Origin of the sequence: Methanolobus sp. (assembly GCF_016278365.1) — an archaeon.
In the GTDB taxonomy this organism is placed as follows: domain Archaea; phylum Halobacteriota; class Methanosarcinia; order Methanosarcinales; family Methanosarcinaceae; genus Methanolobus.
Map to the genome: position 1 here is coordinate 56,989 of NZ_JADQBZ010000008.1, position 115,343 is coordinate 172,331.

The following is a 115,343-nucleotide window of genomic DNA, read 5'->3' on the forward strand; positions in this document are numbered from 1 at the left end:
ATAGAGTTTGCGATATTCTGGGGAATTGTTATGTTCATATTCAGCTATATTCCCTATATCGGCCTATTTCTTGCATCCATCCCGCCTGCACTTCTTGCACTTTTACAATATGGGCCTATTGGAGCTTTAGCTGTTATCACAGTCATCTTAATCATAAATATGCTAGCTGAAGATGTGTTACTTCCCTCCTTAGCAGGAAGGGACCTGGAACTATCTCCTTCCGTTGTTTTGTTATCGATTATCTACTGGGTCTATGTATTGGGACCTGCCGGGGCACTGATCGCTACACCCCTTACAATTTCTATTAAGATCATACTGGAGAGCTTCGAGGAAACTGAAGAGATAGCAAGATTGATGAACTCAAAAAAAGCTCGTGAAAAGGAAAAACAATCAAAAGAACAGGAAGCTTAGAAAGGAGAGATAACAGGAACGGAATTCAGTTACTATAAATACCAATAGCCTAATAAGTAAACTGTTGGAGTGGTGCTATATGGGAATGCAATTGCCTGAGGAGAGATGCCATCAATGAAAAAGTCATTGCTTGATGTGCTGTTCATGTCAGAGAAACGAAAACAAGTGCTTTTGCTATTGCAGGATAGTCCAAAGGGAATGGAAGAGATTCTTAAGTCTCTTGATACCAGCAGACAGGCATTACTTCCACAGATAAGGATACTGGAAGAGCATCACCTTGTTGATCATCACAGGGATAATTATGAGCTGACAGTCATTGGAAAACTGATAGTTAATGAAATGAAACCCTTTGTAGATACTCTTGAGACTATTGATAGCCATATCTCTTATTTGGGAACTCATGATATTGATTTTATTCCTTCTCACATACTAAAAAGAATTAAAGACATCAAGGGTTGCGAGGTCATCGAGCCGAGTCTGGTGAATATATATGAGATCAACATGGATTTTGTTGAAATGTCAAAGGAATCAAGCTCACTTTTCTTTATATTCACTTTTATGCACCCTGCTTTTCCTACGATAATGGAGCAATTTATCCGCAACAACATAAATGTTTCAATGGTGGTGAGCAAGGAAATGCTCAAAAAAATAACCGAAGAGTGGCAGGATGAATTCTATAGGTTTGTTTCATCCGGGAAAGTTAAATTCTACTTATGCCAAAAAGACATTCGATTGCTATCATTGTCTTTAAGTGATGATTGCTTTGTTCTACGATTATTTTCTAAAGATAATGAATTCAGCAACAGGCAATTATTCTGCTGCAATCCTGAAGCATATCAATGGAGCAAAGACCTTTTTGAGTATTATCTAAAGGATTCGATACTGGTAACTATGTTATCAAGCCGACCTTAAGTGTTCTCAAAAAACACTTTTCATTTTTGAGATCATACTATCCGAAATTATGTGGACCTCTATTGAGAGAACTATTCCCGCCATGGCTGCTGCAATGAAATTCGGAGGTATATTCTGTAGATCGACACCTGCAAGAAAAAGTAAAGGAATGACTATGAGTGCAAGATTAATCACTATGGAGAGGGGTCCAAGTATTGGATTGTGGGAGAATCCCCTGTGTTTAAATATAACCTTGTAGGGCCACCAGAGTATCCTGAACATCTTCCATCTTCTGTAAGGCCTGCTGTCTATGTCCAGGTCCGGGCTGAGAAAGAATGTTGCGAAAAGGTAGGCAGCAGAAAAGATTAGTATAGTATAAGTGTTCAGGTAACTGCCAATGACAGCATTTCCGTATTCTGTTGAAATGTAATATAGGCCTGCTATTGAGGCCATCAGTACTACAGCATTGATTATTTCATGCGTTTTTCCGTCCGGCATTGTTTATCGGTCCCCTCATTATGAATTGATTTATCCAATGCTGCGATCATTATTATAATCTTCGTATCTTGATAATGATTGTATACGGAAATGACATTCATTACACTTCATGTTGACTCTGCTACGGCATGTTCACGCCATGAAATATACCAGACTCAACCAAAAAGGAATGAGAACACGTCAAACTGGACCAAGAACATATACATTCCCGTACCTGCGAAAATACTCAGCATTGCGTTACGTTTCCACACGTGTAGCGCTGTGACTGATACTATCGTAAGGATTTCGGGTGCTCCATAAGGGGGCTGGAACCACTGCACGTCTTTAAGGCAATATATAAGCAACAGCAGAAGGATCATAGGCGGTAGATTCTTTTCTATGGTTGAAAGTAGTTTCGGCGGTTCTCTTGAGCTGAAGAATACAAAGGGCAGGACTCTTGTGGCAAACGTGGCTAAAGCTACGGTTGCAATAACCATCAGCATATAGGCGGTTTCTCTCATCATTTCTCCTCCTTCGGATATATTCCAGCATCCGTCAGATCTGCATGTTCACGTTTTGTAACTTTCTCGTGTACCATAAGAATGAGGGTCCCTATGACAATTGAAAGCAGCAGTATGTTTTCCGGGCTGAAGAGCATAAGGGATATGACACCTGCACCAATTGCAGCTATGAAGGGGAAACGTGTCCTTGAAGCATAATACTGCTCAATGGTGAGTACCACAAAGAGTGCAGCCAGCACAAAAGTTAGTCCTTCAAGATTAAGCCGGAGCATGGAACCCAGTACAGCTCCAAGGACCGAACCCGCTATCCAGTATAGGTGGTCCAGCGCAGATATGTAAAAATAGAACCTGGCCTTTGAAGCTCCTTCCGGGACCCTGGCGGTAGTGAGCAGCGCATAAGTTTCGTCGGTGAGCGCGAATATGAGGTAGGGCTTGACCTTACCCACACCGGAGAACTTGTCCAGCAGAGACAAGCCGTAAAAAGAGTGTCTCAGGTTTATCAGGAGTGTGACCGTGACAAATTCCATCAGCTGTGCACCCGCTGCCAGCAGTGCCACAGCGATAAACTGCCCCGCTCCGGTATAAACAAATATGCTCATCACAAGCGCATATATCCAGTGATAACCGGCGCCTGCAAGCAGGAATCCAAAAGCCATTCCCAGGGGAATATAGCCAAAGAAAACCGGAAGCGTGGTCCTGAGTGCGCTCAGAAAGAGTTTTTCACTCTCATGGGTCATGTTAATAGTACACCTTGCAAGATTTCCGATGATATTAAAGGATTTTCCGGATAGAAAACAAAGTGCAGGAAAGGAAGTAATCGTATTTATGTTTTATCAAAAAAGACCTTAACGAACTACTTATAACGTTCGTCAAAGTCAATACTATATTACAGGTAATCACATCGCATCTTTTGAGGCCTTGGAGAAGTATTCGATTGCCTGTGCCAGTTCCTCATGGTCTTTGGCATATTGCGCAATATCCATGTTCTTAAGATAGGCCTCACATGCCTGGACCAGGGCTTTTGCTCCCCCTTGCGTTCCACCTGGATGGGCATGCACGCCTGAACCCATGGTAGTAATGAAATCCACGTTTCCCATCACATCTATAAAGGGTTTCAGCCTGATGGGATTAAGCCCGCCGGAAACGATGGGACAGCATTTCTTCATAGCTCTCCAGCTATCATCTTCCAGGATAACATGGTGAGCCATATCCTCGTTCACAAGGGTCATGATATCTTTATCGGCATCCGGTATCTTTGACCAGGACTGCTCAAAGAAGTGCCCTTTGGATCTCAGGTACAGGATACCGTTCGCGGCAACAACATCCTCTTCGGGGGTGCCTTTCATCTTACCGACCCCCGCCGTGCCGGTATGGATTCCGGAGGCACCTGCAAGACGTGCAAATTTGGACAGTACAAGTACGGAGAATCCGAGCGGGTTCTCCGGTCTTGTGAAAGCCCCGTGACCTGCCCTGTGGAAATGGATGAAAACATCCGGGTATCTTCTCCTGAGAGTCTGGACAGCCATCCAGCCGGCGGTTATCCCGTCTATCAGGAATGCATAGCTTCCGTGTTCAAAACCTGCATTGACGATCATCTCGCATCTTTCGATCATAGTGTCAAAATCAGCGGCTGAGACATTGAAAGAGTGGACTTTCGTTTTCCCCGTTTCCTTCACTGCCTTGTCCATAGCTTCCTTGACATGCTTCACCATTTTGTCATATGGGCAGAAATCCTGGTTTGCCTGAGGTTCATCGTTCTTGACGAAATCCCCTCCGCCAACCCAGAAATCATAGCAGACCTCTGCATATTCTGCAGAAGTGAGTCCCATCTTCGGTTTCACGATAGTGCCAAGGATGGGCCTGTTATATACGCCAAGATATTTGCGCATATCATCCACAGTGTAACCGGGACCGTCATATTGTTCAAGCATTGATGGCGGGAACCATACATCCATCAATTTCAGGGCCTTAACTTCCTTCATTCCCAGGATATTCCCGACTATATAGGTCAGGATATTCTGGACATTACCGCCCCTGTCAAAGAGTCTCCATGGATAAGCTATCCATACAAGGTTCCTTTCCAGGTCAAGCTGGTAAACAAGGGCATTCATTACCTTGGAAAAAGAGGTCTCGGTATTTACTTTGAAATTTGTCCCGGTAGATGATTCTGCTGCAACTTCCGCAGCAGTCTGCAGTATGTTCAACCTTCCTTCCGGAACTAAATGAAAGACCCCAAGCAGATATTCCCCATTCCGGGGGTCGGACAGCTTAAGATTCACATAGCCCTGTTGTTTGGGATTCAGCGATTGTACCAATTGCTCTTCATTCAGGCTCATAAGAATAATAACAGTCTGCAATCTATTTGAGTTTTTGGAATCGCCGGGAAGTCAGATTTGAGTTATAAGCAACAGCTATAGACAGAGCTTCACTATAAACGAATCATAATATAGACATATATGAACATTAAAACAGTATTTTTAAGGAAAGATGAGGTACCTGGAAACCACCACGCTTTAAGGCACCTCTGTCCTTACACATCCGGAATATTCCCCAATAACCGGATAAGTTACTTAATTCATTTGCAAGTTATTTCCCTAACCCGCAATAGGGAATAGGCACTTTATTTATTTAACTTAAACTCGTTATAATTAGATACTTAACTATATATTTCAATGTAATTGAAAATTCAATCGTCATTTTACGAACAAATTGTACCAAATTGAAATAAGAGTATGATATCTGCTTACTAGATGTCAGTGTCGAACCTTTTTCATGGATTTATACTACATATCATTTTCGGAATGGTCACTAAAATCTGGTAGTTATATGAAATGGAAAGAGTACAAAATGCAAGGGTTTAAGGTTTGCTGCAAAGCCTCAATAAGTATGATTTTTATGATAGAACAGCGCTTAACTCTGATGCATCAGTTTTACGCTTTTTCTACAACGACCCAGAAAATACTTCCTTTGCCATCCGGGTTATCTTCCACTCCGTACATGCCACCATGCAATTCAATGATTCTCTTAACGATCGCAAGGCCAAGACCAGTACCTCTGATGCCCTTCTTGTCGGCGCGCTGGAATCGGTTGAAAATGTAGGGCTTATCGCTATCCGGAACACCGTGGCCGTAGTCCTTGATCAGGACTTTCCACGCATCATTACAGTCAAGGAAATCGATCATTATCCTGCTTCCCTCCGGGCTGTATTTTATTGCGTTTGAGAGAAGATTTGCGAACACTTCCTCAAGAATAGGATTGGCAATTGCAATGCACTGTGCACTCGTATCAAACTCGACCAAGTGACCCTTCTCTTCTATAGCTGCCCTGAAGTTTTCGATGGACGAGCAGAAAAGAGGCACAATATCTATTTTCTCAAAGACTATCTCATCGACCTTCTGAAGCTTACTTAACTTAGTGGCTGAATCAAGCAGTCCTATGAGTTTCCTGGTGTTCTCATGTATCCTTTTCAGGGCAAAGGCCGTATTTTCGTCGCAAGGATGCCTCTGGAGCTCTTCTGTGAAACCCAGGACAATGCCTGCAGGAGTCAGCAGGTCATGACGGATGATATCTGTGAAAAGGTCTTTGAGATCATTGGATTCTTTTAACTCCTCTACGCATCTTTGAAGATTGTGCTCTGCAGTTTTTCTTCCGGCGATGTTACGTGCAACACAAAGCAGAACCTCACGGCCTTCGTATGCGATCAATTTGGCACTTATTTCGACAAACATTTCTGAGCCACTTTTTGTCAAAAGAGTAGCTTCGAAAACTGCCTTTTCATCGGTCATTGTCTGTCCTGCAATAACTGACAACAGTTCGGTTCTGCCATTGTTTACCAGGCTTACAGGTGACATATCAATAAGTTCATCTTCATTGTATCCAAGCTGACTGACCGCAGCCCTGTTGGCATAGATCAGCTTTCCTAAAGGCTCGCTGATGAATACCTGATCTTCCATATTATCAAAGATGAGTTTAAGGTCCTTATCTTCCCTGTCAATTGCTGCCATTTCCGGATCACTGGCGACCATCATACTCAGGATAGAGTTATGTAACTCCAGTAGTTTTATGTGCTCCTGCTTATATTCGCTATGCATTATCCTGCACTCCCTTGCATCATATGATTTCGGACTATATGCACTATTAATCATAATCTCCCCCAAATTAGTACATCCCTAAACTTAATAAATATATCTGATGCAGTACTATATCTATATTGTACGTGTGTATATACGCATATTTACAGATGATCCAATATATGTTTAAAAAAATGAATCTGAAATTGAAGTTGATAAGTCAACCTGACGATTTAATTTAAGAATTTGACCTGAAATTAGTTAAAGAGTCAGCCCTTTATAAATATAGGTTTTTATACTGGTTAGATTACTGCCTGATGAAGTGCTGATGATATCCATGAACACATGTTCATCGACAGGTATTCCTGATGTTGCAAATTCCAGATTACTGTCTTTCATATTTTCAAGTCCGATTTCAGTATACAAGTCATAGGTCAGTGCAAATGCTTTCTTGTATCCGAAATCTATTTCTTCACCAGTAGAGGAATCTATATTTACAGGTATGCTCCAATCCGAAAGTGGAAAGTCATGCTCATCCCTCATATCCTTATACTTTTGCAGGAATCGGTCTCTTCTTTCAACTGCCTTCTGTGGATGTGTCTCGTTTAATACTATGTAAGTGTACAGGTCAGCGTAACCTTCATCCATCCAGAGTTGGTCAAAATTACAGGCACGAGTCCAGTAATGCGCCAGTTCATGGATCAATATCTCGCTGCTTGATGTATGCAGCATCCAGATACCTGCCCTTCCCTTGTTGAAACCGCCATAGCCACCTGTTTCAGTTATGTTCGCCTGTGTTATTATAATGTCATAAGATGCCGGATAAGGCATACCCCAGGTTTCTTCTAATATAGGCAGGCTTGTCAGGGCAGTATCGAGCATCTGTTGTGCCCATACCTCTTCACCTTCCCAATACCTGATCTGTATCCGGACATCTTGTTCCTGTAGATGGGCCACATCACTAAGGACAAGATGTTCAGTGTGCCTGACAGTATTAACAAGGCACGACATGTTCCAGTCCAGCCCTCTCTGGAACCTGTATACGCTGGAATATTGCATTTCTTCCAGTTCATAACCGTTTCTTGCCAGATGTGTATCGAAACCTACCGGGACTTCCAGTGTTACTTCCGTATTCTCTCCATTTTCAAGGATATAGAAAACAGCAGTGTTCCTGTTAGTGTCCAGCTCGTACTCTATATAGAATGTATAACTCTCTCCATACCATACTCTCTGGTTGAACTGGAACTCATGATAACCTTCCCGGACCTTCTGAAATGCTATCCTTTTCTGGGTATCATATGCGTTAATATTTTTTGAGTTCTCAGGCAGATAATGGTTAAAAGTTGAATAATATCCACGTTTGTACGTGGTACTGGGATCGGTATTAATGAACGTGATCTGTTTTGTGACATGCACAATCTCACTTTCAGGTATTACCGCATAAACAGAACTGACCTCAATTGTGACATCACTATAATCAGCGGCTGCAATCGGTATGCAGGCTAGGAAGAGTATTAATGCAAGTATCCGACATTTTCCCTTAAAACGCAGCGCCATCCCTTTCACCTTACCACTAAAAGAAAGATTAAATGTAGGGTGTTTTATATATTATGGCAGCAGAAAATAATATATGGCCATATTATGCCATTTTATGAGCATAAAACTACTTATTTAGTACATAATTTATAATATTATGCTTATATAATTTACTAAAATGTTCATAGCAAGCAGATGGCAACATTGTGTTATCCGATGCTGATAGCAAACAATTTAAACAGGGAGTTCTATGTGAAGAGAAAGCGGAGAGTTTCTTATGAAATACTGGCAGCCCAAGTATGAAACAATGAAAAAGGAAGAACTTGCAGCATTGCAATCAAAACGTTTGAAAAAGACGGCTGCATCTGTTTATGAGAATGTACCTTTTTATAGAGAAAAGTTCAAACAGCTTGGCATCAGGCCAGAAGATATCAGGTCGGCTGATGATATCAGAAAACTGCCTATGACCAGAAAGACTGACCTTCGCGATAACTATCCTTTTGGCCTTTTTGCTGTCCCTAAAAAAGACATAGTTCGCATCCACGCATCCTCAGGCACAAGCGGGAAAGCGACCGTTGTCGGATACACAAGGAATGATCTGGAAACCTGGTCAGATCTTATGGCAAGGAACTTCACAATGGTAGGACTGGATCAAAGCGATGTTTTCCAGAATGCTGTCAATTACGGACTGTTCACGGGCGGCCTGGGTTTCCACTATGGCATTGAAAAGATAGGGGCTATGGCAGTGCCAAGCGGCACAGGCAACACAGCCCGCCAGCTGGAAATGATGATAGACTTTGGCGTTACTGCCCTTCACTGCACTCCTTCTTATGCCCTCTACCTGGCAGAGACAGCACGTGAAATGGATATCGTGGATGACCTTTTATTGAAAGTTGGATGTTTTGGCGCCGAACCGTGGTCCTCCAACACCCGTAAACAACTGGAGAATAGCCTTAATATAAAAGCTTATGATTCCTACGGCCTCTCTGAGCTTATGGGACCAGGGGTTGCATTCGAGTGCCAGGAACAGGACGGTCTGCACCTTTGGAACGATCACTTCTTTGTAGAAGTGCTTGACGAAGGTGGGGAACAGGTGGCTGAAGGAGAAAAAGGAGAACTCGTACTGACATCCCTCACTAAGGAAGCTCTGCCCATTATCAGATACAGGACAGGAGACATCACGAGATTGCTTGAAAGCGAATGTTGCTGCGGGCGCACTACTACCCGTATATCCAGGCTGCTTGGAAGGGCCGACGACATGCTCATTGTCAGGGGCATCAATGTATTCCCCTCCCAGATAGAGGACATCATAGCCAAAGTACCCGAGGTCACAGAGCACTTCCAGGTAATACTCGACAGGAATCAGAAAATGCTGGACGAGCTTACAGTGAGGGTGGAACTTGAAGAGAATGCTTTCACAGGTGAACTGAAAGATCTTGCAGCTGTAAAAAGACATGTAGAGAATGAACTCAAAAGTGTTCTTAACATCAGGACTACTGTGGAACTTGTCGAGAAGGGCACCATACCCCGTTGTGAAGGCAAGTCAAAGAAAGTAATTGACAGAAGGAATGCGCTTTGATTATGCTTTTTAATAATATCATACGGAAATGGTGATAGAATGCCTCATATCATGGAAATATTGGGAAAGGCCCGGGTTGTTGTAAAGAATGGAAAGGTCGTCGAGGTAGGAGAGCCACAGATATCGTGGTGTCCGATCTTTGAAAAAGCAAGAGGTATCAGGGAGATCACTCTTGAAGAGGTCAAAAAGAACATGGAGTTCCGCATCCGGGATTTCGGGCTCTTTACTGACAAACGGAAACTCGAGATGGATGTATTCGTTGGTTTTGGTGCATCCGAGATCATGATGACCGGCCTTAACAGGGGCCTGATCGACACCACAGTTACTGTTTGTGACGGTGCAGGCACTGTCATAACAAATAATCCTTCCCTGGTACAGGGTATGGGAGCGCGCATATCCGGCCTCGTTGAAACCGAACCTATAGAAGCTACCATCAATGGTATTGCGCAGAGAGGAGGTATCGTCCTTGACCCATCAGCTGCCAGAATCGACCCCGCAGGCGGAGTAAAAAGAGCAGCAGAATTAGGTTACAGGAAGATTGCCGTAACTGTCGTATTCCCGGAAACCGCAAAGGAACTGCGTAAGTTAGAGTCTGAAATGGACCTTGAACTTACTATAATAGGCGCTCACGTTACGGGCATCAATAAGGAGTTTGCCAGGGAACTGGTGAAACACCTCGATATTGTGACAAGCTGCGCTTCCAGGAATATACGAGAGATTGTCAAACCACTTGCCCAGGTCGGCACAGCAGTGCCACTGTTTGCCATAACCCCGAAAGGAAAGGAATTACTCCTTGAAAGAGCAAAAGATGTCGAATCTCCAATCCTTATCAACACGATGCCCCTTCCGGCATTGCCAGAGCACAAGCAACCCCGGGAACTGATCTGAACTGCTTTAAGAAAGATTGTACACTCACTCAGGAATCCTGAGCGGGTCCTTTTTCCTGTAAGCCATGCCGGTGAATATCGCGATGGTATCACCGTTTTCGTTTGTAACATCGACATTATAGGTTGCTATCTTTGGATTTATCGAGGTTTCCTTTGCCTCTGCAAACAGATAGCCTTCGCCGACTGCTTTGACAAAAGAGATGTCTGCATTGATAGCCACAGCAGCCGTGCCATGGGAATTGGAAGCCGCTGCAAATGCCATGTCAGCAAGAGTGAATATCGTTCCACCATGTACACTGCCAAGCACATTGAGATGTCTTTTTTCTATTTTCATCTCTGCTTTTGCATAGCCTGCAGAAACTTCTGTTAAATGCATGCCAGAAATGGTCGCAAAGTTCTCCTGCTCAAAATATTTGTATAATCTGTCCATATCTATCTGGCTTTCCTATTACAGGCTACTCCTTATAAGTTCCTCTGTCCGCAGAAAGAGGGATACAAGATCTAAAATGGTTAATGATGAAGAATTTAGAAACACATATATACTTCTTACACCTTTAATATCATGGTTATACATGATAAATATCGAGTAACCACCGAACACACAGCCAGTCTATGAAGATTAGCTACGTACCACAAAAAACAGGTTTAAACAGTGCGGGAGATTTTCAACAAAAGAACAAATGGCCTGCCACCCATTTGTTCTTTTTTCCTCCGGAATAAGCAGAAGACTATATACTATCGGATATAATCCTGTATATGATAGTGAGAAAACATCATGGGGGTGCTGTGCTCACATCGTGACATTTCCAGTAAGATTCAGGAGGCCGATATTTATTAGTATCTTCTTCAGTAACTGGGAAAATATACTGAGGATAATTATTTTTGCATTTTGCGGATACATCTCGCTGGTGTTTCTCCTGAGAACTACTGGTCAACGCACCTTATCACAACTGAATGCTTTTGACTTTATCATTACAGTGACTATCGGATCTGCCTTTGCCTCCTTTCTTCTTGCAGGTAATGTCGCACTAATAGATGGCATAACGGCCTTTGCGGCATTGGTAGGCTTACAGTTCATGGTCACATGGCTGACTACAAGATCCGACCGCATAAAGGAGGCAGTCAAGAACGAGCCCCGATTGTTATACTATAATGGCGAGTACCTGACAAAGAACATGAAAAAAACCCGCATAGTAAAAGAGGAGATAGAACAGGCCATACGCAGTACAGGACAATCAAGTACAGGTAATGTGGAAGCTGTGGTCATGGAAACCAACGGCAATCTTTCAGTCATCAGCAAGGGAAGCAAGGAAAATATGGATGTCCTCACGGATGTCCTGAATAAAGAATAACTGCTGCGATAGCAAACTTAATTGTACAAAAATTGTGTCCACCCTCTCTGACGGGTGGATACACGCCTGATACCTATTCAAAAGGTCATGAAATCCCTGTGATTGAATCCCTTTGAATAATCCAGGTAATAAGCTTGCGCAGGTTCCACTTTAAAGAAAACATTATCAGGGTTTGATGGCATATCAGCCATGAAAGGATACTTTTTAGCCATGAGCTTGAATGCTTTGTTTGTCTCTTCCCCATCCGTGACAAGGGATGCTTTCCCCTGCATCTGGACGCCTGTTATCTGCATGACCTGCACATCATCATCGTCCACAGTGTACGCTACATTAGGGTTATCCATGATATCTGCAACTTTATGAGTATTCTTATCGGTTACAAAGTAGACCGTTGCCCCGTCAGAAGCAAAAGCCATTGTGTGCACCATTGGCTTCCCACTCCTGTCGGCTGTACCCAGATTCATCCACTGGTGACTTGAAAGGTAATTAACTATTTTCTGCTTTGTCTCTTCTGTCATTTAAGCCCCCTGGCCTCTTGGCCCTCATGATATTATTAGCTGCCAGACTTTAAATTTAATCGTTCGCAGACCTTTGGATATGTTTTTTCCTCTGGCTCGTCTCATAGTCTGCATATACCTTTGTGAATTCCACCATAACCGTGACAATGATGGCTGACAGGTATATCCAGAGGAAGATGGCAAGTACTGAACCTACACTGCCATACATTCCCGTAGGATCGGTGTACCTCAGGTACAGGCTGAACACATATTTTCCCAATGTTACGAAAGCAACTGTGAGAAAAGATCCTGTCACAACATACTTGTAATCCATCTTTGTATCGGGAAGTACCCTGTAAAGGTAAATAAAAAGAAGCACAAGAATCAGGAAGTTGGCTATTGAACTGATTGATTGTATGGCCCAGGCAGGTACCGGGAGAAACTGGTCAAGTTGCTGGGAAACACTGAAGAATATCACTTCAAAAACGGTAATCAGGACGACCAGCAGCACAAAGATGAACACCGCAACAAAAGCCGATATTCTCTTCTTGATGAGTTCCTCATACCATGTACTATTCTCATACGAGACGTTCCACATCCTGTTAATGGTTTTCTCGAGTTGCAGGAAAAGATTGCCTGATGTCCATAAAAACAGGGCGAAACTTACGAGCAAGCCCAAGGTAAGAGTACTGGTCTCCGGAATCTGCTGGAAAAGCGTATTTAATATTTCGATGGTTGTTTCAGTTGCAACAGAGGAAACATATTCCAAAATCGATTCCTGGACTGCTTCTTCCCTTAGAAAAAAGCTGCTGACGGACAACAGGAACAACAGTAGTGCCGGCAGGCTCATCAACACTATAAATGAAAGTGCTGCACTGTCTGTGATACCGTCGTCATTGTTCCATTTATGCAAAGTCCCTGTGACAATGTCCCTTACCTTCCCCATATATCCAAACCCCTTTCTAAATCTGTACTAATAGGATATACTTTTTGTCAGCTCTCAATTGCTATGGAGTCAAAGAATAAGAGGATTGGAAGGTATTGAAGGTCAAATTGGTTGAGAAAATGGTTGTTTCCTGAAACTGCGAAAGTCATTGACTTCCGGCCCTACAATAACTCCTCATCCTCAAGCTCCACATCCAGCACTTCCAGCTTAACAGGCTGCCCGCTGCCGTCGTAACATTTCCAGTTATTACGGCCATAGGGGTGGCCCACTATGATATGGTGCGTGCCTGTCTTGCTGAACATGTGCAGATCAGCCTGCGATGGACGTACGACCGAGCTGGGATGGCTATGTACGGAGCCTACTGCCGAAATATTTGGCATCATGAACAGTTTCAGGACCGCATTTGATTCGCTTGATTCCGTGCCGGGGAGAAGGAGAATATCAGTAATTATCCCATCCTTTGCTTCAAGCAGTCCTGCAAACTCATCCGGGTATGTCGACTTGCTGGCTTCAAGTATGAAATCAAGGGTATCACTTGCAATACCTATGATCTCAGCATTCTTTTTCATAGAGGAACATTGTATTAAATGGGTAATAAGCCTTTTTAAGCTTGTAAAAATAAGTCTCTGTAGTTTTGTCCATAGCTAGTGATTTCGATATGTTTTCTATAGAGCCCATTTTCAATAATTGTTTTTTATTGAGAAATCAGTGATGATGGAGTAACTATTGGTGACAAAGATGTTGGCGCAGGTGGAGAACGGATTAAGCTCTGCTTTCACCTCTTTCCGGCTTTTTTTATTTTTCTGCCAACAGCATCATAGAATTTCAGCTCCACAACTGAATCAATAATACTTTCTAGTTTGAATTCATCTTCTCGCATACGAAGTATCTGCTCACGCACTTTAGGGCTAATCTTTGAACTAATTTTCTTTTGTCCTTCTTTCATTTTATCCATCCCTCAAGAATAGATATTTCGATATTATAAACAATAATATGATGTCATATATTAATCAATTAAATTACTGCTCTGTAGAAAACCCATTAAAAACAAGTTATTTAATCAGATTTCTACAGAGCCAAAAATAAGAAACTGCCTTTATGCCCTAACCTGTTCTTTTGGCAACAGCACATGAACAGTAGTACCAATTCCCTTTTCACTCTCAAGCCATATCCTGCCTTGATGAGCTTCAACTATGAGCTTGGATACATAAAGCCCAAGTCCGTTCCCGCCATACTTACGGGTGGAAGAGCCATCTACCTGATAAAAGCTGGTGAAAATATCCTTTACATTTTCCTCTGGTATTCCTATACCGGTATCCTGTACTTCGATATGCACATCGTTGCCCTCTTCATAGGCAGACAAATTCACCTGGCCACCTTTGAGAGTAAACTTTACTGCATTGTCCATGAGCTTATCCATCAGCTGTATCAGGAAATTAACATCCCCGTCAATGAAAGGATGGAGCATGATCACATTCTTTGAAACGGTGACACTTTTTTGCCGGGCCTGGTCAGAATAGGTTTCAATTGCACGGTCGAGAATATTCTCAAGCAGTATAGTATCAATTGTATACTGTGCAGTCCCTGCAAGCACATTACCCATATAGAGAAGAGAATCTATCAATGATCCGAGACGCTCGGAATTACGCACAATAGAATCAACGCTTTTTCTTTGATTCTCGTTCAACTTTCCAAACACTTCTTCATCAAGAAGGCTGCTATATCCGTATATGCTGTGAAGAGGAGTTTTGAGCTCATGACTTAGATTTGCAAGGAATTCACTTTTCATTCTGTCAAGAACTTTAAGCTCATCGTATGCCTTCTCAAGTTGCATGGAATGAATGCTCAGGGTTTCTTCGTTCTGTCTGCGTTCAATAGCACTGCCGACGAGATTGGACATTATCCCCAGAACATTGATATCCTCCTCACTCCATGATCCTGTGTTCACTACATTATCCATTCCCACAAACCCTGACATCTTCCCGCTCACATAAAGAGGCAACACTATCAACGAGCTTATATCCTGCATCTCAAGTATCTCCTTCTCACTATGAGCTTCTGGCGGCATGGATGAAACATCGGTCACATGGATTATTTCTCCCTTATGGAGTTTATCCATCCACCAGGGGAACATGCTTACCGGCAGATCCCTCAGATTCTCTTTCTGCGGCTCTACGCCTTCACTGCGCCATTCGTGAGTATTATCCATCACTTCCTCTTTTATCATAAAAAGATATACGCGGCTTGCACCGCAAAGGGTGCCTATATTCCCGAGACATTCCTCAATAGCAATATCAATATCCACCGGCGCTACCAGGACAGATGACACGTAAGAGATACTCTTTTCCAGATTTAATTTCCGTCTGATAAGTTCGTTGAAGACTTTCAGTTTTTGCGAATATTCCTGCAGCTCCTTTTCAGAACTCTTTCTTTGGGAAATATCATGCAGGATGACCAGATCTGCAGGAGTGCCTTCGTATTCGATGCTTGATGAAAGAATTTTCATCGGGATGATTTTCCCGGTTTTTGATGTAATGTTTAATTCTTGGTTCTGCTGAAGCCCTATATCGCCTTCTATTTCCACATACATATGATATGCATCGTTTTTTGATCCGGCAGAAACAAAACCCATGAAGTTTCTGCCGATAACTTCCTTTTTATCATAACCAAGTATGTCAACAAGTTTTGCATTCATGTATTTGACAACAAAATCCTGGATTATAACGATTCCATCATTTCCATTTTCCAGTATCCTCACATACTTTTTATCATGATCCTCCGGGTTTGGCCTTAACTGCCCATCCCTTAAAGCATGATCGATGCAGCATATTATGCTGGAATGATCTTTTCCTTTTGTTTCTGCAGGTATGATTTTCCATCTAGTGGGTATTTCTTTGCCATTCCCTGTAATGCATGTTTGTTCAAATCCTACTGCTTTGCAGCCATATGCAAACAGTTCCGGGCAGCTGAGATTGGCCCTGGCTTGCAGGTCTTTAAAAAATGGTGCTTCACATATATTTTTTCCAAGCAGGTCTTTAGAATTATAGTCAAGTATCTCAAGAACTGCCGGGTTACAATACTCTATTTGTCTGTCCGCATTCAGGACTATGATTCCTATTGGCAACTGCTCTGCGACATCAGAAAAACTTTCCATGATAATTGATTCTGAAGACGGATCTGCAGGAAAAGAAAAAACGGCCATTTGCTCAGTGTTCTTGCAATACATTTTCACCCAAATATATCTTATTTTCCTTATGCTTGGCTGCGGACCAACTACGTTAATTACTAAGAACGGTAGCCCTAAGTTTTCAACAGAATTTGGAATTAATGGTCTTAGTATAATTGATAATTATATATATAGATATATTATATTTTAATTAGAATTCGTGCAATATAAACCTTTTCACTATTACTCCGGAAAAACATCGCATTTGAAAACCATGAATAAGCTTCAGATTAAAGTGAGATACATGGCACCTGAGATCAGAGCGCCTGCAAAAGTTGCAATGAAGTTGACACCACTATTGGAGAGCTTCCCTTTATGCTGAAGAGTTGCACCAAGAACACTATCCACATTGGTCCCAAGGAAACCTCCGGCTGTTGTGATAAATATTACCATGAACCAGCTCTCCACCGGAAGAACACCAAAGATGATGGCCAATATGCCGATGATAGCTGAACCCAGGATAGCTGCAACCTCACCAAGCACAGTCACAGCACCATCAACTCCCGTACATGTTGGTTTTAGAGTGGTTATCATTATTGGCTGGGAGCGTGCAGTCGTACCTATCTCACTGGCAAGAGTGTCCCCGGTAGCTGTTGCAACTGTTCCCAGATACGCGAAGATGAGAAACTCAGAATACTGAGGATATATCCCGTAAAGGACAGCTAACACAAGAGCTGCCATGCTATTACTGAAAACATTCTCATAGCTGCGTACACCATCCTTTGACTGTGCTATACCGATAGATTCCTTGAACTTGTACTTGTATTTGGTGAACCCGCCACCAAGAATAAAGAAAGTGAGAAGCAGGATAAACCAGGATATATCACTGAATACTATGATCAGTACACCAAGTAGTGAAGCGCTGAAAAGAGCTGAGAGGTCTGCTATCTTTGCCCTGTAGGCCAGATATCCCAGCACAAGTGAGAACATTAGCGCCATGAACATCTCGTAGGGAGGGACCGAGTACCCGAAAGAATGGAACAGCCACATCGTCATTCCCGCACCAAGAGGGACCGAAATGTTATCATCCACTTTCGAAGGGATGGATTCAAAAAGAGCACCAGTGATCGAGCCAATGACCGCCAGGAAGAATACCAGGTTCCTGCTGACATTCAGGTCCTCCCAGCCGGCAATCCAGGTTCCTGCAAGATACGCAAAGAATATCCCTACCCCAAGCATGACTATACTGGATGGCAGAAAATGTTGTTCGCGACCATGCCTGTTACGAACGATAGTTCCATTTAGGTGTCGTTTTTTACGATTACGGATGAATGAAGCCGCACTGCTGCCAAAAGTTGCTATTGCAATGGCACCTCCTATTACATACAGGGGGAAATCGAGCGGGGTGAACTCCAGCAGCTGACTTATCAGGAGCATGATAAAGACAGACAGAGCCAGGTTCCTTGCACTCCTTATACCATCGTTCATGTCAGTAAGCATTTTCCTTGAGCCCGGCTCAGGTTTACGATAGAGTAACTTTGCAATTACCGGATATTCGGGAAAATATGCAAGAGACGCAATTATCAGGAAATTAAACACTAAGAGAGTCAGGATATCAAAGAAAGGAAAGGCGAATATCAACATACCAAAAGCAGCACGGAGTATCTGGCGTCGGTATTCATGTTCCATCTTCTCCAGCCGTTCAAGAATGGTATGCATAGGAATCTTTCCGGTTCTAGTATTTGATACGCATAGTTAATCAAGATATAAAGCACTGGTGATTATTTATGTATGTTCACATATTGGCATTATTTTATTCGTATATATATTTTTATGCATGCAAAAAAGTAAGCTTTTATAAAATCATCCAGAGGCTACCCTGAATGTTAAATCAATATCTTAAAATAAGAGAAGAACTTAAGAAAACCGTTATCAATTGATAGTGCATCTACAGGAATTCACCGTAAGTCCACTACCTGGAAAAAAGAAGTGATCTTAAGTGAAACAACTGTATTCTGATGCAGTCAGTCTCAATTTTCAACTTCTCTGAAGTGATGGTATATGCAGGAAAAAATAAAGGAAATTGCGGCCCGTGTCAGGGAACTTCGCGAGATTTGCGGCATTTCGGCAGATGAGATGGCTGCACGTCTTGGTATATCTGCTGTCGTTTACAGAAAATACGAAAATGCTGAGGAGGATTTCCCGGCGAGTATCCTTTTTGAGATCGCTCAATACCTCAACGTGGATATGACCGTACTGCTTACCGGGGAAGACCCGAAAATGCATGTATTCACAGTCACCCGGAAAGACAAAGGTGTGAGTGTCCAGAGGCGCAAGGATTACAGATACCAGAGTATAGCTGCAAACTTCGTGCACAAGAAAGCAGAACCTTTAGTGGTAAAGGTCGACCCAAAGCCTGAAGAGGCAAGACCGTCGATGAACTCACATCCCGGTCAGGAATTCGATTATGTGCTTGAAGGAACCTTAAAGGTCATCATCCATAATAATGAGATAATCCTTGAAGAGGGCGACTCTATTTTCTTTGATTCCAACTATGCCCACGGGATGCAGGCTGTAGGAGGAAAGCCCGCAAAGTTCCTTGCAGTCATTCTATAAAAACGGAGGTATCATGTCTTCACTACTGGAAAAATACGTTTCACGCAGCGAATTCGATTCATACGAGGATTTCAAGGAAAACTTCAGCATCAACATTCCTGATAATTTTAATTTCGCATACGATGTAGTCGATGTTTACGCAAGGGAACAGCCAGATAAAAAAGCCCTTATCTGGTGCGATGACAATGGAGAAGAAAAAGTATTCTCTTTCTCGGACCTCGCCGACTACAGCAATAAAACAGCCAATATTCTCAAAAGATATGGTGTCAAAAAAGGCGACAGTGTAATGCTCATGCTCAAAAGCAGGTATGAGTTCTGGTTCTTCCTGCTGGCTCTCCACAAGATCGGTGCTATAGCTGTTCCTGCCACCCACATGCTAACTAAGAAGGATATTGTTTACAGAGTGGAGCGCGCCGGGATCAAAATGATAGTGGCTGCTCCGGACACAGGGATACTGGATTGTGTGGACGATGCTTACAGCGAGGTCAGCAATATCCTCAAAACCAGGATTGCAGTAGGCCTGCAAAGAGATGGCTGGCTATCGTTTGAGAAGGAGCTGGCAGCAGCCTCTGCTGACTTTACGCGCCCGACTGGTGAAGGGGCTACAGTTAATGAGGACATATTGCTGAACTATTTCTCCTCAGGAACTACCGGCTTCCCCAAGATGGTGCAGCATAATTTCACATATCCTCTTGCACATATAATAACTGCCAGGTACTGGCAGAATGTGACAGACGGCGGCCTGCACTACACTGTGGCGGATTCGGGATGGGCAAAGTGCGTGTGGGGCAAGATATATGGTCAGTGGATTGCAGGAAGTGCGGTATTTGTATACGATTATGACAGGTTCACTGCCGAGAGGATGCTGGAAAACACAGTAAAGTATGGTGTGACAACATTCTGCGCACCGCCTACCATCTACCGCTTCCTTATAAGGGAAGATCTTAGCAAATATGACCTGAGCTGCCTGGATTACTGCGTGACCGCAGGAGAGCCGCTAAACCCCGAGGTTTACCAGAAGTTCCTGGAAATAACGGGCCTCAAACTCATGGAAGGGTTCGGACAGACAGAGACTATCGTCACCCTTGCAACTTATCCCTGGGTAGAACCAAAACCCGGTTCCATGGGCAAGCCATCCCCTGAGTATTCCATTGAGCTGCTTAACGCTGAAGGCAAACCGTGTGAGGTTGGGGAGGAAGGGGAAATCGTGATCGACACCAGTTTTGGGAAGCCTCCTGGAATATTCATCGGTTACGGAGCTGACCCTGAAAGGACAAAGGATGTCTGGCACGGCGGTTATTACCATACCGGGGATATGGCATGGAAGGATGAGGATGGCTACTTCTGGTTCGTGGGAAGAGCTGACGACATCATCAAAACCTCCGGATACAGGGTCGGACCTTTTGAAGTTGAAAGCGCTCTCATTGAGCATCCTGCTGTGCTTGAATGTGCCATTACGGGTGTTCCTGATCCTATAAGAGGACAAGTCATCAAGGCAACCATTGTGCTAACAAAAGATTATACTGCAGGCGAGGAACTTAAGAGAGAACTCCAGGATCATGTTAAAAGAGTCACTGCTCCATATAAGTACCCCCGTGTGGTTGAGTTTGTGACAGAACTGCCAAAGACTATAAGCGGCAAGATCAGACGTGTGGAGATACGCGACCACGACAAACAAAAGTAATAACATCTCTGCTTACCGCATTTGAACGATCCGGACAGGAAATTACACATCCATGCATAAGATTTATGTACTTCCAGTCCGGGTGAATATCATTTTTACATCCAAATGAGGTCACATCATCATGTCAGATAATCAGGCAAAGAAAGAGCCTTATCCGGTATTTAACATCCTGGAATGCAAAGCATGCGGGCGCTGCATCGTGGCATGTCCTAAAGGTGTTCTGCGAATGAGTGAAAGTCTCAATGAAAGGGGCTACCACTACGTAGAGTATACAGGAGAGGGATGCACAGGCTGTGCTAACTGCTATTACACATGCCCTGAGCCACTTGCAATAGAAATCCACATTCCTCTTAAGAACAGTGAGTGAACAGAGGTGCTTTAAAATGGCAACACAATTAGTAAAAGGCAACACAGCAGCTGTTATCGGTGCGCTGTACGCGGGCTGTGACTGTTATTTCGGTTATCCTATCACCCCTGCAAGCGAGATACTGCAGGAGGCGTCAAAGTATTTCCCCCAGGTGGGAAGAAAGTTCGTACAAGCCGAATCAGAGGAAGCAGCCATCAATATGGTCTACGGTGCGGCATCAGCAGGCCACCGTGTGATGACAGCATCTTCAGGCCCGGGTCTGAGCCTGAAACAGGAAGGCATTTCATATCTTGCGGGTTCCGAATTGCCATGCGTGATCATCGACATAATGAGAGCAGGGCCCGGACTTGGCAACATCGGCCCTGAACAGAGCGATTACAGCCAGGTGGTCAAGGGCGGCGGACACGGCAACTACAAGAACATAGTACTTGCTCCCAACTCCGTGCAGGAAATGTGCGATATGGTCATTACGGGATTTGACCTGGCATTCAAGTACAGGAATCCTGTGTGCATCCTTGCTGACGGCGTGCTGGGACAGATGGTCGAATCCATCCAGTTCCCGGAAAAGGCTGTGCAGCCGGTGATAGATACTACATGGGCGGTCAATGGGACAGCCGCCACAAGGGAAAACCTGGTGACTTCCATCTTCCTGGACTTTGACCTGCTCGAGCAATTCAACTATAAGCTGCAGGAAAAATACGCCACCATAAAAGAACACGAAGTTGACTACGAAGATTACATGGCCTCAGACGCCTCTATAATTCTGGTATCCTATGGCATCAGCAGCCGTATATGCAGGTCAGCTGTCGACCAGGCAAGGAAAGAAGGTATAAAGGTCGGCCTGTTCAGACCAAGGACCCTGTTCCCTTTCCCGGAGAAGGAACTCAGGGCTATAGCAGACTCAAGAGAATGCACTTTTGTCTCGGTGGAGATGAGCAACGGACAGATGCAGGAAGATGTCAGGCTCGCCATTGGATGCACAAGACCTGTGGAGCTTGTAAACCGCATGGGTGGGAACCTGATAACCCTTGACCAGATCATGGGCAGGCTCCGGGAAATATCAGCAAGGGAGGAATACTAATGGCTGAGAAAATGGCTGAAAAGATTATAGGAAGGCCGGACGGACTATACGCCGAGTTCCCGCGCAAGGGCGGGGCCGCTCCCACTGCAACCCACTACTGTCCAGGCTGTGGACACGGGATAATTCACAAACTCATCGGTGAAGCACTTGCAGATCTTGGTATCCAGGACCGCACCGTAATGATAAGCCCTGTAGGCTGTGCTGTCTTTGCATATTACTACTTTGACTGTGGCAACCTGCAGGTAGCACACGGCCGGGCCCCTGCTGTGGGCACAGGAGTTTCCAGGGCAGAGGACAACGCTGTTGTCATAGCATATCAGGGAGACGGCGACCTCGCCTCGATTGGTCTTAACGAGACCATCCAGGCTGCTAACAGGGGTGAGAAGATGGCCATATTCTTTGTCAACAATACCGTTTACGGGATGACAGGCGGCCAGATGGCACCCACCACCCTTATAGGGGAAAAGACTATCACCTGCCCTGAAGGAAGAGACCCGCGGTTCGCAGGATATCCACTGCACATGTGTGAGATCCTCAATAATCTCAAGGCTCCTGTGTTCATTGAAAGGATTTCCATCTCTGATATCTCCCACATCAGGAAAGCACGCAAAGCAATCAGGAAAGCTCTTGAGATACAGAGAGACGGCAAAGGCTATGCTTTTGTTGAAGTGCTTTCCACATGCCCCACAAACCTGAGGCAGGATTCCGAGCAAAGCACAAGGTTCGTCAATGAAGAAATGGAAAAAGAGTTCCCCTTGGGCAATTTCAGGGACCTCTCGGCAGAAACACAGCCTCTTCTCAGGGGAGAGAGTGATTTCTCCAGGGATTCCATTGATAGACTCTTCAACCTTGAAACAGAATCATCTCCTGATGCTGTACATGATCCCACTTTTAAGGAAGTGCATGTAAAGGCTGCAGGTTTCGGAGGACAGGGAGTGCTGAGCATGGGACTTACCCTTGCACATTCAGGCTGCAATGCACAGCGCTTTGTTTCATGGTATCCTTCCTACGGCCCTGAACAAAGAGGGGGAACTTCAAACTGTTCCGTAGTCATATCCGGCGAATCCATTGGTTCCCCTGTGGTCCACACCCCGGATGTTCTTGTAGCAATGAACCGCCCCTCACTTGAAAAATTTGCAGGTGATGTGAAGGAAGGTGGCATTATACTGTATGATTCCACTATTGGTGCATGTGATATCCCGGCAAATGTCAGGGGAATATCCGTGCCTGCTGTGAAGATAGCAGGTGAAACAGGTTCTGAGAAGGCTGCAAACACCGTAATGCTTGGTGTGATGCTCACTCTCGGGGTGACCGGCCTCTCAGAGGACAACTTCAGGGAAGCCATCGCTGAGACATTCTCCGGGAAACAAAAACTGATATCACTAAACCTGAATGTGCTTGAAGCTGCAGTTGCATGGGCAAAGAAGAATATCTGATCATTACACCCTACAGGCATAGGATGCCTGTATGCTCTTCTTTCTTTTTTGGAGAACTTTTTATAGCCGTAGCTACATATCTAAAATGGGAGCGGTAGTAATGGATATTGATAGTGCTGTTATTGAGGCAACTGACACAGACTGGGACGAGATGCTTGAGAATCAGGAAAAACCAATGGTGGTTATGTTCTACCTCCCGGAGTGCGCTTATTGCAGAGAGATAGAGCCATATTTCAGGGAATATGCCAAAGAGTTCAGGAAATCCTCTACATTTGTAATGATGAACGGAATACTGGCATCCAGAACCGCCAGAAGATACGGGATCAGAGGAGTACCCACTTTCAAATTCTTCTGCGGTGGCCAGGCGATAAAAGAAGAAGTTGGCATGATCTATCCTTCTATCCTTAGGAGATCTATCGAGGATCTGATAGGTCACGGAAATGAGTGTGCGTTGCACACCACACCTCTGCCGGACGAAGTCTCACCTTATGAATGAACGGGCTATCCTGGGTAATCTTATTGCATCTTTTTCCCTTACTCTTAGAACTTTACTGCCGGAACCTTATATTCTTCAGGCGGTATCTGGAAAAGCTCCTTCTTCCCAAATCCGGCTATACCTGCAATTATATTGGTCGGGACCGACTGTATGGTTGTGTTGTATTTCATGACAGTATCATTATAGAACTGTCTTGAGTATGTGATCCGGTCCTCAGTGTCTGCAAGGTCTTTCTGCAGTTGTATGAAATTCTGGTTTGCCTGAAGTTGCGGATAAGCTTCAGCTACTGCAAACAGGGACTTCAACGTCGAAGCAAGCATATTGGATGCATCTGCTGTTTCATTTGCCCCCTGTGCCTCCATTACTGCAGATCTGGCCTTTGTCACATTCTCAAACACTGCCCGCTCGTGTTGCGCATAACCTTTGATAGTTTCCACAAGATTGGGTATAAGATCATTACGTCGTTTTAACTGGACCTCTATCTGGGCCCAGGCATTCTCAACCCGGTTCCGTAGTTTCACCAGGTTGTTGTACACCGCAACAAAAATGATACCTATAATAATTACCGCTGCTATTGCCAGGATCTCCAATACCATGAAATTACCTCCTTCATTGACTTCCCATTAATGTTTACTGCTTCTCATTAATCCTAATTGATATCCGATACTCCCGAAGGTGAATTATCTCGCTCCTCCGCCTCCACCGCCAAAACCTCCGCCTGCGCCACCAACCCCGGAGCTCCCGCCCGAGGAACTGCCCGGAGTGGATGCCTGGTAAGCGTTCCTGAACCCGTAAATGAACACCATATTGTGGTGTACCGGGTAGAAGCGGCTTCCAGAGAGTTGTTCCGACGGGATAATGAGGGACATATTGTCAAGTGCCTTATCGGCCACACCCAGTGCCACCGCATAGACCATGTAGTGATCCCATATCTTTATTGATTCGGGAGGGTGCTCTTTCAGCGCAGAGAAATCTGTCAGGTACTTCCTGAAGTTATCCCACCGTTTGTGAAAAAGCCTGCCTTCGGGAGTCCACTGGCCCATGGTTCGCTCGCTGACACCCACAATAACAAGCATCACTATGGCAATAACTCCGGCTACCATGACCAGAATAATGAAATTCTTCATCACAGGGAACTGATCAGTGGGAAACAGGAAAGCTACGAACCATATACTTAAAAATGCTATGATTATGACAGCAATGCTGAAAATGGCCATGTACTTATTGCCTTTGGATTCAAAGAGCTTATCAACTTTAGTATGGTTTGTTACCTTGTCATTCCATCTGTTCAGGAAATGATAGAATGCCGTGCCTTTCCCAAGTTCCTTTTTCAGATTACTCCACAGCACCGTGCCTTCGGAGGCATGTGAACTTAACAGATCGAATACATCCTTTTCATAGTTCAGGAGTTTCTTCTTATCTGCACTCATATTGATCTCGATTAAAACATCCTCTTTCTCACGGGATATCAGGCCAAGGTGTTTTTTTGTGGACATAGTGTCTTTCAGACGCAGATATTCCCTGTCCACAAGATCCATGACCGTAGCAGTAAACCCCTCGATAGTCGGAATACCTATCTTACCCCTCATGATAGCATTGACTACAGCAGGTTTCGAATCAGTAGGCAGTTCCCTTTCATACACTCCATAATAATCAATATCATGCTCTCTTCCATATTTGTTATATATGTAAAAAGGGAACATAAGTACGAGCAAAAGATAAAGAGCAGCTATGTAGAAAAGATAGACGGATATGGCTGCTTTTCTGTCATATGCTCTTTCTACAGCCAGTATTTCCTCCAAACCATCCTGGTCCTGGATGGAAACAAAAGCCGGGTCTGGAGATTGTAATCTAGGGAACACTGCTCTGATCTCATACCAGCTTCCGGAAGGTATCTCATATGATTCTGCAGTGATGATGTTACCTTTAAGATACGATGTCCTTGTGTAATGATCAGGATGGATCCAGTAAAGGATGTTGTCTTCTTGTGCTCCGGCAGGAAGGGTAACTCTTGCAGTGAACCCACCCAGGCTCTTCTCCCACTCATCTCCCCACAACTGGTAATGAAGTTCAGACACATCATTGTAGACCTTGACCCCGCGATAATAATCATAGGACACGACAAAGGTGATCTGTTCAGGTGTTGGCTGTGGCAATGAGCCTACAAGTTCGTAACCACCGGAAACAGGCACGACCCGGAAATCGCACTGGCCCCCAATGCAGTATCCTGTGATATTCTCAACAGAACCACCTGGAGGAGGAGATACAGTCCTGAATACTTCATAATAGATGCCATCAAAAGAGTATGTGATGGATTCTTCCACATGTGTAATACCATTAGCACCTACGGTTATGTTCGCAGTTGCATGGTCCAGTGTATAATCCCTTGCAGATGCGCAGGATGTAAGCAACATCAGCACCACAATGATCAGAAAAGACCTGCGAATGATAGAGTTTGAATCAATTCCTTTCAGCATATAACATAAAACTTTGCACAAGTATCTACAACTCCGAATTATATATGCAGTGAAAAGTTTTTAAACTTTTGTGCAAGTAACAAGTCTCTGGAAATTCGATCTGAACTCCAGCCACATTAGTCATCCAAAAAATTATTTCCTTATCCTATACAACAGCACTTAAGTATATTTATATAACATAATCCAATTATATTATATTAATTAGTATAATTATATATTATAGTAATAGAATAATATAATTGAGACATTTTGGTTTTGTTTTTTATCTGGATGTGATACTATAGCAGAAACTAACTTTTATAACAATATAACCGTCCTTGACAATGTTGACAAAGGAAACTTCAAAGTCGAGATACTCCAGTACAATTCTTTAACCGGAAGTAAGGACCCAGACCTGGCAAAAAATCTCTACTATGTTCATAAGTCAGGCATGTCCCTTAAACAGGTAAAGGTTACACTGAATGATGGTGGTGTCATAGTCGAGCCCGGTGCTCTTCATTTCCACAAGGGGAATATTGTGTGTGATGCCAATATAGGAGGTCTGGGTGGCTTTGCAAAAAAGATGATAAAAAAGCAGCTTACGAATGAAGCTGCTTTTAACCCTCTCTACAGAGGAGTGGGTGAGATATTCATGGAACCAAGCTTTAGCCACTTCCTTATAGTGACTCTGAAAAATGGTTCTATCATTGTCGACAAAGGCATATTCTACTGCTCAGAATCAACCCTGGAAGTTAGTGTGGCAAGCCAAAAGAACATAAGTGCAGGATTATTTGGTAATGAAGGGTGGTTCCAGACAAAGATCAGCGGTACAGGCACATGTATTCTGGAAAGCCCCGTTCCAATTTCTGAAATACTGAAGTATAACCTTGACAATGAAAGACTTCAGGTTGATGGAAACTTTGCTATTTTAAGGTCAGATTCCGTAAAATTCAGTGTTGAAAGTTCAGGTAAAGGTCTTGCAGGCAAACTAACCGCCGGAGAAGGCCTCCTGCAAACATTTGAGGGAGCCGGAGCCGTATGGCTTGCACCTACCCAACCTATTTACAAATCTATTTCTGCTGGCAGCATTTCTTCTCTGGCTGCTGCAACATATAACAGGAACAATTCAACATAATGGGGTTTTTAGACCCCATATTAATTTACTATATTCAAGCAATAGGCCAAATCACACCACTTCAAAACCGGTAAACTTGATAAGGGAACATATCGTATCCATTTTATTCATGGAACACGATCATAAACAGCAGGGACCTGGATTCCAGCCCCTCCTCACTCCCCCGGAAAAAATGCACGCTTCATCAGACTACTCTTTTGCTTTCAAAGAGCGCAAGATAATGCTCATCTGCGATAACAATGTTTACAGGCTTCCTTCAGTGAACGAACTCAAAGAACTGGGCGCTGAAGTGATAAGAGAGCAGTATATCGGCGAGTTTGGTGATATATCATGTTTTACGGCCGAGATTGATAACAACTTCAGGCATGGTGAAGATATCAGGTTTGAAGACCTGAGAAAACTGTATGATATACTGGACGAACCTGTGGCGTCCCTTGCAGGCAGGGCCATCCAGTTACTTGAATGGGACATAAAAACTGGATTCTGTGGCCGCTGCGGTTCAAAAACATTCCGGAGCCAGCAGGAGAAAGCCAAGGAGTGTCCTGAATGTGGCTCACTTTTCTTCCCCAAGATCTCTCCTGCTATCATTGTGCTGATAGAGAGAGAAGATGAGGCGCTCCTTGCAAGGTCTCCCGGTTTTCCGAATGGATTATACGGCCTTATAGCCGGTTTTGTTGAACCTGGAGAGTCTGTTGAAGAGGCGGTTGTCAGGGAAGTACTGGAGGAGGTAGGGGTTTCTATAAAGGACATCAAATACTTCGGAAGCCAGCCCTGGCCTTATCCTGACTCTCTTATGATAGGTTTTACTGCCAGGTATGCAGGCGGAGAGATACGCATTGACGCAGTAGAAATCGAAGATGCCCGCTGGTTCAGATGTGATGAGATACCGACAGTTCCCGGCAACAACAGTATTTCTGGTCGACTCATATCACATTTTATTAAAAAACACATGCAATAGAAGATAAGCTGTCCAGTGGGAAAAGAATAATGTACATAAGAACTAATGTATTATATGTACTAATGTTTCATACAGGTTTTACGCATTTAAAAGTGAGCTGTTAATTAAGAAATTACTCTATGAAGGTGAGTGGCTTGAAGATCAGGATATTGTGGTATGGCTTGATAACTTTGTTGTTCATTATTGGATTCACACAGACATGCGCTGCTTTAACATATTCTGGTGGCGGCGAGTGGAAAAATTCAACTGAGATAAATATAAAAGATAATTCCAGACAGGACCTTACTAATTATCAGATCCCTGTTGTCCTGAACAATTCCAACTTCGACTTCTCCAAGGCCCAGAATGCCGGTCAGGACATACGTTTCACTTCAGGTGACAGGCAGTTGCAGCACTGGGTGGAGGAATGGGATGTCCAGTCTGGAAGAGCAAAAATATGGGTCAGGGTGCCCTATATCGCTTCCGGTGAAGCCACCAGGATCACTATGCACTACGGAAATCCGCTTGCAACTGATATAAGTTCCGGCGCTTCCACTTTCCAGTTCTTTGACGACTTTAGCGGTAATAATCTTGCTTTTGGGAACTGGGAACAGTTTACAACAGGCGGAGGCCAGATCAGTGTTGTTTCCGGGACTTTGAGGCTTATAGTTCCGGACTACCATCCTGCAGATATTTCCAGGATCAAGTCCAGCGATGATTTCCCTATTAACTCGATGTTTGTGGTAAAAAGGAAGAAGGTCACCACCGGAACGGACTCCCGTGGTCCTGTGATTGTCCAGGGCTTTGTGGATTCCCGTAACGAGGACAGAAGTAACATGCTTATCAGCACCGAACTCGAAAGGGAGACAAAGGTCAACTGGATACTGAAGAACAGCACCGCTGATGTCAGTCGCACAACAGCTGACCTGACAGACCTTAATGTCGCCGAAGACACGTGGTACACCACAGGGGTTGCATGGTACCTCGAAGATGAGCTGGGGAAAGTAGCGTTCTTCAAGGATGGTGCAAGGGACAACAAAATGGACTTAACCACCACCGAGAGAACAAATAATCTTAATCTGATCAACGTGAAGGCTTACCTTTTAGCAAGAACCTATCCGGATGTTTCAGATAACACCGGATATGCAGCTTTTGATTACGCCTATGTGCGTAAATTCGTTTCAGGAGAGCCAACTGTGACCGTAGGTAGAGTTACGGGAGCTGCTGCACAGGAAAGCACAAATGATACACCGGAACCTGCTAAAATCAATGTTACTGTGCCTGGTGGCGTGATAAATGCAGTCCGCATCTTCGATACCACAACATATGATGCCTCCTCACTGGAAGAACTCAACGCCAGTGGCTTTAATCTGATAATGGTTCGGACAAATGAAGAGAATATATGGAGCCTTGAGAGGTTTGTGAAGAATGCCCACGAAAACGGGATCCAGGTATATGCTATGATCACCAGGGATGCGGGAAACTCCACTAGTATGATGGACACGGCACAGCAGGTTGCAGACTACAACAATAAGTCCCTGGCACGCTTTGATGGAATGAATATTGCACTCAATCCGTGCAGTGAAGATCCAAACGAAGCATGCGAAGATAACCTGGCCTTGCTTGAAAGCCTGCGTGCAAGCTCCGGAGGCTTGCCGATAGCTGTTGATGTGCCTGTTTCTTACGACAGGTCTGCATTGCAGGAAGTTTCGGATGAGGTTGAATTCTTCATTCTCCTTACCTACAATGAGCAGGGAGAGCATTTGAACAATACTGCAACAATTATTGATTCTATTTCAGCAAAAATGGGAGAGGTCAGGGGAGCGGGAGAAAATGCCCTGATAGGTATTGCTGTTGACGAGGATTATATGACAGACACGCAAGTACAGGACCTTATTGAAGGATTGCAGGACTATTATTCACAGGACACGGCTTTCATGGGTACTGCAATAGTGGTCTACGAAGACTACCGGGAATACTCTCAGGTAACACCATCAACAGATGAAAACAGGGCAATACCGGCTTTCACAGTTCTGATTGCAATCAGTATGCTGCTTGGTGCGGTATATATCCTAAAGAAAAAAAATAAATAATGGATAGATGATGTGGAACTCACATCATCGAATATTTTCTTTAAACTTTTTCCCTGAGCAGTTCACTGGCCAGATCCTTTAGCTTGAACTTCTGGACCTTTCCGCTTGCGGTCAATGGGTATTCATCCACGAAGAAAACATGCTTGGGAACTTTATAACGTGCTATCCTTGACAACGCATAATCCCTTACATCCTCTTCTGTAAGACTGGCACCGGAATCGAGGATTACAAAGGCTCCGACTATCTCGCCATATTTCTCATCGGGTATGCCGACCACCTGGGCACTATTTATGCCAGGCATGGTGAAAAGGAATTCCTCGATCTCCCTTGGGTAGACGTTCTCGCCGCCTCTTATGATCATATCCTTTATGCGTCCTGTGATACGGTAGTAACCGTTCTCATCACATGTACCAAGGTCTCCACTGTGTAACCAGCCGTTCTCATCTATTGCCTTTTTTGTCTCCTCCGGCATTTTGTAATAGCCTTTCATTACATTATAACCACGGCAACATATTTCCCCGATAGTGTTCGGAGGGAGGGGTATATAGGTTTCCGGATCCATCACTGCGGCTTCCACGCCGGGGAAAACTCTGCCGACTGTCTCTACACGAAGCTCAATAGGATCATCAGTTGTGGTCTGGGTGATTCCCGGAGAGGCTTCTGTCAGGCCATATACAATAGTGATCTCGTTGCAGTTCATTTCGTTTATGACCTTTTTCATGGAATCGATAGGACAGGTAGAACCAGCCATAATTCCCGTGCGCAGAGAAGAAAGATCGAACATCTTGAACATTGGGTGAGTGTATTCGGCAATGAACATTGTAGGGACGCCGTATAAAGCCGTACACTTTTCTTTCTGGACAGCCGCCAACACCATAAGGGGATCATAAAGTTCGAGCATCACAAGTGTTGCCCTGTGGGCAAGGATAGCCATTACCCCCAGCACGATCCCAAAACAATGGAATAACGGAACTGGAAGGCACAGGCGGTCAGCACATGTAAACTTCTGCCTGTTTCCAATGGAAAACCCGTTGTTCAGGATATTGCTGTGTGTCAGCATAACGCCTTTGGGAAAACCAGTGGTACCTGATGTATACTGCATATTGATGACATCATTGCAGTCAAGCGTTGACTTGATACTTTCAAGCTTCTCGTTGGTACTGTGTTGTCCCAGCAACATCAGTTCACGGGTATTGTACATTCCACGGTGCTTTTCCTGCCCGATGAATATAACACTTTTCAGATGCGGGAACTTCTTGCTCTTCAGGTTCCCACGGTTTTGCATCTTTAATTCCGGAACCAGTTCATACATTATATCAATGTAGTTCACATCCCTGAAACCGTCTATGATGGCGAGTGCTCTCAGATCAGCCTGATTCAGGACATACTCTACTTCGTGTATCTTGTATGCGGTATTGACTGTAACGAGAACCGCACCGATCTTAGCGGTCGCAAACATGAAGGTCAGCCAGTCGGGCACATTCTTTGCCCATATACCTACATGGTCTCCCTTTCCTATACCTATCTCCAGCAGGCCTTTGGCCATCAAATTAACGCGCTCATCGAATTGCTTATAGGTGAACCTGAGGTCTCTGTCAGGATAAACTATAAACTCCCTGTCAGGATCTTCCCTTACCTGTTTTTCGAATACATCGCCAATGGTATCAGTTATAATCTCCATGATATCCGGCTCCTTTCAATGTCATTGTTTTCCTATGTTTTCCGCATCCACAAGGTGTTCTTCAAGCGATCTTCTGATATCGTCCGGAATGGGCACGGACTTCTTGTTAATGAAATCGTAATGGACGATCACTACCTGTCCTTTGGCACACAGTTTCCCGTTCTGCCATGCATCATGCCCGATCGTGAAGGAAGAATTGCCTATCCTTGTGATATAGGTGCGGATGTCCACATCAAAGCCATAGCTTATCTCACCGACATAATCATATTCAGACCTGGCCAGGATGAGCCTCCATTTCTCAAAGCTCAGATCAAGGTCAGGTGTGAAAAGCCTGAAAACAGGGTTCCGTGCCTGTTCGAACCAGATAGCAATGGAAATATTGTTCGCATGTTTCAGTCCGTCGATGTCTCCGAATCGGGGAGTAACTATTGTATTGAACATGATCATCTTCCGGGTTCAGAGAGGGGCATACACTACTGCAAGTATCTGTGCGTCTGAACCTACGGCGTGGACATGATGAGGGACAATGGAATCATAATAGATGCTGTCTCCTGCATTGAGATTGTACTTGTCTTTTCCATAGAGTATCTCAATTTCCCCTTTGGTCACGAAAATGAACTCCTCACCTTCGTGGGATGATAGTTTCATCTCAGCTGACTGTGGCGGATGGACATCAATAATAAAAGGCTCCATATGGCGGTCTGCCTTATCAGAGGCAAGGGAGAAGAAGTCCAGGGTACTGGTCTCACATTTATCGCAGTTGCCGGAGAAGCGTACAACATTCTTTGATTTGCCCGCTTTCACTACAACCGGTGCGTTGTGGGGAGCATCGTCAAGGAAAGTACCCAAGCGAACCCCAAGTGCCCGGGCTATCTGCAGAAGGGGAGTCAGTGAGGGAACAAGAGCTCCTTTTTCAAGCTGGTCAATGAGTTCTGCGTTTGTGTTGCTGGCCTGTGCCAGGTCTGCCACTGACATTTCCTGCGCCTCTCTAATCTGGCGTATCTTATTGCCTATCAGGTTTTTTTCCGACATGGTACTTCCTCATATATTTACATGAATAGAATAAGCAAATAATAGGATAACGTAATTCGTACGGCATTTTGAGTTAAAAGTCTATCCTTTTGTTGCCAGTTTGTATCGTAATTCTAAATAAGATTTGAGTAATAAGATCAACACTATTAACAGACTATCCGACACCGTCAGACAAACACTTAACAACTCTTATATCCAATGAATTACAAATTATTTTGAAATACTAACAGGTGACAACATGCACTATGGTCTTGGGATAGATGCCGGAGGAACATACACAGACGCCGTTATAATACGGGGTTCTGATGGGGTAGTGGTTGACTCAAAGAAATCTTTTACTACGTATCCTGACCTGCAGGAGGGTATCAGGAATGTACTGGATTCTCTTGATAAAGAATATATGGAAGATGTCAACCTTGTGTCGGTTTCAACAACCTTGTCTACAAATTCATTGCTTGAAGGTACAGGCGTGCCTGTAGGTCTCATAATAGTAGGTGAGCAGCCTGTGGAAAATGTATTTCCCACACAGCATATCAAATGGGTAGCGGGTGGACACGACACGAGAGGAGACGAGGAATTTCCCCTTGATGTGGATGCTGTCCGGGAATTTGCCCTGAAGACCAAAGATATAGTTTCAGCTTATGCCGTTTCTGCCTATTTTGGTGCACGTAACCCGGAACATGAGGTTAAGGTCAAGGAGATAGTAAGGGAGATCACCGGAATGCCGGTGGTCTGTGGACACGAACTCTCCCTTGAGCTCGGAGCCTATGAGAGGGCCGTGACAGCAGTCCTGAACGCACAGCTCATCCCCATCACCCATCACTTTGTCAGTTCCGTTATGAAGGACATCAAAAGAAGGGGCATCAATGCACGGATGCTGATGCTCAAATGCGACGGTTCTGTCTACAATATCGAGGATGCACTGGAAAAACCTATCGAGACCATTTTTTCCGGACCAGCCGCCAGCCTGCTGGGAGCGTCCTACCTTTCCAAGATAGAGACCTGTGCCGTAATAGATGTAGGAGGCACGAGCACGGACGTATCCATGCTGTATAACGGAGTGCCCGAGATAAGCACATCAGGCGCAGTTGTAGGAGGATGGAAGACAAGGGTCCGGGCTATGAAAATGGAAACCTCGGCAACAGGAGGAGATAGTCACATATGGGTCACAGATGACAGGGTCCACGTCGGACCACGGCGGGTCATTCCCCTGTGCGTGGCCTCAGCACAGTATCCTGAGTTCGCGGACAGGTTAAAGAAAAGCAGGAATCTCCCAAGGACACTTATGGATGAGAATTACCAGCCAACAAAGTTCTTTGTCAGGACCGGTTACGAGGCTGCAGGTCTCGATGAACAGGAAGAGGAGTTGCTTTATGCAATAGGTTCAGAACCAGCCTCAATAGCTGAGATAAGCGTACTGCTTAAAAAGAGTCCTGCCACCAAAGTACTTGATTCTCTTATAAGGAAGAGGCTGATCCAGGGAATCGGGTTCACCCCCACCGATGCGCTACACGTACTTGGGATATATACGCAATGGGATGTCAATGCTGCGGAGATGGGAGCATCTCATCTTTCAAGATATGTCCGGAAAGGAAAATACGAGTTCTGTGCACATGTAAGGGAGCTTGTGGCGAGGAACATGGCAGCAGACCTCATGTCTTTCATTCTGCCGCATCATCCTGAGGATATGATAGCTGACCTCCTGAACCGTACCTATCCTGCAAAGTTCAAACTCGAGGTACCGGTTGTATTGCTCGGTGGGCCCGTACAGGCACATGCCGATGAACTTCGTTCGATGATCGAAGCAGAAGTGGTTGTCCCGGATTTTGCAGAGGTTGGGAATGCCGTCGGTGCCCTTGCCGGAAAAGGAGTTAAGCGGATAGAGATAACAATAATGCCTGCGTCGATCCAGAACCCTGACGAGGATTTCCTGGTATTCTCCCCTCTTGGCAGGGAGCGTTTCCAGGTGTACACTGACGCCGTGGATTTCGCGACCAGGGTAGGAAAGGAACTCGTGCTGGATTATGAGAAAAGGTGCGGAATACTTGAACAGGACACACAGATAACAGTTTCCAGAAAGACGATGTCTCCCGAGACCTGGCCACATCCTCCTCTTGAAACAAGAGTGATTGTCGTGGGTGTGGGCAATCCAATGATGGTGCTGAAGGATTAAGAGATAAATAACACAGAAAATGTAATAGTTATTGTGCTTAGAACATACAGAAATGGACAAACTCATCGACCTTCTTGAAAGATCAAAACACTGTGTATTCCTGAGCGGAGCAGGTATCTCCACATTCTCGGGTATTCCTGATTTCAGGGGCAAAGATGGGATTTACAGGAAGTTTGACGCTGATAAGATATTCGACATCGATTATTTCCACTCTGAGCCACAATATTTCTATTCTCACTCAAAGGATCTTGTTTATAATGTTGATGAGAAGGAGCCAAGTTTTATACACTACACGCTGGCAAAAATGGAACAGATAGGTATAGTTAAAACTCTCATCACTCAGAATATCGACCAGCTACACCGAAAAGCCGGCTCTTGTAACGTTATTGAGATACACGGGTCAGCAAGGGAGAGCACCTGTCTGTCTTGCGGAAAGAAATTCCTCTATGAAATTGTGGCAAATGTTGTCAAGGAAGGCACGATACCAAAGTGTGATTTATGTACCGGCCTGCTCAAGCCTGACATCATCTTTTTCGGAGAGATGTTGGACGAAAACACAATCAAAAAAGCCATGTTAGAGAGTTCCCTCGCCGACCTGTTCGTGGTCATAGGTTCTTCGCTGCTTGTGCAACCAGCAGCCTCCCTTCCTCTTTATGCGGTGAGGAACGGAGGAAAACTTGTGATAGTCAATGATATGCCAACTCCGGTGGACAGGTATGCAGACCTCAAATATAGTGACCTTGAGGACGTGTTCAATAGTCTAGAAAGACATTTCTGTAGTCATCATCGGCCTGAACTAAAAGATGGGTCTACCCTTAAAGATGAACGGTGAAACGGCAATGCACCCTCTCACCCGTTATGAGGATACTCAAATGCGATTTCCAGTACGCCATTCCTGTAGCTGGATATGGCGGTATCGGGATCGACTCTTGCAGGCAATCTTACAAGCCTTGAATAACCAACACCATCTATCATGACATTGATCTCGACCTGCACATCCGATGAATGGTATTCAACACTATCTTCATCAGCCCCAAGATCAGCCAGCAGGTACACTCTGTCACCTGTCTGCTGGACTTCGATCAAAGGATCTTGCTGCAGGATATAGAAGTCACCCTCCTTCTCTCCCTCGTCACTTGGTTTCACTGCCCTTCTCCCCTCAAACCCAAAGATCGTTGGATTCTTACCAGGCTGACTGATGATGGTAAAACCCTGTACCAGAGGCCGGTCAGCGTCATCACTGATGCTGTTCTCAAGCATGTTAAGGATATGGTCTATCAGCTGGTCAACCGTCTCGATCCTTTTTTCATTGGACTCATCGTCATTTTCATGACGTCTTTTATCGTCCATGTATTCATCTCCATTCATATTTTCGCTTTCTTCGTTTATATGGCTATGCTTCGGAGGCTGATTTTGTTTTACCATATGCGAACAAGAAATATAAAAATTAAACGCACAAAAAAATAATTCCCTTCCCCTGAAGATTTCCAATCAACTATTTATTTGTGTATTGACCTCATATGGACTACTCGTAAAGAGGTAACATCATGGTCTCAAAGGAACTGCCATTCACGCAAGAGAAAATAACCGAAATAATCACAGAACACCCAACGCCTTTCCACCTATATGATAAGAAGGGCATCCTTGATAATGCCAGGGAGTTAAGGAAATCTTTCAGCAGGGTGCATGGTTTTAAGGAGTTCTTTGCAGTAAAGGCTTTACCAAATCCCTACATCATGAAGATCCTTAAAAAAGAAGGGTTTGGCGCTGACTGTAGTTCAATGGCTGAACTGCTGCTTGCAGAAAAAGCAGGTATTGTAGGCGAGGATATCATGTTCAGTTCCAATGATACACCTGCTGATGAATTTATCAAGGCCAGGGAGCTGGGTGCGATAATCAATCTTGATGATATCAGCCATATAGAGTTCCTCGAAAAGACCGCAGGGCTGCCTGAGCTTGTATGCTGCAGGTACAATCCAGGTCCTCTTAAAGAAGGAAATGCTATTATTGGCAATCCACAGGAAGCCAAATACGGATTCACAAGGGACCAGTTATTCGAAGGATACAGGATGATGAAAGATAAGGGAGTCAGGCGCTTTGGACTGCACACAATGGTCGCATCCAACGAGCTTAACCCGGAGTATTTTGTTGAGACTGCACGCATACTTTTTGATCTGATTGTAGACCTTTCCAGAGAACTGGATATACACTTTGAGTTCGTGAACCTTGGAGGAGGCATTGGCATTCCTTACAAGCCTGAACAGCAGCCTGTTTCTTATGAGGCAATAACCACCGGGGTCCGGAATGCATATGATGAGATAATAAGAGCTAATGACCTGCATCCGCTCAGGATATACCTTGAGTGTGGAAGAGTGATTACTGGTCCCTATGGATATCTCATAACAACTGTCAGGCACATGAAACACATATACAAGGACTATGTAGGCACTGATGCCAGCATGGCAAACCTGATGCGTCCGGGTATTTACGGAGCCTATCACCATATAACTGTACTGGGCAAAGAAAAACATAAACCAACGCATATGTACGATGTCACAGGGTCTCTCTGTGAGAATAACGATAAGTTCGCGATTGACAGGAAACTGCCTGAGATCGAGAGAGGCGATGTGCTGGTGATCCATGACACAGGAGCCCACGGATATGCCATGGGTTTCAACTATAATGGAAAACTGAGGTCAGCCGAAATCCTGTTGAATGAAGATGGAAGTTTTGTAAAGATAAGGAGAGCGGAGACTGTGGATGACTATTTTGCCACGCTTGACTTTGAAGGCCTCGAGAACTTCTGATAGCCCGATCTTTTCCTGGATGTAGGGATTTACTTCCTGTATTTATCCCTATGTCCACAAATTCCTCTTTTTTTAGTCCCTATTGCTATCGTTTCTTCAAGACCTATATTATAACGCTATAGTTCTAATTTCATAACATATATATATTAAGTCATTAACCAGTTGAATTGAATTATAATTCAATGGTGTTTCAATGACCCGACAAAAACTAACCCTACTAATCGTATTATCAATTCTGCTTTCTTTCCTGGCAGTCCCTGCAGGAGCAATACAGGAAGACAGGGATAACGAGAAGATTCCCGTACTTATTAATTTCAAAGGGAAGACGAATGCAGAACTTGTACAGGCCTATGGCGGAAATATAAAACACGAGTATACAATTGTTCCGGCAATAGCTACAGAACTTCCTCAAAAGGCAATCGATGCCCTTTCAAAGAATCCTAATATCGCTTTTATTGAGCCCGACGGCCAGGCACAGATTCTTGCAGATGAAGTGCCATGGGGTATTACCCGCATCAATGCTGTCACTGTACAGTCTGAGGGTTTCACAGGCACCAGTATAAAGGTGGCTGTCCTGGATACAGGTATCGACTACAATCACCCTGACCTTAAAGCGAATTATCTTGGTGGTTACGATTTTGTCAATAAGGACAATGATCCAATGGATGACCACAGCCACGGAACCCATGTTGCAGGCACCGTTGCGGCTGCCAGCAATGGCATTGGCGTGCTGGGGGCAGCACCACAGGCAGGACTGTATGCTGTGAAAGTTGCTGACAGTTCAGGATACTGCTCATACAGCAATATCATAGCAGGCATTAACTGGGCAGTCGACAATAATGCGGATATAGTCACAATGAGCCTTGGTGGCACATCATCCTCATCAACACTCAAGAGCGCATGCGACAATGCATACAGCACTGGTGTCGTGATCGTAGGGGCGGCCGGTAATTCCGGCGGTGCTGTCATCTACCCTGCAGCCTATAGTTCGGTGATAGCAGTCTCTGCTGTTGATTCAACCAACACGAGAACATCGTGGTCATGCTATGGCCTCGAAGTAGAGTTTGCAGCCCCTGGCGTCAGTATCAGGTCAACCATGCCCGGAGGTCTCTATGGTTCCAAGAGCGGTACAAGTATGGCAACTCCGCATGTTACCGGAGCTGTTGCCCTGTTACTGAGCACGGATGTTGCAGGCACAAGTTATGATGCCAACAAAAACGACAAGTGGGACCCTGCAGAGGTCCGCTCCAGGTTCCAGAACACAGCAACAGATCTCGGTGCCACCGGGAAGGATAATTATTATGGCTATGGTCTTGTGGATGCCTATGCAGCTGTCACCGGACTTAACATTGCACCTGCAACCGATGACACATCGACTGAAGTTGACGCACCTGTCGAAGATGATACATCATCAACAGATACCGAACCTGAAGTAGCACCAACCACTCCCACAGAGATTGCAATGTTCGTGGGCAGCCTGACTGCAACAAAAGAGTATTCGACAAGAGGTAAGAATACTTTTGGAGGAGCTATGGCTACTGTGAAGATCGTCGACCAGAATGGAAAAGCAGTTTCCGGAGTGACGATCAGTGGAAGCTGGAGCGGCCTGACAAGTGCATCAGTTTCAGGAACAACTGATTCAAACGGGATTGTGAAATTTACATCCTCTCAGGTAAAGAACCCAAGCGGCACCTTCACATTCAAAGTTACAGGGGCTGCCTGTGGCGGATATGTGTATGATGCTGCACAGAATGTCTGTTCAACAGTAAGTGTGAGCTATTAAATTCGAATCAGGCAATAGAGGCGTATCTTTAATCAAGTGCGCCCCCCTTTTTTTCAATGGATTTTTTGCTATTTTACCTTACCTTTGTTCCACCATGTATTTGTTATGTTTGCTGGTAATAAGGCAAAAATAAATAAATTAAAAGCAGGCAAAAAAGCAGGTTAGATTAGCCTGCTCATTCGGAAGGTGCATAGAAACATCTTTTAGGTGAGCATATAGTGCCTGCATCTTTCATGAATTTCAGCGTCTTGCTTACCTCTTTGCTCTCTATCCCTGTCATCTCTGCAATATCTCCGGGTCTGAGCGGCTTTCCTGCATTTTTCAATGCCTCAAGGACTTTTTCTTCATTCTGGGTCATTTTTTCCCTCTTTCATTTTTATGGAACAATTCATCATCGTAAGTTCATCAGAATGCTTTTTTGATCACTTCAGCCAGCTCACTGATGTTACCGGTACCGGGATGCTGATTCACAATAGTGTGCATGGAGCCGCCCTTATCGTTTGCCCTTCTTGGGATTATGTGTACGTGTACATGGGGTACACTCTGGCCTGCCACTTCACCGTTGTTGAGGCCGATATTGGAGCCGGGGACATCCAGTGCCTTCTCCACTGCTTTAGCAACCCTGTTCACAGATGCAAAAAGTGAGGATGCCTCCTCCTCACCCATCTCTGTGAACCGCTGGAAATGCTTTTTCGGAAGGACTATAGTATGCCCTTCGGAGGTGGGATAAATATCCAGAAAAGCATATGCAAAATCATCTTCATAAATCTTGTATGACGGTATCTCACCTGAAATTATCTTACAGAACAAACAATCCATGAACATCACCTGTAGGAACTTAGAGATACGGTTATTTATTTATTCTGATTGACAGTTCGGTACATAAGTTGCTATTTCTATAGACATGGTCTTATACTATTTCTGCCTAACTTATATTGAGTGGTATGACCATGAACAGGAAACAGGCAATAGCAGTCGGGGTGTTGATAGCAGGAATCCTGTTATTCTCAAACCTTGCACTGGCAACAACTGCAGAGAATGGAGAGAATGAGACATATGCGAATCTGGCAAGCGCCGATGACCTATACACTGAACTTGAAGAACAGATGGTACGCTATAATGCCAGGCTTGACGATGTCCCATGGGTAGTGAAAAGAATAGCTGGTAACGATGTGATTCTGCTTAACATTACTACAAGCGATGGTGAAGAACTTTACATACAGGCAATAACTAACAATGGCGAGATCCTGTATTTTGAAAGAGTATCCTCACCGGATGAAGTCGATCCTTCAGTTACAGTCACAACAGATGAGGAAACCGCAAGAGAGATAATTGATTCCTCTGAGCCGTATAATGAATTCAAAGATGTATTGAACAGGGATGAAGTATCAGTAGAAGTTGAGAGCACAGTAAAGAGGATTGCGCTTGGAACTCTCATGACAGTAAATAGGATCCTATAAAATGGTTATCTGGCGGTCGCTCTGTGATAATGCTGCCAGAGATATCCTTTTTTAAATTCCCATACTTAATATAAGATTGGAACCTAAAATCATACTTACGAGATAGTATGATTCCTAAAGGGGAGGCCTTTCGCAGATATGAGCGATAAAGGGCTTTTTTTGGCAGGCGAGGTCGGACGTCAGTTTATACATATTCTCACAGGCACTGCTGTTCTTATTGCGATATATTTATCGGGGCGTTATGCAGTCCTAGTATTTACGGCCCTGTTGATTGTAACTGTTTTTGCCTCAGTATTGATAAAAAAATTCAACCTTTCCCAACAAACATCCGGTGTATTTCGCAGACTTGGAAGACCAGGAGTACAAAATGTAAAACTTCAGGGAACCATATTGTTAATCTCAGGAGTTCTTGTTACTTTGTTATTATTCCCAAGGAATATTGTTTACGCTTCAGTAGCGATAGTTGCTCTAGGTGACTCGGTTGCAACGATCGTGGGTGTTTTGATCGGAAAACATAAGTTGCCATATTCCCAAAGCAAAACGGTGGAAGGAACGCTGAGCGGGCTGGCTGTTGCTTTTGGAGGAGCTCTCCTGTTCGTAACACCCTTTCAGGCTTTTGTAGGTGCTGCCGGAGGAATGCTTATTGAAAGCACAATTAGTCTCCAGACAGTAAAAGAAGCAGACATGAAAGGGATAGTAAAGTTCTTTCTTAACGATAACTTTATGATCCCTGTTTTTTCAGCTTTCCTGATGTTACTTGCCAGCAGATAATTTTTTAATGTGTAAGAGGCGAAGATACCAGAAGTTTAGCTATTTCATTCCCAGGCTACTCATATATTGGTGCTGCCGTTAAGTGCTTGGAGAGCACGGTCTCTCCTGCTATCTTGAGAAGATACTGCATCAAAATCTCCTCGCAGGGCCTTGAGTGAGTATTTCTCCACGTCTATTTCCTTACGGGTACGTACACCCAGTCTCCTGAATAGCGATACCGGAGGGCACCAACCATGATTTCCATGTACTGCTCTAGGTACAAAATCGATAAAAAGAGTATATGTGCACTCCTATAAACATGCAGAGGAAACGATTATATAATCCTGACAAAGAGAGTTATCGGGGACTTTTGTTGGAGAATGGAGAGAATGGGGATATGGGGAATAGTGTTGATCCTGAAAACGGGGAAACTTTGCAAGAGAAAGTGGAGGAGCAGAAAGGTGCTGTTACCGGGAGAAAGCTATTCGGTACTTTCGAAGGGGTGTTCGTTCCAACTCTTCTGACCATCCTGGGTGTGATAATGTACCTAAGGGAAGGATGGGTCGTGGGTAATGCAGGTCTGCTGGGTGCCTGGCTGATAATACTGATAGCTTTTAGCATCACTCTTTCCACGGGCCTTTCTCTTTCTTCGGTGACCACTAATATAAGGATAGGGTCAGGAGGTGCTTTCTCTGTGATCTCCCAGTCACTCGGCCTTGAGGTTGGAGGAAGTATAGGGATACCACTTTATCTTTCCCAGACACTCGCTGTGGCAATGTACATATTCGGCTTCCGTGCCGGATGGAGATGGATCTTTCCGGAGCATCCGGCCATCCTCGTAGATCTTGCAATATTCTTCGTGCTTTTCATTGTGGCCTATATCAGCACATCCCTGAGTTTCAAGCTCCAGTTCATAGTTCTTGTGGTCGTAGCTTCCTCATTCGTGTCCATAATATGGGCCGCGTACCTGGGTTCCATGCAGGAGCCTATCACGTGGTGGGGTTCATTTGAGGGCTCCCCTGAGACAGGCTTTTCAGGGATTGGTTTCTGGGGAGTCTTTGCTGTCTTTTTCCCGGCAGCCACCGGTATAATGGCAGGTGCTAACATGTCAGGGGAATTGAAGAATCCCCGCCGTAGCATTCCCCTTGGAACCATCTCTGCTATTTGCGTCAGCCTTGTGGTCTACTTGTTGCTTGCCCTGTGGCTGGCAGCTTCAGCAAGTAATGATGAACTTCTGGGCAACTATACTATTATGGTGGAAAAAGCTGCCTGGGGACAACTGGTTATTGCTGGCCTGCTGGGAGCTACGTTCTCATCAGCCCTATCCTCTTTTGTAGGTGCACCACGGATCCTCCAGTCCCTTGCAAACAGTAAAATATTGCCGGCAAGCGGATGGTTCTCAAAAAGATCAGGGTCAGGGGAACCACGCAACGCAATAGTATTCACCGGCCTGATAATCTTCCTGGCATTGATGCTGCGCAGTCTGAATGCAATTGCTCCTCTCATCACCCTTTTCTTCCTGATGACGTATGCAATGATCAATATAATCGTGCTCATCGAACAGAACCTGCAGCTTGTAAGTTTCAGACCCCTCTTCAGAATCCCCAGAGCAGTCTCCTTTGTTGGTGCTATTGGGAGCGTATTTGTTATGTTCATTGTCAGCCCCGTGTTCAGTTTACTGGCAGTCGTAGTTGTTATATCGATACATGCATACCTGTTGAAAAAGCATCTTAAGACACCTTTCGGAGACGTGCGTAGCGGTCTTTTTGTTGCCATCGCAGAGTGGGCGGCAAAACAAACTTATAAGATTGCTCCCTCGAACGAAAGAACCTGGAAAGCTAACCTGCTGGTGCCTGTGGAGGATCCGAATGTGCTTACAGGAACATTCAAACTCCTCAGGGATATTACCTACCCTAAAGGTTCGATCAAGTTACTCGGCTTGACAGGGAAAGTGGATGAGACTAAATTCTTCTCCCGTCTGACAGACCTGACAGAATCCTTCAGGGATAGCGGGGTTTTCTCTTCCTGGACCATTGTCGATACTGCGGCATTTGAGAAAAATCTCATTGTGGGTATGGAAGCATTGGGCGGCTCTTTTTTCAGGCCCAGGGTATTGTTCATTAACATGAGCAGCTTTGACGGTCAGTACGAAAAGGTAAAGAATGTTATCCGTAAGGCCGCAGAGCGCAGGATTGGTATCTTACTGCTCGCTATACATAGTGATGCTGCTTTTGGGAGAGAGGAATCCATAAACCTGTGGATAAACGATCGAAGTCCTGATTGGGACATAAGCATGGATCTGGGAAATATGGATCTTTCTATCCTTATATCCTACAAGCTTAAAAGAAACTGGAAAGCATCTCTGAAAATGATAAGCTGCGTTCGGGATAAGCGGAATGCCCCAAAGGCTAAGGAATACCTGGAAAACCTTGCTGAGATAGCAAGGATCCCAAATGTAATTACTGAAGTGATGAATGGAGATATGGGATCAAATCTTTCCAGGGCTTCGCAAGCCTCAATAAACATATTCAGTATGGATAATGAAATCGATTTTGAGTTTATTCGCCGGGCTGTGGAACAGACAGGATCCTCATGTTTGTTTGCACTTGACTCAGGAGAAGAGAATGCGTTTGCATGAACAATTCAGTCAAAGGCAAGGGTTCAGGAGAATTATGATCACGGTTAAAACAGGCATCTGGCGGCGGCCCTGATTGCCGCCAGATATATCTGCCCGTTCATTCAAAAAGGCGGGCCCCGGATTCTTTCGCGGCTTCCATGAGCTTTCCTTCCTCTTTTACTCCGCCTGGCACATGATGACCTGCATCTATGAACGTACCTTTGACATCCATACCGAGCATGCCCAGTGTTTTTGAGAATTCATCATAGACCCCATTGAAAACACCAGCTTCGGGAGCACCATGCGCCCCGACTATTACTGCTTTCTTCCCGGGAATAAGACGTGATGAGAAGTCAGGGTTCAAAAGCGCAAAACACCGATCAATGAAAAGTCTCATCTGTCCAGTAAACTGGAAGAAATATATCGGAGAGCCAAATACAAACCCGTCTGCGTTCTTCAGAGCATCATATGCTTTTGTCATGTCATCTTTTATCTTACAGCCATCGACGGTCCTGCAATAATCGCACCCCTGACATCCCCTGAGATTCATATCATTAATGTATACTTTTTCTACTTCGGCACCTGCCTCCATAGCTCCATCGAGCACCTGCTGTACCAATACATCTGTATTCCCATTCTTTCTGGGACTTCCAACAAAACCAACTACTTTCATTGCAATCATTTCCTCTTGGTGTTATTCTTGTTCTGCCTGTACTGCTTGTGGACAACATTGATGCATCAAACAGTATTAAACAGTAATGGCAGTTAAATAGGTAGTAACTATACTTATAATTGTAGTTTGAAACAGCGATGCATTAGTACCGGTTATACAGGTATTTTAATATATACCGTAAATTATTAAAAGGATGAAATATTATATGTTACTGGTATAGTTGGCTTTCTGAGATGTGTGTATTCATTGTACATCCCCTTCCCACTTTGCCCGTCAGTTTGGCCACATCTCAGAATACAGCCTCACACTAAATGATGCACTATTCTTCTTTCCCGTCCTTCTTCTGCGATTCCTGTTCAAGCTCTCTTTTGCCAAAATCAAGGATCAGGTGATTACATCGCCCGCTTTTAGCCCCGCATACTTTACAATATCTTGCCATATGCATCTATATATCCTAAATGATGTACAAATATGTTTCTTGTTAAGCTTGCATTGTGGTCTTACTGTGTTCCCATATCCAGCTCGATCAATGCAATCTCATCCCCCATTCCCTGCAGTAATGCCCGGACTTCCGATTCATCGAGTTCCACTGCTTCTTCCAATCTTGCCGCCATTTCAGCCAGGATAGTGCAGCCCATGTTAAGAGCACTGCCCTTCATCTTATGGGCGCGTTTCTTTATATCTTGCATGTTTTTCTGCGAATATGCCATCTTTATATCTTCAAGGCCTTGGGCAAAAGTGATCATTGCTATTGAAGTCAGCGTACTGAACAATTCCAGGTTACCATCAATGTTAGCCAACAACTGTTCTCTGTTAAAACGCTCAGCACCGCTGCTCCCGATGTCAGTGGACCTGGAAGTGCATTCAAATTCAGGCAGCCATCTTTGTAGAACATCCCGGATGGTTTCAGCTATAACAGGCTTAGTGACGTAGTCATCCATGCCTGAATCAAGGCAGCGCTCCCTTTCACCTTTCACCGTGCCTGCAGTCAGGGCGATGATCGGGATGTGGCTGCCATTTCTGGAAGTTTCAGCTTCGATTTCCCGGATTGCACTGGCCGCCTCATACCCGCTTCTTCCGGGCATCTGGATATCCATAAATATCAGATCCGGCTCAGTATCCTTAAATGCCCGGACCGCTTCGTTGCCGTCCACGGCTTTAATTATCTTTGCATCCGGTAAACATAATGAAAGAATAGCAGATGCAAGTGTCATATTTACCTCATTATCTTCAGCGACCATAATAGTGTACCTGCGATGCAGTACACGCGATTCGCCCTGTTTGGCAGAATCCCCCGTGCAGGCAAGGTCACTTTCAGGAGATCTTGCATGTGCAATCGCTTCGAAAAGTTGCGACATTTTGACAGGCTTGGCAAAGATGGAACGGATACCCAGCTCTTTGTAACTTTCATAGATAGATGAGCTGTCCGAGGAGTTATGCAGAATAATGAAGGCTTGCCCGCTGGTAGTGAAGCCGGGTATCTCACGCATGATTCGCACAAGTTTTAGACCATCCATCAAAGGCATATTATGATCAACGACGACAAGATCATAATCGATCTGTTCACCTACCATATTCAGCGCTTCTGCCCCATCAACTGCAGTGTTAGCCATGATGCCTCTGGAAACCAGCATATTCTGCAAGATAGAGCGGCTGGAAGCATTATCATCCACGATCAGAACCTTGCGGACATGTGAATGGTCATAGTTTACAATTGTACTATCCTTTTCTGGCGGGAATATAGCAGTGAAATAAAAAATACTCCCTTCCCCACATTCACTTCCAAGCTCAATCCGGGAACCCATTTTCTCAAGAAGCATATTGGAAATGGTCAGCCCAAGCCCGGTACCACCATATTTTCGGGTAATGGAACCGTCCGCCTGTGAGAATGAACTGAATATCCGGGACTGTTTATCCTTTGCAATGCCTATCCCCGTATCCCTCACTGAAAACGTGAACTCCATATCGTTAGTGTCCGGGACTGGAGAGGCTTTAACCTTCAGCTCGACCTCTCCCTCTTCAGTGAATTTCACAGCATTCCCCAAAAGATTCACAAGCACCTGTTTCAGTCGTAACCTATCGGCAACAATATAGCGAGGCAAATCTGCAGGTATATTCAGCAGCAGTTCGAGCCCTTTCTCATGGGCCCTGTATTTAATGATATCCACTATCTGCTCACATAATTCGACCAGATCGGTCTTCTCAGTATCGAGTTCCAGTTTGCCGGCCTCTATCTTGGACAGGTCCAGCACATCGTTTATCAGGTCTAGCAGTGAGATGGCTGATGAGTAGACGGCCTGCATATATTGCATTTGCGATTCTGTAAGTTCTGTCTGCATAAGCAGATCCGAGAATCCGATCACTCCGTTAAGAGGCGTGCGCATCTCATGGCTCATCATAGTAAGGAACTGGCTCTTGGCACTGTTGGCCATCTCTGCGTGAGCAGCCATAGAATTGGCATGCTCTGTAGTTTCTTTGAGAAGGCGGTTCTTTTCAAGCAACTCTTTCTCCGTATTCTTCCGCTCAGTGATATTGTTAAGAATGACCATTTTGCCTCTAGTGTTCCCTTGTGTGTCATAAAGCGGCAAGAAGGTCACATTCAACCAGAAGATAGAACTTTCAACATTATTTTGAACCTCAATACTAATTTTACCTGTTGCATCAGATTCTGTGCTCAGGATTTCACGCCACGGATCCGCTAGTTCCAAGACATGTTTCCCTATGTCATTGGCATTCATTTGCAGATATTTCGTGGCCGAGTTATTAATGTCCACTATCCTTTGTTCTTTATCCATAACGATGACACTGTCAGGGATGTTCTCAAAAAGCAAACTGCGGGCCAGAGGAGCCAGATTGAACAATTTATATTGAGTCAATCCTGCAAAGATGACAAGACCGCTCAATGTAAGGGAAAATGGGGCAGGATCAATGCCCCCGGGTTTCATTCCTGCCAGGAAGAGCACCAGAGTAAGGAACGGGATTATGGATCCCATAATTACAAAGAGAATCTGCTTTCGGAAGGCCGGTGCGGTTCCCAGTAGCATGCTGAAAAGCAGACTTATGCCAAAAACAATACAAAGGATGCTATAGGATTGTTGTATCCAGTACCAGATTCCCGGCTCATAGATAAGTACCGGAAAAGGACCGTCGTTGCTCATATAAAAGCCTTTGTGGAAAAGATTATGGAATTCAGTTGTGAACACCAGAAGGATAGTTATCAAGGGAATAAGAAGAAAAATAGCTGTCAAAGATGCTGACATCCAATGCTTCCTGCCGGTGTAATTCATCGCAAAGAATAGGAAAAAGAAAGGCATTACGGAAACACCAAGATATTCCATCTTATAAAATATAAGAACCGTATGCAGTGTAGTAGAGGATATCTCAAGCAAATAAAAGAAGGAGTAAATTGCAGTAGAGACCAAAAGCATACTAAAGCAGGTTGCTCCCGGAGTTTTTTTTAGTTTTTTAATGCTGAAGGCCAGCATACAGAGAATGAACACAGAGGCGATCAAAGGAATTGTGTAAACATTGAAATACATATCAACCTCTTTTTTATGGGACACTTTCCTGCAACCTATTTAGCCGAAAATGCCATAAATGATAGTTTTCTGCCTTTTAGCATGTTAGATAATGTTGTAGTATTATCTACTTTTAGACATCTTAAGTATATATAATTGCTTAAATATAAGCCTTGAGAGCAAGCTCCTCATCGTCACACTTTAATGAAGATACAAAAAGACATGTGTATACTTCTACAAAAAGGCGGTTGGTATTTTAGGTTTAACCAAAGATATGTTTTGTGTTGCATATCATTGCGACTCTTTAATAAAATAATTAGAGATTTACTAAGATATTTTCAAATATCTAATAATTTTGGTAGGTATGCCAATGTCGTCTGTATGATTCAAATGACGATTTCTACAGAGTCGTTATACTCCTTTTTTTTGTAATTTAATTGGAATTGAAGGAATTGGGCTCACCATTAAAAAGATTGTAGTGACAAAAGACATATTGAAAGTTACTGATGAAGCACTATTTATAGCACTTTCCCCATTCCTTTTAATATGTTGGTGTGAGATTTATGTATCTCAAGAAGGCGACTTCAAAATTGCTGAACCATGAGATGATCATATTCTGTAGTTCATATAGGTGATTTGATGGAAAGAATATACAAATACTATCCGGAGGATTTCGGAGAATTAACTGTAAAAGTCGTACACATGGACCTCCTTTTCGATATGTTTGCCGACTATACAAAAGTAACATCTAAGCTGAAAATTAAAACCCTTGAAAATCCTATCACTGAACTTGAACTGAACTGCAAGAACCTTGAGATCATATCCGTAAGTTGCATAGAACAGGATATTGATTATGAATACAAGAAAAAAGATGATATCCTCCTGATAAAATTCTGCCAGGCCGTATCTGAAAATACTGAGATCATAATCATTACCCATACCATCTGCAGACCTACAAAAAATATACTGGAAGGCCTCTATTATGATGAAACCCCTGCAGGCGCTCCACCCCAGCAGATAACCCAGTGTCAGCAATGGGGATTCCAGAGAATCGTGCCATGCATAGATGACATGGTAGCCAAATGCACTTACACTACAACCATCATTGCGGATGAGAGGTATACCAATCTCATAACCAACGGCGATATTACAGAAGCAAGGCATTCGGTTGGAAATGGAAGGGACATGATCGTCTATGAAAACTCAATTACGCCTATGGCCCCGTATCTTTTTTTCCTGGGTGTGGGCACCTATGACACATTCAAAAGAGAATTCGAATATCCGGATGGACACACCTTTGACCTGGAAATGCTGGTGCCTCCTGGTTCTGATCCCTTGGTAGCTCAGAAAGCTCTTGATGTTCTCCACGATTCTATTATGTGGATCTATCTTTTCACAGGCAGCCATCAGTACGATCAGTTTGAAAAACGAAGAGATATCATGGCTATGGTCAGGGAAAGGGACCTGCTTAAAAGTAAGGCTGACGATGCTAGTGAACAGATCGAAAAGATAAGGGGAGATCTGAACAAAGCAGTAGGATCGATACGGACCGGATACAGATATACAGGTTCCGTTTACAGAGAAATAGGTATGCAGAATTCCAATTTTGGTGGTATGGAAAATGTAGGAAATACAACCATTAGCACCAATCGCATAATGCCCTTCCCTCAGATGACTGACAGTGCTTTTGAGTATATGATGAGGGTAAAGGTTCATGAATTCTACCATAACCTGAACGGCTCCGAAGTAACCGGGAAAAGTCCTTTTGAACTATGGCTTAACGAGGCAGTTACCGTTCATATAGAGAGAATGTATCATGCATACCATTTTGGCGAAAAATATAGCCGTCTTCAGGAAGTCCTTGATTTTCTGGCTCCCGGCTCCGGAACCTTTGCTCTTGACAGAGGAGCAGCTTCCATGCCGATCATTCCGGATGGATTCAATGACCCTGATGATCTTATCACTGCAGTGACCTATGTAAAAGCTCCTGAATTTGTAGCGATGATAGAAACCCTGATTGGGAAAGAAAACTTTGCAAAGGCACTGAATGTCTATCATTCCAGATATAAACACTCAAATGCTTCAAGCTGGGACTGGATCGAAGTGATGGAAGAGGTTTTGGGACAGGATCTTAACGGAATGGCAAATACCTGGCTGAAGCAGACACAGTTCCCGTTAGTCCATGTAAGGTCTTCATATGATGGAAATAAAAGAACTTTTATATTGTCCTTAGAACAGGAAATTCCAGAAGGAGCAGCATTTTGGGAATTCCCGGTGTGTGCAGCCCTTGTAGACGAGCAAGGAAATGATCTTGCCGAAGTTATGGAGCAGATGAAGGGCAAGGAAAAAGAAATATTCATCACTGATGTGGATAAACCTGCTTTTTTATCCATGAACCGGGGATATTCTTTTTTTGGCAAAGTAATTCATGATGTGGATATTGATGAGCTGATTTTACAGGCTAAAAAGGACAGGGATCTGATAAACAGGTTCATTGCATTCTACAAAATTGCAGATATCGAAAAAATGGAATTAATTGAGGACATTAATCGTCTTCCTTCAAAAGGATTTACAGACCTCTATCATGAGCTTATCCGGAATCACGACCTTATGAAGGAAGCGGGTGCTCAGTTCCTGACGATCTTTGAATCCGTAGAGGATGAGAAACTTGCACACAGGTACCAGTTGTTGTATGAAGTTAAGCAAAAACTTCTCAAAGCAATAGCAAGCAGACATGAAGATTCCCTAATATCACTTTATCGGGTTTACAGTGAAAAGGAAAATATATCTAAGAATAAAGATCAGGATCATCTGAATGAGCAGGTAAACGCGATCAAGGATCGCCAGGTAAAGAATAAGTGTTTATCAATCCTTTCGATCCTTGATACTCCCATAGTACACGATATTATCCGGGAACAGTTTGAGACAGCCCGGAACGCCACGAATAAATTAAGTGCTTTGAGTTATTATCTTGACAGTTCGGCACCTGATAAGATCCAGCTTATGCAAACTTTCCAGAACGAGGCAGAAAAACATCCGGTAAGCTGGGAAGCTTTCCTGAGGGTTATAGGAAGTAATAACGGTGATAGTGTGTTTGACCTGGTCAGACAGGTTGAACAATCCGAGGCTTTCAGGATAGAACAGGCAAATGACCAGCGAGCCCTTTACGGAAGTTTCGCGTTTAACCGGAAGAAATCTCTGCAAACCGAAAAGGGACGGAAATTGCTTGGAGATATAGTTCTCAAGCTGGCAGAAGTCAATGAATACAATACAGTAAACATACTCAACGTCCTTGCCAACATTGATAAGATGGAAGACGAATATCACATACCTCTTGTGGGAATGATGGTTGATTTCCTGGATAAGCTTGATTCTGACCATACACCAAGCGTGTACAACAGAATCAGGAAGATATTGCTTAATACTCCAAAAGCCGTGAAAAGATACGAAGAAATTTATGGGAAAATTAAGCTGGGTTAAGACCTGAAGTATACTTCAGGTCTGTTTTTACTGTAAGGGTCTGACTACTTCTGCAACGTAATCGATATTTCGGCTCTGTAGAAGTCCTCAATATTCAGGTAAGAGTAATAGTCCGTGATTATCTCAAATGTACTGCCAGCTATTGACCGAGCTGGTCAAAATTGATGAGATGATGCCGATATTGATAGGTTTCCTACATAGCAAAAAAGGTGCCAATAGGAATTATGCAAAATATCTGTTTCTTGGCTGAACCTGGGTAACTGGAATTGAATCCTCAAAATAATATCCAAACAGATCTTTACCCCACTCAGCTGCAAGCGGGTTTGAGCATAGAACTCCTTTGTTGTCATATCCTCCATTGTTCTTCAGCAGGTGAAGCAAGAGATAATAGTCATTGTACATGAAATCCTGAAAAGCCATTTTCTTTGGATAAATATAGAAGTGAACAGATTTGTTTTTGACAAGCTTTTCTAAGTATCTAGTACAACGACTCCCTGCTTTGTCAAGCATGGTCTTTGAGAGGATAACATGTATGCTGACATTCTTTTGAGCAAGATCAGATAATGATGCAAGATATTTTGGATCAAAGAACGCAGTAACTACAAAAAGAGAGCCAGACATGAAGGAAGTTTGGATAATCTCCCTATTAAGTTCGTCTGCATTTGAAAGGGGAGTATTTACTACTTTACACATTCCCAGCTCATCCACTCTTTTTATGAGGTGAGAGGGGATGAGATCAAGACGATGGCTTCCCCAGTAATCAATATCGCTGTCCAGGACATTAGCAGTGCTTAACAGAGAAATCATTTTACTAACCATTAGTTTCCCTATAGTTGTTAACTTCCACACATCTTCGGATCGGGCGACAAGGAAACTATCTTCTAAAACCCTCATGTACGAAAGTAAATCCTGCCTGCTCATTTCCAGTGACTCGAAGATAAACTCCGTGTCATGAGGTCCGCTCTTTAAGAACAGAAGTATATTCTTTATTTCCTCACATGAGAATACAATATCAATGACTGGTTTGTTCACTATCAGCACGTTTCCCCAAAACTCACCATCCCCGTCCCATATCAAGTATGTAAATGTAGATACTTAAACCAAACAGAAATTGTGGTAATAAGGGCAAGTACAGGTTTACAGCTCCTCGATCAGAGATGAGACCATCAATAAATTCAATATTAAGAACAGCTACCAGTCCTAAAGCAAAGACCTCTAAACAAAAGATACAGTAATGTATAGGTAAAATATATTCCTTTAAACAATGCCATCTGAAGACAACATCACTGGAACGGTCAGTTCCGGGAAACCCACGACTTTCTGTACACTGACAGATGATGCGGTTTCTACCCGAAGAAGGGATATTCTGATCTTAGGACTGCTAATTATATTCATTTTAGCATGGTCTGTTTTTCTGGTACACTATCCGCCGGAAGAGATTGTCGGGCATCTGGGAGTAAACAATACATACCTGCTTGTTTTCCTGCTGGCTGCCATAGGCGGCGTGTCTGCGTTCACTTCAACGTCCTTTTACACAGCACTGGTAACGATATCCCTGGGAGGAGTCGAACCGGTATGTATCGCAGTTTTTGCAAGTGTCGGGCTTACATTGGGAGATATCGTATTCTATGTTATCGGTAAAAAAGGAAAACAATGTGTTCCTTCAAAATATGGAAAACATCTAGGCCGGTCTTTGCAATTAGTCAAAGATGCCGGTGACAAGAAAGTAGCTTTGCTGATATTTGCCTACTCTTTGACCCCACTCCCCAGTGACATACTGGCAATTGGACTTGCACTTGCGGGTTTCCCCCTTAAGAAAATGGTGCCTCCGTTACTTATAGGGAACTTTGTACTTATTCTTGTGCTGGCAGAGCTCGCTGTATATGGCTATCAGTTATTCTAGGCGCAAGAATAGATGATCAATCTTTAGGACCAGAGCTGTTTGTTGGATATCGGTTAGGTCCGTTTAAAGACACAATCCATTATCTGAAGCGTTTTTAAATTCAGGGGATCTGTTTTCGCGAGCATTCTGCAAACAGATGAATACTTATATTTGTTCCACCAGATTTACTTGAAGAATATATTCCGGGTAAAGAGGTGTGGGGATGCCGGGAGAGTTTATCGGGTATAAGGATGAGATTAAGAAAATAGAGGATACTATCATAGATTTTGGCTCGGAACCGGGTGCCAGCATAGCCATAATCGCCGGACCTTATACAGGAAAGTCGACCCTTATGGACAATTTATACTATAAATTTCCATTGATGTCCACCAGAATAAAAATCCCTGCTGAATGGGATAGCTATGAAGATTGTGAGAAAGCACTTAACAGGGTTCAGGAAAAGATAGTCTTCATCGATGATTGTCATCTGCTTTACAGGAGAAGGGTAGGTGGTTTTCAAACACTTAGAAAATACCTGGATCATATTGCAACTCACCCGGAGCATCTGTTCATAACTTCCTGGAACATCTTCTCATGGGAATATCTCAACGAAACGCTTCACATCGAAAAGCATTTCCCCACTCAGATCCACTTGCATGGGCTGGAAGCTGATGAAATTAAGTCTATTATTATGTCTGACTACAATACCGGGGAAGTAATATTTGAAAGCGGGGACAAGAACACCATAGAACGATACCTTATATTTGAGAAGTATCCTCTGCGAATAAAGAACCTCGAAAGGACTATCGATATCCCGGTTCCCAAACTGAATTACAGTTTGCTGAATAGTCAGCTAAACAATTTCTTAAACCGCGTATTAAAAAAAAAGTCGCGACAAAATGAGAACGAAAAAACACCTGAAGAGCTGGCATTCCTCCGAATAAAGGACATCTCTTCCGGTAATATCCGGCTGGCACAGATTATCTGGCAAAAAAGCCTGCACAATTCGACAATCAAAGTAGACGAGATATATTTACCCTCTTTTAAGGCCAAGCTTGACTATGACACAACCTTTGTCGGTTTCCTGATACTTTCAATGGGGAAAGTAAGCCAGGACAGTCTTGAAGACGCTATCGGGGATGAGATAGATGTAGTAAGGTCCCTGGCGATACTCCGTAAGCACGAGTTGATCGATATCAGGGACAGAATATGTTCGGTAAATCCCGAAGCAATACAATACATTGAATCACTGGCCAAAGATGCGAGGATGAGATAATGTCGGATCACAATCCAAACCCTGCAGAGGTTCTGTTATCTATCCTGAATTTTGAAGTTGTCCTTCAGATTACCGTCCTATTGGTGGTATCTTACATATTTGTAAAGGTGGTTGTTTCCCTTCTTTTCCGCCTGTCGGAGAGATTTGATAGTCACCGGGTGCATATCCGTATGATTGCACCTCTTTTTAAGATTGTGTTCTATCTTATCGTGATATACTATATCGCCTCGTATGTTCTTTCAATTTCTTCAAGTCAGCTTGTAGCTTTTAGTGCACTTACGGGCGCAATAATAGGTTTTGGCCTGAAAGATATTTTTGCTGATGTTGCCGGAGGAATAGTGATCATACTTGAGAGCACCTATCATGTAGGCGATCAGATAAGGATGGGAGATTACTATGGCGAGGTTATTGATATCGGTCTCCGGTCTACCCAACTCAGGACCCCGGATGATAACACTGTCTCTGTCCCAAACAACCTGATCTTTATAGAAAGTGTTGCCAGCGGTAACTATGGAAAATCGGAGATGATGGTGATTACAGACATGTTCATCGATCCGCAGTCAGACGCATACCTTGCCATGAAGATCTCAGAAGAGGCAGCTCTAACTTCAAAGTACATCTTCCTGAATGAAAAACATGGGGTCACTATATTGTTGAACGAGTTTCCTTCCCATCTCAGGGTACGCATCAAGGCATACGTCAATGACCTTAGATACGAATTTGAGTTCAGGTCAGACATAACCCGGCGAAGCTGGAAGGCTTTTGCACAACATGATATAAAAGCTCCTGAGGCATTCTTCCCGGGATATTATCAGAGGGAACCCGGTGAGAGTTTTTCCCCGGACAGGCCATCGCGCTCGGAGAGAGTTGGTTTTGAGAATATATGATTAGCGACTTATAATAGATACTGCTTTTTTATATGACTGGAGTTTCTATCTCCAGCTTCACATCATAATCGTAAATGTCGACACGATTATTTATAGCGACCGGGGTCATCAATCCCTGAACATTCATTATGAACTCAATACGACTTTCTATGGAAGTTATACGATAACTGTCCTTTTCGATAGTGTACTTTATACTGTATTCCTTCAGTTGCTCGTCACCTTTAAGTTGCATGCCTGTCTTTCCGGTCTCCCTCAGCAGTGCATCGTTATCAGGTAAAGCTGTGAGGATAAAATAGGAATCTGTCTTTTCCATACTCAGAGCCGTGGAATTTGCCAGAAGAATATTAGCCTGGGTTAGCTGGTCATATGTGTCCCATATTTTCCCGTCAAGTCCTTTTTTTTCCCATGAATCTTCATTGTTCCTGAAATATGCATCATCACCACTTACTATAATATCAAACGAATCCCCGATAGAGTTCAGTTTGACAACCATCTTTCCATTAGAATAATCCACAGAACCATTTCCTCTGACAAGAGTGAAAACTTCACCCATCATTGATATATTACTGTGAATGTCAAACTGGTAGGAACTGACACCCCTGGAAGTATGAAGTATCTTGCCTGCAAGTGAATAAGCATCATTTGCTTCCCTGTGTTCAAGATAATAGGTCGCAAGAAGGACCAGGATACATGCGAGACAAATAAAAAGAAGCACTCTTTTATCAATCCCGATTTTATCTGACAACGGCACTCATATCCCTCCGTATTCGCTGTGATCGTACAACCAATTATCCTGTTGCCGTTATCATGAAAGTTTATCCTTTTCTCCTGAAAACGATCAGGTAGGATAGTAAGGCGACAATTCCAGTAAATATAAGCCACATCATGTATCCGGGCACTGATGTTCTACCAGCCAGGGTGCTTTCTTGCGGAACAGTGTATTTTAGATCAGCCTCTTCTGATAGCCCTTTAAAACCACCATCATTGGCAACTGCCTCTTCCACGACAGAGCTGAATGGTATCAATGGCTCCGGGTCCAGTGAGTCAATGATGCCGTCGCCATCTGTGTCAGGGTTAAAGGGGTCAGTTCCGATCCTGTACTCCGCTATATTGGACAGGCCGTCCAGATCCGAGTCAAGAGGACCTCTGTCCGGCTGGATAGTTCTTCCCGCAAGGGAAAAAGTAGACAGGTGCGAAACTCTTGCCCATACATAACCTGCGTAATTCTCACCATATATTTCAACATCATCGATGTTCACTCCGGTGTACGGAAGCTTTACCCATTTGCGTGTGTCCTCATTCAGATAATATAGACACAGAGTATTTTCATCGATGTCGTAAGGGTCAGATATGTCTCCATCCATGTTCTTGTCCAACTCGCCGGAACGATAGTAGATGGTCAGCAGAGTGCTGTTCATTATACTGATACTTGTATTCTGTACATTCTCACTTACGGTTACGTCGAGATATTTTCCGACCGCATACTCTACGGATGCGAGCCCCGAGCCACTGGTCAGGGGAAATGCTGAAGAGCCAAGTAACTTTATACTTACCCATGGTGTGACGTTTGCATCAAGTACTATGCCGACTGATGAATCAGTTTTCTTTATACAATCTACAGACTCTATCAGAAGGATATTTTGAGGGGCACTGTAATCTACCCGGACCGAACTGGCGGAGGTGGTGACCTGTGTGCTCCTGAAGGCATGCATTATTCTGCAGTGATCGTACATGTATGAGTCGGAGAGCATGAAAACCGTCTGCGTTGCGTTCCATACACCATACCTGACAGCCATCCTGTCGTATGGGGAGTCAATCATGTTCTGGAGCACATCACCATCGTTGGCTAGTACGTCCCAGATGAGTTTCCCTGCCGTACCGTTCACTTGTTGGGGCGTACCCAGCAACAGCACATACGGTTCATCGGTATGGTTGGACAGGAAATCATCTGCAGAGTAAACTTTTACATTGGTATATCTTTCCAAGGTAATCCTAAGTTTCTCATTCTTCTCATTCACATCATATACAACTGCGATATCCTTGACATCCGGTATGAGTGAATCCGCATCAAGCGAATCTTTCAGGTTGTCTCCATCTGTGTCTTCCAGTAGCGGATTGGTGCAAAGCTCAATCTCCTCATAATCAGTAAATCCGTCACCATCCGTGTCCACAGTGAGGGGATTGGTGTACAGCTCCAGTTCTTCAGGATCTGTCAGGCCGTCGGAGTCGGTGTCCTGCAACAGAGGACTGGTTCCGGCACCATGTACCTCATATCCGTCCGAGAGCCCGTCACCATCTGTATCATGATCATTCGGATCTGTACCATAAGCCCGTTCAAGGTAGTCAAACAGGCCGTCATCATCTGAGTCCGGTTTAAGCAGGTTGGAACCGAATATATGTTCTTCGAGGTCTGTCAGACCGTCATTGTCCGTGTCTGCTTTCCGGGGATTGGATGAAAGGAGGTATTCAGTCAGGTCATCCAGTCCGTCGCTGTCCGTGTCCGGGAGCAGAGGATCGCTTCCATAGAAAACTTCCGTACCGTCGTCCAGTCCGTCACCATCGGTATCATGGTTTGTCGGGTCGGTGCCAAGATAGTACTCCGCGAAATCGCCAAGACCATCACCATCTGTGTCGTAATTGCCGGGATCGGACATTGTAATGTAGCACTCGGTATGATCATCCAGCCCGTCAAAATCACTGTCCTTGAACCGCGGATCGCTGGTCACATGGATAGTGTAGGTACCTGATGAATTCGTGAGGCTCACAGGCCAACCTATCTGTTCATTGAGATCTATAAGATTGTCCTTGTCCTTGTCCTCTCCGGAACTCACCCAGCCAAGTCCCCTGTCAGGGTACTCATGGGTATCGATTATCCCTATGACTTCCCTGTCCTCTTCAGCAGGCGCAGGCACAGATACATTCCATGTCTGGTAGAAGCGCAATGCAAAGATATCCGTACCGTTCGGGGCACTGAAATTCAGGGTAGCGGACCCGAAGGTCTCGTTGCCTATGGCAGGAGTACCGTTGTATATCTCCTCATGCAGTGTGGAGTTATCCAGGCTTACGAAGAGCCAGCATTGGGAAGGTTCACCTGTGGAGTTCACCTTTCCGATCAGGGCATAATCGATCACTGCCGTGATATTAGTTTCGGGGTCGACCTTTATGTTACTGTCCATACTGTTCATGTCGACCTTGCTGACATATGCCTTTGATGTAAAGTTCATGTCATAAGGGTCCAGGATACCGTTTCCGTTAGTGTCCTTGGAACGTGGGTTGAGTCCCCTGAGGAATTCCATGAAGTCACTTAGTCCGTCTCCATCGGTATCCTCATTCAGGGGACTTGACCACACATGCTGGGTAAAGGTCTCGCCGTAGAAATCAAATTCCATCTCCCATCCATTATGTTCTACAAAGTCGCTGAGGCCGTCCCCATCGGTATCCCACAAAAGCGGATCATAACCATAGCGCAGCTCAAGTCCGTCCTCGAGTCCATCCCCATCGGCGTCTCTGTTCACGGGGGAGGTGCCGTATGCGATCTCATATCCGTCAGACAGGCCGTCGTTGTCAGTATCCCATCTGAATGGGCTGGTGCCATAACGCAACTCATCCGTATTGAGCACATAGTCACCGTCAATGTCATTGGATGAGATTGCTGTCCATAGTGTGAAGTTCCCGATATCGTTGGGCATAACATCAAAGTAGATGGTAGATGGTTCAGAATCGGAAGTACCCGTATCACTGTTTTCGCTGCAGTGCCAGCCGAACAGCCACCAGCATTTATCATAGTAATAATTATAGCTTGTTTTCAGCCAGAACATGAACGGGAAGTCAGCGGCAGCTTCCGGTTCGACCCAGAGTTCCAGATAATATCGTGTTTCTTTCTGCCAGGGATACTTGTACTCGGGTGTGCCCGCAGTGGTGGAAGTGCCACCGTCAAGTGTGTACGCAGCGCTATACAGATACTGAGGACTGATATAACTGTTCTGGAGATTTGTCGTTGAACCATGTGACGTGGTCGTTACAATTCCTTTGAAAGTGCTTTCCATTTCTATACGGTCGCCTTCCGTTAGACCATTGTTCGTCCGATCGTTCACGTTCACTGAAGTTTCCAGCATCTGCATGTCTAGTTCTGTTTTGACCTTTACCTTGGTGACGAGACTGATGATCCATCCGAATAACTTCTGGGACCAGCTTTCGCCCAATATCCAGCCCACGATAAGGTCCGAAAGGGCAATAAGTAATGCGATCGCCCACCCGACGACAGGTATTGCGGCTATGGCCATCAGAGCTACTGTATATAATATCATGAGTATGGCATACCATGCCCCTACGCCTACTCCGAAAGATGACCATCCCTCTTCCGAGGCTATTGTCCAGAATGCATAGAAAGCAAGCCCGGCTACGACAATGATACCGATAATCGCTATGGTGTTCGATATCCTGTTAAGTAAACCCATGAAACCGTTGCTAATCTTTGAGACCGACTGGAACATTGCCTGCAGGAGCTTAAAGCCCGTCTGGCCGGCAGTAGCCGCAAGGGGTTCAAGCCTGATGAAAGTGATGTAGGAATATACTGCCACTGCCCCTGTGATCAGTATACAGACTGCTTTGATTCCTCCAAGCACATACATGCCTGTTTTCTTAATAGTGCTCATGACGTCGATCTTTTCAGGTAAATTGAAATCCATTTCAACGTTACCTATTCTGGTAACGACGTATTCCCCCGTTCCCCAAGCGAGCACCAGGCTCATCATCGTTGCAAGGGTATCCTCATCAAGACCTCTGAACTGGCCCCACTGCATGACCTCCTCCAGCATGTCCTCCGTTGCAACGACTTCCCTGGTATCGGTATCGTACCAGGTCATCTTCATACTCTTTGTGGTCATCAGAGACCGGTCTGTCAGGTCTATATCAAAACTGTTGCCTGTAACATGCGACCCCGAATCCAGTTCATCCATAGTCTGATGGCGGAAATTATCCTCGAAAATACCAATCACCGGAACGATCAAACCTGCAGGTAAGGCAGACAATGCATCGGGGGTCATCTCACCCGTCATTTTTGCAAGAGCCTCGTCCTGATGGCCGGCGGAATCTATTTGAGAGCTGACTGTCACATTGTAGTCCTCTAATACCTCCGGCATCTGATCAAGGGATGTCTGACCCCTCAGGAACGCATATGAAAGGAGGAGGGCCGCTTCAAATATACGCTCTTTGTCTTCACTGTAGAACAAACCGACATCGGAACCATGGTTCCCTTCAATGGTGAAACCTGTGAGCGAAAAATCTTCATTGTATGTCGCCATGGTAGCGGAAACTGACTCACTTTCTATGGTCGTCAGGGTAAAATCCTCCCATTCACTACGTTCTAATTTAGTGGCAACGAGACCCCCTGAACTTAGTGTTGTTGGAGATGCGGAAACATACTTGCCATTATCAGCCTTCAATGAAACCTTACCATTTTGAGGATCAAGCATTTCGAATATCTCATATTCACTTATCTCACTGCTGTCGGCCATCAGCCTTCCCCCACCGCCATCGACTGCATATACGTACTTGCCGTTTGACGCTTTCAAAGCAACATCATTGTTGTTGAGGTAGACTATCTCAAATATCTCGTTATTCGTTACCGAGTTTGTTGTAACGAGTTTAAGTTTTGATGTCGCGCTGTCCAGTGAGATATATTCGCCGGAATATGATCTTAGTGTGACTTTCTTTGGCCTGTCAGTCTTTCCTGTAACTATCCATTTAAGCTGTACCTGGGTGGAGGTTTCAAGTGCCAAACCCTGCGGATAGAACATGCGGCCGTTCAGGGCAACGATGTTACCAAAGTCTTTTACAGGTGAGAGTGGAAGGTAGGCCTTGCCCAACGTGACAACGAGGCCGTAATCCTTAAGTGCATCTGGATCGGATGCAATTCCACCCGTAAGTTCAAGTTCCCATAGCTGCCGGTCAGTTTCCTGACAGGTGTTCTGGACAGTGCTTCCATTGGGTCCGGAACCCGCTTCCAGGCATTTTCCACTATTTTTAGCAATGAGCTTGTAGAATCCGTTACCATTCAGCTCCAGTTCCCAGAGCTGGTGGTCCTGCCCGGTGAAATTACCCAGGGTGATGTTTGCCTGATCGTCCTGGCTGGCATTGAATACCTCAAGGCATCTGCTATCGTTCCTGGAGACGATACTATAGTATTTCCCGTCCTGTGACTCAAGTTTCCACAGCTGGCTGTCCGTGCCGGTGCAATTGCCCGTAGTAACATTCAGCTGTTCCCCGTAGACAGCCAGTGGAGCCTCCAGGCACTCCCCACTGTCAACGGAAACGATCTTGCAGTCCATGGGCACGGTGAGCTCCAGCATAGGCGTGATAATGACATCATCTTTTGAATTGTTGAGGTCTTTCATCGTTCCCCTGGAGTCCCCGTCGGGCCAATCCCAGCTTTGGGCAAGCAGTTTAAGATTATCCGGATCCTCTGGTCTGATCTGGAAATTCAGGTAGGTGGGACTGCCGTCCGACTTGAGATTGAAGTCAAAACTCTCCATTGAGGACGATTTTGAAAAAGGCGATAAGTCCAGGGCGTCGATAACACCGTCATTGTCATTATCAAGGTCCCAGGCATTTGGAAACCCGTCACCGTCCACATCAGGATGGACTCCAGTGACTTCGAAATAATCAGCAAGCCCGTCATCATTAGAATCAGGTTTCAGGGAATCAAGGCCATTCTGTATCTCGTAGAGGTCATCCAGCCGGTCAAAATCAGAATCCGGATTATTGGGATCGGTCCCAAGTACCAGCTCAATAGAGTCCGGGATTCCGTCGCCGTCAGTGTCCGGACCATACTTCGCCGGGTCCATGTCAATTTCTGAAAAATCTGTTGAGAGCAGCAAGGGAGAACTCCCATCCCCCTTCTCCTTAATTGTATCAGCATTTATTGCGGCCAGCAGGGAATCAAGATCTATGCCGGTGTCGCGCTGGTTTGCAAAGGCAACTGTCTGTGCCATGGCGTTAAGTGCCGAAACTTCGAAAGGTGTGATAGATGATGAAGTAAAGGTAGCATTTAGAAAATCATCGTCGCTGGAAGCAGCCATGGCAGGGTAGACACCTGAACCTATTAAGAGAAAAATCGTAAATAGTGCAAAGAGCTGAATAACGTTTCTTTGGTTAATAAAGAGCAGAGTAGCCGTTTTGATAGTCATGACATAAGCTCCGTAGTTGGAACTTCATTCTTGTGTAGTAATTCTGTTTCTTTTTCTATAATAACCTTTCTAAAAAATTTTAATTGATTCGCTTTATATATATACAAATAGAGAACGGGATCTATAGAGATTCTTAGAAATACAATATGGAAAGAATCCTCATCTGCCTGCTATCAAATGTTTTTCGAAACGCTTGAGTGTATCTTGCTAGTAAAAGTGTCCTGCTTGTCCCTAATTAACGAACAGCATTACCTTTTGTTGCTTCAACAAAATCAAGAACACATTTTGTACTTTTGACTGTCAAACTTGGGATAGATTATCGCCTCCGCTTCTGCGAGAAACTGGACAGAGATATCTGCTGATGAAACTAAGATGTTACTTCTGGTGGGCATCCTGCAACATTAAATAAATAAATAAATAAATAAATAAATAAATAAATAACTATATTTAAGGAAAGTGCATGTGGCACTTGCTGCACAGCTCATTTACGGATATATCTCCGCATTAAGTAAACGGCTGCCAGTAATCCGACAACTGCAACACTTGATTCAAATCCCGGAGATTGCTGCCCATCTGTTCTGTTGCTTACGCTGTCGATTCTTTCGCTCGCATTTCCAAGTTTCTCACTTGCATTACCAAGTCTTTCACTGCCATTTCCAACTCTCTGGCTTACGTTACCTACTCTTTCACTGGCAGTATCAAGCCTATCACTTGCATTACCAACATTCTCACTGGCAGTATCAAGTCTGTCACTTGCGTTACCAAGTCTCTCACTTACATCACTGAATGTCCCGGTTACATTATCATTTAGAGAACTAAGTACAAATGACGCCATAAGTAATCCTGAAACAGTAAGCACTGCTAAAATCAATATGACGGATAGTTTATGCTTCATATCATCGCCCCAACTCCATATAAATAAAGTTGGTGATTAGATATTTAAGCGCTGCTAATCTTAGTTCAATAAGAGTTATATCGAAAATAAGTTAAAGGACAAAATAAAAGTACTGCTCTCCCTCTATCACTCTCTTCTGATACTGTCCCATGGTGCAGTGCAGGCAGTTCTTTGCAAGGTCTGTCCCCGGCCGGTCCCATCTTACTTTCGGCTGAGAGATATCGCAAGGTCTCGTAAGGTAAAATGAATAGGTGCAGAGGCTTGAATGAAAATGGAAAGTAATTAGACAACACATTTATATTCTCTTACCTTAACTATACGAACTAATTATTCACTAAGTCTGATCTTACTTTCATTGGATTGTCAATATCCAACTATTAAAGAATCAATAATCTTTCATTCTAAAATAATACTGTCACTTGGGGGTAAAAGAATAACCGACCATGAGCCAATAAAATCAGATGCTGTCGTAAGTTCTAATGACGACTTACCGGAACACAAGGAAAGCGAAGTGAGTACGGAACATCAGGATGCATTTAAGGAGCTCAATGATCTGGCTGCACTCTATCAATCCCAGGGCAAATACTCTGATGCTGAGCCTCTCTACCTTCGTTCATTGGAGATGAGAGAGAGCACGCTGGGTCCGGATCATCCATCTGTAGCTACAAGTCTGATTGATCTGGCCGGACTCTACCAGGTTCAGGGCAAATACTCTGTTGTTGAACCTCTCTACCTCCGTGCATTGGAAATTACAGAGAGAACATTGGGCCCGGAAAATCCCTCTTTTGCCACAATTCTCAATAGCTTGGCTGTGATCTACAAAGCCCAGGGTAAATACTCTGATGCTGAACCTCTCTACCTTCGTTCATTGGGGATCAGGGAGAACGTACTGGGTCCGGAACATCCGGATGTAGTTGCAAGCCTCCGCAGTTTAGCCGGACTCTACCATAACCAGGGTAAACATCTCAAGGCTAAAGAATTGTACATTCGGGCAATCACAATAATCGACAAGAACAAAAGTGAAGGTCATCCCGACTCATTAAAGTGCTTTGAGAACTACGCCCATTTACTGGAAAAAATGGGACGAAAGCGTGAAGCAGTAAAAATGCGCAATCGCGTTAAACGAACACGTTCATAAAAAGCGGACACTTGTTGAAATGAGCCGGAAAATTGTTTACATTGCTACCAGCCTTGATGGTTTTATCGCAAGAAAGGATGGCGATATCGATTGGCTGGAAGAAGACCCTTCTTATGACTACTACACGGAGTTCATCAAAAATGTCGAGATCATTTTGATGGGAGCCACTACTTATAAAAAAGTGCTTTCCTTTGGGATTGGCTGGCCTTATCCGAAACAGATGTCATATGTTTTCACCCATAAGAAATACACAGATGAGAATAAAATCAAGTTCACGGATGAGGACATAAGATCTTTCATGAAAAAGCTCCAGGCCGAGACCACGGGTGACATCTGGATAATGGGAGGAAGCAGCCTGATCAATCAGTTCCTTAAGAAGGGCTTAGTGGATGAGATCGTAATAGGTATCCAGCCAATAATCCTGGGAGAAGGAATACCCCTGTTCACGCAACCGGATGAGATCAGACTGGAGCTGACTAAGGTCAGTTCGTATGACAAGGGGATGATTCAGGTTCATTATAATGTGGTGGAATGAATATTCATGATCCACATGCAAGTAATAATTTGATTATGCGTATTTATATGTGTAATGACTTTCAGCTTATAGCTCGGTCTTCCCCCTCCTCATCCTCCCGGTTATATCACCAAAATGGCTGGCCTTCCCTTATCAAGAAGCCCCATGAATTCAAGTTCCTTTTTTTTAGCAGCCAGCTCACTTGAGATTTTACTCCCAGATTGTAGTTGCGTATCATTCCGGCAGATACTACACAAATTTGTAAACTACGAATGGCATTTTAACAATACCCTTAAATACCGCATCTATCTTTATTGTTGTCGTGACAACAGTTGCGCAGGCAACTATGCAGAAGTAAGGAGCATCACATGGACAAAATACCACTTGGAGCATTGATTTCTATAACATATCGCAGTCATTTTGTGAGGATAAACAACCAGATGAAAGAGCTTGGTCTCTCTGCGGGCCAGTTTCTCGTACTTATGGTGCTTTCGGATGAGCATGATATTACACAGGAAACACTTGTCGGAAGACTGCTGATAGATAAGGGAAGCATAGCCCGGGCAATCAATGTCCTTGAGGACAAAGGTCTGGTCAAACGCAGCACTGATGAGAGTAATCGTCGGGCTGTGCGTCTTCATCTTACGGAAACAGGGGAACAGCTCATCCCGGAAGTAGTAAGAATAGACAGGGAATGGGAAGAAGCTGCATTTTCAGGACTTACAGAAGACGAGAAGACACAGGCAAAACGACTGCTCCTTAAAATAACACAGAACAGTTACGAAACTGTTTACGAGAATGGTGATAAGAAATGGAAAGAGTTTCCCCTGAAAGACATGCAATAAATAGTCAAAATCAAAATTCAAAGCAAAAATATGAGCATTTAAAAATTATCGTGATATTATGTGCATCTATGCTGACTATTATGGGATCAGCTGCAGTTGCACCGGCACTGCCTGAAATGCTTGAATACTTTGCTGATGTGCCAAATGCAGGTCTGCTGGTATCCATGATAGTTACACTACCTGCACTTGGTATAATTATCAGTTCCCCTTTTATCGGTATCCTTGCTGACAGGTACAGCAGGAAGAAGATGCTCATGGCATCACTTGCCATATTCGCGCTTGTAGGTGTCACCGGTGCATTCCTCAATACACTCTACATGATACTTGCCTTCAGGACATTACTTGGGGTAGGTATCGCAGGAATGACAATATGTGCCACGGCACTTCTTGCCGATAACTATACTGGTGCCGAGCTGAAGAAAAAGATAGGACTTCAGGCAGCATGTATGGGTCTTGGGGCCGTGGTACTTGAAGTAGCAGGGGGCGCCCTTGCTGACATAAGCTGGCATGCACCTTATTACATCTACCTGATAGCACTGCTGATAATTCCGGGAGTGATGATCTCAATAGGTGAATCAAAAAACAGCAGCAATCATGACCACGGGAAGTTCGGAAATGTTATGGCAAAGAAGCAGATGCCCCTTAGAAGTATAGCTCTCATCTACATTGCTACATTCATACTCATGGTGCTGTTCTTCTCCGTACCCACAAAGCTTCCGTTCGTTCTGAGCGACATGGGCATCTCATCAGCACTAGTGATTGGAGCTTTAATTTCAATTATCGGATTATTCGGCACAGTCGGAGGGCTGGCACACATAAGAGTATCAAGGTACCTGTCCGAGATAAATACGAATTTCGTCTCCTTTCTGGTATTTGGGGGAGGTATCTTTATCCTTTCCATAGCCCCGGATATTCGCACACTGATAATTGGATTGATAATAGGTGGCATTGGTTTTGGAGTCATAAACGCCACCAACATGAGCTGGCTTGGCAGGATCGCTCCGGAACACTCACGCGGCAGGATATTTTCCGGATTCACAACCGTACTCTTCCTCGGACAACTTGTCAGCCCTATAGTTATTCAGCCCATACTCAAAACAGGTACACTCTACGATGCCTATGCATTCCTGGGAATTGCCGGAATCGTGCTGGGTCTTATCTTTGGCGTGGTCAGTAGCATGAAAATCATCGAGCCTCCAGTCATAATTGCTGAACATCCTGTCAGAGTGGAATCAAGAGAATAAATGCCAGACGGAATTCAGAGAACTATCTGCTGAACAATGAAAGTTAATTAAACCACACTTACCATCACTCGTGTAAGAGAAAGAGAGTTGATGACCTCATGGTCATCAATGTATTATTTTTAGCCGAAATCAAAACAGTCGTGTGCCTTTCGGCACACGACTTCACTTCTCAACAACTTTCTTATACAATCTCGCCTGGAAGCCATGGTACTTCGCGTAGCCTTCTGCGTCTTTCTGGTTGATGGTGGCGCTGTCGAAGGATACCATGTCCTCGGAGTAGAGGGCGCAGGGGGAGCCGCGGGCCAAGATCATGACGCTGCCTTTGTAGAGTTTGACTGTGACGGTTCCTGTGACACGTTCCTGGGTCTTGTCTATGAAGGCGTTCAGGTCGTGGTAGAGGGGCTCGTCAACAAGGCCGGAGTATGCAAGCTCGGACCACTGCTCGTCAACCATTTTCTTGAACTTGAGCTCGGCGCGGCTTAAGACCAGCTTTTCCAGATCCTTGTGGGCTGTGAGCAGCACTGTGGCTGCGGGGTGCTCGTAGTTCTCACGGGCTTTAAGACCAAGCACGCGATCCTCGATCATGTCCGTGCGGCCGACACCGTGGGAGCCTGCTATCTTGTTGAGCTTCACGATGAGATCCACGCCGCCCATCTTCGTTCCGTCAAGAGAGACGGGGACACCTTTCTCGAAACCAATCACCAGGGTCTGTGCATCCGGTGCGTTTGCCGGGGAAACCGTCCACTGGTAGATCTCCTCAGGGGGGATGAAGGCAGGGTCTTCCAGCTTACCGCCCTCGATACTGCGGCTCCATATGTTCTCGTCAACGCTCCATGGCTTTGCGGTCGTGACAGTCACGGGGATGCCGTGCTTCTTTGCATACTCTATTTCCCACTCACGGGTGAGGTTCATATCTCTCATGGGTGCGACAACGTCCAGGTCGGTGAGCCTGAAAACAGCCTCGAACCTGAGCTGGTCATTACCCTTGCCGGTGCAACCATGTGCCAGTGCAACAGCATTTTCCTTCCGGGCGATCTCAACGACCTTCCTGGCAATAAGCGGGCGGGCGATAGAAGTTCCCATCACATATCCCTCATAGTCGCCATTGGCCTTGATCAGGGGGAAGATGTAATCCTGCACGAACTCATCACGTGCATCAATTGTGAAGTGCTTGTTGCTGATCTTCTGCGCTTTCTCTTCGGCCTGCTTCACATCTTCTTCCGGCTGGCCCACGTTCACAGCTACAGTAATGACCTCATCGTAGCCGTATTCCTCTTTAAGCAGCGGGATACACACGGATGTGTCAAGCCCGCCCGAATAAGCAAGTACTACTTTCTTTGACATATTATCTGGTCCTGAAATTCATTAAGAGCTAGCCATCATTTAACTATCTCTTTATGGTATTCATTGATTGATTTTACAGTCCCCTCGCCCAATTTCATCGAAGTTATCGCGGAGGCTGCTGCAAGTGCTGCCTGGATGGTCGTGATATAGGGTACCTTGAAGTCCACAGCCGCACGGCGTATCCTGGAACCGTCCTTACGCGCCTGCTTGTTAGTCGGCGTATTTATAACAAGAGCAACCTCGTCCCTGCGCATCATATCAATGACATTGGGGCTGCCGTCATGAACTTTCTTGACAATTCCCATCTCTATGCCATGCTGCTCAAGGAACTCGGCAGTGCCTTTGGTACCGACCAGATCGATCCCTGCAACCTTGAGCTTGCGTGCAACTTCCAGCAATTGTTCTTCATCCACATTCCTTATGGACATGAACACCTTGCCATTAAGAGGCAGTATGTTATCAGCGCTGAGCTGGGCCTTGAAGAAAGCACGCCCGTAATCATAGTCAATGCCCATTACCTCTCCGGTACTCTTCATCTCCGGCCCGAGCACAGGATCGGCACCTGGTAGTTTATCAAATGGTAAAAGTACTTCTTTTACAGCAACATGTTTTATCTTTGGCTCTCTCTCCAGGTTGTATCCGAGTTCCTTCAGGCTTTTGCCAATTATCACCTGTGCAGCTATCTTTGCCAGCGGTAGTCCTACAGCCTTGGATACGAAAGGTATTGTCCTGCTTGAGCGCGGATTAGCCTCAAGAATATAGACAACGTCTCCCTTTTTGGCCATCTGGAGGTTTACCAGGCCTTTCACATTCAGTGCAAGTGCTATCTTGCGTGTATAGTCGCGCACAATTTCCAGCGTTTCCTCGGAAAGGGACTGCGGTGGGATAACACATGCGGAATCACCTGAGTGGACACCTGCTTCTTCGATGTGTTCCATAATGGCACCAATAAGTACGTCTTTGCCATCACACACGGCGTCGACATCTATTTCCACCGCACTCTCAAGGAAATCGTCAATGAGTACCGGATGTTCAGGAGACACCTTTACAGCTTCGCGCATGTAGCGCTCCAGGTCATTCGTGTCATAGATTATTTCCATGGCCCTGCCACCCAGTACGTAGGAAGGCCTGACAAGTACAGGATAACCGATTCGTGTAGCGATCTCGACCGCCTGGGCCTGTGACTTTGCATAACCTGCATCCGGCTGCCTGATGTCCAGTTGCTGCATCAGATGGTTAAATTTCTCACGGTCCTCAGCTACGTCTATGTCTGTAGGAGAAGTACCGAGTATAATGGTATTGAGGTCCTCACGCCTCTTAAGCTCCTTCTCAAGCGGCATTGCAAGATTGATGGATGTCTGGCCGCCAAACTGGACAAGCACACCGTAGGGCTTTTCTTTTTCAATTACATTCATCACATCTTCAAGAGTAAGCGGCTCAAAGAACAGCTTGTCGGAAGTATCGTAGTCAGTAGAAACAGTTTCAGGATTATTATTAATGATCTGGGCCTCTATGCCCTGTTCCCTTATTGCCGTTACTGCGTGCACAGTACAGTAATCGAACTCTATACCCTGACCTATCCTTATGGGTCCCGAGCCCAGTATAATTATTTTCTTACGGTCAGTGGGCTGCGATTCACACATAGTCTCATAGCAGGAGTAATAATATGGAGTTGCAGCTGCAAATTCCGCAGAGCATGTATCTACCATCTTGTAGGTAGTGGTTATTCCTGCTTCCCGTCTCAGGTCGTTGATCTCTTCTCTGGTCCTGCCGGTATGATTTGCGATCTTGGAGTCAGTGAAACCCATACGCTTGCTGCGCCGTAGAAGATCTAAGGACAGTTCGCCTGACTTTGCATTCTCATGCAGGGCATTTTCCATGTCCACTATGTTCCTGATCTTCTTGATGAAGAAAACATCTATTCCTGTCAGATGGGAAACCTCTCCGACGGTGAACCCGTTTCGAAGAGCATAGTAAATAACGAATAGCCTTTCACTGGTAGGGGTCTGTAGCAGGGTCCTGACCTCGCTGCTGCTCCATTCATCGGAACCAAGATCCATCTTGATATCGAGGGAACGGATAGCTTTCTGCAGGGACTCTTCTATTGTACGACCGATAGCCATTACTTCGCCGGTGCTCTTCATCGCAGTTGTCAGCGTTTTGTCTGCGTTGACGAACTTATCGAAAGGCCACCTGGGTATCTTGGTAACAACGTAGTCAATGGTCGGCTCAAAAGAAGCCGGTGTCTGTTTTGTAACGTTGTTGAGTATCTCGTCAAGCTTCATACCAAGTGCGATCTTTGCTGTAACTCTGGCTATCGGGTAGCCGGTTGCTTTTGAGGCAAGTGCGGATGAGCGGGAGACACGGGGATTGACTTCGACTATCCTGTAGTCGCCATCCTTGAGGGCGAACTGGATATTACAGCCCCCTTCAATAGCAAAAGTGCGTATGATCTTGATAGCTGCAGTCCTGAGCATCTGGTGCTCCTGGTCATTGAGGGTCTGTGAAGGTGTTACCACAATGGACTCGCCTGTGTGGACTCCCATGGGATCCAGGTTCTCCATATTACAAATGACTATGCAGGTGTCATTTGCATCACGCATGACCTCATACTCGAACTCTTTCCATCCGAGTACGCTTTCCTCTATAAGCACCTGGTGGATCCGGCTGCGCCTGAGTCCCCTCTCACATATCTCAAGGAGTTCCTCCCGGGTATGGGCAATACCGCCGCCTGCGCCTCCAAGGGTATATGCGGGACGGATGATGAGTGGAAGTCCAAGTTCATCAATGACTTCCTCGGCTTCTTTCAGGGATGACACGGCCCTGCTGCGCGGGACCTTTTCTCCTATCCTCTGCATGGTCTGCTTGAACAGCTCACGATCCTCTGTGTTCTTTATAGCATCAAGGGATGTGCCCAGTAATTTCACCCCATACTTTTCCAGGATGCCATGCTCTGCAAGTTCACTGGTCAGATTAAGTCCGGTCTGCCCACCGATACCCGCAATGATACCGTCAGGCCTTTCCTTCTCGATTATCTTCTCAATGGACCTGTAGTCAAGAGGCTCGATGTAAACGGCATCGGCCATCTCGGGATCTGTCATGATGGTTGCCGGGTTAGAATTCACAAGCACGACCTTGATCCCTTCTTCCCTAAGGGACCTGCATGCCTGGCTGCCAGAGAAGTCAAACTCTGCCGCCTGGCCTATCATTATCGGCCCTGAGCCGATTAAAAGTACCTTTTTGATATCTTCACGTTTTGGCATCGTTTACTTCCTCCCTGCAAGTTTCAAAACCTTGTCAAAGAACGGCTTTTCGGTATCCATCGGGCCCGGATGTGCGTCAGGGTGATATTGCACGCTGAACATATCGAGATATTTGTGGGATATTCCCTCAACGGTCTTGTCGTTCGCGTTAACCTGGGTCACCTGGACATCTGCCTGCTCAAATGAGTTTGGATCCACCGCAAAACCATGGTTCTGGGATGTGATGTGCACTATGCCTGTTTCGAAGTCCTTTACCGGCTGGTTCGCACCCCTGTGACCGAACTTCAGCTTGTAGGTATCTCCGCCAAGTGCCAGGGATATGATCTGGTGCCCCAGGCAGATACCAACTATTGGTAATTCGCCTGCAAGCTCTTTAACGGCTTTGATCCCGCCGGTCGCTGCCTGCGGGTCTCCGGGACCGTTGGAAAGGAAAAGCATATCAGGCTCATACGAACTGATCTGCGAAGGTGATGTGCTCGCCGGTACTACCGTGACATCCATGCCACGGGCCAGCAGGCTTTTTTCTATGCTCAGTTTCCTTCCGAAATCCATGAGCACTACATTTACCGGGTTATTGGGATCACGCAAAGGACTTTCTATCCTGAAAGGCTGTGGACAGGTAACTTTTGATATAAGGTCAAGCTCTGAGATATTTGGCAGTTCCCTGGCAAGCCTTACAGCTTCTTCACCATCATCGCTGCCATTTATAAGAGCTGAGCGCATTGTACCATATTCACGGCTCTTGATAGTGAGCATACGTGTATCCACGCCGGAGATGCCGGGTTTTCCCGCATCTTCCATTAACTTGAAGATCGTCTTCTTCGAAAGGTAATGGGACGGCTCCAGGCACTCTTCCCTTATAACAAGGCCCTCTGCCTTGACGCCGTCTGACTCAAAACAGCTTTCGCTGACACCGTAATTACCAATTAGTGGATAAGTGAACATGAGGATCTGACCCTTATATGACGGATCGGTCAAAGCCTCCTCATAACCTGTATATTGAGTGGTGAAAACAAGTTCCCCGGTAACGATACCTTCGGCACCGAACCCGGTGCCTTTAATAATTGTCCCATCTTCTAAGCCTAGTACTGCATTCATTGTAAGAACCTGCGTCTACATGTAAGGAATAGGCTATAAGTATTGCGATGGAATTACATGAGTAGCCATCATAATCTAAAAAAGTGAAGGAATTACCTTATCTTTCTAATGAATGAATACACTATACCCGATACTATAACAAAAGATATTAATAAGACTGATACTATAAACTTTTTAGGTTCATCTGTTGCAAAGGCTCTGACATTGTTTATATGAGGATTGATTTCTGCATAATTCTCTTTTTCCATATATTCTACAGTGGAAACCTGTTCTGATTGCTCGATCCTGAGCTTTAATACCCATAGATTGTATGCATCAACTTCATTAGTAGATACGTAAGCGATATGATGGCCATCAGGACTCCACACAGGCGCTCTCTCGCTTGACTTGTCCATTGTGAGCTTTTTCATTCCCGTACCATCTACGCGCATGATCCACAGATCATAGCTGCCATCCCTGTCGGATGAAAATACAATCATATCGCCTTCCGGGCTGTATGCAGGCTCTATATTGTCGAATTCATCCTCATTCAGGCGAGTTGCTTTGACCGCATCCGGCTCCTTGGTGTATATGTCACCCTCAAGGGAATATAGCAGCCTGCTTCCATCCGGGCTCCAGGATGGGGAGTTCTCGTCACCCTTGTCATCGGTGATCTGCACGCTTTTCTTGCTGCTGATATCCATTACCCATATATCATAGTTCCCGGAAATTCTGGAAATGTAAGCCAGACTGCGACCGTCGGGGCTCACCACGGGGCTCCTTGAATCGGATGTTCCGGTCAGTTTCATATTATCGCTTCCATCAGCATTCATCACATGCAGGCTTATATAACGTGCTGAGTATGCAGTCCTGCTTTCAGTGGCGTAATATATCTTAGTGCCATCATGATTGAATACCGGGTCTCCAGACCATGCAAGAGTGTCATAGAGTTTTTTTGTGCCCGAACCGTCCGCATTCATAACCCATATTCCCTGGTTATATGCATATGTCAACTTCTTGCCATCCGGGCTCCACGATGGATGATTATACCCTTTACCATCTGTCAGCCTGATGTCCTCGTCTACAATAATGGCTCCTGCTCCGCATGCAAGTGGTAGCAACAACAATAACGCCAGAAATATGAACAAAATATCCAGACAATATCTTGTTTTAGTAAAAGATGAATGCATCTGCATTAAAATATATTAAGTGGATATATATATATTAATCTTTTGTTGTAGGGTTTCACTTAATATCTTGCCATCTACCTTGCCTCTGAACTCAGCCATTACCACACCCATCAACGGCCCGACTGCAGCAGGTCCTTTTTCCCTGACAAAGCTACTACGATCCTCTATTATCTGGTCTATGAACTTCTCGACGAGAGTGATGTCCATTCCTCCAATTCCAAGCTGTGAAGCCGCATCTTCAGCGCTAAGGCCAGGTTCCCTGGCAATCGCTCTTAATATACTATCTATGGCCTCCTTAGATATCCCGCCGTCAGCTACCAGACTAAATACATCCAGGAAATGACAGTCTTCCAGCTTGTCTACCTCTACACCGTCACGCCTGAGTTCCGGAAGCATCCCTGTTAGTGTTCTAACTACAAGAGTGGCAGTGACAATGGTATTGCCTTCAAAGCGCTGCATCAGTTCCTCGAACAGAGGCAGGTGAGAGGAATAAACTATCTTCTCGGACAGTTCCCTGTGAAGGCCGTAATCCGACTCAAAACGCTTTGCACGCTCGGTCAGGATTTCTGGTATTTCTATGGATCCAAAATAAGCTGGTGAGATTTCCACTTGCGGGACATCAGTCTCGGGATACATCCTTGCAGCCCCCGGGAGCGGCCGCAGGTAGGAACTATTCCCGTCCGGTAGCGCACGGCGGGTTTCTTCCGGCACTCCTTCAAGGGTTTCCCTTGCCCTGATAATTACACTTTCCATGGCGCCTCTTGCGCGCACTTCAAGATCAGCCACCATCACAACAGCATCATTCTCAGTTGCACCGACAGCGCGGCGCAGCATATTAACCTCTTCGGCTGTTATGCCGTAATTGGGAAGCTCATCAGTGTGAAAGATGCCGCCAACGCCCGAGGTCTTGGCCCGGTCAGAGAACTCTGTCCCGATGCGCCTTCCGGGCTGCACTTCCCTGCCAGTGAAGCCGGCAAAGCCCGGCAGCAGGACTGCAAGCACTTTCCCCTTTTTCAGTGCATTCAGGAGAACCTTGGACTTCGTACCCCTGAAAACATCAGTAACATCGAAAACAGTATCACATACAGAAGCCCCTCTTGCGAGGAGTTCATCTCTGATGGCGAGCAGGCTGACCTGCCGTTGTACTTCGCGCTCGACGATCGTCTCTATCATATCCAGTGCCTGCACACCTTTAAGCTCAACACGGGCACCTTTTGCTATAGATATGTTGACATCCTGGCGTATGGTACCCAGACCACGCTTGACCTTTCCTGTGGAGCGCAGCAGCATCCCTATCTGCTGTGCAGTTTCCTTTGCGTGGGCAGGAGAGATTATATCCGGCTCCGTGCCTATTTCTACCAGCGGGATGCCAAGACGGTCAAGTGAGTAAATAATGGAATCACCCTTATCCTCTATCTTCTGGCATGCCTCCTCCTCAAGGCAAAGCACACCGACACCTACAGGCCCTACGGATGTATCAATAATACCATCCTTTGCCAGGAAGGCTGTCCGCTGGAAACCAGAAGTATTGGAACCATCCACCACTATCTTGCGCATAACATGCACCTGATCCACCGGCCTCATACGCAGGAGCTTGGTGATGCAAAGCGCAATGTCAAGAGTCTCCTTGTTTATCTCTGTTGGCGGCTCATCATCATTCTCAACCAGGCAGGTGGTGTCATACCCTTTGTATATATATTTGCGCTTCAGTTTGGATTGTTCAAGAGCTGCCCTGTCAGTCTCACCCATCTCACTTTCTGTGGGGCGTAAGTAACGGAAGAATTCATAAGTTGATTCACCAAGGTCCCTTATAAGAGTGGGGCATCTGCAAAATAGCTTCTGTTTTGAATCAAGTTGCTGATGGATCTCAAGACCGCATTTCAGACCCAGTCCGGCATAATCGAATTTATCGCTCATGAATTATCTCACCAAATGATTTTCGCATACAAGTCGGTTCATTCATCCAACAGCCTCAGAATGTATAAAGGTATTGTTCATCGACATGATTTTCAAAAGTCCGCGTATAAAGCCTGAACAAGAATAATCGAAAGGTTTATCATATACAATCATTTACAATCCATAGGTTATTCTGCTATGTACAAAGGTAGCGATAATTATTGCACTTATAGTATCAGTATCAATTCCTCACTACATGCATCAGTAGGCAGATGCATTAAAGGGGCCGGAGCATGGTGATATTTAGTGTAAATCTCCATAAGCCCTGCAAGTTGTTTTGCTCAGTTGGGCCATAGTGTCCTCACATAATATGTTCTAAAGTGAAGAATTATAAGAATCATTCATGATAGATGCGAAGCGTTTATAAGGGATAATCATGTACAATATCTTGTTGAAAGACTAATTATTAATCATTATGGATAGGAGTTTGCAAGATGTCATCAAATATCGAACGCTGCTACCAATGTGGTCAATGCACAGCCGCCTGCCCTATGGCTGAGCAGGAACAGGCCTACAAGATCCGCAGATTCCTGCAGATGGAAAAGCTTGGCCTCAAAAGTGAGGAGCCAATGGACATTCCATTCATATTTTACTGCACGACCTGCTACAAGTGTCAGGATAACTGTCCACAGGGCGTAAAGATAGTTGATGGACTGCTCAGTATCAGGGAAGCTGCAGTTCGTGATGGCAATATACTGCCTGCTCACAGGAAGATCGGGCAGATGCTGATGGATAGCGGTCACGCAGTTCCAGGTAATGAGGATGGGAAAAAGAGGCGTCTGCAACTGGGCCTCGATGAAATGCCACCAACAGTTGCAAGTTCTGAAAAACAACTCAACGATATAAAGATACTGTTGAATCTATCCGGTTTTGACCAGATAGTTGCTGAGGAGAAGGCATGAGAGAACTCTCCTTATTCCTGGGCTGTGTAGCTCCTAACAGATACCCGGGAATAGAAGTTGCTGCCAAGAAAGTATTCTCAACACTGGGTGTAGATCTCGCTGACCTTGACGGTGCTTCATGCTGTCCCGCGCCGGGAGTATTCCGGTCTCTTGACAAGCTCACCTGGCTTACACTGGCCTCAAGGAATATCACACTATCCGAAAAAAAGAGCGATGACATCCTTACTATCTGCAATGGCTGTTTCAGCACGCTTAAAGATGCCAACGACATGCTCAAAGAAGATCCTGCTTTGAAAAAAGATGTCAACTCAAAGCTTGCAGAGATCGGACATGAATTCAGAGGCACTCAGGATGTAAGGCATGTTGTGGAATATCTCTATCAGGAGATAGGAGTCGACAAGGTAAGGGAAGCTGTTACAAAGCCCCTGCACCTCAGAGTCGCTGTACATTACGGCTGCCATCTTATTCACCCTCTAAAGGATTCAAAGCTCGGGCTCGCCGGCAAACCTACGTTCTTTGATGAACTTGTAGAAGCAACCGGGGCCACCAGTGTTGATTATGAAGATAAAATGAGCTGTTGCGGTGCCGGCGGAGGAGCCAGGACTGCAATCCTTGATGCGACCCTGAAAATAGCAAACAAGAAACTTGAGCACATGACTGAGGCAGGTGCCGATTGTATCGTTGACGCATGCCCATTCTGTCACCTTCAGTTCGATGCGGGGCAGGCAGAGATCAACCAGAAGTTCGCAAAGAACTATAACCTGCCGGTTTTGCATTATACGCAGCTCCTTGGACTTGCCATGGGCTTTTCACCCGAAGAGCTGGGAATAGCAATGAACACGGTGGATACTTCCAGGTTCATCGAAAAGGTAAAGATGGATACCTCCGGGAACGAAGTGTGCACTATCGTGTGATATTGCAGGTACACGTTGCTTTTCGAACTGGTATATTTTCAATTCAAAATATTCTTAACTCATAGAGATATCTACAAAAACATAGCCTTGTGCCGGTAAACATGCTTTATGTGATTACCCAGGTTATGCTATCGGATCAGCCCGGAGAAGAAATATGGTCAAAGAAGTATCGGTCAAAGAAATTGAAACAGCAGACACTCCCAGAATAGGGGTTTTTGTATGCGAGTGCGGCGTGAATATAGGTGGTGTTGTGAACTGCCGGGCTGTGGCGGATTATGCTTCCACATTGCCCAATGTGGCCACCTCCGTGGTCAACAAGTACGCATGTAGCGATGCAGGGCAGTCGGAGATAAAACAGGCTATAAAGGACCATGATCTTAACCGTGTTCTTGTGGCCTCATGTACGCCCAAGACACATGAACCCATCTTCAGGGCATGTGTGGAGGAAGGCGGCCTGAACCCTTACCTGTTTGAATTTGTCAACATAAGGGAACATTGCAGCTGGATTCATATGCAGGACAAGGAGAATGCCACAAAGAAGGCGAGTGAGCTGGTGCGCATGGGCATTTCCAGGGCGCGGCTCCTCGAACCTCTCCAGTCCACCGAGGTTCCTGTCACGAACAAGGCACTTGTTATCGGAGCAGGTGTTGCAGGTATGCAGGCAGCCCTGGATATTGCCGATATGGGTTACAAGGTCTACTTGGTTGAAAAGAATCCATCTATCGGCGGCAAAATGGCACAGCTTGACAAGACCTTTCCCACAAATGATTGCAGTATATGCATACTTGGCCCGAAGATGGTGGAAGTTTCAAGGAACAGAAATATCCAGCTTATGACCTATTCCGAAGTGGAGGAAGTGGAAGGCTACGTAGGTAACTTCAGGGCGAGGGTCAGGCACAAGTCCCGTTTTGTCGATGTCACTACCTGCACTGGCTGTGGCTCATGTGTTCAGAAATGTCCGATAGAGGTACCAGACTTTGAATTCAATGAAGGTATAGGCACCCGCAAAGCCATCTATGTACCATTCCCCCAGGCAGTACCACTCCGGGCCGTTGTGGACAGGTCAGTCTGCATAGACTGCGGTGCCTGCATCAAAGCCTGTGAGAGCCATTCTATCAATATGGAGCAGGAGGAAACATTCTCCGATCTGGAAGTAGGTGTGATAGTCGTAACCACCGGATACGATATATATGACCCGGAGCCAACAAATGACTTCGGGTATGGGATATATGATAATGTTATCACCGGGATGGAGCTTGAGCGCCTGCTCAACGCCAGCGGACCTACAATGGGCAAGCTGGTGAGGCCCAGTGACGTCAGGCCTCCAAAGCGCGTAGGCTTTATCCAGTGCGTAGGCAGCAGGGACAAGAAGCGTAACAGGTATTGTTCCGGATTCTGTTGCATGTATGCATTGAAGGACGCCCAGCTTATAAAAGAAAAATATCCTGATTCTGAAGTATATATCATGTACATGGATATCCGGGCACCTTTCAGGAACTATGAAGAGTTCTATGACCGGGCCAGGGACATGGGTATCAAGTTCATCCGCGGAAAGCCCGGGAAGGTGAGCAAGGATACGGATAACAGTGTCATTGTCCGCGTTGAGGACACGCTGACGAACAATATTTACAATCTTGAGCTCGACCTGCTCGTGCTCAGTGTGGGAGCCGTGGCAAGTGAAAGTTCTGAGCGTGTCAGGCAGTTGCTTAAGGTTAGCAGGGCAGCCGACGGATTTATGATGGAAGCACATCCCAAGCTAAAACCCGTTGACACAACACTTGACGGTATATTCATAGGCGGTGTGACCCAGGGACCTAAGGACATACCTTACTCAGTATCCCAGGGAAGTGCCTGTGCCGCCCGTGCAACGCGATATCTTGCCCAGGGTAAGGCAACCACTGAAGGCATCACTGTGGAAGTTGATGAGGATATCTGCGTCGGGTGCGGAATATGTGTGCCTATGTGTCCCTTCCAGGCGTTGTCGCTCGCAGATGGAAAATTGGCAATAATCAAGGCACTTTGCAAGGGGTGCGGAACCTGCGCCGTGGCATGCCCCACGGGAGCGCTGCAGCAGAGCCATTTCAAGAACCAGCAGCTGCTTGCCCAGGTCAGGAGTGTTTTCACATTTGAGGGAGAATAAAAATGGCAGAAACTGAATGGGAACCAAAGATAGTGGCTTTCTGCTGCAACTGGTGCAGCTACGGAGGCGCGGATACGGCAGGCATGGGAAGGTTCCAGCAACCCTCTTCCCTGAGGATCATCAGGGTGATGTGTTCGGGACGTATTGACCCGATGCATGTTTTCAATGCTTTTCTTGAAGGAGCTGATGCCGTACTTGTGACCGGGTGTCACCTTGGAGACTGCCACTATGTTAACGGCAACTACAAAGCCCAGGTCAGATACCAGTTCCTCGAAGAGATGGTCAGGGAGCTTGGACTTGAGCCTGAAAGACTCCAGCTCAACTGGATAAGCGCCAGTGAAGGAGAAAAGTTCGCGAATTTCATAAGGGATGTCACTGCGCAGATAAAGCAACTGGGCCCGAGCCCTCTGAAGCCTGAAGGAGTGAACTAGATGGTTGAAATTGGAGACAAACTGCTTGGCTATGCTACTAACCCGGATGTCCGCAACAGGGGCGCATCAGGAGGACTTGTCACTGCCGTACTGGCTGCAGCTCTTGAAAAAGGAATGGTTGAGGGCGTGGTCGTGCTAAAACGTATAGATGAATATGAAGCGATCCCGGTTATCACAGATGATGTACAGGAGGTACTTGCTTCCGGAGGCAGTATGCATGCAGTGCCCGTGAACCTGGCTAAGTATGCAGTTGGCAGGAAGATAGCCATGCCCGGCAAACCCTGTGATGTCAGGGGTGTCATCGAACAGGCTAAACGCAACGGAGTTGAACTCGAGGATACCTATATAGTGGGACTCAACTGCGGAGGAGCTATGCATCCGGTGGTCACCAGGGAGATGCTCATCAGGATGTATGAGATAGATCCGGAAGATGTGGTTGGTGAGGAGATCGAGAAGGGCAAGCTCATTTTCAAAACAAAGGATGGAGAAGAGAAGGCCATATCCATTGATGAGCTCGAGGAAGCCGGATACGGAAGACGTGAGAACTGCCGCTACTGTACAATTAAGATACCAACGAATGCCGATCTGGCATGTGGTAACTGGGGTGTGATCGGGGAGCTGGCCGGAAGTGCCACCTTCTGCGAAGTAATGAACGAGAAGGGCAAGCGCCTTCTTGATAATGCTATTGAGGCCGGGTTTATTGAGGTGCAGCCTGCTGATGAAAAATCCATAGCTATCCGGGAAAAGGTTAACAAAACTATGCTTAAGCTCGGAGATGAATGGAAAGGAAGGCTCCTTACTGAGATCCCTGACCAGGAGCGTCTTGCTTACTATATAGAGCAGTTCGCAGACTGTATCGATTGTGGCGCCTGCAGGGAAGTCTGTCCTGTATGCACGTGCGGTGAAGACTCAAAGTGCACCATGTTCCACAGTCTCGCGGATAATTATAAGATGAGCATGTACCACATGGTGCGCCTTCTCCATTTATCTGACAGCTGTATCGGATGTGGACAGTGTTCTGATATCTGTCCAGTAGATATTCCTGTCACAACTATCTTCAGGCGCTTTGCAGACCCTGCCCAGAAGAAGCGGGATTATTCGCCTGGCATGGATCTCCAGAGACCGCCCTTCCTGGAGTTGATGTTGAAATGAAGGAAACTATCTACCAGACTGTGTGCCCCGGCTGTGGCATTGGCTGCGGCCTCTACATCAGGGAAAATGGTAATGGCTCCGTAAGCATCGACTTTTTGAAGAGTAGCCCGGTGAACCTGGGAAAACTCTGCAGATTCGGAATGAAGCTGCCTCATTACTACTCCGACCCTTCCTCAGGCAAAGTTGAAGGCTTGGTATCCGGCGCTGAAGAAGCTGTCAAGGCAGCGGCTTCAAGGCTTAAGAATGCCGGGAAAATTGCCATGCTCTCTGCAGGCAACACTACCTGCGAAGAGCACATAGCATTCACAAGGATAGCAGAGACCCTGGGTACTGTGGTACACACCGGCATTCCGGTCTACCCGGAACTTCCTTCAGAGTGCCACCCCCATCTCGAAGGCATGCCATTGGCTGAAATAGAGAATGCGGAGAAGATTGTACTATTCATAGATCCCTATGTGCAATATCCACTGCTTGTCAGGAGACTGCTGATTGCCAGGCGAAACGGTGCACACATCATATCAGCAGGCACAAAAGAACTGCATCTTGCGCATGAGAACAGGGACCTCTCACCGGAACAGTACGCAGGACTGGAACTTGACAGTAACTCGGTCATTATTGCTGATGTGCATCCGCACACAGATTCCTGTCATACGAAGCAGCTGCTCAACCTTGCACTTGAGACCGGAGCAAGGATACACTTTATGAAACCTTTCATAAACAGCGAAGGCGCCAACAGGCTCGCAAGGGACAAGACCGGAATGATGGGTATCTCACATATCATGGATGAGATTGAAAAAGGGGACATCAAGACCCTCTTCCTGCTTGATAGCGACCCTATTGAGCTGATGCCGGATTCTGACAGGACAGCAAATGCGCTGAGTAAACTTGACAATCTTATCGTGATAAGCTCAAGGGACAGCCCCGTCACTGAAATTGCAAATGTGGTGATAGCCACTGAATCTCTATATCGCAAAAGAGGCACCTTCATCAACGCCGAAGGGAAACTCCGGGAGAACAGCGGGCAGGAGGTTACCGGCATAGATGCAATGTCCCTGCTGAGCAGAGAACTGGGGTCAGAAGGCTTTGAGTACAGGCAGCTGCACGGACATCTGCATGAAAAGATGATAGAGACCCTGGCTAATGAGAACAGGAAGCCTGAGTATGGAATAATGGAATGTGCCCCTGTACAGCACAATGGTGCCTGCACATTGAAATACCTGTTTAATCCCTTCATGTGGGCCAACCAGCCAGATGATAATGATTTCGTGCTCCTTAACATGAATATGGTCAGGAGTCTGAAACTCAGGAAAGGTGGCATGGTCAGGTTGGATTCAGAGAAAGGAAGCATGAAAATGCGGTATCGTGTGGAAAGGGTACCTGATGGCATGATTCTGACTGCCAGGAAACTGCAGGTAGCAACAGGAACGAACACAACTGTCAAAGTGGAGGGATGCTGATGATCGAACTTGATAAGGAGCAGCAGAAAGCCTTTGTCGATGAGATGATGGAATCTAACAAACTCAAGGGTGCATCCAAGAAAAGGCTCATTGTATTCCTGGCCGAACGCTATAACTGGGACAAACAGAAAGTCCAGCACAGGCTAAGGAGAGCGACGCTGGCCCAGAGATATGCGGAAAGCCACTGATATTAAGTTTGTTATATATATAATAGATATTAATATAAAAAAATTAAATTTATTACATCATTAAAAACTGAATAACATATATATCAATAAACCTATCTCTTTTCTATGGGGGAAATTACGACTGAAGAGTTATCTATGAATTTAGATAAATATAAATTAATTGATATAAGGTCCGTTGATGCTTATAACGGATGGAAAGAGGGCGGGGAAAAAAAAGGCGGACACATCAAAGGTGCGAAATCACTACCTTATAAATGGTCACACTATATTGACTGGATAGAAATTGTCAGAAATAAAAAGATCCTGCCGGAAGACCCTCTGCTTATTTATGGTTATGACAGGGACAAGACAGAGGAAGTTGCAAAGCAGTTTGAAAAGGTAGGATACTCTGATGTGACTGTTTTCAACTCATTTTTAGACTGGGCGGGAAAGGACCTGCCCATGGAACATCTTGAAAGGTACAGGCAACTGATCTCAGCCGACTGGCTTAACCAGCTGATCACAACAAACAATGCTCCTGAATATGACAATAATAAATTTGTGTTGTGTCACGCTCACTACAGGAATCCTTCGGATTATGATGAAGGTCACATTCCGGGTGCAATATCAATCGACACGAATTCCCTTGAGTCACCGGAGACCTGGAACCGCCGCTCGTCCGAAGAACTGAAAGAAGCACTGGAAAGTGCAGGAATATCACATGATACGACGGTTATCGTTTACGGAAGGTTCTCCTATCCGAAGAACGAGGATCCTTTTCCGGGAAGCAGCGCAGGTCATCTGGGTGCAATGCGATGTGCGTTCATTATGCTCTATGCAGGCGTAGAGGATGTCCGCACACTTAATGGCGGTCTTCAGTCGTGGCTTGATTCGGGATATGATATAACAAAAGAGCCTGCCAGAAGCAACAGGGTATCTTTTGGTATCGGTATTCCACAGAAACCGGAGATAGCTGTCGATCTCGGGGAGGCGAAAGAGATACTTTCCTCCCCTGACAAAAACCTGGTGTGCGTCAGAAGCTGGAGAGAATATATCGGAGAGGTAAGCGGTTATAATTATATTGAGAAAAAAGGCCGGATACCGGGAGCGGTGTTCGGGGATTGTGGCTCAGACGCTTACCATATGGAAAACTACAGGAACCTGGACCATACCATGCGCGAATACGGAGAGGTTGTGGAAAACTGGAAGAAGGTGGGGATCACTCCTGAAAAGCGCAACGCTTTCTACTGCGGGACCGGCTGGAGAGGCAGTGAAGCCTTCTTTAACGCGTGGCTTATGGGCTGGGATAGATCCGCAGTCTATGATGGCGGATGGTTTGAGTGGAGTAACAATGATTTACCTTTTGAGACGGGTGTGCCGGAAGAATGATCATAGAAGATTTCATGTCTGAGGTTGGAGAAACTTCGATCAGAGAAAAACTGGCAGCTTGCCTGAAGTCCAATCCTAAAACCCTTCCCTGTATGTTCTTCTACGATCAGGACGGCTCGGAACTGTTTGAGAAGATAACAAAACTTGAGGAATATTATCCTCCGAAGATCGAGATTCCGTTGCTCAGATCAACAGCCCGGAAATTTAACGGGGAGCTTAAGGACTGCGATATCGTAGAGCTTGGTAGCGGGGATTGTTCGAAGATTTCCGTGTTCCTTGATGAGGTTCCTGAAGAATCACGTCAGACCATAGTGTATTACCCAGTTGACGTTTCCAGAGAGGCTATAGAGAAATCCGGCCGCATTCTCCGGAAGAAATATCCTGAAATGGGACTTCATGGAATCAATGCTGATTTTCTTGAGCATATTGAAAATATCCGGGGGAAAAGAAAGAGGCTCTTCTGTTTCTTCGGGAGCACGATAGGTAATCTGACTGAAGCAAAAGCCATGGAGTTTCTTAAAAACCTGAACAGTGTAATGAATAAAAAAGACAGGCTTCTTCTTGGAATGGATATGGTGAAGGATATCGATGTGATCGAGAGAGCCTACAATGACAGTCAGGGAATCACTGCCAGATTCAATAAGAATATACTGAAGGTCACAAATAGCCATCTCGGAACGGATTTCAATCCTGATGATTTCGAGCATGTCGCTTTCTTCAATAAAGAATATTCCCGGATCGAGATGCACCTGAGAGCGAAAAGGGATCTGGAAGTAACAAGTGCTCTGCTGAAAGAGAGTGTAATCTTAAAAAAAGGCGAGACAATCCATACGGAAAACTCGCATAAATATACTCCAGGCCATATAAGGAAAATGGCAGATGCTGCAGGGCTTTTTCTGGAGAATATATATACGGATGAGAAAAAGTGGTTCTCTATTGCTGAAATGGTGAAAAGATGACAGATTTCAAGAAAGATTTCCCGATACTTGAAAAAGAGATATATGGAAAAAAACTGGTTTACCTTGATAACGCGGCAACGAGCCAGAAACCAGGCTGTGTGATTGATATTATCTCTGAGTTCTACAGGTCGGATAACAGCAATATACATCGTGGAGCACATTACCTTAGTGAGGTCTCAAGTGAAAAGTATGAGAAAGCAAGGGAAAAGGTCAGTGACTTCATAGGCGCCCGTGACCCGGCGGAAGTGACATTCACTGCCGGGGCAACCGATTCAATCAACCAGGTTGCATGCTCGCTTGAACCGATCCTGAAGGGAAACGAGGTTCTGATTACTGGTGTTGAGCACCACTCAAATATCGTACCATGGCAGCTTGCAGGAGCAAAACTCAGGTCAATCCCGATGGATGATGATTGTAATTTGCTGACGGATTCCATAGAGATCACGGATAAAACGAAACTGATAGCCATATCCCACGCCTCGAACGTCCTTGGTTCCGTTAATCCGATCAAAGAGATAACCAGGATAGCAAAAGAACACGATATCCCGGTCCTCGTGGATGCGGCCCAGTCGATACAGCATCTGCCAATTGATGTGAAGGATATAGATTGTGATTTCCTGGCATTCTCAGGCCATAAGATGTATGCAGCAACCGGAGTTGGCGTGCTCTACACAAGTGAGCGTTTCAGCGATATCGTGCCAGCAAGAGGCGGAGGAGGCATGGTTGACAAAGTAACCCTTGAAAGAACCACCTACCTGAATCCTCCTTTAAGGTACGAGGCAGGCACGCCTCACATCGCGGGTGCAATAAGTGTTGCTGCTGCGATTGATTACATGCAAAATATAGGCATGGATAAGATTCGAAAGCATGAGCATGATGTATATTCCTATGCAAGGGAAAAACTGCTGGAAACGGATGGTGTGAAAGTTTACGGGAACACTGAGAATATGTGCGGTTCCATCTCCTTCAATCTTGACAATATCCATCAGTACGACACAGGAATGATACTGGATAAGATGGGGATCGCTGTCAGGACAGGACATCACTGCGCCCAGCCGTTGATGAGATCCCTCGGAACTGAAGGCACCGTGCGTGCAAGTTTTGCATTGTACAATACTAAAGAAGATGCCGACATGCTGATTGAAGGCATCGAAAAAGTAAGGATGATGTATACATGAGGGATGCTGTCCAGGACGAGATCATAAAACGATTCGATGGCCTTGAATGGCTTGATAGATACAGTCTTCTTATATCCTTTGCCAAAGAGCTTAAGCCCATGGATGATAAGTTCAAGACCGAAGAGAACTCGATCAGCGGATGCCAGTCCAGGGTATGGATCAGGACTTATAGAGAGGACGGTAAAATGATCATCGATCTCGATAGTGATGCCATGATCACCAGGGGTATCATTTCTATTCTACTAAAGGTTGTGAACAACCGCTCCCCTCAGGACATTCTAAACCTCGACCTGTACTTTATCGAAAAGATTGGCTTGAAGTCGAATTTGTCTCCTGCAAGGGCTGATGGGCTGGCGTCGATCATCAGGAGGATAAGGGAAGTGGCTGAGAGGGGGATAAATTGAGACAATTCAAACACCTGCTAGTTGTGAAGATGGGAAGCTTGGTGAGTTTGAAAATATAATCTAAATCTACTTCAGAAAAAAGACATTATTCTTTTTCTCCGCCGGACTCACTGGCTTTCGCTTCCACACCTTTCCGATATTTAGCATTGCTAAGCATGGAACCTGCTTTTTCCAGGCGCTTTCTGGCAGCTTCCAGATGGGAAGGGTCAATATCCGGCATTTCCACCTCAACATGCTCACGGGGAAGCTCTTTCTCAACTTCAAGGGTCCTTGAAATGTCAGGATAATTCCGTTCTCCAGTCTTTATGGAATCGACTGCATCACGCCATTGGCCGGCCCATGGAGAGTCAGGGATGGCAGTATGGGATACTTCAGAGCGAGAAACCTTCATTACATCCTTTGGACAAGCATTGACACAGGCACCACAGTAGATGCAGTAGTCTTCTTTTATCGCAATGTTGTTTTTGCCGTCCTCCGGGACGTACCAGAGATGGGAAGGGCAGACATTGAAGCAGCCATGGCAGCCCTGAGGGTCGCACTTACTGATATTGGCATCTATAAGAGAGATCTCACCTTCAAAGGGCTTCTTAATATCGACGGCCTCATAAGGACATACCACCTGGCACCATGTGCACCTGGTACACTTGTCATCATCCACTACCAGTCTTCCTTCGATCTTCGGGGCCTCACCACACCTTTCTCCCTTTACACGTATTGCTTCCTCGGGACAGAGATCCTGGCAAAGTACGCAGTAATCGCATTTGTCCTCATCCACCAGCAAAAGCTCAAATGGTGACGGGTCATTGGGAGTCAGCTCTTTTTCGACGAGAAGGAAAGCATCACAGAACTGCGCGCAAAGGCCACAGAAATTGCACTTGTCCGTATCTATCTCTATCTCGCCTTCCACGTCTCCTCCTGACTTATCTTTGAGGGGCGCTATCTCTTCCTTTTTCTTAAAAGTAAACTCAACATCGATGGCATCTTCTGGACAGGCGGCCTTGCAGATTGCACAGGGAAGGCACTTGTCATTCATGCGGACATGTGCATCCAGTTCGGGGAAATTTTCATGTTCCGGAAAATCACCTTCTGAAGTAATCCTGAATGCGTCAACCGGGCAGAAGCTGGCACACATGGAGCAGAAGGTGCATTTATCCAGGTCCATCATCACCGGGGGCGCATCAAGCCCGGTAGCTATTTCTTTAATAGGCCCGAGCTCCAGTGCTTTTGTGGGGCAGAGCCCGACACATATGCCGCACCCGATACACCGTTTGTAATCGTAATCAAGGAGTTTTACGGACTTGTCAGTGATCAATCGATATCTGAAACAGGAGCCATCTATATCCATTTCCCTGGTCACTGCCAATGACCTGTCTCCGGAGGGATCGCTCATTGAGGACCCTCCTGCAGTTCCGAACCAATAGGACCTATCTTTTCCAGATATTCCACGAAACTTCGGATGGAGCCTGCAAACCTCTCGCCTTCGGCTGCGGATATCCACTCGACTCTGAGACGGCCTGAATCGATACCGATATCGCCGAGAACTTCCTGGAGTGCTTCCATCCTGTGCTTGGCATTGTAGTTCGCAAATATGTAATGGCATTCTCCCAGGCGGCACCCGGCAACAAGCACCCCGTCGGCCCCGCGCTCGAAAGCCTCAAGCACGAAGGCAGGGTCCACACGTCCGGCACAGGCGACCCTTATAATTCTGATATTGGTTGGATACTGTATCCTTGATGTACCTGCGAGGTCCGCGCATGTGTAACTGCACCAGTTGCACAGGAATGCGATTATGAGCGGGAACTCGGACTTGATCTCCGTAGCCGCCTGTATCTGTGCAATTATCTGTTCATCGGTACTGTTGTGCATGGTTATTGCGTCTGACGGGCAGGAAGCACTGCATGCACCACAGCCCATGCAGGATAACTCTTCCACTACAGCCTTGCGGTCAACCATGCTGATCTTGTTGAACTTACAAACATCAGCGCAGATGCCACATCCGATACACACATCGGCATTCACATGGGCACTGAGAGGGTCAGCTTCAAGCTCACCTTTTGAGAGAAGCTGCATTACCTTGGAAGCAGCAGCACTGCCCTGTGCTATGGAAACCTGTATCTCCTTAGGCCCGGAGGCACAGCCAGCTATGTAAATGCCCTTGACATGGGAATCAACAGGCTTCATCTTGGGATGGGCTATTGCAAAGAAGCGGTCCGGGCGCCTGGAAAGGTTGAACACCCGTGATATCCTGTCAGCATCAGGAACATTCTCCAGGCCCGTGGCAAGTACAACAAGGTCATACGGCTCTTCATGGATCTCGCCTGCCAGAGTGTCCTCGTAACGCAGATACAATCTGCCCGTGGCATCCGGCATTATCTCTGCAACCCTGCCCCTTGTGAAGTCTATGCCCATGGACTGGGTCCTTATATAATACTCCTCGTACATTTCTCCGGATGCGCGGATATCAATGTAATGGATGTTAATATCAATATCAGGATAGCGTTCCTTGAGTAGCTGGGCGTTCTTCATGCTGGCCATGCAGCAGACCCTGGAACAATATGGATTGCCGACCTTTTCGTCCCTTGAACCCACACACTGGATGAAGGCTACATTTTTGGGAACCTGCCCCGTGGACGGCACAACTACCTTTCCCCTGGTGGGGCCTGCAGCATTGAGCAAACGTTCTAGCTCCATGTTTGTGATCACATCTGGATACAGGCCATAACCATATTCCTGTTTGCGTTTGGCATCAAAGAGGCTGTATCCTGTGGCAAGTACAATGGCGCCTACAGTGAACTCAAGTGTTTCCTCCTTCTGTCCGTAGTCGATAGCATCCGCAGGACATGCCTGTTTGCACAGTCCGCAGCCAACGCAGTATTTGCTATCTATATAGACTACCTGTGGCACTGCCTGGGGGATAGGCATGTTGATGGCTTTCGTTTTCCCAAGTCCGCAGTCGAAGATGTTGGATATCTCCACAGGACATACGCGCCCGCATTCATCCACGCAGCCTTTGCACTTGTTCTCATCAATATACCTTGGCCTGCGCTTTACGGTCACATTGAAATTGCCCACGGACCCTGTGACCTCGCTGACCTGTGCCATTGTGATAAGATCGATATTCGGATGGTTGTGCACATCGGTCATCTTGGGCGCCAGCACACAGATAGAACAATCGTTTGTTGGAAATACCTCGTTGAGCAGGGCCATCTTGCCCCCGATCGTCGGCTCCTTCTCGACCATGATGACATGATAACCTGAGTCTGCAAGGGTCAGCGCAGCTTCGATGCCTGCCACCCCTCCCCCGATGACGAGAACATCCTTTGTAACAGGAACTTTCTTCATCTGCAGCGGGTCAAGCAGTTTCAGCCTGGCGACACCCATCCTGATAAGGTCGAAGGCCTTCTGTGTGGCCATCTGGGGTTCTTCCTGGTGCACCCATGAGCATTGCTCCCTGATGTTTGCCATCTCAAGCATGAAAGGGTTCAGCCCCGCTTTTGCAAGCACCCTCTTGAAGGTAGGCTCGTGCAGATGTGGTGAGCAAGCAGCCACAAGTATGCGGTCAAGCTTGTTCTCTCTTATGTCCTCTATTATAGCGTCCTGTCCTGAATCAGAGCACATGAACTGTATGTCCCTGACAACTGCAACATCATCTAAGCCGCTTGCTTTTTCCTGCAGGGAATTAACGTTAATAGTGTGGGCTATGTTCAGTCCGCAGTGACAGATATATACTCCGATACGCATTTTAGGGGCTCCCTTTTGCAGAAATGATGACCTTAGGAGAGATATAGTTTTGGATTTTTCTTTGATTACAAGGATAGAATCAATATCTTAACATTTTCAGATGAAAATCAAAACATTTAAGTTAGATTAACTAAATTTCGTATTACAAGGAAATATTGAATGATTTTAAAAAACAAAATATGGCGTGAGTTTATAGAGAACTTGCAGAAGGCAGATAATTTTCCAGATTCAGTAATCAAAGAACTGGAACAGCTTTTAGAAAACTCTCAAACTATTTCCGAACAAGAAATATCCAAAGCTATTAATAAGGTATTTGAAGATGGCTCTTAAGATTAAGAATATTAATATTCATGCTTTTAGAGGCATTCCTGAGCTTGAAATTCCACTTGAAGATAATAATTTATTAATATTAGGCGAAAACGGAACGGGAAAAAGTTCTATAATAGATGCAATTGAATTTTTTTTCACTGGAAAAGTATCTCACTTAGAAGGAACTCAAGGGTTATCATTAAGAGATCATGGACCACACATCAAATTTAACCCAAATGATGTAAAAGTCGAAATTACTTTTAACCCAGGTAACATAGTTCTTAATAGAACTTTTCAGAATGACTTCAATATAAATGAAGGTTTATTAGATTATTTTGAAACTACTCAGAGAGGTACTTTTATACTTCGAAGAGCACAACTTCTTGCTTTCATCATAAAAAAACCAGCTGAGCGATTTTCAGCAATAGCTGACATTCTTGGAATTGAATCATTAGACGAAATTGAGCTTTCAATGAAAAGAGTAAGAGATCAATTGCAAGGACATAAAGATACAAAAAACAAAGAAATTACTAAATTATATAAAGAGTTGTCTATTCTCTTTAATAAGAAAATAGATAGAAATGAAAATGTGGTTCCATTTTTAAATGAAATACTTACTAATAAAAATTGTTCACCTATACAATCAATACAGGAAATTGGGAAGCATGCAGAAGAAATGTTGAAAGGGCTAAAAGGAAAAAATATCGATAAAATTAATGTTTTGCATCAATTGAATAATGATTATTCAAACTTACCTGTGTTTGACTATTTAAATACTACTTTGGAGAAGTTTAATCAATCTCTTAAACCACTTCTTGACGAACAAGCCCAATTTAAACTTAAAACATTTGAATTACTTGATATTGGTAAAAGCATTATTAGTGAGAATAGTGAAGATACTTGTCCTTTATGTGAACAAACGATTGTAAAAAACACACTATTAGCAGAAATAGAAAAGCGCTTACATAATATCCAAAATCTTTCAGATTCAGCTTCAATAGCTAGATCATCATTGTCACAAATTGAATCTCAAATTGAACAACTTAATATAAAACTAAATATATTATTATTAAAGATTGAAAGATTGCCTGAAATGAATAGCTCTTATTCGAGATTAAAGATTCTAATTGATTCTTTAACACAATATAAAGTAAAACTTAATACTGCACTCGATTTAAAAAGTCTTCTGTCTACTGAAGAGTTCAATTTAATCCTTAATATGTATAAGGATACTATTGCTGAGAGTATTCAAGCTACCAATTCCTTACTTAAAATAACAGATTTATCAGCAGACGAAAAAAATGTACTATTTACAGTTAGATTTATGGAGAACGTAAAGTCCAAGTATGAAACATTATTACAAGCCCAAAAAGAAGAGATATTGACATCAAAAAAATTCGATATAGCAGATAAAGTGTATTTGACATTTTCACAAACCAAAAAAGAAAATATTCAAGAATTGTATTCGTTGATTCAAGCAGATATTAGCAAATACTACGTTTATCTTCATCCAGGAGATCCTCATGGAGATATACAGCTTAAGGTAACAAGGAGAGCAAGTACGGAACTCAAAATGAAGTGTTTTGGCCAAGATCATGTCCATCCTAAAGCACTAACAAGTGAAGGCCATTTAGATTCATTAGGATTATGTATATTTCTATCCTTTGCTAAAAAGTTTAATGAGGGGTGCTCACTTTTAATATTAGATGATATAGTCACAACAATCGACTCAACACATCGTCAAAGAATTTGTGAATTATTATACACTGAATTTTCCGACAAACAATTGATAATTACGACACACGATCGAATATGGTATGAACAATTGCGTTCTCAGCAACGTCATTGTCAGATTGAACATAAATTCAAAAATGTTGTTATAAACAAATGGAATTTACAAAATGGACTGTCTTGGAGTCTATATAAACCGAGGTGGGAAAAAATAGAACACCTTTTACAAGAAGGTGACATAAATAGTGCTGCTAATAACGGCAGAGAATATTTAGAATGGCTCCTGAAAAAAGTTGCAGAATACACAAATGCACCTGTGCCTTTTAAGCCATCTGGAATGTATACTGTATCTGATCTTTTTACTCCCACCAAAAAACGCGTCAATGACATGTTAAAAGACGGGGATTTTAAAAAAGATTGTATGGATGCATTTTCCTATCTTGAGTCTAGAACCATACTAGGTAATTTCCTCTCACATAATAATGAGTTTGCAGCAAATGTTTCCCTGAATGAAGTAGAGGACTTTTGCAAAGCAGTTTATGAATTACATCAACTATTTCTCTGCTCAACTTGTGGAAGTTTTATCAAGTATAATTCAGACTTCAAGATATTTAGATGTCCAAAAACTACCTGTGTAAGCCCTTTTGAAGAAAGAACAAGATAAAAACCTGTAAAAATATATCCAAAGTTTTTCAAACATTGCCTTCTAGAACACTACATTTCTTTTAAATAGCTAAGTGATTGACAAGTTTTTGGATATACTCCATTAAATCACTTTATATTATTCTTTCAAGTATACAACCGGAAACTACCCCACTTATATGCAAGTACCTCCAATATTTCAGTATCAAAAAGATATTAGGATAAAAGGGGTGTAACCAATGTACTGTTACCAGTGTGAAGAAACAGCTAACGCGCAGGCCTGCATGAAAGTGGGTGTCTGCGGGAAGAAGAGCGAGGTCGCCGAACTCCAGGACGACCTGATATATCTGTTAAAAAGCATCGCTTTCTATAACCTGAAAGCAAGAGAACGTGATCTCAACGAGGAAAGAACCGACAGTTTCATCCTAGACGGGCTCTTTGCCACGCTCACGAATACAAATTTCAGCAAAGAGAATGCTGAAGAACTCCTCAGGGAAGGGTTTGCAATCCGGGACAGCATCAGGCAAAAGCTGGAAAAAGCGAATGTTTCCATGGGAGATGTGCCGGATGTTGCAAAAGTCACTCCGGAGAGTATTAAGGACGTGGATACAAGTTTCAACGCACCTGGAGATGAGGATATCCGCTCGCTCAGGTCGCTGCTCATCTTCGGCCTTAAAGGTATAGCAGCTTACGCTCACCATGCCAATGTGCTTGGTTTCAGGGACGATGAGATATTCAAATTCATGGAAAGGGCTCTTGTGGCAACAACCGACGACAGCCTTGGGGCTGACGAGCTTGTGGGTCTTGTCATGGAATGTGGCTCAAAGGGTGTTGATACACTTGCACTGCTTGATAAAGCCAATACCTCCACTTATGGAAACCCGGAGCCTACAAAGGTAAATATCGGAGTGCGTGACAGGCCGGGGATACTCATAAGCGGGCATGACCTGCGTGACCTTGAACAGCTCCTTGAACAGACACAGGGTACAGGCGTGGACGTCTACACCCACGGAGAAATGCTCCCGGCAAACTGCTATCCGGCATTCAAGGGCTACGAGAACTTTGTGGGAAACTACGGTGGCTCCTGGTGGAAGCAAAAAGAGGAATTCGAGAAGTTCAACGGACCCATACTGATGACAACGAACTGTCTGGTACCTCCAAAGGCATCATACACAGACAGAATATACTCCACAGGCATTGTCGGATGCGAGGGAGTCACCCATATCGAACCAAAAGAAGATGGTACAAAGGACTTCTCAGCCATAATCGAGCAGGCCAGGAAATCAAAACCGCCTGAACAACTCGAGGAAGGCTCCATCGTTGGAGGATTCGCACACTCATCCGCTCTTTCAGTGGCGGATAAAATAGTAGATGCTGTTAAGACTGGCAAGATAAGCAAATTCGTTGTTATGGCAGGTTGTGACGGCAGGCACAAGGAAAGGGATTACTATACAGAATTTGCCAAAGCTCTTCCCAAGGACACAGTCATCCTCACGGCAGGCTGTGCTAAGTACCGCTACAACAAGCTTGATCTCGGGGAGATCGGCGGCATCCCGAGAGTACTGGATGCGGGCCAGTGCAACGACTCATATTCGCTGGTGGTCATCGCACAGAAGCTTGCAGAGGCGTTCGGACTTGAGGATATCAATGACCTGCCCATAGCGTACAACATAGCATGGTATGAGCAGAAAGCTGTCCTTGTCCTGCTGGCGCTGCTGAGCCTGGGTGTCAGGAACATAACCCTTGGCCCCACGTTGCCTGCATTTATCTCACCAAATGTCCTCAAAGTTCTGGTTGATAAATTCAACATCAGGCCACATACAACTGTCCAGGAGGACCTTCAGGTTCTTCTTTAATCCTTTTTAATTTTACAGACTATTCAAGTTATTTATTGTCTATTCTATCTCTAGCTATCGGTTTCTTGTCTTTTGGATTGACCATCTGCTTTGAGAACATCTGCTCACTTTAAAGGTATCCACTTGGAAACTGTCCCGTATATATGCAATGGTCCCTAATAACATAGTATCAAAAAGATATCGAATATAGGAAGCGTGTGTCAAAAATGTTATGTTACCAATGTGAAGAAACTTTGAATGGAAGCGGCTGTACAAAGAACGGTGTTTGTGGAAAGAAAGGCGAGGTTGCGGACCTTCAGGATGATCTCATCTATGTCCTGAAAAGTATTGCGTTCTACAACTCAAAAGCAAGGGCACACGATTTGAATGATCCGAAGACAGATGCATTTATGATCGACGGGCTTTTTGCCACTGTGACAAACACCAACTTCAGTAAGTCCGATTTTGAGAAACTAATTAGTGAAGGCTTTGAGATAAAGGGTGGCATCAAGAAAAAACTTGTCAGTGAAAAAGTACTTGATGAGAGATCCGGCTCATCCTTCCCCCAATGGATAAAAGAAAAGCTTCTGGGAGCATCTCCAAATACAGGCCAGGAGCTTCCTTTCATGGCAAAGGTAACACCGGAAAGCCTGGCTAATGTGAATACAGGTATACTTGCAACAGAGAACGAAGACATCCGTTCCTTGAGGGAATTGCTTACCTACGGGCTCAAAGGCATGGCTGCTTACGTCCATCATGCAAATGTCCTGGGATACAGGGATGAAGATGTAATGGCTTTTGTCGAGAAGGCTCTCCTGGCCACGATGGATGACAGCATGGGTGTCAATGAACTCGTTCCCCTTGTACTTGAGTGTGGCTCAAAGGGTGTCGCAACACTTGCCCTGCTTGATAAGGCCAATACTACCACCTACGGGAACCCCGAGCCTACAGCAGTCAATATTGGTGTAAGGGGTAATCCTGGAATCCTTATAAGCGGACACGATCTGCGTGACCTTGAACAGCTCCTTGAGCAGACACAGGATACAGGCGTGGATGTCTATACTCACGGAGAGATGCTGCCTGCAAACTCCTATCCCGCTTTCAAGGGCTATGAGAACTTTGTGGGTAACTATGGTGGTTCCTGGTGGAAGCAAAAAGAGGAATTCGAGAAGTTCAACGGTCCTATATTCATGACCACAAACTGTATCGTTCCTCCAAAGGAATCTTACATCAACAGGATATACACAACAGGTGTAGTCGGGTTTGATGGAGTGGCCCACATCAGGGCTGATAAGGATGGGAACAAGGATTTCTCCGCCATCATTGAGCAGGCAAAGAAATGTGAGTCTCCTGAACAGCTTGAAGAAGGGACCATTATGGGAGGTTTCGCACATGTTTCGGCATTGTCAGTTGCTGATAAGATCGTCGAGGCTGTAAAAGGCGGGCAGATAAAGAAGTTTGTCGTCATGGCGGGATGCGACGGCAGGCACAAGGAAAGGGATTACTATACTGACTTTGCAGAAGCCCTTCCAAAGGATACTGTCATCCTCACAGCAGGATGTGCCAAATATCGTTACAATAAGCTTGACCTGGGAGACATCGGTGGCATCCCGAGAGTCATCGATGCTGGCCAGTGCAACGACTCATATTCACTGGTGGTCATTGCACAGAAGCTTGCAGAGGCCTTCGGGCTTGAGGATATCAATGATCTGCCGGTATCATACAACATAGCATGGTACGAGCAGAAAGCTGTGCTTGTCCTGCTTGCACTGCTGAGCCTTGGTGTTAAGAACATCATGCTGGGTCCCAAACTGCCAGCATTTATCTCGCCCAATGTACTTAATGTACTGGTTGAGAATTTCAACATCAGACCAAACTCTACTGTTGAAGAGGACCTCAAGGTCCTTCTTTAATTATTTAACTATTTAGTATCTTAAAGGTAAACAAAAGCAGAGGAAGAAAGAAATGAAGACCACATCTTTTAAGGATGAAGCAGACAAGGAAAACCCCCACGGGGTTTCCGTGAAGAAACTCTATGATACTGAACATGCACAAGTAATGCACATCGAGCTCAAGCCGGGAGAGAGCCTTAAGAAGCATTCAACACCGGTAGACGCATTTTTTTATATATTGGAAGGTGAAGGTATCGTAGAGATTGGCGGGGAGCAGGAAAAAGCATCAAAAGACATGATAATTGAAAGTCCTGCAAAGATACCTCACCGGCTGATGAACGAAAGTGATAGTACTTTCCGCTTCCTTGTTGTAAAAGTTCCAAGGCAGACAGAGCAGACAAGGCTGCTTTGAGCGGGTACGGCAGAACAAGCCGTAACTCTCTTATTTGCAGTTTTATTCACTTTGTGGGGAAAATAGATTAATGGTATAAAGGATTATATTTGTCAATAGTCAAAGCTGATAACGGAGATACTTATGACAAACCTTAAACCCATTATGGATAAGACGCATGCATGGGCGACCTCCTATGCGAAGAGAAGAGGTTACAAATTAAATCCTGATGATGAGATGGTTCAGCTTGTGGTAGAAGGTCTTGCTAAGAACAAAGCGGAACTTGGGAAGCAGTATTGTCCGTGTCGTATAGTCAGCGGCAATGTCGAGCAGGACCGCAAGATCATATGCCCCTGTGTCTACCATCACGATGAGATCAAAGAAAATGGCAGTTGCCACTGTTCACTGTTCTTTAAACACTAAACTGACTTACCGGCCGTGCAGTCTTTGAGCAGAAGGATTCTGCATGCAGGAGAGATATATGGCAAGTGTAATGGAAATATATCAGTTACTACCAAAAACCAACTGTAAGGAATGTGGTAAAAGCACATGCATGGCTTTTGCAGTTGACCTTCTGTCCCGCAAGGTCAAGGTCGGGGACTGCCCCCCTCTTGTAAGGGAAGATAAGTACAAGGCCAACTACGAGAAGCTCTCCGGTATGTTCACTCCTGTAGACAATGTCACCGAGACCGGGCTGATAGTGCATGCTGACAAGTGTATCGGGTGCGGGAATTGCGTTGTCGCATGCCCTGTTAATGTGGCAGCAGACCCCATGGGTGCAGGTAGCGGAAAAGCTCCGACATGTGACAGGATAATCCTGAAAGTTGAGGATGGTATTGTTAAGGCCATGAATGTCCAGGAGTGCCGTCGCTTCGGGGAGAATAAGATTCTCTGTGTTGCTTGTATCGATACCTGTCCGACAAAGGCAATAGAATTTGTATGATGGGATGAATAATACTTCTCTAGGGATTTCTGCAAAGGGGGATGAAGTTGGAAAATGATTATTACGTCTGCACAGGCTGCGCGCTCCTGTGTGATGATATCGGGGTGGAACTTGAAGGCGGAAAACTGAACAAGGTCCATACTGCGTGCAGGAAAGGGTTTGCGTTCATGAAAGGATGCACCAATCCGATGGAATGTGCAGTGAATGGTGAGAGAACAGACATTGACTCCGCTATCAAAGAAGCTGCAAGCATTCTGAGGAATGCAGAAAGGCCACTCATCTTCGGCCATGCGAACTCAAGCTCCGGAGCTCAGAAGAAAGCTATCGATATTGCCAGGAAGACTAACGGATTTATCGATGATACATCATCGTTCTGCCAGGGACCTATGGTTGAGGCCATCATGGAAGGGAAACTGAAGACATGTACCCTTGATGATGTAAGGCATAAAGCCGATGTGATAATATACTGGGGTGCAGATCCTGCAAATTCGCATCCCAGGCATATGTCTCGCTATTCATACTTCCCAAGAGGTAAAGAGCGTCAGAGGGGCTGGGAAGAGGACCGCACCGCAATAACCATCGATGTCAGGAAATCCGACACTGCAGAGATATGTGGTCAAAATGGCTTTTACCAGATACCTGTCAAAGGAGACGCCGAGTTCATGGATGCTATGGTGAGCGCGCTTTCAGGCAAGATCCCCAAGACATCCTATGATCTTGACAAGAAAAAGTTGCTTGAACTTGCGAGCATACTCAAGAAAGCAAAATTCGGGGTTATATTCGCAGGTCTTGGAATGGTCTATGCACTTGATGATCGTGAACCTCTGTACAAGCTCATGGATAAGCTTAACTCGGTCTCCAATTTCCATCTTATCCCGATGGCAGGACATTATAACATGAGAGGTTTCAATGAGAACCTGTTCGAAGAGACAGGGTACATCAACCGGGTGAAGTTTAGTGGCGAGGAAGTGCTGCATGGCCCGGAGTACTCTGTAGTGGAGGCACTGAGGCAGAAGGCTGTCGATGCGGCACTGGTCATCGGTGCGGATCCACTCTCAAGCCTGCCACGCTCTGTTGTGAGATACCTTGAGGAAATACCCCTTATAGTCATTGACCCCTGCCATACCCTGACATCAGTAAAGGCAAATGTCACAATTCCATGCGGCCTTGTTGGCGTGGAAACCGGCGGGTCTGCAGTCCGCATGGATGGAATCGAGATCGAAGTAAAACAGATAGTTGATACTGACCGCTTGTCAGATGAGGAGATAATGACGCGTATATCGGAGGCATTATAATGGGATTTGGACAATTCCTTTCAGCCCCGGAGACAAAACTGAGGATAGTGACTTACAGGGATGTTTTCCAGGACTCTGCAAAAGTAGCATCTATTTTTGGGGAAGATTACGAAAAGCTCTCTGCCGTCATCAAGCTTGACCCACAGGATATCTCAAAGCTTTCCATAAAGGAGGGGGACACACTCATCCTGAAGAACAGCTTTGGCAAGGTAATCGTAAAAGCCCTGAATTCAGGATATGATCATTCACATACAGGGACCGCCTATATGGTGAACAGCCCCTGGTCCAACGCACTTGTACCCGAGGACTCAGGCGGAACCGGAGTGCCTGATTTCAAGGACTTCGAAGTGCTTGCGTCCAGCGCAAAGGGCGGAAAGGTTACAGGGATAAAGGAAATAATCTGAGAGTATGTGTTCCTCCTCTCAATTATTGTAAGCATCATATATCTGCCAGAGCCAGATAAGCGGCAGTAATATGAACCCTATCAGGATAAACTGGAGCAGCCAACTTATACCAAGGGCCAGCCATATGATTATAGCCTTAAGTACCTGGCCTTTTACTACTTGTCCCAGACCCGGCACGAAAAATGAAAGCAACGCCGGGACACCGTATGTTCTCTTTTCACTCATGATGTTCCCTCCGTTAATATTGGGAAACATGTTATAATAATAGTTCGAGCTCTGTAATCATTTGTTAATGCGGGGAGTATTTCAGGTGTAATGCAAATACTTTTAAAAAAGAATCCCCAATTCTATATGGGGGAGAAAATGCCTTACGGAAATAGATCTGAACTACCGGAAACGGTCAGTGAGCACCTGCCGGAGCATGCACAGGATATCTACATGAAAGCTTTCAACAATGCCTGGGAACAGTACAAGGACCCTTCAGAAAGGAGAGGTGACGCTTCCCGGGAAGAGACTGCACATAAGGTTGCCTGGAGTGCCGTAAAGAACGAATATGAAAAAGATTCTAAAGGGAACTGGGTCCGAAAAGATTGATTCTGCATGCCGTCTCTAGTAGCTCATTTGCATAAGTGCAACCAGTGTAAATACTTAAGTACTGCACAAATCTGCCAAAAATGGAGGTACTTCCCAGTGTTTAAATACTGATACGTACTACATATGTAGTGTAGAGACTACATATGCAGGCATAATAATTCCTGCAAACAAAGAGGTGTGAAAAGTGAAGAAAATAACAGCAATACTCCTTGCAGGAATGCTTATTGCAGTTACCGCGGGAGTAGGAGTAGTGGCCGCAGCGAATGGACAGGCAGGCAATGCAGGCTTTTACGGTTCCATGCACCAATGGGCAGCTAACAGAATGAATCAGTATGGAGATGGCAATTGGGCCGGTTATGCCGGATGTCCGTTCTTTGGTACGGATGCAAACAATGGCACAGTCAATAATATAGCAGTTGAACTTGAAGTCTCGACCATTGAAGAAGCGATAAGCATCGCAGAAGCAGAGACAGGACAGAATATCACAGAGGACAATGTTTACCAGATGGGCAGATGGTGGGTCTTCAGCTACGCCGATGAGGAAGGTATCATCAAGCAAGGACGTATCGATGCATATACAGGCGAAGTCATAGAGGATTTTTATGCAGATTCCGGATATCGGGGACAGTACTCTCAAAATGGACGTGGAATGATGCGTAGCGGTGGATATGGTGGCGGATACAACGGCGGATGTTACAATACCTAAGGAATCAGAGTCTGGTTGTAACTTGATAGAAAACAATAATATGGACCTCTCCCATATATCTTTTTTAAAAATAATATCTGGCAGGTGAATAATTATGATGGGCAGTGGTATGTATGGTGCATTTTCCATTTGGGGTGTACTTTTCAATATATTTATAATCCTTTTAATAGTAGGAATAGTTGTTTTATTGCTGAACAGGTCCGAGTTTGTTAGTTCCGGGAACAACGAACGTCTGGCAAGGCTTGAGAAGGACGTAGACGAAATCAAGAGAACGGTACAGGCCATCAAGGAAAAACTTGATGAGATATGATTTGTCTTCAAAAGGTCCGGAAAAGTGACACGATGACAAAATCGCTTCAGCAGATCACAAATATAGGTGAGGCCATATCACATCCTGTCAGATTAAAGTTACTTTATCTGCTCTCTGAGCGGGAAAGATACATATACGACCTGGCAAAGGATCTCAACCTTTCACGCCAGGTGGTGCAACTTCACCTGAAGAGACTTGAAACTGCAGGATTTGTTGAGAGTGACCTCCGGCTTGAGGATAATGATATGAGGGCAAAGAAATTCTTCAAGCTGAAAGATTTTGACGTTAAGCTATGTATCGATGATCTCACGCAGATATTCGGATGAACATCCCGGATTAAAGGCCTTGACATCTATGGCTTTGACCTTATCAGCCGGAACACATCCTTCATGGCAAGTTTCCTCTCTTCTATTCTCCGAAGACCCGCTTTTCTGATGTTCTCGACCGTTTCACGGTTGATATTTACTCCTGTGATACTTGCTGTAATTGGATTGAAGAGGTCTTCAACAAAGGCTATCGCTCTGTTGCTGCTTCTCATGTGCTCGAGATTGATGACCGAACCTTCCGGTTTGCATACACGCTTCATTTCTGTGAGGGCCGATACAGGGTCAGGGATGGAACACAAAACAAATGTCGTGATGACATAGTCAAAACAGTCGTCAACGAACCCCATATGTTCCGCATCCATCACAAGAAGAGAAGTATTCTTCTTGCCTGCAGCTCTCTTTTTCGCGTGAGAGAGCATTTTTGCGCTGATGTCTATCCCTATCACTTCACAATCATCAGGATAGTAGGGGATGTTTTTCCCGGTCCCGACGCCCACTTCAAGCACTCTTCCTTTCAGGCCGGAGAAAACTTCTTTCCTCCACTTGCCATATCTCACCAGTTCCATGGGCGTTTCCATAAGGTCATACACACGGGAGAAACGATCATACTTTGAGATAATAGACATATATTCATCTTTTACCTACTGATTTAAATCTATGCTGTCGTTTACCGGCTGGCTATTGGCACAATGGACGGGTAGCATATTTAGAAAGTGATATAAACTAACAGATATTTGTTTTGTCTTACAGCAATCCAAAGAGGCAAAGCATGGTTACCAAACAGGAAGAGTACTGGGAAAAAGACAACTTTGTGGTCGTTACGGACGACACAAAACCTGCAATGAAATGGACCATTGAAGAACTTGGTAAGCGAGGTAAGAATGTACACGTCGTTGACCTTTCAGGCAAGTCTGTTCAAAATGCACTCACCGATATATCTCAGGTCCCAAAGGGCATCGAGAATGCCATTATAGGTATTACAAAGACGGAGCCTGCAAGAGTTATAGAGAAGTTGGCTTCAAAGGGAATAACTAACTTCTGGGTACACTGGAAGACCGACACCTGTGATGTGGAGCATCTGACAGGTGACCCCAAGCTGAGTATAATCACCGGTCGTTGTCCGATGATGTATCTTGGAAAAGGTGCCAGCATGCACGGCTTCCATAGGTTCATTGCCCGGTCGATGGGCAAATACTAATAATTACAAGAGCAGGATCGTCCACTCAGGTCCGGAGTTCCCGTAGAAAAGCCTTAATCAATAAATTGCTCTAATTTAATAGGTGAGTGGATAGTAAATACTCTTTCCCGTTGAGGGACAGGACTGCTTATAGATTCTTTTGCAGGACTGACAGGCAGGAAACGGGCAATTGTAGCCTTTATGGCAGCATTGCCGGACCTGGACTTCTGATGTCCCACATAATGGCCATAAATCCTTTGTTTATACGCATGAAATGAAATAACATGTACATATTTTGGAGAATCAACACAGATTGCTTATATACGTGTTCACTCTTACTATGTATTAGAGTCAGATACAAGGAGATAGTTTTGAAAGACACTGATAGCAGCCTGGTGATGAATATTATGGTCCATGAATTCCTAAACAAGGATACATGGGAATTACACCTTACGCTGCAGGTAAATAATACCCTTGTAGGTATTGCATCAGCAAAGACCGGAAGATCAAGTCGCGACTACGAAACAGTTGTCGCTGCACTGCAAAGCCTTAAAAATGATTATTATGTTGCCATCGGATCCCCTATGAGGTATTCAGAAGGGAAACTGGTCTACTTGCCAGCGGATGAAGGACTTGTGTCAAAAAGGACAAATACTGCACCTTTGATATCCGCGAACCGCGTTCAGACATCTGACCAGATGATGGCTTTATCCCATTAATGTAAATGTTGGCATACAATACTCCCCTCAGATAAATGTACAACAATCCTATCAAGCGATAATAAGTTTGCTTTCACAATGCCAACATTTATATTATTTCTCCAACTCCTTTTTTCCAGCATCATTTCTACGATGCCTGTTGGATAATCTTTTTAAGAAAGATGTCCATATATTGTATATCAACATGCAGCAATAGCGAAGGAGTGGAAAATGCTGGAAAATGATGACCTTGATGATTTGCTTACGGGAGAGACATCCGAGCGCGAACGTGTGAAAATGGAGCACGAGTACATGCATAAGGCTGCGTCTCATCCAATTCGCCGGCAGCTTGTCAGAGAGATAGGGGTGTTCGGCGCAACAAAAGAGGAGATCATGGGGGCTGTTGACATTGATGATAAGGTGTTCAAGTACCACACGGAATATCTTATCAATGGCAATCTTCTGATCATACTTAACGGCAAGTACTCCCTAACAGAAAAAGGACTCGAAATACTTGCTAACATTAAATGAAGAATGAGTAATTCTTACTTCAGTTTCCTTTTGCCTTCATAACATCCATTTTTGGCATAACTGAGAGATATCTTTTTTTAATGACAGAATCCTACCGTTGACAGGAGTGGAATTCATATTTACATTATTCTTTTAATTTTTATCTCTCATCAGAACAAAATAGCAATGTTTAAATATCAAATTTACTTTTTCTTTTCAATTCTGGGTGAAGTAGATCGATTAAAGCAGAGGTATTGTCATGAGGCAAAAAACAGTAATGCATGTTCATTCTTTTATTCATGATACCCGCGCATACATTCCCTTCGCTGTCATCGGCATCTTCGTGCTCCTCTTTTCTATAACATCTTCCTTCTACCTCATGAAAATGGACTACGAGCTCGCTGAGACCATATACCAGACCGATGGCATCAGTATGGAGAAAGCCGCAGAGGATATCGCTTCAGCAGACCTTGCACGATGCCTGAACTATGCCGGCATGGAAGCTCTCAAATGGCAGGGAGAGCATCCCATAATCAAGTCAGAGGGAACCATATATGAAGAATGGGGAGAGGACAGGTTCTCAGTATTCTCAAAAAGCAAGGAGGCAGAACCTGGCGAAACGATAGAAGTGAATGTGAAACTACCAGCCAATATACTGGAAGCCATAGTAAACATATTCTCTACAAAACCGAGAACCCTTATTGTGAAAGGATCATCAGGAACGATCTATGAAATAATCGTGTATGATGAAACCCACTCCTTCTGGAGCAAGTCCGAGTTCAATGAAATGATCACTATACCGGAGAATGCTACCGATGAGTATGGCTATCTTATCCTGATGTATGGAAACGATACTAAAGCAACGAACTGGTTCCATATGGGTGCAAATCCTGTCAAGGATATTACGGCCCATCACTTCAACCGTTTACTGCAGAGCAATTACCAAAAGAACGTACACACATTCAACAATTATGCGATAAACGTAGCTCCTGATGTGCAACCCTCAAAGATAGAAATAGGCAAGATCAACGGTACGCTTTCACGCCAGCTCGAAAGGTCGCAGGGAGAAGATTACACTATTTACTATACTCTGACCATAAAGGACCTTGATTACACGCTTGTGGATCTGTCCACTGGTACAAGTGTGAACCGAAGTATGGATATCTCGACCCTGGTAACCTCCAGGGAGCCGCTGCTGGCCCAGCTGACTACCGAGTACGAGCAGGCCCTGAGCAGCAGAACCACCTCCGACATCGTGCTCGGTGCAACTAATGTCAGAACCTTCACTTATGGCCCCTGGCAATATTACCTGAACGGCCCACTCAACATCGTCACCGGTCCGGCCCTGACATCATCCGTAAACGCTGGTACGCTGTATACACAAAAGCGTGTGTTCGACTCCGTGGACCCATGGGCTACAGCCTACACTACCTATTACAACGGAAAAGTTCTCTACAGTGACATTTCCAGAGACAGTTCCGGCTATGAGGATGAGAAGCAAAGTAACATCAACACATCCTACGCCAACCTGTCTTCAACCGGCTCTTTCAATGTCGATATCGATAAAGGCATCAACGAGTCGATGTCAGACGCCAGTACAAGCAGGGAAGAAGTTGCAAACAACTCCAAACTGATAGTCTCGGTCTCCAACTATACCGACAGTGTTTACTACGGCTGGATCTACAATGATGGCGAATGGAGCAGTAATCATCCTGACCTGCTGCATGATGTGACCCGTGAGGTATACAGTGCAACTATTCAGGGCCAGGTATTCAGGGACGGGTTCGATGATCCACAGATGATCAGCGACTATGGCGGATACGGCAGTCATGGTTCCAAATCTGCCTCAGGACACACTGTAACATGGAAAGGCTACTATCCTGTCCTTGTAACCCATATAAGGGCTCTTGGGGACAATTTCACTTATGCAGGTACCATTCCTATCGATCATTCTGCAAAGATTTCCACGGGCAAAAGCAGCTGGAGCCTGACAGATGCATCAGTTTCCCACCTTGGCACGGATGTGACATGCACTGGCATTCTTGCCACCTATAGTTACATCGGAAATGATGCTCTTTTGAACGAAACCCGCATTGATGGCTATCTCGAAAATGAGAGTCGCAGTTTTGACTGGATGGTAACATACATAATGGACTTTGAAGTTATATCGGACTGGAAGATCGATTATTCTTATGACTATTCGTCTACTTGCTACGAAAATGTAAATGGCACTTTAGTCCCCTACTCGTGTACAAAATCATCTTCTGGAAGCACTACATTAACTCTCGTGAACTCAGGTAAAGCATCCCACACCCAAACAGAGACCGAGAACATCACTATCATCTACCACCAGTATCTCCCGTCAGGCGGCTATTCTGGTGTCACCCGCAACTACAGTCCCGGAAGTTCCCATGATTACAGGAATAAACTCGTATCTGTCGACGGCCTGGAAAGGCCCGATACGGACTGTTCGGACGCCGCCGATAAATATCGCGGCCAGTACATTATTCCCAACATGCTGAGCATCCAGAGCCAGTATCTCATTTATCCCGATGGGAAGGAATTCTCCGCTGAAAAGGTCTATTGCGACATTCCAGTTTGGTTGCACAAGGTCATGGGCGGGGAAATGAAAACCATGTTTGATTCTATCAACGGGGAGAATCCTACCCGTGAAATTCCCCTGCTTGGCGAGAACCTTGGCAAGGACCCCACTCTCCTCATTCAGGATGCAGCTCTTGATATCGTTGCAGAGATGGACGATCCCATCAAGAAGGAATCCTTTGCACGGCAGGATCAGCACCTCACCGGCACCATGTACACAACAAGCAGTGACGCCGCCCGCGCCATAGCCAGAAGCGAAGCCTACGACCAGCTTCTGAGGTACATTATAGAGCGCAACCAGGACGATACCGCAGCTTTCGGAAGTTATATCGAAACCTCCTTTTCAGAAAAGCAAGGCTCTTCCCTATTATCATTGCTAGGCGGCGATTCTTCTCTCCTCTTCAATAACCCCGCCATGCAGAAAGCCTCCACTGCCCTTGCCAGGGAAATGGGCGTTATCGGCACCATGACCATCACAGGCAACCCCCACAGCAAGTACAACTGGACCGAGAACATGACACTGCTCATCGACCAGTATCCCGACTATCTTTACCATGATGAGGATTTTGATCTGCAGGGACAGTATAAGTGGGAAGATGAAGGTACTGGATTGGTGGTCTATCCTCTCGGAGTGCGCAATGTGTGTGTATTCTCTACCGGCATAGGTGCTGATATCGCAGAAATACTGGAAAGTAGCAGTGAACCTCTGAAAGATTCCATCTCCCAATCCATGAGCCAGAGTATTTCCGAGATGAACACAGAGGTAAATTCACTGATAGAGGATATTGGTTCAGAGAGCGCGGCACTTATCACAAATGGCACCTCCGCAGATACTACTCTTATTCAGGAGAACCGCACAAGGCTGATGACTAATTACAGCGCCAGCATCCGAAGCCAGGTTCCGGACATGGTTGCTGATGAAGTTGCGAATGACCCTGTGCTGAGCACACTGATCAGTAAATCCGAGGTAAGAACAATATCCGACTCTTACATTTCCACCTTATCCGATGATGAGCTTGTCAGCATGGTTGCCAATAATACTCTTCAGGAAGAGATACTTTTCAGAATCCACACGAATATAGTTTCAGAGAATCCTTCGATTAGCACTGACGAAATGGAAGCTGTCATGTACCGCCTCGAGGCCGACATGAGGATAGGTGTTGCAAATGGAGTGTCCGAGGCGATAATCCTAAGCCAGGCTGTCATTGACGAGTGTTTCGCAAATATTAACGGTGAATTGCAAAAAATGCTTGACGATTCCACTGAGAAACTCACTGGACAGCTAGCCGAGAAGATGGAGCAGAGGCTGCAGAGAGCTATGAAGTATGTACCGTGTGGTCTGCCGGTGCTGCCGCCAAATTGGGTATGTACTGTGAATGTGTGGGAATACGATGTTAAAGGAGCTTATATGACATTCAAGGTTATTGATAATGACAATGAGTGTATGTTCAATCCATATCTTGGGCATGAGCCACAAGTGTATGTGAGAAAAGACGAAAGAGTTGTTCATCCTATAAATACAGATCAAAATGGTGGTTTGATTGTTATTGGTCTTAATCAACCAGTCTTATTTGAATTTTCGGGGTATGCAGCAACTATAGTAGGACCAGGTCCAAAAGGAGTTGGGGATAAAGTAGGAGAAAGGGATGAAAGATCAACTGGTTATAACGATTTTGAATCACAATTTTGAGGAATCAATATGAATTATAAATTTGCTTTAGTATGCCTTATGTGTTTAATTATGCTGTTGTCAACTCCAGCATCATCAAAAAGCCAACATGTCAATATTGAATACTATTACAATGGATATTTAATTACGGATTCAGATTCACCTAAAACTCCAAAACCACTCTTGAAAATTGGAGAACCGTTCAAACTGAGATTTGAAGTGACCTGTTACAAAAGGAACTTTTTGTCTGTAATGTTAACTTCGATTGGTGAAAATGATTTTGATATTATTGAAGGACCAACATCAGCGTTAGGAAATTTCATAGATGAAACAATCGAAGCAAATGAAACAAGAGTTTTTGAATGGACAGTGGCCCCGAATGAAGAATGGGCAGGTGGAAGTGCACCTATTGACTTTTACTATCAGATGACAGACTTGAATACCAAAAGGACAATTATTAGTAGTAAATTCACCGCCGCCTACGTCACCATTTCTAACGAACACTACGAGCCACCAGCAACCACCAACCCAGGCGCGCAGTCTTCCGATGACACTTCATCGTTCGCTCTTCCGGCATTCACACTACTCGGAGCATTAATAGCGATTTATATGGTGTATGTGCTGAAGACAAAGTAAACACTTTAAGGGGGGACCCTCGAAAACAGGTTGTTCCAGGGTCCTTCTGGCTTATGATGGAAAGTGGCTGAAGAGTGTCATTTTCCGTAAGATACAATGCCTTCCTGCTCTTCAAAGAGTCTTGAGTTCCAGAGACCGTAATAGTTGCTGACCTCATCCATGATGTCCCTTGATATCAGTACGTGATCTTCCTCGAGTTTCCAGGAGTCCCATTGTCTTTCTATGGAGATCTCTTCGGAATCGCATTTTCGGGCTTCAGTGGGCTTGATCTTTCCGTCGGTCAAAAAAGAGTTGGTGCAGTTGAAGACTTTCACCATTATCTTAACTTTACCCATATAGCTGATCTTTGAATAGAAGGATGCTGTGAACCTGATGGTCTGCAATAGGTTGCATGCAAGCGAATCATCATCCAGTTCCTTACTACCTTCGGGATTATAGGAACCGCATCTTTTCATCGAATGGACGAGCCCGTTCCTGTGAATTTCTACCTTGTTGACGGAGTCCTTGTTCTGCAGATAGTGCTCGTCGTCCCATTTGATGCCGAACTTTGAAGGCATGACAGGGCCGCTCAGATAATCTGTACAGCCACTCGTCCTGTTGGAGTGCAGGTCGGTGAGCTCATGTCCAAAATCAGGGGAGGGGTCAAACATCTGGCCATCTATCTTCAGGGGGGTTATGATCACATGTCCCTCCATCCCGTTGAGTTGGATCTCATGGGGAATCCTGTTCTGGCTAAGGAATATGGCTTCCTCCACATACCGGTCTAGCTTGCTCATGCCAAAAAAGCGTGATTGGTACAGCCATTCGATTTCATTCTCATCCATGGGAGTGGCAGAGAAGTTGTACCTCTTGTAGTATTTCTTGTCGTGGTTGTTGTAGTAGGGCTTGTTCTGCCCCTCCGGTATCTGGACTACGAGTATTATCCTGTCGGTATCCGGGATAGGTATCTTCTTCATCTGGACGCTGACCCTTGGCACGATATTGCTCAGGATTATCTGCTCCAGCCTTTCAGTATTTGTGTCCATTTCGATGCCTATGATGTATTCGGGATGTCCACCTTTACCGGTTTCTGCAATCCCGTAGACAAGGTAGCCTCCCTTGGTGTTTGAGAAGGCGGTGACCTGCTTAATGATACCGGTATCATTGAGTTCCTGTTTGTAGTCCAGGAGCATGGATTCATCTATCTTTTCATAACTCAGTTCCTGAATATCATTATAGGTGACATCAGAAAGTAATTTATCAAACAACATATTGCATCAGCAGGTTCCGTGATTCATCAAACTTGTTAGTTTAAAGTGAATCAGCAACCTGATAAACCTTTTGGATTTTTCATGATGCTTGAGACTCTTAAAGGAAGGATGATCATAACATGCTGGCATTCACCCTGATTATTCTATCGTCTCCGCTGACAGGAAGCCCCCTGCCATCCTGATTGCTCGTGAGGATATACAGGTTGCCGTCAGGCCCGGCCACGACATCCCTCAGTCTTCCGAAATCCCCATTGAAATGTTCCTGCAGCTCTACGGAGTCCAAATCGTCACCCGAGCCGAGGGAGACTTCATAGAGACTCTGACCCCGGAGTCCTGCAAAGAAAACAGAGCCATTAAGATACGCGGCCCCGGATGGAGCCCAGGTCTGACTGCCACTGTGAATGACAGGTGATTCCATGTCCGAAGCTGTATCATCACCGGTTATTTCAGGCCATCCATAATTACTCCCGGCTTCGATCAGGTTCAACTCGTCCCTGGCGCTGGGACCATGTTCTGTAGCCCATAACCTTCCCTGTTCGTCCCATGCAAGTCCCTGTGGATTGCGGTGGCCAAGGGTATAGACAGGAGAATTCTGGAATGGGTTATCTTCCGGGATATCGCCTTCATCAGTCACACGCAGTATCTTTCCTGCGAGGGAGCTAAGATTCTGGGAAAGGGACGATTCTCCGGCATCTCCTGTGGTGATGTACAGAAGACCATCAGGCCCGAAGCTGATTCTGCCACCGTTGTGATTGCGACCTCCTGGGATACTGTCTATGATCACCTGGGCATCGGTCAGCTGCCTGTTCTCTTCAATGTACCTAACCACTTTGTTGTATATGATGCCGTCTTCCCTGTATGTATAATATACATAGATGAAATGATTATCTTCAAAATCCGGATGCGCAGTTATGCCAAGCAGCCCTCCCTCGCCGTTATGTGCCACTTCATCTATCGTTAACAGAGGCTCGGGGAGCAGACCTTCTTCAGCATCTATGAGGCGAACTCTCCCGGGCCTTTCTGTGAAAATGATATCGCCGTCTGGAAGGAAATCCAGTGACCATGGAATTTCAAGCTCATCTGCAACAAGCGATGCCAAAGGATAATCCCCAACGGGCCCGGAGGAAAAGTTATTGGCCTGGGGAAGGTCCGTTTCTCTCTGGGCACCAATGCACCCACAAGCAAGTATGATGACAAACAAAAGAGCAGCAGCACGCAATATGAAAGATGAAAAAGCTTTGCTTGATGACCTGACCTTCAATACAATTCCCCATATAAAAAAAGTCGTCACCATATATAAAATATCTACATCGGCATAATGAATCAAGGGTGAGCAAAAGGTTTTTGTGACATAACGGCAAGGTCTTGCCGGATATAAAAGCGGGCCTGCTGGCTTTTAATCAGCTGAAGGCAAGTGCAACTCATCTATCAATTTTATATCCTGAACAACGGAGCTTTTTCATAATGGATATCCCTGAACTCATCAACAGACTCAAAGCATCAGGAAGATATGAAGGACAGATAGTGCATGTAGAGGATATACCTGCAAGGGAGCCTGTTCACAGTTCCCTTGAACTAAAACCCCTGGTAAGTTCTGCATTGTGCGAGAAGGGAATCAGGCAACTCTATTCACATCAGGCCGAAGCTGTGACCAAGGTGCGTGAAGGGAGGAACATTGTACTGTCCACCAGCACGGCCAGTGGTAAGTCTCTGTGTTATATGCTTCCGATATTTGAAACGCTGCTTGATGACCCGAAGGCAACTGCGCTGTACCTTTCTCCGCTCAACGCCTTGGTGAACGACCAGCTTCAGGCATTCAGGGATTTCAGTGATATGATGGGACTGGACATCAGGATAGACAAGTTCATAGGCAGTATGTCCCAGACAGAGAAGAGTTCCGTGAAATATGGGAATCCTCGCATACTACTTACCAATCCGGATATGCTTCACATGAGTTTCCTTGCATGGAAGCACCAGTGGAGGGGATTCCTGTCAAACCTGAAGTTCATAGTCCTGGATGAAAGTCATTCATATAGCGGGGTGATGGGCAGCCACATGGCAAACCTGCTCAGAAGGCTTAACAGGGTATGTGAGCTGTATGGGTCAAGTCCTCAGTATATCTGCTGCACTGCGACCATCGGGAATCCTGTAGAGCACACATCGGCTCTCATAGGAAAGGAGGTATGTCTTGTAGACAGCGACAGCTCCGGCAGGGGAGCGCAGAGTTTCATCTTCTGGAATCCTCCCATGTACGAGAAATCACGTAACTTCACTATCCGTAAGTCCAGTTTTGGTGATACGGTGGATCTTTTTACTAACTTTGTCCAGAGTGGCTTCCAGACGATTGCATTTGCCAGGTCCCGGCAGAAAGTGGAAAGGATGTATGTAGAGTCCAGGAATATACTTGCCGGCAGAGGGGTCAGGAAGACCATTAGTTCCTACAGGGGCGGTTATCAGGGACATGAGCGCGAGGCTATTGAAAAAGGGCTTTCCGGAGGAGAGATCGATGGCGTGATCTCCACGAATGCCCTTGAAATGGGTATCGACATTGGTGGGCTTGATGCCTGCATAATGGACGGTTTTCCGGGCACTATAATGAGTGCCAGACAGCAGGCGGGCAGAGCGGGCCGCGGGAGCCGGGAAAGCATTGTGGTACTTGTAGCGGACTCGAATGCTCTTGACCAGTACTATATGCGTAATCCTACGGACTTCTTCAGAAGGAACTGTGAAGAGGCAGTCATCAACGTATCCAACCGCTATATCCAGGCCGGACATCTGTTATGCGCTGCCATGGAAGTTCCTCTCAAGGCTGAAGATGCCCTGCATTTTGGCAGTGAGTATGAAACTATTGTAAGGGTGCTTGAAGAGGAAGGACTGCTTGGTGGCCTGGACGCTAAACAATGTCTTGATCCTGATCCTCACAGGAATGTTTCCATCCGCAATATAGACAATGACTCTTATAACATGGTAGATAAAGCTACCAGAAAGCCTCTGGAAAGGGATATGACCAGGCTGCAGGCTTACAGGGAGGCTTTTGAAGGTGCGGTCTACATCAATAAGGGAGTGCCTTATTGTGTAACAAAACTGGACCATGAGAAAAAGCAGATCCTTGTGGAGCAGGCAGATGACGGATATTACACGCGTTCTATGGTGTCCTCGGATATCGTGATCAAAGGTACTGTTCACAACAAGATCCTCTCCACCTGTAAGGATGTTAAGGTTGGTTTCGGGGATGTGGATGTAACACAGCAGGTAACCGGGTATAAAAAGGTCCGGCAGCGCAC

At 45.1% G+C, this 115,343-nt stretch carries 97 protein-coding genes (2 of these 97 only partly in view); 59 read left to right on the top strand and 38 right to left on the bottom strand.

All coding sequences use genetic code 11. From position 1 onward, the window contains the following. Window positions 1–411, top strand: the 3' end of a protein-coding gene (locus tag QZZ22_RS08945; RefSeq protein ID WP_292464178.1) for an AI-2E family transporter. Its footprint begins 651 nt before the window's first position; the window shows 411 of its 1,062 coding nt (coding positions 652–1,062); the start codon falls outside the window, past its left edge; its stop codon occupies window positions 409–411. Between the two features lie 105 nt (window positions 412–516). Beyond that, window positions 517–1,323 carry a winged helix-turn-helix domain-containing protein gene (locus QZZ22_RS08950; RefSeq protein ID WP_292464179.1) on the top strand — a complete coding sequence of 269 codons (807 nt, stop codon included), beginning with the start codon at window positions 517–519 and terminating at the stop codon, window positions 1,321–1,323. A gap of 6 nt (window positions 1,324–1,329) precedes the next feature. Here QZZ22_RS08950 and QZZ22_RS08955 read toward each other — a convergent pair whose 3' ends face one another. The 6 genes from QZZ22_RS08955 to QZZ22_RS08980 form a co-directional block, all read right to left on the bottom strand. After that, the gene (locus QZZ22_RS08955) at window positions 1,330–1,800 is read right to left on the bottom strand and encodes a metal-binding protein (RefSeq protein ID WP_292464180.1); all 471 of its coding nucleotides are present in this window, start codon (window positions 1,798–1,800) and stop codon (window positions 1,330–1,332) included. Between the two features lie 155 nt (window positions 1,801–1,955). Further along, a complete protein-coding gene (locus QZZ22_RS08960) occupies window positions 1,956–2,303 on the bottom strand; it encodes a branched-chain amino acid transporter permease (RefSeq protein ID WP_292464181.1) in 348 nt (115 codons plus the stop codon). Further along, window positions 2,300–3,037 carry an AzlC family ABC transporter permease gene (locus QZZ22_RS08965; RefSeq protein WP_292464182.1) on the bottom strand — a complete coding sequence of 246 codons (738 nt, stop codon included), beginning with the start codon at window positions 3,035–3,037 and terminating at the stop codon, window positions 2,300–2,302. Before QZZ22_RS08965 ends, QZZ22_RS08960 begins: the two co-directional genes overlap by 4 nt. A 159-nt stretch (window positions 3,038–3,196) precedes the next feature. Beyond that, a complete protein-coding gene (locus tag QZZ22_RS08970) occupies window positions 3,197–4,636 on the bottom strand; it encodes a ribulose-bisphosphate carboxylase (protein WP_292464183.1) in 1,440 nt (479 codons plus the stop codon). Between the two features lie 594 nt (window positions 4,637–5,230). Continuing rightward, a complete protein-coding gene (locus QZZ22_RS08975) occupies window positions 5,231–6,445 on the bottom strand; it encodes a PAS domain-containing sensor histidine kinase (protein WP_292464184.1) in 1,215 nt (404 codons plus the stop codon). A 186-nt stretch (window positions 6,446–6,631) separates the two neighbouring features. Beyond that, window positions 6,632–7,927: a hypothetical protein gene (locus QZZ22_RS08980; protein ID WP_292464185.1), complete on the bottom strand. Its 1,296-nt coding sequence runs from the start codon at window positions 7,925–7,927 to the stop codon at window positions 6,632–6,634. A 256-nt stretch (window positions 7,928–8,183) separates the two neighbouring features. Here QZZ22_RS08980 and QZZ22_RS08985 point away from each other — a divergent pair, with 256 nt between their 5' ends. Together QZZ22_RS08985 and QZZ22_RS08990 are read left to right on the top strand one after the other, a co-directional pair. Beyond that, window positions 8,184–9,485, top strand: coding sequence for a phenylacetate--CoA ligase (locus QZZ22_RS08985; RefSeq protein WP_292464187.1), 1,302 nt, complete (start codon window positions 8,184–8,186; stop codon window positions 9,483–9,485). A gap of 39 nt (window positions 9,486–9,524) precedes the next feature. After that, entirely contained in the window at window positions 9,525–10,373 is an 849-nt protein-coding gene (locus QZZ22_RS08990; protein WP_292464188.1) for a methanogenesis marker 8 protein, read from the top strand. 24 nt (window positions 10,374–10,397) lie between these two features. On the opposite strand, the gene QZZ22_RS08995 is transcribed toward QZZ22_RS08990, so the two are convergent. Next, window positions 10,398–10,802, bottom strand: coding sequence for a PaaI family thioesterase (locus QZZ22_RS08995; RefSeq protein WP_292464189.1), 405 nt, complete (start codon window positions 10,800–10,802; stop codon window positions 10,398–10,400). Between the two features lie 367 nt (window positions 10,803–11,169). Between QZZ22_RS08995 and QZZ22_RS09000 the strand changes: the two genes are divergently transcribed. Then, on the top strand, window positions 11,170–11,724 hold the full coding sequence (locus QZZ22_RS09000) for a YetF domain-containing protein (RefSeq protein WP_292464190.1): 555 nt from the start codon (window positions 11,170–11,172) through the stop codon (window positions 11,722–11,724). A 77-nt stretch (window positions 11,725–11,801) separates the two neighbouring features. Here QZZ22_RS09000 and QZZ22_RS09005 read toward each other — a convergent pair whose 3' ends face one another. The 6 genes from QZZ22_RS09005 to QZZ22_RS09030 form a co-directional block, all read right to left on the bottom strand. After that, window positions 11,802–12,242 carry a pyridoxamine 5'-phosphate oxidase family protein gene (locus tag QZZ22_RS09005; RefSeq protein WP_292464191.1) on the bottom strand — a complete coding sequence of 147 codons (441 nt, stop codon included), beginning with the start codon at window positions 12,240–12,242 and terminating at the stop codon, window positions 11,802–11,804. Between the two features lie 55 nt (window positions 12,243–12,297). After that, entirely contained in the window at window positions 12,298–13,167 is an 870-nt protein-coding gene (locus tag QZZ22_RS09010) for a YihY/virulence factor BrkB family protein (protein WP_292464192.1), read from the bottom strand. Between the two features lie 161 nt (window positions 13,168–13,328). Then, the gene (locus QZZ22_RS09015; protein WP_292464193.1) at window positions 13,329–13,736 is read right to left on the bottom strand and encodes a Mov34/MPN/PAD-1 family protein; all 408 of its coding nucleotides are present in this window, start codon (window positions 13,734–13,736) and stop codon (window positions 13,329–13,331) included. 206 nt (window positions 13,737–13,942) lie between these two features. Beyond that, entirely contained in the window at window positions 13,943–14,113 is a 171-nt protein-coding gene (locus QZZ22_RS09020) for a hypothetical protein (RefSeq protein WP_292464194.1), read from the bottom strand. A 150-nt stretch (window positions 14,114–14,263) separates the two neighbouring features. After that, complete coding sequence (locus QZZ22_RS09025; protein ID WP_292464196.1) at window positions 14,264–16,321, bottom strand: ATP-binding protein; 2,058 nt, start codon at window positions 16,319–16,321, stop codon at window positions 14,264–14,266. Window positions 16,322–16,618: 297 nt separating this feature from the next. Beyond that, on the bottom strand, window positions 16,619–18,052 hold the full coding sequence (locus QZZ22_RS09030) for a TIGR00297 family protein (protein WP_292464197.1): 1,434 nt from the start codon (window positions 18,050–18,052) through the stop codon (window positions 16,619–16,621). A gap of 342 nt (window positions 18,053–18,394) precedes the next feature. Between QZZ22_RS09030 and QZZ22_RS09035 the strand changes: the two genes are divergently transcribed. The 6 genes from QZZ22_RS09035 (at window position 18,395) to QZZ22_RS09060 (ending at window position 24,013) form a co-directional block, all read left to right on the top strand. Beyond that, entirely contained in the window at window positions 18,395–18,949 is a 555-nt protein-coding gene (locus tag QZZ22_RS09035) for a cupin domain-containing protein (protein ID WP_292464198.1), read from the top strand. A gap of 13 nt (window positions 18,950–18,962) precedes the next feature. After that, window positions 18,963–20,633, top strand: a complete 1,671-nt coding sequence (locus QZZ22_RS09040; protein WP_292464199.1) for an AMP-binding protein — start codon at window positions 18,963–18,965, stop codon at window positions 20,631–20,633. A 121-nt stretch (window positions 20,634–20,754) separates the two neighbouring features. Further along, complete coding sequence (locus tag QZZ22_RS09045; protein ID WP_292464200.1) at window positions 20,755–21,000, top strand: 4Fe-4S dicluster domain-containing protein; 246 nt, start codon at window positions 20,755–20,757, stop codon at window positions 20,998–21,000. A gap of 16 nt (window positions 21,001–21,016) precedes the next feature. After that, window positions 21,017–22,081, top strand: a complete 1,065-nt coding sequence (locus QZZ22_RS09050; protein ID WP_292464201.1) for a 3-methyl-2-oxobutanoate dehydrogenase subunit VorB — start codon at window positions 21,017–21,019, stop codon at window positions 22,079–22,081. Next, a complete protein-coding gene (locus QZZ22_RS09055) occupies window positions 22,081–23,517 on the top strand; it encodes a 2-oxoacid:acceptor oxidoreductase family protein (protein WP_292464202.1) in 1,437 nt (478 codons plus the stop codon). Before QZZ22_RS09050 ends, QZZ22_RS09055 begins: the two co-directional genes overlap by 1 nt. A gap of 100 nt (window positions 23,518–23,617) precedes the next feature. Next, window positions 23,618–24,013 (top strand): thioredoxin family protein, encoded by a 396-nt coding sequence (locus QZZ22_RS09060; protein ID WP_292464203.1) that lies wholly within the window; start codon window positions 23,618–23,620, stop codon window positions 24,011–24,013. A gap of 44 nt (window positions 24,014–24,057) precedes the next feature. On the opposite strand, the gene QZZ22_RS09065 is transcribed toward QZZ22_RS09060, so the two are convergent. Both QZZ22_RS09065 and QZZ22_RS09070 read right to left on the bottom strand, forming a co-directional pair. Then, window positions 24,058–24,609, bottom strand: coding sequence for a LemA family protein (locus QZZ22_RS09065; RefSeq protein ID WP_292464204.1), 552 nt, complete (start codon window positions 24,607–24,609; stop codon window positions 24,058–24,060). Between the two features lie 84 nt (window positions 24,610–24,693). Further along, the gene (locus QZZ22_RS09070; RefSeq protein WP_292464206.1) at window positions 24,694–26,490 is read right to left on the bottom strand and encodes a DUF2207 domain-containing protein; all 1,797 of its coding nucleotides are present in this window, start codon (window positions 26,488–26,490) and stop codon (window positions 24,694–24,696) included. A 430-nt stretch (window positions 26,491–26,920) separates the two neighbouring features. On the opposite strand from QZZ22_RS09070, the gene QZZ22_RS09075 reads away from it, so the two are divergent. The 3 genes from QZZ22_RS09075 (at window position 26,921) to QZZ22_RS09085 (ending at window position 30,634) form a co-directional block, all read left to right on the top strand. Further along, the gene (locus QZZ22_RS09075) at window positions 26,921–27,604 is read left to right on the top strand and encodes an AIM24 family protein (RefSeq protein ID WP_292464208.1); all 684 of its coding nucleotides are present in this window, start codon (window positions 26,921–26,923) and stop codon (window positions 27,602–27,604) included. A 109-nt stretch (window positions 27,605–27,713) separates the two neighbouring features. Beyond that, on the top strand, window positions 27,714–28,562 hold the full coding sequence (nudC, locus tag QZZ22_RS09080; RefSeq protein WP_292464209.1) for an NAD(+) diphosphatase: 849 nt from the start codon (window positions 27,714–27,716) through the stop codon (window positions 28,560–28,562). Between the two features lie 134 nt (window positions 28,563–28,696). Then, window positions 28,697–30,634, top strand: a complete 1,938-nt coding sequence (locus QZZ22_RS09085; protein WP_292464210.1) for a DUF2341 domain-containing protein — start codon at window positions 28,697–28,699, stop codon at window positions 30,632–30,634. 40 nt (window positions 30,635–30,674) lie between these two features. Here the strand turns inward: QZZ22_RS09085 and QZZ22_RS09090 are convergent, their stop codons facing one another. The 3 genes from QZZ22_RS09090 to QZZ22_RS09100 are packed head-to-tail and all read right to left on the bottom strand — an operon-like array spanning window position 30,675 to window position 33,347. Next, entirely contained in the window at window positions 30,675–32,315 is a 1,641-nt protein-coding gene (locus QZZ22_RS09090; RefSeq protein ID WP_292464211.1) for an AMP-binding protein, read from the bottom strand. Between the two features lie 21 nt (window positions 32,316–32,336). Next, the gene (locus QZZ22_RS09095) at window positions 32,337–32,756 is read right to left on the bottom strand and encodes a thioesterase family protein (protein ID WP_292464212.1); all 420 of its coding nucleotides are present in this window, start codon (window positions 32,754–32,756) and stop codon (window positions 32,337–32,339) included. Between the two features lie 15 nt (window positions 32,757–32,771). Beyond that, window positions 32,772–33,347 carry an XRE family transcriptional regulator gene (locus QZZ22_RS09100; RefSeq protein ID WP_292464213.1) on the bottom strand — a complete coding sequence of 192 codons (576 nt, stop codon included), beginning with the start codon at window positions 33,345–33,347 and terminating at the stop codon, window positions 32,772–32,774. Between the two features lie 238 nt (window positions 33,348–33,585). Here QZZ22_RS09100 and QZZ22_RS09105 point away from each other — a divergent pair, with 238 nt between their 5' ends. Together QZZ22_RS09105 and QZZ22_RS09110 are read left to right on the top strand one after the other, a co-directional pair. Beyond that, window positions 33,586–35,520, top strand: coding sequence for a hydantoinase/oxoprolinase family protein (locus QZZ22_RS09105; protein WP_292464215.1), 1,935 nt, complete (start codon window positions 33,586–33,588; stop codon window positions 35,518–35,520). A 52-nt stretch (window positions 35,521–35,572) separates the two neighbouring features. Beyond that, a complete protein-coding gene (locus tag QZZ22_RS09110) occupies window positions 35,573–36,352 on the top strand; it encodes an NAD-dependent protein deacylase (RefSeq protein ID WP_292464216.1) in 780 nt (259 codons plus the stop codon). 17 nt (window positions 36,353–36,369) lie between these two features. On the opposite strand, the gene QZZ22_RS09115 is transcribed toward QZZ22_RS09110, so the two are convergent. Beyond that, window positions 36,370–36,870, bottom strand: coding sequence for a hypothetical protein (locus QZZ22_RS09115; protein WP_292464218.1), 501 nt, complete (start codon window positions 36,868–36,870; stop codon window positions 36,370–36,372). A 197-nt stretch (window positions 36,871–37,067) separates the two neighbouring features. Here QZZ22_RS09115 and QZZ22_RS09120 point away from each other — a divergent pair, with 197 nt between their 5' ends. Both QZZ22_RS09120 and QZZ22_RS09125 read left to right on the top strand, forming a co-directional pair. Then, complete coding sequence (locus QZZ22_RS09120; protein WP_292464220.1) at window positions 37,068–38,327, top strand: diaminopimelate decarboxylase; 1,260 nt, start codon at window positions 37,068–37,070, stop codon at window positions 38,325–38,327. 193 nt (window positions 38,328–38,520) lie between these two features. Continuing rightward, entirely contained in the window at window positions 38,521–40,110 is a 1,590-nt protein-coding gene (locus tag QZZ22_RS09125; protein ID WP_292464222.1) for a S8 family serine peptidase, read from the top strand. Window positions 40,111–40,285: 175 nt separating this feature from the next. Here QZZ22_RS09125 and QZZ22_RS09130 read toward each other — a convergent pair whose 3' ends face one another. Together QZZ22_RS09130 and QZZ22_RS09135 are read right to left on the bottom strand one after the other, a co-directional pair. Further along, window positions 40,286–40,468, bottom strand: coding sequence for a MarR family transcriptional regulator (locus QZZ22_RS09130; protein ID WP_292464224.1), 183 nt, complete (start codon window positions 40,466–40,468; stop codon window positions 40,286–40,288). Between the two features lie 47 nt (window positions 40,469–40,515). Then, on the bottom strand, window positions 40,516–40,929 hold the full coding sequence (locus QZZ22_RS09135; protein ID WP_292464225.1) for an HIT family protein: 414 nt from the start codon (window positions 40,927–40,929) through the stop codon (window positions 40,516–40,518). A 131-nt stretch (window positions 40,930–41,060) separates the two neighbouring features. Here QZZ22_RS09135 and QZZ22_RS09140 point away from each other — a divergent pair, with 131 nt between their 5' ends. The 3 genes from QZZ22_RS09140 (at window position 41,061) to QZZ22_RS09150 (ending at window position 44,958) form a co-directional block, all read left to right on the top strand. Beyond that, the gene (locus tag QZZ22_RS09140; RefSeq protein ID WP_292464226.1) at window positions 41,061–41,570 is read left to right on the top strand and encodes a hypothetical protein; all 510 of its coding nucleotides are present in this window, start codon (window positions 41,061–41,063) and stop codon (window positions 41,568–41,570) included. 138 nt (window positions 41,571–41,708) lie between these two features. Beyond that, window positions 41,709–42,341 (top strand): diacylglycerol/polyprenol kinase family protein, encoded by a 633-nt coding sequence (locus QZZ22_RS09145; protein WP_292464227.1) that lies wholly within the window; start codon window positions 41,709–41,711, stop codon window positions 42,339–42,341. Between the two features lie 352 nt (window positions 42,342–42,693). Next, window positions 42,694–44,958, top strand: a complete 2,265-nt coding sequence (locus QZZ22_RS09150; RefSeq protein ID WP_292464229.1) for an amino acid permease — start codon at window positions 42,694–42,696, stop codon at window positions 44,956–44,958. 97 nt (window positions 44,959–45,055) lie between these two features. Here QZZ22_RS09150 and QZZ22_RS09155 read toward each other — a convergent pair whose 3' ends face one another. Both QZZ22_RS09155 and QZZ22_RS09160 read right to left on the bottom strand, forming a co-directional pair. After that, entirely contained in the window at window positions 45,056–45,619 is a 564-nt protein-coding gene (locus QZZ22_RS09155; protein ID WP_292464231.1) for a flavodoxin family protein, read from the bottom strand. A gap of 491 nt (window positions 45,620–46,110) precedes the next feature. Continuing rightward, complete coding sequence (locus QZZ22_RS09160) at window positions 46,111–49,173, bottom strand: histidine kinase N-terminal 7TM domain-containing protein (protein WP_292464233.1); 3,063 nt, start codon at window positions 49,171–49,173, stop codon at window positions 46,111–46,113. A gap of 594 nt (window positions 49,174–49,767) precedes the next feature. Between QZZ22_RS09160 and QZZ22_RS09165 the strand changes: the two genes are divergently transcribed. After that, the gene (locus QZZ22_RS09165) at window positions 49,768–52,608 is read left to right on the top strand and encodes a M1 family metallopeptidase (RefSeq protein WP_292464235.1); all 2,841 of its coding nucleotides are present in this window, start codon (window positions 49,768–49,770) and stop codon (window positions 52,606–52,608) included. 222 nt (window positions 52,609–52,830) lie between these two features. On the opposite strand, the gene QZZ22_RS09170 is transcribed toward QZZ22_RS09165, so the two are convergent. Then, window positions 52,831–53,529, bottom strand: a complete 699-nt coding sequence (locus QZZ22_RS09170; protein WP_292464237.1) for a transcriptional regulator FilR1 domain-containing protein — start codon at window positions 53,527–53,529, stop codon at window positions 52,831–52,833. 343 nt (window positions 53,530–53,872) lie between these two features. Here QZZ22_RS09170 and QZZ22_RS09175 point away from each other — a divergent pair, with 343 nt between their 5' ends. From QZZ22_RS09175 to QZZ22_RS09185, 3 genes are all read left to right on the top strand, one after another. Beyond that, window positions 53,873–54,511: a VTT domain-containing protein gene (locus QZZ22_RS09175; protein WP_292464240.1), complete on the top strand. Its 639-nt coding sequence runs from the start codon at window positions 53,873–53,875 to the stop codon at window positions 54,509–54,511. Window positions 54,512–54,713: 202 nt separating this feature from the next. Then, window positions 54,714–55,766, top strand: a complete 1,053-nt coding sequence (locus tag QZZ22_RS09180) for a hypothetical protein (protein ID WP_292464242.1) — start codon at window positions 54,714–54,716, stop codon at window positions 55,764–55,766. Next, window positions 55,766–56,653, top strand: coding sequence for a mechanosensitive ion channel domain-containing protein (locus QZZ22_RS09185; RefSeq protein ID WP_292464243.1), 888 nt, complete (start codon window positions 55,766–55,768; stop codon window positions 56,651–56,653). The genes QZZ22_RS09180 and QZZ22_RS09185 overlap by 1 nt, the downstream gene beginning before the upstream one ends. Before the next feature lie 28 nt (window positions 56,654–56,681). On the opposite strand, the gene QZZ22_RS09190 is transcribed toward QZZ22_RS09185, so the two are convergent. From QZZ22_RS09190 to QZZ22_RS09200, 3 genes are all read right to left on the bottom strand, one after another. After that, complete coding sequence (locus QZZ22_RS09190; RefSeq protein ID WP_292464245.1) at window positions 56,682–57,404, bottom strand: hypothetical protein; 723 nt, start codon at window positions 57,402–57,404, stop codon at window positions 56,682–56,684. A 64-nt stretch (window positions 57,405–57,468) separates the two neighbouring features. Next, entirely contained in the window at window positions 57,469–63,840 is a 6,372-nt protein-coding gene (locus QZZ22_RS09195) for an RICIN domain-containing protein (protein WP_292464247.1), read from the bottom strand. A gap of 481 nt (window positions 63,841–64,321) precedes the next feature. Next, on the bottom strand, window positions 64,322–64,735 hold the full coding sequence (locus QZZ22_RS09200) for a PGF-CTERM sorting domain-containing protein (RefSeq protein ID WP_292464248.1): 414 nt from the start codon (window positions 64,733–64,735) through the stop codon (window positions 64,322–64,324). 355 nt (window positions 64,736–65,090) lie between these two features. On the opposite strand from QZZ22_RS09200, the gene QZZ22_RS09205 reads away from it, so the two are divergent. The 4 genes from QZZ22_RS09205 (at window position 65,091) to QZZ22_RS09220 (ending at window position 68,476) form a co-directional block, all read left to right on the top strand. Further along, window positions 65,091–65,873 (top strand): tetratricopeptide repeat protein, encoded by a 783-nt coding sequence (locus tag QZZ22_RS09205; protein ID WP_292464249.1) that lies wholly within the window; start codon window positions 65,091–65,093, stop codon window positions 65,871–65,873. A 19-nt stretch (window positions 65,874–65,892) separates the two neighbouring features. Beyond that, a complete protein-coding gene (locus tag QZZ22_RS09210; RefSeq protein WP_292464250.1) occupies window positions 65,893–66,408 on the top strand; it encodes a dihydrofolate reductase family protein in 516 nt (171 codons plus the stop codon). A gap of 347 nt (window positions 66,409–66,755) precedes the next feature. After that, complete coding sequence (locus QZZ22_RS09215) at window positions 66,756–67,232, top strand: MarR family transcriptional regulator (protein WP_292464252.1); 477 nt, start codon at window positions 66,756–66,758, stop codon at window positions 67,230–67,232. Between the two features lie 68 nt (window positions 67,233–67,300). Beyond that, window positions 67,301–68,476, top strand: a complete 1,176-nt coding sequence (locus tag QZZ22_RS09220; protein WP_342765096.1) for an MFS transporter — start codon at window positions 67,301–67,303, stop codon at window positions 68,474–68,476. Between the two features lie 162 nt (window positions 68,477–68,638). On the opposite strand, the gene QZZ22_RS09225 is transcribed toward QZZ22_RS09220, so the two are convergent. From QZZ22_RS09225 to gatE, 5 genes are all read right to left on the bottom strand, one after another. Beyond that, window positions 68,639–69,820, bottom strand: coding sequence for an argininosuccinate synthase (locus QZZ22_RS09225; RefSeq protein ID WP_292464255.1), 1,182 nt, complete (start codon window positions 69,818–69,820; stop codon window positions 68,639–68,641). Between the two features lie 35 nt (window positions 69,821–69,855). Continuing rightward, the gene (gene carB / locus QZZ22_RS09230; RefSeq protein ID WP_292464256.1) at window positions 69,856–73,083 is read right to left on the bottom strand and encodes a carbamoyl-phosphate synthase large subunit; all 3,228 of its coding nucleotides are present in this window, start codon (window positions 73,081–73,083) and stop codon (window positions 69,856–69,858) included. Between the two features lie 3 nt (window positions 73,084–73,086). Continuing rightward, window positions 73,087–74,181, bottom strand: coding sequence for a glutamine-hydrolyzing carbamoyl-phosphate synthase small subunit (gene carA / locus QZZ22_RS09235; protein WP_292464257.1), 1,095 nt, complete (start codon window positions 74,179–74,181; stop codon window positions 73,087–73,089). A 92-nt stretch (window positions 74,182–74,273) separates the two neighbouring features. Then, window positions 74,274–75,287 carry a DPP IV N-terminal domain-containing protein gene (locus tag QZZ22_RS09240; RefSeq protein ID WP_292464259.1) on the bottom strand — a complete coding sequence of 338 codons (1,014 nt, stop codon included), beginning with the start codon at window positions 75,285–75,287 and terminating at the stop codon, window positions 74,274–74,276. 78 nt (window positions 75,288–75,365) lie between these two features. Continuing rightward, window positions 75,366–77,267 (bottom strand): Glu-tRNA(Gln) amidotransferase subunit GatE, encoded by a 1,902-nt coding sequence (gatE, locus tag QZZ22_RS09245; protein WP_292464261.1) that lies wholly within the window; start codon window positions 77,265–77,267, stop codon window positions 75,366–75,368. Between the two features lie 473 nt (window positions 77,268–77,740). Here gatE and QZZ22_RS09250 point away from each other — a divergent pair, with 473 nt between their 5' ends. From QZZ22_RS09250 to QZZ22_RS09300, 11 genes are all read left to right on the top strand, one after another. Further along, complete coding sequence (locus QZZ22_RS09250; protein WP_015054839.1) at window positions 77,741–78,208, top strand: 4Fe-4S dicluster domain-containing protein; 468 nt, start codon at window positions 77,741–77,743, stop codon at window positions 78,206–78,208. Beyond that, window positions 78,205–79,122, top strand: coding sequence for a CoB--CoM heterodisulfide reductase subunit B (hdrB, locus tag QZZ22_RS09255; RefSeq protein WP_292464264.1), 918 nt, complete (start codon window positions 78,205–78,207; stop codon window positions 79,120–79,122). Before QZZ22_RS09250 ends, hdrB begins: the two co-directional genes overlap by 4 nt. Before the next feature lie 154 nt (window positions 79,123–79,276). Beyond that, the gene (locus QZZ22_RS09260; RefSeq protein WP_292464266.1) at window positions 79,277–81,262 is read left to right on the top strand and encodes a CoB--CoM heterodisulfide reductase iron-sulfur subunit A family protein; all 1,986 of its coding nucleotides are present in this window, start codon (window positions 79,277–79,279) and stop codon (window positions 81,260–81,262) included. A gap of 2 nt (window positions 81,263–81,264) precedes the next feature. Further along, window positions 81,265–81,693 carry a hydrogenase iron-sulfur subunit gene (locus tag QZZ22_RS09265; RefSeq protein WP_292464268.1) on the top strand — a complete coding sequence of 143 codons (429 nt, stop codon included), beginning with the start codon at window positions 81,265–81,267 and terminating at the stop codon, window positions 81,691–81,693. Continuing rightward, window positions 81,694–82,845, top strand: a complete 1,152-nt coding sequence (locus tag QZZ22_RS09270; protein WP_292464269.1) for a Coenzyme F420 hydrogenase/dehydrogenase, beta subunit C-terminal domain — start codon at window positions 81,694–81,696, stop codon at window positions 82,843–82,845. It begins immediately after the preceding gene. Continuing rightward, window positions 82,842–84,302, top strand: coding sequence for a molybdopterin-dependent oxidoreductase (locus tag QZZ22_RS09275; RefSeq protein WP_292464271.1), 1,461 nt, complete (start codon window positions 82,842–82,844; stop codon window positions 84,300–84,302). The genes QZZ22_RS09270 and QZZ22_RS09275 overlap by 4 nt, the downstream gene beginning before the upstream one ends. Continuing rightward, window positions 84,302–84,490, top strand: coding sequence for a hypothetical protein (locus tag QZZ22_RS09280; RefSeq protein ID WP_292464272.1), 189 nt, complete (start codon window positions 84,302–84,304; stop codon window positions 84,488–84,490). The genes QZZ22_RS09275 and QZZ22_RS09280 overlap by 1 nt, the downstream gene beginning before the upstream one ends. 105 nt (window positions 84,491–84,595) lie before the next feature. After that, entirely contained in the window at window positions 84,596–85,858 is a 1,263-nt protein-coding gene (locus tag QZZ22_RS09285) for a rhodanese-like domain-containing protein (protein WP_292464277.1), read from the top strand. Continuing rightward, a complete protein-coding gene (gene egtD, locus QZZ22_RS09290; RefSeq protein ID WP_292464278.1) occupies window positions 85,855–86,817 on the top strand; it encodes an L-histidine N(alpha)-methyltransferase in 963 nt (320 codons plus the stop codon). Before QZZ22_RS09285 ends, egtD begins: the two co-directional genes overlap by 4 nt. Continuing rightward, complete coding sequence (locus QZZ22_RS09295) at window positions 86,814–87,995, top strand: cysteine desulfurase (RefSeq protein ID WP_292464279.1); 1,182 nt, start codon at window positions 86,814–86,816, stop codon at window positions 87,993–87,995. The genes egtD and QZZ22_RS09295 overlap by 4 nt, the downstream gene beginning before the upstream one ends. Next, a complete protein-coding gene (locus QZZ22_RS09300) occupies window positions 87,992–88,399 on the top strand; it encodes a SufE family protein (RefSeq protein WP_292464280.1) in 408 nt (135 codons plus the stop codon). The genes QZZ22_RS09295 and QZZ22_RS09300 overlap by 4 nt, the downstream gene beginning before the upstream one ends. A gap of 85 nt (window positions 88,400–88,484) precedes the next feature. On the opposite strand, the gene QZZ22_RS09305 is transcribed toward QZZ22_RS09300, so the two are convergent. Both QZZ22_RS09305 and hdrA2 read right to left on the bottom strand, forming a co-directional pair. After that, window positions 88,485–89,789, bottom strand: a complete 1,305-nt coding sequence (locus tag QZZ22_RS09305; protein WP_292464281.1) for a 4Fe-4S binding protein — start codon at window positions 89,787–89,789, stop codon at window positions 88,485–88,487. Beyond that, entirely contained in the window at window positions 89,786–92,140 is a 2,355-nt protein-coding gene (hdrA2, locus tag QZZ22_RS09310) for a CoB-CoM heterodisulfide reductase HdrA2 (protein ID WP_292464283.1), read from the bottom strand. The genes QZZ22_RS09305 and hdrA2 overlap by 4 nt, the downstream gene beginning before the upstream one ends. 159 nt (window positions 92,141–92,299) lie before the next feature. Between hdrA2 and QZZ22_RS09315 the strand changes: the two genes are divergently transcribed. From QZZ22_RS09315 to QZZ22_RS09355, 9 genes are all read left to right on the top strand, one after another. Next, entirely contained in the window at window positions 92,300–92,470 is a 171-nt protein-coding gene (locus tag QZZ22_RS09315; RefSeq protein WP_292464284.1) for a hypothetical protein, read from the top strand. Further along, window positions 92,460–94,844, top strand: a complete 2,385-nt coding sequence (locus QZZ22_RS09320) for an AAA family ATPase (protein ID WP_292464285.1) — start codon at window positions 92,460–92,462, stop codon at window positions 94,842–94,844. The genes QZZ22_RS09315 and QZZ22_RS09320 overlap by 11 nt, the downstream gene beginning before the upstream one ends. Before the next feature lie 217 nt (window positions 94,845–95,061). Next, window positions 95,062–96,678, top strand: a complete 1,617-nt coding sequence (gene hcp, locus QZZ22_RS09325; protein ID WP_292464287.1) for a hydroxylamine reductase — start codon at window positions 95,062–95,064, stop codon at window positions 96,676–96,678. Window positions 96,679–96,884: 206 nt separating this feature from the next. Next, a complete protein-coding gene (gene hcp / locus QZZ22_RS09330; RefSeq protein ID WP_292464288.1) occupies window positions 96,885–98,570 on the top strand; it encodes a hydroxylamine reductase in 1,686 nt (561 codons plus the stop codon). A gap of 52 nt (window positions 98,571–98,622) precedes the next feature. Further along, window positions 98,623–98,961: a cupin domain-containing protein gene (locus tag QZZ22_RS09335; RefSeq protein ID WP_292464289.1), complete on the top strand. Its 339-nt coding sequence runs from the start codon at window positions 98,623–98,625 to the stop codon at window positions 98,959–98,961. 123 nt (window positions 98,962–99,084) lie between these two features. Then, window positions 99,085–99,363: a ferredoxin-thioredoxin reductase catalytic domain-containing protein gene (locus tag QZZ22_RS09340; protein WP_292464291.1), complete on the top strand. Its 279-nt coding sequence runs from the start codon at window positions 99,085–99,087 to the stop codon at window positions 99,361–99,363. A 58-nt stretch (window positions 99,364–99,421) separates the two neighbouring features. Then, a complete protein-coding gene (locus QZZ22_RS09345; protein ID WP_292464796.1) occupies window positions 99,422–99,883 on the top strand; it encodes a (Fe-S)-binding protein in 462 nt (153 codons plus the stop codon). A 47-nt stretch (window positions 99,884–99,930) separates the two neighbouring features. Next, entirely contained in the window at window positions 99,931–101,178 is a 1,248-nt protein-coding gene (locus QZZ22_RS09350; RefSeq protein WP_292464292.1) for a formylmethanofuran dehydrogenase subunit B, read from the top strand. After that, window positions 101,178–101,582 (top strand): molybdopterin dinucleotide binding domain-containing protein, encoded by a 405-nt coding sequence (locus QZZ22_RS09355; RefSeq protein ID WP_292464293.1) that lies wholly within the window; start codon window positions 101,178–101,180, stop codon window positions 101,580–101,582. The genes QZZ22_RS09350 and QZZ22_RS09355 overlap by 1 nt, the downstream gene beginning before the upstream one ends. Before the next feature lie 18 nt (window positions 101,583–101,600). Here the strand turns inward: QZZ22_RS09355 and QZZ22_RS09360 are convergent, their stop codons facing one another. Beyond that, window positions 101,601–101,807 (bottom strand): hypothetical protein, encoded by a 207-nt coding sequence (locus QZZ22_RS09360; protein ID WP_292464294.1) that lies wholly within the window; start codon window positions 101,805–101,807, stop codon window positions 101,601–101,603. 138 nt (window positions 101,808–101,945) lie between these two features. Between QZZ22_RS09360 and chaB the strand changes: the two genes are divergently transcribed. From chaB to QZZ22_RS09380, 4 genes are all read left to right on the top strand, one after another. After that, a complete protein-coding gene (gene chaB, locus QZZ22_RS09365; RefSeq protein WP_292464295.1) occupies window positions 101,946–102,176 on the top strand; it encodes a putative cation transport regulator ChaB in 231 nt (76 codons plus the stop codon). A gap of 184 nt (window positions 102,177–102,360) precedes the next feature. Continuing rightward, entirely contained in the window at window positions 102,361–102,882 is a 522-nt protein-coding gene (locus QZZ22_RS09370) for a PepSY domain-containing protein (protein WP_292464296.1), read from the top strand. Window positions 102,883–102,976: 94 nt separating this feature from the next. Next, window positions 102,977–103,192, top strand: coding sequence for a hypothetical protein (locus tag QZZ22_RS09375; protein WP_292464297.1), 216 nt, complete (start codon window positions 102,977–102,979; stop codon window positions 103,190–103,192). 32 nt (window positions 103,193–103,224) lie between these two features. Further along, entirely contained in the window at window positions 103,225–103,518 is a 294-nt protein-coding gene (locus QZZ22_RS09380) for a winged helix-turn-helix domain-containing protein (RefSeq protein WP_292464298.1), read from the top strand. Window positions 103,519–103,544: 26 nt separating this feature from the next. Here the strand turns inward: QZZ22_RS09380 and QZZ22_RS09385 are convergent, their stop codons facing one another. After that, the gene (locus QZZ22_RS09385) at window positions 103,545–104,144 is read right to left on the bottom strand and encodes a methyltransferase domain-containing protein (protein WP_292464299.1); all 600 of its coding nucleotides are present in this window, start codon (window positions 104,142–104,144) and stop codon (window positions 103,545–103,547) included. 143 nt (window positions 104,145–104,287) lie between these two features. Here QZZ22_RS09385 and QZZ22_RS09390 point away from each other — a divergent pair, with 143 nt between their 5' ends. The 5 genes from QZZ22_RS09390 to QZZ22_RS09410 all read left to right on the top strand — a co-directional run bounded on the left by QZZ22_RS09390 (window position 104,288) and on the right by QZZ22_RS09410 (window position 110,809). Further along, the gene (locus QZZ22_RS09390) at window positions 104,288–104,716 is read left to right on the top strand and encodes a hypothetical protein (protein ID WP_292464300.1); all 429 of its coding nucleotides are present in this window, start codon (window positions 104,288–104,290) and stop codon (window positions 104,714–104,716) included. 350 nt (window positions 104,717–105,066) lie between these two features. Then, window positions 105,067–105,414: a hypothetical protein gene (locus QZZ22_RS09395; RefSeq protein WP_292464301.1), complete on the top strand. Its 348-nt coding sequence runs from the start codon at window positions 105,067–105,069 to the stop codon at window positions 105,412–105,414. A 210-nt stretch (window positions 105,415–105,624) separates the two neighbouring features. Next, window positions 105,625–105,924 carry a hypothetical protein gene (locus tag QZZ22_RS09400; RefSeq protein WP_292464302.1) on the top strand — a complete coding sequence of 100 codons (300 nt, stop codon included), beginning with the start codon at window positions 105,625–105,627 and terminating at the stop codon, window positions 105,922–105,924. 238 nt (window positions 105,925–106,162) lie between these two features. Then, window positions 106,163–110,194 (top strand): hypothetical protein, encoded by a 4,032-nt coding sequence (locus QZZ22_RS09405; RefSeq protein ID WP_292464303.1) that lies wholly within the window; start codon window positions 106,163–106,165, stop codon window positions 110,192–110,194. A gap of 9 nt (window positions 110,195–110,203) precedes the next feature. Further along, window positions 110,204–110,809 carry a sarcinarray family MAST domain-containing protein gene (locus QZZ22_RS09410; RefSeq protein WP_292464305.1) on the top strand — a complete coding sequence of 202 codons (606 nt, stop codon included), beginning with the start codon at window positions 110,204–110,206 and terminating at the stop codon, window positions 110,807–110,809. Window positions 110,810–110,886: 77 nt separating this feature from the next. On the opposite strand, the gene QZZ22_RS09415 is transcribed toward QZZ22_RS09410, so the two are convergent. Both QZZ22_RS09415 and QZZ22_RS09420 read right to left on the bottom strand, forming a co-directional pair. Continuing rightward, the gene (locus tag QZZ22_RS09415; RefSeq protein WP_292464306.1) at window positions 110,887–112,059 is read right to left on the bottom strand and encodes an ATP-binding protein; all 1,173 of its coding nucleotides are present in this window, start codon (window positions 112,057–112,059) and stop codon (window positions 110,887–110,889) included. Between the two features lie 112 nt (window positions 112,060–112,171). Further along, window positions 112,172–113,320 carry a PQQ-dependent sugar dehydrogenase gene (locus tag QZZ22_RS09420; protein ID WP_292464307.1) on the bottom strand — a complete coding sequence of 383 codons (1,149 nt, stop codon included), beginning with the start codon at window positions 113,318–113,320 and terminating at the stop codon, window positions 112,172–112,174. A 203-nt stretch (window positions 113,321–113,523) separates the two neighbouring features. Between QZZ22_RS09420 and QZZ22_RS09425 the strand changes: the two genes are divergently transcribed. Then, window positions 113,524–115,343, top strand: partial view of a DEAD/DEAH box helicase gene (locus tag QZZ22_RS09425; RefSeq protein ID WP_292464308.1) — the 5' portion only. It continues 982 nt past the right edge of the window; the window shows 1,820 of its 2,802 coding nt (coding positions 1–1,820); its start codon is at window positions 113,524–113,526; its stop codon lies off the right edge, out of view.

Excerpts from the sequence above, each read along its gene's own strand:
- QZZ22_RS09135 (WP_292464225.1), bottom strand. The coding sequence starts at position 40,929 with ATGGATTGTTTGTTCTGTAAGATAATTTCAGGTGAGATACCGTCATAC.
- QZZ22_RS08955 (WP_292464180.1), bottom strand. The coding sequence starts at position 1,800 with ATGCCGGACGGAAAAACGCATGAAATAATCAATGCTGTAGTACTGATG.
- QZZ22_RS09060 (WP_292464203.1), top strand. The coding sequence starts at position 23,618 with ATGGATATTGATAGTGCTGTTATTGAGGCAACTGACACAGACTGGGAC.
- QZZ22_RS09210 (WP_292464250.1), top strand. The coding sequence starts at position 65,893 with ATGAGCCGGAAAATTGTTTACATTGCTACCAGCCTTGATGGTTTTATC.
- QZZ22_RS09165 (WP_292464235.1), top strand. The coding sequence starts at position 49,768 with ATGGAAAGAATATACAAATACTATCCGGAGGATTTCGGAGAATTAACT.
- QZZ22_RS09320 (WP_292464285.1), top strand. The coding sequence starts at position 92,460 with ATGGCTCTTAAGATTAAGAATATTAATATTCATGCTTTTAGAGGCATT.
- QZZ22_RS09100 (WP_292464213.1), bottom strand. The coding sequence starts at position 33,347 with ATGTCGGAAAAAAACCTGATAGGCAATAAGATACGCCAGATTAGAGAG.
- QZZ22_RS09355 (WP_292464293.1), top strand. The coding sequence starts at position 101,178 with ATGGGATTTGGACAATTCCTTTCAGCCCCGGAGACAAAACTGAGGATA.
- QZZ22_RS08990 (WP_292464188.1), top strand. The coding sequence starts at position 9,525 with ATGCCTCATATCATGGAAATATTGGGAAAGGCCCGGGTTGTTGTAAAG.
- gatE (WP_292464261.1), bottom strand. The coding sequence starts at position 77,267 with ATGAGCGATAAATTCGATTATGCCGGACTGGGTCTGAAATGCGGTCTT.
- QZZ22_RS09260 (WP_292464266.1), top strand. The coding sequence starts at position 79,277 with ATGGTCAAAGAAGTATCGGTCAAAGAAATTGAAACAGCAGACACTCCC.
- hcp (WP_292464287.1), top strand. The coding sequence starts at position 95,062 with ATGTACTGTTACCAGTGTGAAGAAACAGCTAACGCGCAGGCCTGCATG.
- QZZ22_RS09110 (WP_292464216.1), top strand. The coding sequence starts at position 35,573 with ATGGACAAACTCATCGACCTTCTTGAAAGATCAAAACACTGTGTATTC.
- QZZ22_RS09170 (WP_292464237.1), bottom strand. The coding sequence starts at position 53,529 with ATGAGCAGGCAGGATTTACTTTCGTACATGAGGGTTTTAGAAGATAGT.
- QZZ22_RS09020 (WP_292464194.1), bottom strand. The coding sequence starts at position 14,113 with ATGAAAGAAGGACAAAAGAAAATTAGTTCAAAGATTAGCCCTAAAGTG.
- QZZ22_RS09180 (WP_292464242.1), top strand. The coding sequence starts at position 54,714 with ATGCCGGGAGAGTTTATCGGGTATAAGGATGAGATTAAGAAAATAGAG.
- QZZ22_RS08960 (WP_292464181.1), bottom strand. The coding sequence starts at position 2,303 with ATGATGAGAGAAACCGCCTATATGCTGATGGTTATTGCAACCGTAGCT.
- QZZ22_RS09010 (WP_292464192.1), bottom strand. The coding sequence starts at position 13,167 with ATGGGGAAGGTAAGGGACATTGTCACAGGGACTTTGCATAAATGGAAC.
- QZZ22_RS09185 (WP_292464243.1), top strand. The coding sequence starts at position 55,766 with ATGTCGGATCACAATCCAAACCCTGCAGAGGTTCTGTTATCTATCCTG.
- carB (WP_292464256.1), bottom strand. The coding sequence starts at position 73,083 with ATGCCAAAACGTGAAGATATCAAAAAGGTACTTTTAATCGGCTCAGGG.
- QZZ22_RS09250 (WP_015054839.1), top strand. The coding sequence starts at position 77,741 with ATGTCATCAAATATCGAACGCTGCTACCAATGTGGTCAATGCACAGCC.
- QZZ22_RS09045 (WP_292464200.1), top strand. The coding sequence starts at position 20,755 with ATGTCAGATAATCAGGCAAAGAAAGAGCCTTATCCGGTATTTAACATC.
- QZZ22_RS09140 (WP_292464226.1), top strand. The coding sequence starts at position 41,061 with ATGAACAGGAAACAGGCAATAGCAGTCGGGGTGTTGATAGCAGGAATC.
- QZZ22_RS09270 (WP_292464269.1), top strand. The coding sequence starts at position 81,694 with ATGGTTGAAATTGGAGACAAACTGCTTGGCTATGCTACTAACCCGGAT.
- QZZ22_RS09400 (WP_292464302.1), top strand. The coding sequence starts at position 105,625 with ATGCTGGAAAATGATGACCTTGATGATTTGCTTACGGGAGAGACATCC.
- QZZ22_RS09300 (WP_292464280.1), top strand. The coding sequence starts at position 87,992 with ATGAGGGATGCTGTCCAGGACGAGATCATAAAACGATTCGATGGCCTT.
- QZZ22_RS09305 (WP_292464281.1), bottom strand. The coding sequence starts at position 89,789 with ATGAGCGATCCCTCCGGAGACAGGTCATTGGCAGTGACCAGGGAAATG.
- QZZ22_RS09335 (WP_292464289.1), top strand. The coding sequence starts at position 98,623 with ATGAAGACCACATCTTTTAAGGATGAAGCAGACAAGGAAAACCCCCAC.
- QZZ22_RS09415 (WP_292464306.1), bottom strand. The coding sequence starts at position 112,059 with ATGTTGTTTGATAAATTACTTTCTGATGTCACCTATAATGATATTCAG.
- hdrA2 (WP_292464283.1), bottom strand. The coding sequence starts at position 92,140 with ATGCGTATCGGAGTATATATCTGTCACTGCGGACTGAACATAGCCCAC.
- QZZ22_RS09040 (WP_292464199.1), top strand. The coding sequence starts at position 18,963 with ATGTCTTCACTACTGGAAAAATACGTTTCACGCAGCGAATTCGATTCA.
- QZZ22_RS09345 (WP_292464796.1), top strand. The coding sequence starts at position 99,422 with ATGGCAAGTGTAATGGAAATATATCAGTTACTACCAAAAACCAACTGT.
- QZZ22_RS09065 (WP_292464204.1), bottom strand. The coding sequence starts at position 24,609 with ATGGTATTGGAGATCCTGGCAATAGCAGCGGTAATTATTATAGGTATC.
- carA (WP_292464257.1), bottom strand. The coding sequence starts at position 74,181 with ATGAATGCAGTACTAGGCTTAGAAGATGGGACAATTATTAAAGGCACC.
- QZZ22_RS09025 (WP_292464196.1), bottom strand. The coding sequence starts at position 16,321 with ATGGAAAGTTTTTCTGATGTCGCAGAGCAGTTGCCAATAGGAATCATA.
- egtD (WP_292464278.1), top strand. The coding sequence starts at position 85,855 with ATGATCATAGAAGATTTCATGTCTGAGGTTGGAGAAACTTCGATCAGA.
- QZZ22_RS09360 (WP_292464294.1), bottom strand. The coding sequence starts at position 101,807 with ATGAGTGAAAAGAGAACATACGGTGTCCCGGCGTTGCTTTCATTTTTC.
- QZZ22_RS09410 (WP_292464305.1), top strand. The coding sequence starts at position 110,204 with ATGAATTATAAATTTGCTTTAGTATGCCTTATGTGTTTAATTATGCTG.
- QZZ22_RS09130 (WP_292464224.1), bottom strand. The coding sequence starts at position 40,468 with ATGACCCAGAATGAAGAAAAAGTCCTTGAGGCATTGAAAAATGCAGGA.
- QZZ22_RS08995 (WP_292464189.1), bottom strand. The coding sequence starts at position 10,802 with ATGGACAGATTATACAAATATTTTGAGCAGGAGAACTTTGCGACCATT.
- QZZ22_RS09145 (WP_292464227.1), top strand. The coding sequence starts at position 41,709 with ATGAGCGATAAAGGGCTTTTTTTGGCAGGCGAGGTCGGACGTCAGTTT.
- QZZ22_RS09155 (WP_292464231.1), bottom strand. The coding sequence starts at position 45,619 with ATGATTGCAATGAAAGTAGTTGGTTTTGTTGGAAGTCCCAGAAAGAAT.
- QZZ22_RS09215 (WP_292464252.1), top strand. The coding sequence starts at position 66,756 with ATGGACAAAATACCACTTGGAGCATTGATTTCTATAACATATCGCAGT.
- chaB (WP_292464295.1), top strand. The coding sequence starts at position 101,946 with ATGCCTTACGGAAATAGATCTGAACTACCGGAAACGGTCAGTGAGCAC.
- QZZ22_RS09390 (WP_292464300.1), top strand. The coding sequence starts at position 104,288 with ATGGTTACCAAACAGGAAGAGTACTGGGAAAAAGACAACTTTGTGGTC.
- hcp (WP_292464288.1), top strand. The coding sequence starts at position 96,885 with ATGTTATGTTACCAATGTGAAGAAACTTTGAATGGAAGCGGCTGTACA.
- QZZ22_RS09120 (WP_292464220.1), top strand. The coding sequence starts at position 37,068 with ATGGTCTCAAAGGAACTGCCATTCACGCAAGAGAAAATAACCGAAATA.
- QZZ22_RS09050 (WP_292464201.1), top strand. The coding sequence starts at position 21,017 with ATGGCAACACAATTAGTAAAAGGCAACACAGCAGCTGTTATCGGTGCG.
- QZZ22_RS09075 (WP_292464208.1), top strand. The coding sequence starts at position 26,921 with ATGTCCCTTAAACAGGTAAAGGTTACACTGAATGATGGTGGTGTCATA.
- QZZ22_RS09295 (WP_292464279.1), top strand. The coding sequence starts at position 86,814 with ATGACAGATTTCAAGAAAGATTTCCCGATACTTGAAAAAGAGATATAT.
- QZZ22_RS09385 (WP_292464299.1), bottom strand. The coding sequence starts at position 104,144 with ATGTCTATTATCTCAAAGTATGATCGTTTCTCCCGTGTGTATGACCTT.
- QZZ22_RS09125 (WP_292464222.1), top strand. The coding sequence starts at position 38,521 with ATGACCCGACAAAAACTAACCCTACTAATCGTATTATCAATTCTGCTT.
- QZZ22_RS09220 (WP_342765096.1), top strand. The coding sequence starts at position 67,301 with ATGCTGACTATTATGGGATCAGCTGCAGTTGCACCGGCACTGCCTGAA.
- QZZ22_RS09380 (WP_292464298.1), top strand. The coding sequence starts at position 103,225 with ATGACAAAATCGCTTCAGCAGATCACAAATATAGGTGAGGCCATATCA.
- QZZ22_RS09055 (WP_292464202.1), top strand. The coding sequence starts at position 22,081 with ATGGCTGAGAAAATGGCTGAAAAGATTATAGGAAGGCCGGACGGACTA.
- QZZ22_RS09315 (WP_292464284.1), top strand. The coding sequence starts at position 92,300 with ATGATTTTAAAAAACAAAATATGGCGTGAGTTTATAGAGAACTTGCAG.
- QZZ22_RS09105 (WP_292464215.1), top strand. The coding sequence starts at position 33,586 with ATGCACTATGGTCTTGGGATAGATGCCGGAGGAACATACACAGACGCC.
- QZZ22_RS09285 (WP_292464277.1), top strand. The coding sequence starts at position 84,596 with ATGGGGGAAATTACGACTGAAGAGTTATCTATGAATTTAGATAAATAT.
- QZZ22_RS08950 (WP_292464179.1), top strand. The coding sequence starts at position 517 with ATGCCATCAATGAAAAAGTCATTGCTTGATGTGCTGTTCATGTCAGAG.
- QZZ22_RS09275 (WP_292464271.1), top strand. The coding sequence starts at position 82,842 with ATGAAGGAAACTATCTACCAGACTGTGTGCCCCGGCTGTGGCATTGGC.
- QZZ22_RS09340 (WP_292464291.1), top strand. The coding sequence starts at position 99,085 with ATGACAAACCTTAAACCCATTATGGATAAGACGCATGCATGGGCGACC.
- QZZ22_RS09175 (WP_292464240.1), top strand. The coding sequence starts at position 53,873 with ATGCCATCTGAAGACAACATCACTGGAACGGTCAGTTCCGGGAAACCC.
- QZZ22_RS09280 (WP_292464272.1), top strand. The coding sequence starts at position 84,302 with ATGATCGAACTTGATAAGGAGCAGCAGAAAGCCTTTGTCGATGAGATG.
- QZZ22_RS09200 (WP_292464248.1), bottom strand. The coding sequence starts at position 64,735 with ATGAAGCATAAACTATCCGTCATATTGATTTTAGCAGTGCTTACTGTT.
- QZZ22_RS08965 (WP_292464182.1), bottom strand. The coding sequence starts at position 3,037 with ATGACCCATGAGAGTGAAAAACTCTTTCTGAGCGCACTCAGGACCACG.
- QZZ22_RS08985 (WP_292464187.1), top strand. The coding sequence starts at position 8,184 with ATGAAATACTGGCAGCCCAAGTATGAAACAATGAAAAAGGAAGAACTT.
- QZZ22_RS09405 (WP_292464303.1), top strand. The coding sequence starts at position 106,163 with ATGAGGCAAAAAACAGTAATGCATGTTCATTCTTTTATTCATGATACC.
- nudC (WP_292464209.1), top strand. The coding sequence starts at position 27,714 with ATGGAACACGATCATAAACAGCAGGGACCTGGATTCCAGCCCCTCCTC.
- QZZ22_RS09195 (WP_292464247.1), bottom strand. The coding sequence starts at position 63,840 with ATGACTATCAAAACGGCTACTCTGCTCTTTATTAACCAAAGAAACGTT.
- QZZ22_RS09095 (WP_292464212.1), bottom strand. The coding sequence starts at position 32,756 with ATGTTCAATACAATAGTTACTCCCCGATTCGGAGACATCGACGGACTG.
- QZZ22_RS09090 (WP_292464211.1), bottom strand. The coding sequence starts at position 32,315 with ATGGAGATTATAACTGATACCATTGGCGATGTATTCGAAAAACAGGTA.
- QZZ22_RS09375 (WP_292464297.1), top strand. The coding sequence starts at position 102,977 with ATGATGGGCAGTGGTATGTATGGTGCATTTTCCATTTGGGGTGTACTT.
- QZZ22_RS09115 (WP_292464218.1), bottom strand. The coding sequence starts at position 36,870 with ATGGACGATAAAAGACGTCATGAAAATGACGATGAGTCCAATGAAAAA.
- QZZ22_RS09005 (WP_292464191.1), bottom strand. The coding sequence starts at position 12,242 with ATGACAGAAGAGACAAAGCAGAAAATAGTTAATTACCTTTCAAGTCAC.
- QZZ22_RS09015 (WP_292464193.1), bottom strand. The coding sequence starts at position 13,736 with ATGAAAAAGAATGCTGAGATCATAGGTATTGCAAGTGATACCCTTGAT.
- QZZ22_RS09070 (WP_292464206.1), bottom strand. The coding sequence starts at position 26,490 with ATGCTGAAAGGAATTGATTCAAACTCTATCATTCGCAGGTCTTTTCTG.
- QZZ22_RS08975 (WP_292464184.1), bottom strand. The coding sequence starts at position 6,445 with ATGATTAATAGTGCATATAGTCCGAAATCATATGATGCAAGGGAGTGC.
- QZZ22_RS09225 (WP_292464255.1), bottom strand. The coding sequence starts at position 69,820 with ATGTCAAAGAAAGTAGTACTTGCTTATTCGGGCGGGCTTGACACATCC.
- QZZ22_RS09035 (WP_292464198.1), top strand. The coding sequence starts at position 18,395 with ATGCAGGAAAAAATAAAGGAAATTGCGGCCCGTGTCAGGGAACTTCGC.
- QZZ22_RS08970 (WP_292464183.1), bottom strand. The coding sequence starts at position 4,636 with ATGAGCCTGAATGAAGAGCAATTGGTACAATCGCTGAATCCCAAACAA.
- QZZ22_RS08980 (WP_292464185.1), bottom strand. The coding sequence starts at position 7,927 with ATGGCGCTGCGTTTTAAGGGAAAATGTCGGATACTTGCATTAATACTC.
- hdrB (WP_292464264.1), top strand. The coding sequence starts at position 78,205 with ATGAGAGAACTCTCCTTATTCCTGGGCTGTGTAGCTCCTAACAGATAC.
- QZZ22_RS09030 (WP_292464197.1), bottom strand. The coding sequence starts at position 18,052 with ATGCATACCATTCTTGAACGGCTGGAGAAGATGGAACATGAATACCGA.
- QZZ22_RS09265 (WP_292464268.1), top strand. The coding sequence starts at position 81,265 with ATGGCAGAAACTGAATGGGAACCAAAGATAGTGGCTTTCTGCTGCAAC.